Raw genomic sequence first — 112,545 nt, 5'->3', positions numbered from 1 at the left:
GGTTCGCGCCGAAACGGCGAAAGTGACCTGGCCTACAAGGCGTGAAACGATCATCTCCACGATTATGGTGGTGGTCATGGCGTTTCTGGCTGCTGCATTCTTTTTTCTTGCCGATCAGCTTATGGCCTATGGCGTAGAATTTATACTTGGCCTTGGCCGCTAAGCAGGATTGGGGAGTTACGAGATGACAGCGCGCTGGTACATCGTTCACGCCTATTCCAACTTCGAAAAGAAGGTGGCCGAGGATATTGAAACTAAAGCTGCTCAGAAAGGCCTTTCCAGCCTGATCGAGCAGATTGTTGTGCCTACCGAGAAGGTTGTTGAAGTTCGCCGCGGCCGTAAGGTCGATGCTGAGCGCAAGTTCTTCCCGGGTTATGTACTCGTGCATGCCACGCTGACTGATGCTGTGTTTTCTTTGATTAAGAATACGCCGCGCGTGACCGGGTTCCTTGGTGATTCAAAGCCTGTTCCGGTCTCTCAGAAGGAAGTCGATCAGATTCTGAACCAGGTTCAGGATGGTGTTGATCGGCCAAAATCATCGATCACCTTTGAGATCGGTGAAAACGTTCGCGTTTCCGATGGTCCGTTTGCTTCGTTCAACGGTATCGTTCAGGAAGTCGATGATGAGCGTGCCCGTCTCAAGGTTGAGGTTTCCATCTTCGGGCGTGCTACGCCTGTGGATCTTGAATACAGTCAGGTCGATAAGCTCTGATTGTTTGCCCGCAAGGGTGTCCACTGTGAAAAGTGGAAAAGGTGGAAGGATAGGCGGCTTAGCCGGTCGCTGATTTCGCACCACCAAACTGCCAGTCAGTTCGTCTGACGTCAGTCGAGAGCCGGATCTCCGGCATTAATCGAGAACACCGGTTTCCGGTATTTTTATGAAGGCAGAATGCAATGGCTAAGAAAATTGCAGGCCAGCTGAAGCTCCAGGTAGCAGCAGGTGCGGCCAATCCATCGCCTCCGATCGGCCCAGCACTGGGTCAGCGCGGCATCAACATCATGGAATTCTGTAAGGCATTTAACGCTGCCACACAGGAACTGGAAAAAGGTTCGCCGATTCCAGTCGTGATCACATACTATCAGGACAAGTCTTTCACTTTTGTGATGAAGACTCCTCCGGTAACCTACTTCCTTAAGAAGGCTGCCAACCTCAAGTCGGGTTCCAAGGCACCTGGCAAGGAAAAGGCAGGCACAATTGCGCGTGATAAAGTTCGCGAAATTGCTCTTGTTAAGATGAAGGATCTGAACGCATCTGACGTGGAAGCGGCAATGCGCATGATCGAAGGTTCTGCCCGTTCGATGGGCCTGGAAGTGGTGAGCTAAGACCATGGCAAAGATTTCCAAGCGTGTAGCTAAGATCCGCGAAGGCGTTGACGTCAACAAGCTCTACCACCTGTCCGATGCAATCGGTCTGGTTAAGGAACGTGCAGTTGCCAAGTTCGACGAAACCATCGAAATCGCAATGAACCTCGGCGTTGATCCGCGTCACGCCGACCAGATGGTTCGTGGCGTTGTCAACCTTCCTAACGGCACAGGCCGTACCGTTCGCGTTGCTGTTTTTGCACGCGGCGACAAGGCTGAAGAAGCTAAGAAGGCTGGCGCCGACATCGTTGGTGCAGAAGAGCTTTTCGAAATCGTCAATGGCGGCAAGATCGAATTCGATCGCTGCATTGCCACTCCTGACATGATGCCACTCGTTGGTCGTCTCGGTAAGGTACTCGGCCCACGCGGCCTGATGCCAAATCCTAAGGTTGGCACCGTGACTGTTGACGTTGCAGCTGCAGTTACCGCTTCCAAGGGCGGCGCAGTTGAGTTCCGCGTCGAAAAGGCTGGTATCATCCATGCTGGTATCGGCAAGGTTTCCTTCGACAGCCAGAAGCTCGAAGAAAACATCAAGGCCTTTGCTGATGCGGTCATCAAGGCTAAGCCTTCGGCTGCAAAGGGTGAATACGTCAAGCGCGTATCGATTTCCTCGACCATGGGCGTAGGCGTCAAGGTCGATCCGGCAACCGTTAAGGTCGTCGCTTAAGTTATTTGGGCTCCGGTTCGCCGGAGTCTGAGCCTTCCTTTGAAGGGGAGGCATTGGTGGCACACCGGTACTGCGAGAGTGGTCGAAAGTGTAAGAATTCCGGATCGCAAGATCCGGATAGCCGGACGAAAGTCCGGTTATCCTGTCCGAGATTGCAGGCGGATCATCATCTCCGGGTGATAGTCCTTAAACATATGGCCTGCATGAGACGTGGAATAACCCTGTTTCGCACGAAAGTGCATGCGAGGTTTGAACCGTAGTTGCCTTTGAGTGAAGTCCGTTTTGCGGGTGAAGCTGAAGGGGACAGGATCCTCGAACGTCAGATGAGCCGTCAGGTTTATCTGGCAAAGGCAACCCGGCAGGACCAATTGGTCCTGTCTACTGGAGAGACACAGTGGATAGAGCGGAAAAGCGCGAATTTGTCGCGTGGCTGAACGGCGCTTTCAAAGAGTCCGGTTCGGTCGTCGTGGCCCACTATACCGGTCTCACCGTTGCGCAGATGAGCGATCTTCGTTCCAAGATGCGTGATGCTGGTGGCACCGTTAAAGTCGCGAAAAACCGCCTTGCCAAAATCGCTCTTCAGGGCACGGAATCGGAAGGTATCGCAGACCTGTTCACAGGTCAGACGGTCGTTGCATATGCAGACGACCCGATTACTGCTCCGAAAGTAGCCGTCGAGTTCGCTAAGGCTAACGAAAAGCTCGTTATTCTTGGCGGTTCCATGGGTGCAACAACGCTTAACGCCGATGGCGTAAAGTCGCTTGCTTCGCTCCCATCGCTCGACGAACTGCGCGCAAAGCTGGTTGGAATGATCCAGACCCCGGCTCAGCGTCTTGCAGTACTTACCAGCGCTCCAGCGGGCCAGATCGCCCGCGTTATTGGTGCGCACGCCCGGAAGAACGAGGCGGCTTAAGGCCGTTTCTCATTACAAACAGTTCAAACCTTAAACTAAGGAAATACCAAAATGGCTGATCTCGCAAAGATCGTTGACGACCTTTCGGCTCTGACAGTTCTGGAAGCTGCTGAACTTTCGAAGCTTCTCGAAGAAAAGTGGGGCGTTTCGGCTGCTGCTCCTGTAGCAGTTGCTGCTGCTGGCGCTGCTCCTGCTGCTGCTGCTGAAGAAAAGACCGAATTTGATGTCGTTCTCGCTGACGGCGGCGCAAACAAGATCAACGTGATCAAGGAAGTTCGCGCAATCACCGGTCTCGGCCTCAAGGAAGCTAAGGACCTCGTTGAAGCAGCTCCTAAGGCTGTCAAGGAAGGCGCTTCCAAGGACGAAGCTGAGAAGATCAAGGCACAGCTCGAAGCAGCTGGCGCTAAGGTCGAACTCAAGTAAGTTCGAGTATTCCGGCGGACGGTTTCCGTCCGCCGGTTTCATTCTGGGTCTTGCATCCGGAGTAAATGCATGAAAAGAAACGAAAAGCGCGGAATTAGGTTCTCTTCATGCAGATTATAATCAGAACGATTGTTAAGAGAATGTTCTGATCACTTTAAACCCTTTTCCTGATGGCCCTGACCGGGCCTTCAGGAAACGGGTTTTAGCCCGTTAGAAGGACCGCCGAAAGGCGGCGCACGATAAAGGCCGCAAGGCGTGAGCAAGCCGTAAGGCTATAGAACGAGGAGCGACGATGGCTCAGACCCATTCTTTCAATGGTCGCAAGCGCGTACGCAAATTTTTCGGCAAGATCCCCGAGGTCGCGGAAATGCCAAACCTCATTGAGGTTCAAAAGGCATCATACGACCAGTTCCTCATGGTTGAGGAACCAGCTGGCGGGCGTTCTGAAGAGGGTTTGCAGGCGGTTTTCAAGTCTGTTTTCCCAATTCAGGATTTCTCCGGCGCTTCAATGCTGGAATTCGTTCGCTACGAATTCGATGCACCGAAGTTCGACGTTGACGAATGCCGTCAGCGCGATTTGACATATTCGGCACCTCTCAAGGTGACGCTGCGTCTGATCGTATTCGATATTGATGAAGATACCGGCGCGAAGTCCATCAAGGACATCAAGGAGCAGGACGTTTACATGGGCGATATGCCGCTCATGACGGACAACGGCACCTTCATCGTCAATGGTACCGAACGTGTTATCGTTTCGCAGATGCACCGCTCGCCGGGCGTATTCTTCGATCACGACAAGGGCAAGACGCATTCCTCGGGCAAGCTTCTGTTTGCTGCTCGCGTCATTCCTTACCGCGGTTCATGGCTTGACATCGAATTCGATGCCAAGGACGTGGTCTATGCGCGTATCGATCGTCGCCGCAAGCTTCCAGCAACGACGCTTCTCATGGCGCTCGGCATGGACGGCGAAGAAATTCTGTCGACGTTCTACAACACCGTTACGTATTCGCGTGATGGCGATAACTGGCGCATTCCGTACTCGGTAGAACGCTTCAAGGGCATGAAGATCATTTCTGATCTTATTGATGCCGACACAGGTGAGGTTGTTCTCGAAGCAGGCAAGAAGCTGACTGCTCGCTCCGCGAAGCAGCTTGCTGAAAAGGGCCTCAAGTTCATCAAGGCAACCGAAGACGATCTCTTTGGCTCCTACCTTGCTGAAGACACTGTCAATTACGCAACGGGTGAGATTTATCTCGAAGCCGGTGATGAAATTGATGAGAAGGTTCTCAAGACGCTTCTCGACACAGGTGTTGATGAGATCAACGTCCTTGATATTGATCATATCAATATCGGTGCGTATATCCGCAACACGCTGGCTGTCGACAAGAACGAAAGCCGTCAGGAAGCGCTGTTCGACATCTACCGCGTGATGCGTCCGGGTGAGCCGCCGACAATGGATTCGGCTGAAGCCATGTTCCATTCGCTGTTCTTCGATTCGGAACGCTATGACCTGTCCGCTGTTGGTCGCGTGAAGATGAATATGCGTCTCGACCTCGATGCAGAAGACACTGTCCGTGTTCTGCGCAAGGAAGACATCCTTGCTGTGGTCAAGATGCTGGTTGAGCTGCGCGATGGCCGTGGTGAAATCGACGATATCGACAATCTCGGTAACCGTCGTGTCCGTTCGGTCGGCGAGCTGATGGAAAATCAGTATCGCGTCGGTCTTCTGCGCATGGAACGTGCGATCAAGGAACGTATGTCCTCGATCGAAATCGACACGGTCATGCCGCAGGATCTGATCAACGCGAAGCCTGCTGCAGCGGCTGTTCGTGAGTTCTTCGGCTCCTCGCAGCTGTCGCAGTTCATGGATCAGACCAACCCGCTTTCGGAAATCACTCACAAGCGCCGTCTTTCGGCTCTTGGACCTGGTGGTTTGACCCGTGAGCGCGCTGGCTTCGAAGTCCGCGACGTGCATCCAACGCATTATGGCCGTATCTGCCCGATTGAAACGCCGGAAGGCCCGAATATCGGTCTGATCAACTCGCTTGCAACCTTTGCCCGCGTCAACAAGTACGGCTTCATTGAAAGCCCGTATCGTAAAGTTGTCGATGGCAAGGTCACGAACGACGTTGTTTATCTGTCGGCTATGGAAGAAGCGAAGCACTCGGTTGCTCAGGCAAACGTAGAGCTGGACGAGCAGGGTGGTTTTGTAGACGAATTCGTCATCTGCCGTCACGCTGGCGAAGTTATGATGGCTCCGCGTGAAAACGTGGACCTGATGGACGTTTCGCCGAAGCAGCTCGTTTCGGTTGCTGCAGCGCTTATTCCGTTCCTTGAAAACGACGATGCGAACCGCGCTCTCATGGGCTCGAACATGCAGCGTCAGGCTGTTCCGCTCGTTCGTGCAGAAGCACCGTTCGTCGGAACCGGTATGGAAGCAGTTGTTGCGCGTGACTCTGGTGCTGCTATCGCCGCTCGTCGCGGTGGTATCGTCGATCAGGTTGACGCAACGCGTATCGTTATCCGCGCTACCGAAGACCTCGATCCGTCGAAGTCTGGCGTTGATATCTATCGTCTGCAGAAGTTCCAGCGCTCGAACCAGTCGACCTGTATCAACCAGCGTCCGCTTGTACGCGTTGGCGATCCTATCGGTAAGGGCGACATCATTGCTGATGGTCCGTCGACCGATCTGGGCGATCTGGCTCTTGGCCGTAACGTGCTCGTCGCGTTCATGCCTTGGAACGGCTACAACTACGAAGATTCGATCCTTCTTTCCGAGAAGATCGTTTCGGAAGACGTCTTCACCTCGATCCATATCGAGGAATTCGAAGTTGCTGCTCGCGACACGAAGCTTGGACCTGAGGAAATCACCCGCGACATTCCGAACGTTTCGGAAGAAGCACTGAAGAACCTCGACGAAGCTGGTATCGTTTACATCGGTGCTGAAGTGCATCCTGGCGACATTCTTGTCGGCAAGATCACACCGAAGGGAGAAAGCCCGATGACGCCGGAAGAAAAGCTTCTGCGCGCCATCTTCGGTGAAAAGGCATCTGACGTTCGTGACACCTCCATGCGTATGCCTCCGGGAACATACGGTACCGTTGTTGAAGTTCGCGTTTTCAATCGCCACGGCGTTGAAAAAGACGAACGCGCAATGGCGATCGAACGCGAAGAGATCGAACGTCTTGCGAAGGATCGTGACGACGAACAGGCTATCCTGGATCGTAACGTTTACGGACGTCTCGCCGACATGATCGACGGTAAGGTTGCTGCTGCAGGGCCTAAGGGCTTCAAGAAGGGCACGACCATTACGCGCGAAATCATGACCGAGTATCCGCGTTCGCAATGGTGGCAGTTCGCTGTTGAAGACGAAAAGCACCAGGGTGAACTGGAAGCTCTGCGCGGCCAGTACGATGAATCCAAGAAGCTGCTCGAAGCTCGCTTCATGGATAAGGTCGAGAAGGTACAGCGCGGCGACGAGATGCCTCCAGGCGTCATGAAGATGGTCAAGGTCTTTGTCGCTGTGAAGCGCAAGATCCAGCCGGGCGATAAGATGGCTGGCCGTCACGGCAATAAGGGTGTGGTTTCCCGCATTCTGCCTGTCGAAGACATGCCGTTCCTCGAAGACGGTACGCATGCCGATATCGTTCTTAACCCGCTTGGCGTGCCGAGCCGTATGAATGTGGGCCAGATTCTGGAAACACATCTTGGCTGGGCTTGCGCAGGTATGGGCAAGAAGATCGGTGAGCTGATCGACGTTTATCGCAAGACGGCAGACATTCAGCCGCTGCGCGATACGCTTGAGCACATCTATCCAGACAACGACCGCAACGAGCCGGTTCGCTCTTATGACGATGATTCGGTCATGATGCTGGCGAACCAGGTTAAGCGCGGCGTGTCGATCGCAACGCCGGTATTCGACGGTGCGGTGGAAGCTGACATCAATGCGATGTTGACGGATGCAGGTCTTGCGACCTCGGGTCAGTCGACGCTGTATGATGGACGTACGGGTGAGCCGTTCGACCGTCAGGTGACCATGGGCTACATCTATATGTTGAAGCTCCACCACCTGGTCGACGACAAGATCCATGCTCGTTCGATCGGACCTTACTCGCTCGTCACCCAGCAGCCGCTCGGTGGTAAGGCGCAGTTCGGTGGTCAGCGCTTCGGCGAAATGGAGGTCTGGGCTCTGGAAGCATATGGTGCGGCTTACACGCTGCAGGAAATGCTTACAGTCAAGTCGGACGACGTTGCAGGCCGTACCAAGGTCTACGAAGCGATTGTTCGTGGCGACGATACGTTCGAAGCTGGCATTCCAGAAAGCTTCAACGTTCTCGTCAAGGAAATGCGTTCGCTCGGTCTCAATGTTGAGCTGGATGATACACGCGACGAGCAGCAGCCGGCACTTCCGGACGCGGCGGAATAAAAAACATCAAGGCGCGCCATGGTATTGCCGTGGCGCGCCCGTAAGGTATTTCCAGTAAAAGGCTAAAGATGCTTTGCGCACGGGAATGCTGAACGGAATGTGCAGTTCCAGACTGCTTAATACCGCGAATTCTTTTCAAGATGGCAGGGACTTTCAGCTTGTCATCGACGACACACAGGGCGGCGGATCGCCCTCAAGGAGAACGGCATGAACCAAGAGGTCATGAATCTTTTCAATCCTCAGGCTCCGGCACAGACGTTCGATTCCATCAGAATCTCGATTGCCAGCCCTGAGAAGATTCTGTCCTGGTCATACGGCGAGATCAAGAAGCCGGAGACGATCAACTATCGTACGTTCAAGCCTGAACGCGATGGTCTCTTCTGCGCGCGTATCTTTGGCCCGATCAAGGATTATGAATGCTTGTGCGGCAAGTACAAGCGTATGAAATACAAAGGCATCATCTGCGAAAAGTGCGGCGTTGAAGTCACGCTGTCGCGCGTTCGTCGTGAGCGCATGGGCCATATTGAGCTCGCAGCACCTGTTGCACATATCTGGTTCCTGAAGTCGCTTCCTTCGCGTATCGGCACATTGCTTGATATGACGCTGAAGGATATCGAACGCGTTCTGTATTTTGAAAACTACATCGTTACCGAACCGGGTCTGACTTCGCTGAAAGAACACCAGCTTCTTTCGGAAGAAGAATATATGATTGCCGTCGATGAATTCGGCGAAGATCAGTTCACAGCCCTTATCGGTGCAGAAGCTATCTTTGAACTTCTGGCTTCGATGGATCTTCCGAACATCGCCGCAGACCTGCGCGTCGATCTGGCAGAAACCACGTCGGAACTGAAGACCAAGAAGCTGATGAAGCGTCTCAAGATCGTTGAGAACTTCATGGAATCCGGCAACCGTCCTGAGTGGATGATTATGAAGATCGTTCCGGTTATTCCACCGGATCTGCGTCCTCTGGTTCCACTGGATGGCGGTCGTTTTGCTACATCCGATCTCAACGACCTTTACCGTCGTGTGATCAACCGTAACAACCGTCTGAAGCGTCTCATTGAACTGCGCGCTCCTGGCATCATTATCCGTAACGAAAAGCGTATGTTGCAGGAAGCTGTTGACGCGCTGTTCGATAACGGCCGTCGTGGCCGCGTCATCACCGGTGCTAACAAGCGTCCGCTGAAGTCGCTCTCCGACATGCTCAAGGGTAAGCAGGGTCGTTTCCGTCAGAACCTTCTCGGTAAGCGCGTCGACTATTCGGGTCGTTCGGTTATCGTGACTGGTCCTGAACTGAAGCTTCACCAGTGCGGTCTGCCAAAGAAGATGGCGCTCGAACTGTTCAAGCCATTCATCTACGCTCGTCTTGACGCCAAGGGTTATTCCTCGACCGTTAAGCAGGCGAAGAAGCTGGTTGAAAAAGAACGTCCGGAAGTCTGGGATATTCTTGACGAAGTGATCCGTGAGCATCCGGTTCTTCTGAACCGTGCGCCTACGCTGCACCGTCTTGGTATTCAGGCATTCGAACCCACGCTGATCGAAGGCAAGGCCATTCAGCTGCATCCGCTCGTTTGTACAGCGTTCAACGCTGACTTCGACGGTGACCAGATGGCTGTTCACGTCCCTCTGTCGCTTGAAGCTCAGCTTGAAGCACGCGTGCTGATGATGTCGACCAACAACATCCTGCACCCGGCAAACGGCGCACCGATCATCGTTCCTTCGCAGGACATGGTTCTCGGCCTCTATTATCTGTCGATCGTGGCAGACAAGGAGCCAGGCGAAGGCATGATGTTTGCCGATATGGGCGAACTTCAGCATGCGCTTGAGAACAAGGTTGTCACGCTGCACACCAAGATCAAAGGCCGTTTCAAGACGGTTGATGCGGAAGGCAATGTCGTTTCCAAGGTGTACGACACAACGCCTGGCCGTTTGATCACTGGCGAGCTTCTACCGAAGCATGTCAATGTGCCGTTCGACATCTGTAATCAGGAGATGACGAAGAAGAACATCTCCAAGATGATCGACCACGTCTACCGCCATTGCGGTCAGAAAGAGACGGTTATCTTCTGCGATCGCATCATGCAGCTCGGCTTTGCCCATGCATGTCGTGCCGGTATTTCGTTCGGTAAGGATGACATGGTCATTCCGGACTCGAAGGCGAAGATCGTTGCAGAAACCGAAGCTCTGACGACCGAATACGAACAGCAGTACAATGACGGCCTGATCACTCAGGGCGAAAAGTACAACAAGGTCGTTGATGCCTGGGGTAAGGCGACTGACAAGATCACCGAAGAAATGATGGCCCGCATTAAGGCTGTTGAATTCGATCCGGTGACCGGACGTCAGAAGCAGATGAACTCGGTTTACATGATGTCGCATTCGGGTGCCCGTGGTTCGGTCAACCAGATGCGTCAGCTTGGCGGTATGCGTGGTCTTATGGCCAAGCCGTCGGGTGAAATCATCGAAACCCCGATCATCTCGAACTTCAAGGAAGGCCTGACCGTTAACGAGTACTTCAACTCGACACACGGTGCCCGTAAGGGTCTTGCTGATACCGCCTTGAAGACCGCTAACTCGGGTTACCTGACGCGTCGTCTCGTTGACGTTGCACAGGATGCGATCATTTCGGAAGTCGATTGCGGCGCCGAAATCGGTCTCACCATGCAGCCGATCGTTGATGCCGGTCAGATCGTTGCTCCAATCGGACAGCGCGTTCTGGGCCGTACAGCACTTGATCCGATCATCAATCCGGCAACTGGCGATGTTATCGTTGAAGCTGGCCGCATGATCGAGGAAAAGGACGTCGAAGTCATCGAGAAGGCTGGTATCCAGTCGATCCGTATTCGCTCGGCCCTTACCTGTGAAACCCGTAACGGCGTTTGCGCCAAGTGCTATGGTCGTGACCTTGCACGTGGTACTCCTGTCAACCAGGGTGAAGCTGTCGGTGTTATCGCTGCACAGTCGATCGGTGAGCCAGGCACTCAGCTGACCATGCGTACCTTCCACTTGGGCGGTACTGCACAGGTTGTTGACTCGTCCTACCTCGAAGCTTCGTATGAAGGCACCGTCAAGCTGCGCAATCGCAACGTGGTTCGCAACTCCGATGGTAACCTCGTGGTCATGGGCCGTAACATGGCGGTTCTGATCGTCGATGCTACGGGCAAGGAACGTGCGGTTCACCGTGTAACCTACGGTTCGCGTCTGTTCGTTGACGAAGGTGATGCAGTCAAGCGCGGTCAGCGTATTGCCGAGTGGGATCCGTACACCCGTCCAATCCTTACGGAAGTGGAAGGCTACGTCGAGTTCGAAGATCTCGTCGACGGCCTCTCGGTTTCGGAAACTGCGGACGAGTCGACTGGTATCACGAAGCGCGTTATCATCGATTGGCGTTCGACCCCACGTGGTGCAGACCTCAAGCCTGCAATGGTCATCAAGGACAAGAGCGGCAAGATCGCAAAGCTGTCGAAGGGTGGCGAAGCTCGCTTCCTGCTTTCGGTGGAAACGATCCTTTCGTTCGAGCCGGGTGCTCACGTTAATGCTGGTGACGTTATTGCGCGTCTGCCGATGGAAAGCGCGAAGACCAAGGATATTACCGGTGGTCTGCCACGCGTTGCGGAACTGTTCGAAGCTCGTCGTCCGAAGGACCATGCCGTCATCGCAGAGATCGATGGTACTGTCCGCTTCGGTCGCGATTACAAGAACAAGCGCCGTATCATCATCGAGCCAAACGACGATACGATCGAGCCTGTTGAGTATCTGATTCCTAAGGGAAAGCCGTTCCATCTTCAGGACGGTGACGTTATCGAAAAGGGTGAATACATCCTCGACGGTAATCCAGCGCCGCATGACATTCTGGCCATTAAGGGCGTGGAAGCTCTCGCTTCCTACCTCGTCAATGAAATCCAGGAAGTCTACCGTCTTCAGGGCGTTCTGATCAACGACAAGCACATCGAAGTGATTGTTCGTCAGATGCTCCAGAAGATCGAGATCACGGAATCGGGCGATACCGGTTACATCACCGGTGATCATGTCGATCGCATCGAACTCGATGAGGTCAATGATCGTCTGATCGAGGAAGGCAAGAAGCCAGGTTCGGGTAATCCGGTTCTGCTTGGTATTACCAAGGCTTCGTTGCAGACTCCTTCGTTCATCTCGGCGGCGTCGTTCCAGGAAACCACTCGCGTGCTTACCGAAGCGGCTGTTGCCGGCAAGATGGACATGCTGCAGGGTCTCAAGGAAAACGTTATCGTCGGTCGTCTCATCCCGGCCGGTACTGGTGGCATGACCAACCAGATCCGTCGTATTGCGACGGCTCGCGACGAACTGATCATCGACGAGCGTCGCAAGTCGACCGGTTCCGCAGCAGCCAATGCGATGCTGACAGACATGACCAACAGCGCAGCCGAATAAGGCAGCGTTCAGGAAAAGGAAAAGGCCGCCTTTCGAGGCGGCCTTTTTGTTTGTGGCTTTTTGATTGTGAAAAAAAGGGCGGTCAGAAACCGCCCTTTATCTTAGCGCAAAACCTTGAACCCAATCCTGGGTCAGGCTGCGTGATTTCAGCCAAACTTATTCTTCTTCCTCGTCATCGCCTTCGAATTCGATCAGCGCTACTTCACCGGTGAGGGCGGTGTGCCATGCACTCTTGTGAGGTTCTTCTTCTGGTTCTTCGGTGATTGTGCCCATCTCGATCAACTCAGCTTCGTGATAACCTTCTTCCGCCAGGATCGCGAGGACGGTCTGAACGAGATCTTCGTCTTCATCGGATTTCAGCAGAATGTGTACTTCTACAGATTCCTCTTCGCCTTCGTTCCAGACGTCGGCAATGACCAGGTGAACGATTGGCGAATCGTTATCTGCAATCGGGGTAGTGGATGACATTGAGAATCCCTTAATATTCTGTTGTGTTTCGACTCGGATGTGCTTCAATAGCGGCTGTTCGGGTCCGGCGCTATGCTGGCACACAAAAATGACAGTTTTGTCTGCGAAATAATCGCGAATTGACGTCGAATACGGCGCAATAACCTGTCCGGCTGGCACCAAAACGCGGCTCTACGGCCTTTTGGTGAAGAAACTTAATGTCCTGCCCTTGACGAAACGCCTCCAAACACGTATCAGCAGCCCATCTGAGCCGATGTGAGGCTGGCTGTTTCGGGGCGACGCGCTCTGAAGTTCGCCTCAAACAGGGTTCGTTTTACGATCGAAATGCAACTTGCCGTTCGCATGAAGCTTTTGCTTCCTCTGCTTTTGTTCGGGGTGGCCACATACAGTGTGGCTGGTCCCGAATTTGTGCATGAGCACTCCGGTGAAACGGCCCTCATGGGGCGCTGATACGAGATTTTTTATAGAGGAAGGTTCAATGCCTACCGTAAACCAGTTGATCCGCAAGCCGCGCACTGCGCCGGTAAAGCGTAATAAGGTTCCTGCTCTGCAGGCAAACCCACAGAAGCGCGGCGTTTGCACCCGCGTTTATACGACAACCCCTAAGAAGCCGAACTCGGCTCTCCGTAAGGTTGCCAAGATTCGTCTGACCAATGGCTTTGAAGTCATCGGTTACATCCCAGGTGAAGGTCACAACCTTCAGGAGCACTCCGTGGTTATGATCCGCGGCGGCCGCGTCAAGGATTTGCCGGGTGTGCGTTACCACATCATCCGCGGCGTTCTCGATACCCAGGGTGTTAAGAACCGCAAGCAGCGTCGTTCGAAGTACGGTGCGAAGCGTCCTAAGTAAGAATTTTCCGGGGATACCGGCCGCCAGAATGGCGAGTTGAGCCCGATGTAATTGAAAGTTGAGACGAAATGTCCAGACGCCATAAAGCAGAGAAGCGCGAGATTAATCCGGATCCAAAGTTCGGCGATCTCGTGATCACAAAGTTCATGAATGCAGTTATGCTTCATGGCAAGAAGTCGGTTGCAGAAAGCATCGTTTACGGTGCGCTTTCGGCGATCGAAGCCAAGGCGAAGTCAGAGCCGGTCGCGCTGTTCCATCAGGCGCTCGACAATGTTGCTCCGCACGTTGAAGTCCGTTCGCGCCGCGTTGGTGGTGCAACCTACCAGGTTCCGGTCGATGTGCGTTCAGAACGCCGCCAGGCGCTTGCCATTCGTTGGCTGATCAATGCAGCTCGTGGTCGTAATGAAACCACGATGATTGATCGTCTTTCCGGTGAATTGCTTGATGCTGCAAACAACCGTGGTTCTGCTGTGAAGAAGCGTGAAGACACGCACCGCATGGCTGAAGCCAACCGCGCATTCTCGCATTACCGCTGGTAATCGTCGAACCCTATTCAAAGAGCAAAAACATGGCCCGCGAATATAAAATCGAAGACTACCGCAATTTCGGTATTATGGCTCACATCGACGCCGGTAAGACGACGATGACCGAGCGTATCCTGTTCTATACCGGTAAGAACCACAAGATCGGTGAAACCCATGATGGCGCGTCCACCATGGACTGGATGGAGCAGGAACAGGAACGCGGTATCACCATCACGTCCGCTGCTACGACCACGTTCTGGCAGGGTCAGGATGGCAAGAAGCGTCGCTTCAACATCATCGACACCCCGGGCCACGTTGACTTCACCATCGAAGTCGAGCGTTCGCTCCGCGTTCTCGACGGTGCAATCGCTCTTCTCGATGCGAATGCTGGCGTAGAGCCACAGACCGAAACTGTTTGGCGTCAGGCTGAGAAGTACCACGTTCCACGTATGGTCTTCGTCAACAAGATGGACAAGATCGGTGCAGACTTCTACCGTTGCGTAGAAATGGTCGGCTCGCGTCTTGGCGCAATCGCTCTTCCAGTTCAGCTGCCAATCGGCGCTGAAAATGAGTTCGAAGGCGTTATCGATCTGATCGAAATGAATGCCCTGACCTGGGATGGCACCATCGGCGCATCTGCGATCGTTGGCGAAATCCCTGCAGACCTTAAGGACAAGGCTGAAGAGTACCGCGAAAAGCTCATTGAGCTGGCCGTGGAAATCGATGAAGCTGCAATGGAAGCTTATCTCGAAGGCACCATGCCTACGAACGAACAGCTTCGTGCACTGATCCGTAAGGGCACCATCGACGTTAAGTTCCATCCGGTTCTTTGCGGTACGGCGTTCAAGAACCGCGGCATTCAGCCACTTCTCGACGCTGTTGTGGAATTCCTTCCGGCTCCAACCGATGTTCCTGCGATTAAGGGCATCGACGTTAAGACGGAAACCGAAACCACCCGTGAATCTTCGGATGAAGCACCGCTTTCGATGCTTGCATTCAAGATCATGAACGATCCGTTCGTTGGTTCGCTTACTTTTGCTCGTATTTACTCGGGCAAGATGACCAAGGGCATTTCGCTCGAAAACACCGTTAAGGGCAAGCGTGAGCGCATCGGTCGTATGCTGCAGATGCACTCCAACAGCCGTGAAGACATCGAAGAAGCTTATGCAGGCGACATCGTTGCTTTGGCTGGCCTCAAGGAAACCACAACTGGTGATACGCTCTGCGATCCGCTGAAGCCGGTTATCCTTGAACGCATGGAATTCCCTGATCCGGTTATCGAAATCGCGATTGAACCAAAGACCAAGGCTGACCAGGAAAAGATGGGCATCGCGCTCAACCGTCTGGCTGCTGAAGATCCTTCGTTCCGCGTTAAGTCCGATGAAGAATCCGGTCAGACGATCATTGCTGGCATGGGCGAACTTCATCTCGACATTCTCGTTGACCGCATGAAGCGTGAATTCAAGGTAGAAGCAAACGTCGGCGCGCCGCAGGTTGCTTACCGTGAATCGATCACCCGTCAGGCTGAAATCGATTACACCCACAAGAAGCAGTCGGGTGGTTCGGGTCAGTTCGCTCGCGTCAAGATCATTTTCGAACCGCATGACGGCGATGACTTCATCTTCGAATCCAAGATCGTTGGTGGTGCTGTTCCTAAGGAATACATCCCAGGCGTTCAGAAGGGTATCGAAAGCGTCATGGGTGCGGGTCCGCTTGCTGGCTTCCCGATGCTCGGCGTGAAGGCAACCCTGATCGACGGCGCATACCACGACGTTGACTCCTCGGTTCTCGCGTTCGAAATTGCTGCTCGCGCAGCGTTCCGTGAAGGCGCACAGAAGGCTGGTGCACAGCTTCTCGAACCGATCATGAAGGTTGAAGTCGTAACTCCTGAAGATTACGTCGGTGACGTAATTGGCGATCTGAACTCACGTCGTGGTCAGATTTCAGGTACGGAAGCTCGTGGCATTGCTACGGTCGTCAACGCAAACGTTCCACTGGCCAACATGTTTGGTTACGTGAACAACCTGCGTTCGATGTCTCAGGGTCGTGCACAGTACACCATGCAGTTCGACCATTATGAGCCGGTTCCGACCGCGGTCGCACAGGAAATTCAAAAGAAGTTCGCGTAATTTCTGATTACGCCAAACAGTAAAAAGCCTGAGCAGGCTAGATTTTAGGAGAGCTCAGATGGCAAAGAGCAAGTTTGAACGCAATAAGCCCCACGTAAACATCGGCACGATTGGTCACGTTGACCATGGCAAGACGTCGCTGACAGCAGCAATCACGAAGTTCTTCGGTGAGTTCAAGGCATACGACCAGATCGATGCTGCACCGGAAGAACGCGCTCGCGGTATCACCATTTCGACGGCACACGTTGAATATGAAACTGCAGCTCGTCACTATGCACACGTCGACTGCCCAGGCCACGCTGACTATGTTAAGAACATGATCACCGGTGCTGCACAGATGGACGGCGCGATCCTGGTTGTTTCGGCAGCTGACGGCCCGATGCCACAGACCCGTGAGCACATCCTGCTCGCTCGTCAGGTTGGCGTTCCTGCGATCGTCGTGTTCCTGAACAAGTGCGATCAGGTTGACGATGCTGAACTTCTCGAACTCGTAGAACTCGAAGTTCGCGAACTGCTTTCGAAGTACGACTTCCCAGGCGACGAAGTTCCAATCATCAAGGGTTCGGCTCTTGCTGCTCTGGAAGATTCTTCGAAGGAACTCGGCGAAGACGCAATCCGCAACCTGATGTCTGCTGTTGACGATTATATCCCAACGCCAGAACGTCCGATCGACCAGCCATTCCTGATGCCAATCGAAGACGTGTTCTCGATCTCGGGTCGTGGTACTGTTGTTACCGGTCGTGTTGAGCGCGGTATCGTCAAGGTTGGCGAAGAAGTCGAAATCGTTGGCATCAAGGCCACTGGCAAGACGACTGTTACCGGCGTTGAAATGTTCCGCAAGCTGCTCGATCAGGGCCAGGCTGGCGACAACATCGGCGCACTGGTTCGCGGTGTAGGCCGTGACGACGTTGAACGTGGTCAGGTTCTCTGCAAGCCAGGTTCGGTTAAGCCACACACCAAGTTCAAGGCAGAAGCATACATTCTGACCAAGGACGAAGGTGGCCGTCATACGCCATTCTTCACTAACTACCGTCCACAGTTCTACTTCCGTACGACTGACGTGACCGGTGTTGTTACCCTGCCAGAAGGCACGGAAATGGTTATGCCTGGCGACAACGTTACCGTTGACGTTACGCTGATCGTCCCGATCGCAATGGAAGAGAAGCTCCGCTTCGCTATCCGTGAAGGTGGCCGCACCGTCGGTGCAGGCATCGTCGCTTCGATCATCGAGTAATTAGATTTGTGCAGGGGCGTCTCCTCGGAGGCGTCCCGCGTAACAAGGAACAGATCAAATGAACGGTCAAAACATCCGCATTCGCCTTAAGGCGTTTGATCATCGGATCCTTGACGCTTCGACGCGGGAAATCGTGTCGACTGCCAAGCGTACCGGTGCCAACGTGCGCGGACCGATCCCACTTCCAACGCGGATCGAAAAGTTCACAGTAAACCGGTCGCCGCACATCGATAAGAAGAGCCGCGAACAGTTCGAGATGCGCACGCACAAGCGTCTTCTCGATATCGTTGACCCAACCCCGCAGACAGTTGATGCGCTGATGAAGCTTGATCTGTCCGCCGGTGTTGATGTCGAGATCAAGCTTTAATCGGCTTGAGGACGGAAGGAACGAACCCGATGCGTTCAGGTGTTATTGCACAAAAGCTGGGCATGACCCGCGTCTATAACGACGCCGGCGAACATGTACCAGTGACAGTTCTCCGCATGGAAGACTGCCACGTGGTAGCTCAGCGTACAGTTGAAAAGAATGGTTACACGGCTGTTCAGCTTGGCGTTGGACTTGCCAAGGTAAAGAACACAACCAAGGCTCTGCGCGGTCACTTCGCGAAGGCTGAGGTTGAGCCTAAGGCAAAAGTTGCGGAATTCCGCGTTTCGCCTGAAAATCTGCTCGAAGTCGGCGTGGAAATCACTGCCGAACATTTCGTCGCCGGCCAGAAGGTTGATGTGACGGGTACTTCGATCGGTAAAGGCTTTGCCGGTGTAATGAAGCGTCATAACTTTGCTGGTCATCGTGCTTCGCACGGTAACTCAGTTACCCACCGCGCTCACGGCTCGACCGGTCAGCGTCAGGATCCAGGTAAAGTATTCAAGGGCAAGAAGATGGCCGGTCACATGGGGCAGACCCGTGTAACCACGCAGAATATCGAAGTCGTTTCTACCGACCTCGATCGCGGCCTTATTCTTGTTCGCGGTGCGGTTCCTGGTTCGAAGGGTGCATGGATCTATGTTCGCGACGCCGTTAAGGTTTCGCTTCCAGAAAATGCTCCCAAGCCAGCTGGTCTGCGCCAAGCAGCACAGGCCAAGGTAGAAGCTGCTGTAGTTTCTGAAACTGCAGCGACTGAGGGAGCCGAATAATGGATCTCACAATTACAACTCTTGAAGGCAAGGATGCCGGCAAGGTCAAGCTGAACGAAGATATCTTCGGCCTTGACCCACGCGACGACATTCTTCAGCGCGTCGTGCGCTGGCAGCTGGCTCGCCGCCAGCAGGGCTCTCATGATGCCAAGGGCCGCAGCGACATCAGCCGCACCGGTTCGAAGATGTACAAGCAGAAGGGTACGGGTCGCGCTCGTCACCATTCGGCTCGTGCACCTCAGTTCCGCGGCGGTGGTCAGGCTCACGGACCAGTTGTCCGTACGCATGATCATGATCTGCCAAAGAAGGTTCGCGCTCTCGGCTTGCGTCACGCTCTGTCGGCTAAAGCAAAGGCATCTGACCTGATCATCATCGATGATCTGGCTGCCTCTGAAGCCAAGACAAAGCAGCTTGTTTCGCAGTTCGCAAAGCTCGGTCTCGAAAATGCACTCCTCATCGGTGGTGCAGAGCTCGACGTGAACTTCCAGCGCGCTGCTTCGAATATTCCAAACATCGACGTTCTGCCAGTGCAGGGCATCAATGTTTACGACATTCTGCGTCGTGGCAAGCTCGTGCTTTCCAAGGCAGCTGTCGAAGCACTCGAGGAGCGTTTTAAATGACCGATCTTCGCCACTACGACGTGATCGTCAGCCCAGTCATTACCGAGAAGTCGACCCTTGTTTCCGAACATAACCAGGTTGTCTTCAACGTAGCTCGCAAGGCGACGAAGCCGGAAATCAAGGCTGCAATCGAGGCGCTCTTCGGCGTCAAGGTAAAGGCCGTTAACACCACTGTGCGCAAAGGCAAGGTGAAGCGGTTCCGCGGCATTGTCGGGCGCCAGAGCGATGTCAAGAAAGCGATCGTTACTTTGGCTGAAGGTCAGAGCATCGACGTTTCGACAGGTCTCTGAGAGGCCATGGAGTAAAGACAATGGCACTCAAGCACTTTAATCCGACCACGCCAGGCCAGCGTCAGCTGGTCATCGTGGACCGTTCGGAACTCTACAAGGGCAAGCCGGTCAAGTCATTGACCGAAGGTCTGTCCAAGAAGGGTGGCCGTAACAACACCGGTCGTATCACTGTTCGCTTTCAGGGCGGCGGTCATAAGCGTTCTTACCGTTTCATCGACTTCAAGCGTCGCAAGCATGACGTTGTCGCAACGGTTGAACGTCTGGAATACGATCCAAACCGCACCGCGTTTATCGCGCTGATCCGCTACGAAGACGGCGAGCTGAGCTACATTCTGGCTCCGCAGCGTCTGGCAGCCGGCGACAAGGTCATTTCTGGCCAGTCCGTCGACGTTAAGCCAGGTAACGCAATGCCGCTTTCGTCCATGCCAGTTGGCACCATCATCCACAACGTGGAGATGAAGCCAGGCAAGGGCGGTCAGATTGCTCGTTCGGCTGGTGCATACGCACAGCTCGTTGGTCGTGACCAGGGTATGGCTATCCTGCGTCTGAACTCCGGCGAACAGCGTCTGGTTTCCGGTGCATGCATGGCTACGGTTGGCGCAGTGTCCAACCCAGAGCACAGCAACATCAATGACGGTAAGGCCGGTCGTTCGGTCTGGCGCGGCAAGCGTCCTCACGTTCGCGGTGTTGCTATGAACCCAGTTGACCACCCGCATGGTGGTGGTGAAGGCCGCACTTCTGGTGGTCGTCATCCGGTCACGCCTTGGGGCAAGCCTACGAAGGGTAAAAAGACCCGTTCGAACAAGGCGACCGATAAGTTCATCATGCGTTCGCGTCATCAGCGCAAGAAGTAAGAGAGGTAGTCTGAAGTGGCTCGTTCAGTTTGGAAAGGTCCGTTCGTCGATGGCTATCTTCTCAAGAAAGCTGAGAAGGTACGCGAGGGCGGTCGTAGTGAAGTCATCAAGATGTGGAGCCGTCGCTCCACTATCTTGCCGCAGTTCGTTGGCCTGACCTTCGGTGTGTATAACGGCAACAAGCATGTTCCGGTATCGATCTCCGAAGAAATGGTTGGACATAAGTTCGGTGAATTCGCGCCGACACGTACCTATTACGGTCACGGCGCGGACAAGAAGTCAAAGAGGAAGTAACAGATGGGCAAGGCCAAGGCTCCCCGCCAGCTTAAGGATAACGAGGCGAAAGCCGTCGCCCGTACGCTTCGCGTCAGCCCGCAGAAGCTTAATCTTGTCGCGGCACTTATCCGCGGCAAGAAAGTAAATGCGGCACTTGCTGATCTCACTTTCTCGCGCAAGCGGATCGCTGAAACAGTGAAAAAGACGCTCGAATCGGCTATCGCCAACGCAGAGAACAATCATGATCTCGATGTTGACGCGCTGATCGTTGCTGAAGCTTATGTCGGCAAGTCAATTGTCATGAAGCGTTTCCACGTTCGTGGACGTGGTAAGGCAAGCCGCATCGAAAAGCCGTTTTCGCATCTCACCATTGTTGTCCGCGAAGTTGCGGAAAAAGGGGAGGCCGCATAATGGGCCAGAAGATTAATCCGATCGGTTTTCGTCTCGGCATCAACCGCACATGGGATTCGCGTTGGTACGCGAATACCGGTGAGTACGGCAAGCTGCTGCATGAAGACGTTAAGATCCGCGAGTATCTTAAGAGCGAACTCAAGCAGGCTGCGATCTCCAAGATCGTAATCGAGCGTCCGCACAAGAAGTGCCGCGTGACGATCCACTCGGCTCGTCCGGGTATCATCATCGGCAAGAAGGGTGCAGACATCGAAAAGCTCCGCAAGAAGCTTTCCGAGATGACGAATTCCGATACGTCCCTCAACATCGTTGAAGTTCGTAAGCCGGAAGTCGATGCTACGCTGATCGCTCAGTCGATCGCTCAGCAGCTCGAACGCCGTGTGGCATTCCGTCGCGCCATGAAGCGTGCCGTTCAGTCGGCAATGCGTCTTGGTGCCGAAGGTATCCGTATCAACTGCTCCGGTCGTCTTGGCGGCGCTGAAATCGCACGTATGGAATGGTATCGCGAAGGTCGCGTTCCGCTTCACACGCTGCGTGCCGATATCGACTACGGTACGGCAGAAGCGCAGACAGCTTACGGCATCTGCGGCGTGAAGGTTTGGGTATTCAAGGGCGAGATCCTTGAGCACGACCCAATGGCTTCTGAACGTCGTGCTGTTGAGGGTGACAATCAGGGTTCCCAGCAGAACCGCCGCCGCGAAAACGCTTAAAAAGCGGGCCGCGGGCGAGAAAATTGGAGTAGAGAACAATGATGCAGCCAAAGCGCACCAAGTTCCGTAAGCAGTTCAAGGGCCGTATCCACGGCAACTCGAAGGGCGGTACGGATCTTAATTTCGGTGCATTCGGTTTGAAGGCAGTAGAGCCTGACCGCGTCACAGCACGACAGATCGAAGCGGCTCGCCGCGCGATCACCCGTCACATGAAACGTGCGGGTCGTGTATGGATCCGGATCTTCCCGGATCTGCCAGTAACATCGAAGCCTACCGAAGTCCGTATGGGTAAAGGTAAGGGTTCAGTTGACTACTGGGCAGCCCGAGTTGCACCAGGTCGTATAATGTTTGAGCTTGACGGCGTACCCGAAGATGTGGCACGCGAAGCCTTAAGACTCGGCGCTGCAAAGTTGTCGGTCAAGACGCGCTTCATTCAGCGCATCGCAGAGTAAGAGAGGCAGTCATGAAAGCCGCAGACGTTCGGGCGAAAAGCCTCGATCAGATCAACGATGAGTTGGGCGCACTGAAGAAAGAGCAGTTTAATCTGCGTTTCCAGAAGGCAACCGGCCAGCTCGAAAAAACCGCGCGCGTGAAGCAAGTTCGTCGCGACATTGCGCGTATCAAGACCATCGCCCGCCAGAAGGCGGCCGAAAGCAAGGCATAAGGAACAAGTATAATGCCTAAACGCGTTCTGCAGGGCGTTGTCGTCAGCGACAAGAATGATAAGACTGTTGTGGTTAAGGTTGAGCGTCGCTATTCGCACCCGCTCCTCCAGAAGACCATTCGTCAGTCTAAGAAATACAAGGCGCATGACGAAAACAACCAGTTCAAGATTGGCGATCAGGTTTCTATTGAAGAATCCAAGCCAATTTCGAAGGACAAACGCTGGGTCGTTCTCTCGAACGTAACAGCGGGCTAAATTACAAACACGCAGCTTAGGTAGGGCAGGAGCCCTTAACCAGCTGAAGGAAAAGAAGGCGGCCAGTCATGATTCAGATGCAAACAAACCTCGACGTGGCGGATAACTCCGGCGCACGTCGTGTCATGTGCATCAAGGTGCTGGGCGGTTCCAAGCGGCGTTACGCTTCCGTGGGCGACATCATTGTGGTGTCGATCAAGGAAGCTATTCCGCGCGGCCGCGTCAAAAAAGGTGACGTGATGAAGGCGGTAGTCGTACGGACTGCCAAGGACATCCGTCGCGCAGACGGCAGTGTTATTCGTTTTGATAACAACGCAGCTGTTCTCATCGATAACAAGAAAGAGCCTATCGGCACGCGTATCTTCGGACCGGTTCCGCGCGAACTCCGCGCTAAGAGCCACATGAAGATCATCTCGCTGGCTCCGGAAGTTCTGTAAGGAAGCAAGACGATGCAAAAGATTCGCAAAGGCGACAGCGTTGTCGTGCTGTCCGGTAAGGACAAGGGCCGTAAGGGCGAAGTTCTTCAGGTTATGCCAAAGGACGACAAAGCGCTCGTTCGTGGCATTAATGTTGTAAAGCGTCACCAGCGCCAGACACAGACTCAGGAAGCCGGCATCATCTCGAAAGAGGCGCCGATCCATTTGTCTAACCTGGCTGTTGCTGATCCTAAAGATGGCAAGCCAACTCGCGTTGGTTTCCGTATCGAGGACGGCAAGAAGGTTCGCGTTGCAAAGCGTTCGGGAGCGGTGATCTGATGGCTGAAGCTAAGGCACTTCCACGCTTCAAGAAGATTTATCAGGACACGATCCGTAAAGCTCTTCTTGAAGAATTCAAGTACGACAACGAGATGCAGATTCCACGCATCACCAAAGTTGTCCTGAATATGGGTGTAGGCGAAGCAACTGGCGACTCTAAGAAGCCAACCGTTGCTGCAGCAGATCTGGCCTTGATTGCCGGTCAGAAGCCTGTCATTACTCGCGCCCGTAATTCGATCGCAACTTTTAAGTTGCGCGAAGACATGCCAATCGGTACGAAGGTCACTCTTCGTTCAGATCGTATGTACGAATTTCTTGATCGTCTGATCACGATCGCGCTTCCGCGCGTTCGAGATTTCCGCGGTCTGAATCCGAAGAGCTTTGACGGTCGTGGCAACTTTGCCATGGGTGTTAAGGAACACATCGTGTTTCCAGAAATCAACTACGATAAAGTTGATCAGATCTGGGGCATGGACATCATCGTTTGCACGACCGCTAAGACGGATGATGAAGCCCGCGCTCTTCTGCGCGCCTTCAACTTCCCATTCCGGCAGTAACGGCAAGCGTAGCGAGGTATAATAATATGGCCAAGACTAGCGCAGTCGAAAACAATAAGCGCCGCGAAAAGTTGGTTAAGCGTCATGCTGACAAGCGTGCACGTCTGAAGGCGATCGTAATGGATCAGAGCCTTCCGCTGGATGAGCGTTTCCGCGCTACTATCCAGCTCGCCGAACTACCGCGCAATTCCGCTAAGGTCCGTATTCGCAATCGTTGCGAAGTTTCGGGTCGTCCGCGTGGTTATTACCGTAAACTGAAGATGTCGCGTATTGCGCTTCGCCAGTTGGGTTCGCTTGGACAGATTCCAGGCATAGTTAAGTCGAGCTGGTAAGGAGTAGCATATGTCTGTGTCAGATCCTATCGGCGATATGCTGACCCGTATTCGCAATGCAGTAGGCCGCAAGAAGACCAAGGTTTCGACCCCGGCTTCGAAGCTCCGCGCTCGCGTTCTGGATGTTCTTCAGTCTGAAGGTTACATTCGCGGATACACGCAGAGTGAATTCGTGAACGGCAAAGCCGAGATCGAAATCGAACTGAAGTATTATGAAGGCGTTCCAGTCATTCGTGAACTGACCCGCGTTTCGAAGCCTGGCCGTCGCGTTTACGTGTCGGTCAAGTCGATCCCGCAGGTTGCGAATGGTCTTGGCATCTCGATCCTGTCCACCCCTAAGGGTGTGATGGCTGATCATGAAGCTCGTGAACAAAACGTTGGTGGTGAGCTGCTCTGCCGCATCTTCTGATGCGGCTGACAGCGAACAGATAAAAGACAGGTATAAAAATGTCTCGTATCGGTAAAAAACCCGTGCCGGTCCCGGCGGGCGTGACCGCCAGTGTTGATGGGCAGATCGTCAAGGCTAAGGGCGCGAAGGGCGAATTGTCTTTCGTCGTGCACGATGAAGTACTGGTTAAGCTCGAAGACGGCGCTGTAAGCGTCGATCCTCGTGATCAGTCCAAAGAAGCTCGCTCCAAGTGGGGCATGTCGCGTTCGATGATCGTTAACATCTTCGAAGGCGTTGAAAAGGGCTTTGAAAAGAAGCTTGAGATTAGCGGCGTTGGTTATCGTGCTGCTATGCAGGGCAAGAATGTCCAGCTTTCTCTCGGCTTCTCTCACGAAGTAATCTATGACGTACCTGCTGGCATCACTGTTGCCGTGCCAAAGCCGACGGAAATCGTCGTCACTGGTATCGACAAGCAGCAGGTCGGTCAGGTCGCGGCTGAGATCCGTGAATATCGCGGCCCCGAGCCTTACAAGGGCAAGGGCGTCAAGTATGCTGGCGAGAAGATCGTCCGCAAAGAAGGCAAGAAGAAGTAAGGGAAGCGCGTCATGGCATCGCCAAAAGAAACTTTGCAGCGTCGCGCTGCTCGTGTACGCCGTCAGGTCAAGGCCGTCGCAAACGGCCGTCCACGTCTCAGCGTACACCGCTCTTCCAAGAACATCTACGTTCAGGTTATCGACGACGTTCGCGGTGTTACCATCGCAGCAGCATCGACCCTCGATGGCGATCTGAAGGGTAAGCTCAAGACCGGTGCGGACCAGGCAGCTGCGGCTGCTGTTGGTAAGCTGGTTGCAGAGCGTGCCGTTAAAGCAGGCGTCAACGAAGTAGTGTTCGATCGTGGTGCATTTATTTACCACGGCCGTGTGAAGGCTCTCGCCGAAGCTGCCCGCGAAGGCGGACTGAGCTTCTAATAGCATTTTGTGCTTCCGGAAAAAAATAAAGGAATAGGATATGGCACAGAGAGAACGTAACCGCGAGGATCGCGGTCGTGAGGAGCGCGACAGCGAATTCGTTGACAAGCTCGTTCACATCAACCGCGTTGCCAAGGTCGTTAAAGGTGGCCGTCGCTTCGGTTTCGCCGCGCTCGTCGTGGTTGGAGATCAGAAGGGTCGCGTAGGTTTCGGTCATGGCAAGGCACGTGAAGTGCCTGAAGCTATCCGTAAGGCTACAGAAGCTGCCAAGCGCGATATGATTTTCGTACCACTGCGTTCGGGTCGTACACTGCACCACGATGTGCAGGGTCGTCACGGCGCTGGCAAGGTTCTGCTTCGTGCAGCTCCTGCTGGTAAGGGTATCATTGCTGGTGGTCCTATGCGTGCGGTGTTCGAAACGCTTGGCGTTCAGGACGTTGTTGCTAAGTCGCTCGGCTCGTCGAACCCTTACAACATGGTTCGCGCAACCTTTGACGCTCTGAAGCATCAGATGCATCCAAAGGATATCGCTGCACAGCGCGGCATCAAGTACTCGACCCTTCAGGCTCGTCGCCATGATGTGGTCGGTTCGGAAGAATAGCCGATAGTTTGTGCCAGTCCGGTGCGCGAGCACCGGATACGCCATAGACAAGGGATTTGAGTGATGGCTGAGAAGAAGGGTAAGACGGTTACGGTCGAACAGATCGGAAGCCCTATCCGTCGTCCAGCCGAGCAGCGTGCAACGCTGATCGGTCTCGGACTTAACAAAATGCACCGCCGCCGCACACTGGAGGATACTCCTTCAATTCGCGGCATGATCGCCAAGGTTCAGCATCTCGTCCGCGTTGTGGACGAGGCTTGATAACGCAGGGGATAGAGACATGAAACTCAATGATCTGCGTGATAAGCCAGGTTCTGTAAAGGCGCGCAAGCGCGTAGGCCGTGGTATCGGCTCCGGCACCGGCAAGACCGCTGGCCGCGGCGTCAAGGGACAGAAGTCCCGTTCTGGCGTAGCGATCAACGGCTTTGAAGGCGGCCAGATGCCAATCTACCGCCGTCTTCCGAAGCGTGGCTTCACCAACATCTTTGCAAAGAGCTTTAACGTTGTATCGCTCGGCCGTGTTCAGGCTGCGATCGATGCAGGCAAGCTGGATGCAAAGGCGGTGGTGAACCTCGAGTCGCTGAAGGCTGCAGGCGTGATTCGTCGCGCTCTGGACGGCGTTCGTATCCTTTCGGATGGCGAACTGAAGGCTAAGGTAGCGTTCGACGTTGCTGGAGCTTCCAAGGCTGCGATCGAAAAGATCGAAAAGGTCGGTGGTAGCGTCAAGCTTCCCGAAGCAGCTGCTGAATAAGACTTCGATATACAAAATAAAAAGCGGCGGCCCTAGTGCCGCCGCTTGCACCTTTATGCCAATGCGCATATCTGGGTAGGGTCTTCTTTGTCTGAGGGTGCGGGTCTCAGGGATTCGTATCGGCAGAGGGGGAGGGCCGGAGACTTTTCACCGGAGAAATTTAATGGCATCGGCTGCTGAACAGCTAGTTTCCAATCTCAATTTTTCGGCTTTCTCGAAGGCGGAAGAACTTAAGAAGCGTATCTGGTTCACATTGGGCGCTCTGCTCGTGTACCGGTTTGGAACGTATATTCCGCTTCCCGGGATCAATCCTGAAGCGCTTGCGCAGGCATTCCAGCAGCATAGCCAGGGTGTTCTTGGGCTTTTCAACATGTTCGCCGGTGGTGCTGTTGGTCGTATGGCCATTTTCGCACTTGGCATCATGCCCTACATTTCCGCTTCCATCATCGTGCAGCTCATGACGTCGGTTGTTCCGTCTCTTGAAGCGCTGAAGAAGGAAGGCGAATCCGGCCGTAAGATCATCAATCAGTACACGCGCTACGGTACAGTGCTTCTCGCACTCGTGCAGGCTTACGCGATTTCTGTTGGTCTTCAGTCGGGTAACGGCATTGTTACAAATCCTGGACCAATGTTCCTGGTTTCATCGGTCATCACGCTCGTTGGCGGTACGATGTTCCTGATGTGGCTCGGCGAGCAGATCACTGCGCGCGGTATCGGTAACGGTATTTCGCTCATTATCTTCGCCGGTATTGTCGCAAACCTTCCTCATGCTATTTCCGGTACGCTGGAACTGGGCCGCACGGGCGCTTTGTCCACTGGTCTTATCCTTGGCGTTATCGTTTTGGCTGTCGCGCTTATTGCGATCATCGTCTTTGTTGAACGTGCACAGCGTCGCCTTCTGATCCAGTATCCGAAGCGCCAGGTTGGCAACCGCATGTTCCAGGGCGATACATCGCACTTGCCGCTCAAGCTGAATACTGCTGGTGTTATCCCTCCGATCTTTGCTTCGTCGCTTCTGCTTTTGCCTGCGACTGTTGCAGGTTTCGCAAATACGGCTGAAATGCCGGCCTGGGGTACGACCATTCTGAATGCTCTCGGCCATGGTCAGCCGCTTTACATGCTGTTCTATGCTGCACTGATGGCATTCTTCTGCTTCTTCTATACGGCCATCGTGTTCAATCCCAAGGACACGGCAGACCAGCTCAAGAAGCATTCCGGCTTTATTCCGGGTATCCGCCCGGGTGAACGTACAGCAGAGTACATAGACTATGTGTTGACACGCATTACGGTTGTCGGCGCCATCTATATCGTGCTTGTCTGTCTTCTGCCGGAATTCCTGATTTCTGCGACCGGCGTACCATTCTATCTTGGCGGTACTTCGCTGCTGATCGTGGTCAGCGTAACGCTCGATACGGTTGCGCAAATTCAGGGACATCTTGTTGCCCATCAGTATGAAGGGTTGATCAAGAAGTCCAAACTCAGAGGTGGGAAACGTAGTAAATGAGACTGATACTTCTTGGGCCGCCCGGAGCAGGTAAGGGGACGCAGGCTGGACTTCTTACCAAGAAGCATGGAATACCACAGCTTTCGACGGGCGACATGCTGCGTGCAGCAGTCGCTCAGCAAAGCGAGATCGGGAAGCGCGCCAAGGCTGTGATGGATGCGGGTCAGCTGGTTTCCGATGAGATCGTAAATCAGATCGTATCCGAGCGCATTGATGCGCCAGATTGCGCAGCCGGTTTCATTCTCGACGGTTACCCTCGTACTGTGCCTCAGGCGCAGGCACTTGGCGAAATGCTCATTGGTAAAGGTCTTAAGCTTGATGCAGTCATCGAGCTGAAGGTCGATGAGAATGCATTGGTCAACCGGATGGAGAACCGGGTGGCTGAAACGATTGCTAAGGGTGGTCAGGTTCGCTCCGACGACAATCCAGAAGCTTTCCGTAAGCGTCTTATTGAGTATCGCGAAAAGACTTCACCGCTTTCCAACTACTACGCTGGAACCGGTGAACTCCGGGTCATTAATGGTATGGCCCCGGTTGAGGAAGTTACCGCAGAGATCGAGAGAATTCTTGTTCCTGCATGAAATGGGCCGGTTTAAGGCTCATTTGAATCATTGAGAATTGCGGACAGAGGGACATTTGATGTTTTTCTGTCCGTTTATTGCTTCCAAAAGTTGCTTTTAATGTCTGCAAGGTCGCTATGGTGACTTTACGGACAGTTAAGAGTTGACTTTTTCGGGCGATTCCGTCAAAGACTGCGCCACTTCAATTGGTTTTGAATGGTCGGTTCTGGCGGAAATAGTAAGAGGCCGGGACCGGTCAAACAATGCTGTCTGGTTGATCGCATCTGCCAGGTGGATTTTTATGTAACTCAAGGAGAACAGACGTGGCACGTATCGCTGGCGTCAACATCCCGACGAACAAGCGCGTAATCATTGCGCTTCAGTACATTCACGGGATTGGACCAAAATTTGCTCGTCAGATCGTAACGAAGGTCGGCATTGCTGACGATCGTCGCGTGAACCAGCTTTCGGATGCTGAAGTACTTCAGATCCGTGAAGCAATCGATGCTGACTACCGGGTCGAAGGCGACCTGCGTCGTGAAGTTTCGATGAACATTAAGCGCCTGATGGACCTTGGCTGCTATCGCGGTCTGCGTCATCGTCGTTCGCTGCCGGTTCGCGGTCAGCGTACGCATACCAATGCACGCACCCGTAAGGGTCCTGCAAAGGCTATCGCAGGTAAGAAGAAGTAATTTTCGGCAGAACCAATCGTTCTGCCGGGCTTGCCCGATAAACGGGTGGGTTCGGTGCTGGTCCTTATCAAAGGGCCGGTGGAGCCGCTGGAACTACGGCGGTGTCGAGATCGAGTTTTGAGAGGACTATCATGGCTAAGGAAGCCCAGCGTATTCGCCGTCGCGAGCGCAAAAACATCTCGTCGGGCGTTGCCCACGTGAATTCGACGTTCAACAACACCATGATCACCATCACGGATGCACAGGGCAATGCGATTGCCTGGTCTTCCGCAGGTGCTCAGGGTTTCAAGGGTTCGCGTAAGTCGACCCCGTTTGCCGCACAGATCGCTGCTGAAGATTGCGCCAAGAAGGCTCAGGAACATGGCATGCGCTCCCTCGAAGTCGAGGTTTGCGGACCGGGCTCTGGCCGTGAATCTGCGCTGCGCGCCCTTCAGGCTGCCGGCTTTGTGATTACGTCGATCCGCGATGTTACGCCGATCCCGCACAACGGTTGCCGTCCGCGCAAGAAGCGCCGGGTCTGATTTTCACTTATATGCCGCATGAGCCCCGGATTCAGGTCCGGGGCTCCTCTGCGGTTCTTCACAAGATCGCTACGATAGGATGGTAGCGACGGTTGATAGAGGAAAACCACATGATCCAGAAGAACTGGCAGGAACTGATCAAGCCGAACAAGGTGGAATTCAACACCAACGGCTCTCGCACGCTTGCAACCGTCGTTGCTGAGCCGCTGGAACGCGGTTTTGGTCTGACGCTCGGTAACGCACTGCGTCGCGTGCTTCTGTCGTCGCTGCGCGGCGCTGCCGTGACCGCCATTCAGATCGATGGCGTTCTGCATGAATTCTCTTCCATTCCGGGCGTCCGCGAAGACACCACGGATATCGTTCTGAACGTCAAGGAAATCGCCATCCGTATGGAAGGCGAAGGCCCGAAGCGCATGGTTGTCCGCAAGGAAGGCCCGGGCGTTGTTACGGCTGGTGACATTCAGACTGTTGGCGATGTCGAGATCCTTAATCCGGATCACGTCATCTGCACGCTGGATGAAGGCGCTGAAATCCGTATGGAATTCACCGTCAACACCGGTAAGGGCTATGTGCCTGCCGACCGTAATCGTGCGGAAGATGCTCCAATCGGTCTCATTCCGGTTGACAGCCTTTACTCGCCGATCCGCAAGGTATCGTACAAGATTGAGAACACCCGTGAAGGTCAGGTTCTCGATTACGACAAGCTGACGCTCAACATCGAAACCAATGGTTCCGTGAGCGGTGAAGATGCAGTTGCTTATGCAGCGCGCATTCTTCAGGACCAGCTCGCGGTCTTCGTCAACTTCGAAGAGCCACAGAAGGAAGCTCCGCAGGAACAAGTTGCGGAACTGGCTTTCAACCCGGCTCTGCTCAAGAAGGTAGACGAGCTCGAATTGTCTGTACGTTCGGCAAACTGCCTGAAGAACGACAACATCGTCTACATCGGCGATCTGATCCAGAAGACGGAAGCCGAGATGCTGCGGACTCCGAATTTCGGCCGCAAGTCGCTCAACGAGATCAAGGAAGTTCTGGCGTCGATGGGTCTCCATCTTGGTATGGAAATCCCAGCCTGGCCGCCAGAAAACATCGAAGATCTCGCCAAGCGCTACGAAGACCAATATTAAGACCGGCATATCCCGGTACGTTACGAATTAAAGGAGAAGGCCATGCGCCACGGTAATGGACAGCGTAAGCTGAACCGCACTGCCTCGCATCGCAAGGCAATGTTCGCCAACATGGCGGCTTCGCTCATCGAGCATGAACAGATTGTGACCACGCTTCCTAAAGCTAAGGAAATCCGTCCAATCGTAGAAAAGCTTGTCACCCTCGGCAAGCGCGGTGACCTGCATGCACGTCGTCAGGCGATTTCCGCCATCCGCGACGTACAGCTCGTTGCTAAGCTGTTCGACACACTTGCTACTCGTTACGCAACCCGTAACGGCGGCTACATCCGCATCATGAAGGCAGGCTTCCGCACTGGTGACAATGCACCAATGGCAGTTGTCGAATTCGTTGAGCGCGATGTAGATGCCAAGGGCAAAGCTGATCGCGCGCGCGTTGAAGCTGAAGCCGCTGCAGAAGCAGACGCAGCGTAATCTTACGCTTCGCATTGAATAAAAAAGGGCCGCCTCGTGTGGCCCTTTTTTTGCGTTTAGAGCGCATTTTGATCTGACTATTATGGAGCGCTTATTGGCGTGCCATAATTCATTGCGAAGCTGTAATGCGCTTTGCCATATTCCAGCCCTTTATACTTGGCTTTGTTACCTCCATATTGCCGATAATGGCTCCGAGGAATCGGAGCTGGATTAAGGAAACTGGAGTTTGCGAATGAATTGGCGACGTTATGGGATTACGGGTCTGGTTCTTGCTTCGATCAGCATGGTCACGTTGCCTGTGATCGCTCAGGAAACTGCTGTTCCTGCTCAGGGCAAACAGATACCTCTTAGTCGCGCGGATATGCAGCTTTCCTTCGCACCTCTTGTTAAGGAAACGGCACCAGCGGTTGTCAATGTCTATGCAGCACGACAGGTGCAGCAGCAATCACCGTTTGCCGGCGATCCGTTTTTCGAACAATTCTTTGGCAAACAGTTTGGCGGTGGCGGCAAATCACGAACCGAACAATCGCTCGGCTCGGGCGTCATCGTCGATGCATCTGGTATTGTGGTCACGAATAATCACGTCATCAAGGATGCTGATGAGATCAAGGTGGCTCTCTCTGATGGCCGACAGTTTGAGAGCAAGGTTCTGCTTCGCGATGAAACCACTGATCTTGCTGTATTGAAAATTGATGCCAAGGAGAAATTCCCGGTATTGGCTCTGGGGAACTCTGATGAGGTTGAGGTTGGCGATCTGGTTCTGGCGATAGGCAATCCGTTCGGGGTGGGACAGACGGTGACGAGTGGTATCGTTTCGGCCCAGTCACGAACCCAGGTTGGCGTTTCAGATTTTGACTTCTTCATTCAGACCGATGCCGCGATCAATCCTGGTAATTCCGGTGGTGGTCTCCTCGATATGCGCGGTCGTCTGATTGGTATCAATACGGCAATCTTCTCGCGTTCGGGTGGTTCGGTAGGCATTGGCTTTGCCATTCCGTCGAACATGGTGCGCGCAGTTGTTGATGCTGCATTGAGCGGAAGCTCAAGCTTCGAACGCCCGTTTATTGGTGCGACTTTCCAGAACATTACGCCCGATGTTGCTGAGAGTCTCGGCATGGATAAGTCGTTCGGCGTTCTTGTGACAGCTGTTATCAAGGGTGGTCCTGCAGAAGAAGCCGGACTGAAAGTCGGCGACGTAGTTATGTCGGTTCAGGGAGTGCGGGCCGACAATGTCGATGTGCTTGGTTATCGCCTATCGACAGCAGGTATCGGAAATACCGTCACGCTGGATATCGTTAGGAACGGCGAGGAAAGCAAGCTGCCGGTGAAACTGGCGAAAGAGCCGGAAGCCAAGCCACAGCAGAAGCAGACCATCAAAGGGGACAACCCGTTTGAGGGTGCAGTGGTTGAGGAGCTTACCCCGTCAATGGCTTCCAAGATGCGGCTGCGTGATGGCGCACGCGGCGTCATCGTCACGGATGTTATTATCAATTCGCAAGCAGCCCGGCTTGGTTTGCGTCAACGTGACATTATTCGCGGCATCAACGGCAATCCGATCCGCACAATTGACGATCTGACGACTGCATTGAGCAATGGGCGCGGTCTGGCATGGCGACTTGAGGTGGAACGCAATGGTGCATTGATCCGCCAGTTTGTGCGCTAGAGCGCGTTTCGATCTGATTGGATCAGATCGGCGCTCTAAATATTTGTTTTAGCGCGCATCTTTTCCGAAAAACGTTTCACCCTTTTCGGGATGCGCTCTAATACACCGTCCCAAACAGTTGCATGTCGTTTCAGGCGGGACTATGCCTGAAACGACATTTGCTTTTCTGACATTGAGCGACGCAAAATGAGTGATCTATTCTCCACTGCATCTGATCCGAATGCGGACCGTAACAGGCCACTCGCTGATCGCTTGCGTCCGCGTCATCTGTCGGAAGTAACCGGTCAGGAACACCTGAGCGGGCCGGAAGGTATTCTCACGCGTATGATTGCATCCGGTTCGCTTGGGTCCATGATTTTCTGGGGGCCACCGGGAACTGGCAAGACAACCGTTGCACGGCTGCTTGCTGGCGAAACCGAACTTGCCTTTGAACAGATTTCCGCAATTTTTTCGGGTGTGGCTGATCTGAAAAAGGTGTTTGAATCTGCACGTGCGCGGCGCATGTCGGGCCGTCAGACCCTGCTGTTTGTGGACGAAATTCATCGCTTCAACCGCGCTCAGCAGGACAGCTTTCTGCCGGTAATGGAAGATGGCACGGTTATCCTGATTGGTGCCACGACAGAAAACCCTTCGTTTGAACTGAATGCCGCTTTGCTGTCGCGGGCGAGGGTGCTGACATTTCATCCGCATGATGGCACAAGCATTGCAACGCTTCTGACGCGTGCGGAAGAACAGGAAGAACGTCAGTTACCTCTGGATGAAGAGGCTCGAGCAAGCCTCATTCGCATGGCCGACGGAGACGGTCGCGCGGCCCTGACGCTCGCTGAGGAAGTGTGGCGTGCAGCCCGACCTGAAGAAGTGTTTGATGCTGCAAAACTGCAGGATGTGGTTCAGCGCCGCGCCCCGGTTTACGACAAGGGGCAGGACGGGCATTACAACCTGATTTCGGCTCTGCATAAGTCCGTGCGCGGTTCTGATCCTGATGCCGCTCTTTATTATCTCAGCCGCATGTTCGATGCAGGCGAGGACCCGCTTTATCTGGGGCGCCGGCTGGTTCGGATGGCTGTGGAAGATATTGGTCTTGCCGATCCACAAGCGCTTGCGATCTGCAATGCTGCGAAGGATGCCTATGACTATCTTGGTTCGCCCGAAGGTGAACTCGCTTTGGCACAGGCCTGCGTTTATCTCGCGACGGCACCCAAATCCAACGCGGTTTATATGGCTTACAAAGCCTCTATGCGTGCGGCGAAGGAAAATGGCTCACTGCTTCCGCCCAAGCATATTCTAAACGCGCCGACGAAGCTGATGAAGAATGAAGGCTATGGCGATGGTTATGCCTATGACCACGATCAGCCGGATGCGTTCTCAGGTCAGGATTATTTCCCAGAGGCGATGGGACGGCAGGTTTTCTATGATCCGCCGGAACGTGGTTTTGAACGGGAAATTCGCAAAAGGCTCGATTACTGGTCACGTCTTCGAGCGGAACGCCAAGGTCGGCGCTGAAACTACAACGACAACTGTGCTTCGATGGCTGATTTATCGATGATGGACCAAACTTTGTCGATTTTGTAATCGACGAATTCGTAGAAAACATTCTCCGAAAACTGGATTTTTTTGCCGTTGACCGGCAGACTGAGAAAACTTCCGGCTGGCGTGCAGTCAAAATCAAGACGGCTGGCCAGGGTTGGCGGTTCGACTACCAGCAATCCGATGTTGAAGTGGAGATCAGGTATCTGCTGATAATCGCGGATAAGCATTTCCAGATATCCGGCTACACCCAAATGTCGGCCGTTATGCTGGGCTGTTTCTGCAACGAAATGATGTAGCGACTGCCAATCCTGGGCATTGAGGCAGGAAATATATCTCGTGTAAGCGTCGCGAAGCATTTGAACGTTCATTTAGGTTCCTCCAGCCCGCTTAGAGCGCGTTTCGATCTGATTGGATCAGATCGGCGCTCTAATCATTTGTTTTTATGCGCATCTTTTCCGAAAACCGTTTCACACTTTTCGGGATGCGCTCTAATCGTGCCTTTTATAGCGAAATGCCGCCTGCATCGCACCTTATTCAACGGCTCAAGTCGTTACCGAGATAACTGAAGTCACAATTCGGCCTTCATCGCGTACGGTGAACTGCAGTAAGACACAATCGCCAGTCGTATTCCACAGGCTAGGCCAGGGGATGATTTATCAATGATTTCAACAACCCGACAACCTTGAGAAGTGGCGATAAATGTTACAGTAACCATAATAAAATCAACGCTTTAATTTAATTCCTCTTTAATATTTACGTTTTATCAATTTTTAAAAGCAACGAGGTTTCCCCATGACGCGCGTTTTGTTTCTCGTCGCGCTCGTTATTCTTGGTGGCTGCGCGACCGCCCCACGGCAGGTCAGCAATGTTTGCGCAGTCTTTGATCAACGCGACGGCTGGATAAATAATTGGCAGAAGGACGCGACCCGCACTTCGCGTGAGTTCGGCGTGCCTGTCCATGTTCTTATGGCGACGATATACACTGAATCTGGTTTCCGCCCTTATGCGCGTCCGCCGCGCACCAAACTGCTTGGTTTCATTCCATGGAAGCGCGCTTCCACTGCCTATGGCTATTCGCAGGCGCTCAATGGAACGTGGGATCGTTATAAACGGGAGACTGGACGCTGGACTGCATCACGAAGCAATTTCGGCGATGCTATTCATTTCATCGGCTGGTATCACTATCAGAGCTATCAGAAGAACGGCATTAACCGGGCCGATGCTTACAGCCTGTATCTCGCTTATTATTCCGGTCACGGCGGCTATTCGCGTGGTGTCTGGCGCGGCAACGCAACCGCGTTGAACGGTGCGAAACGCGCGCAGTCGATGGCCAATCGCTACGCCACACAGTTGCGTTCCTGTGGGCGTATTGGGTAAGGCGTGGCGATCAAATGGTCGGTGATCTGTTGCAATCAGAACAAAACGCGTTTTAAAAGTCGCGGATGGGGATTTAAAAACACCATCCGGCCTTAATCGAAGTTATCATTCGCGACGAATCGACAATTGAGGATAACCTATACATGCTGAAAAAAATCGGGATTGCCCTTATCGGTGCCACATTTCTGGCAGGCTGCACCACCGATCCATATACCGGCGATCAGAAGGTGTCTAACACCGCTGGCGGTGCTGCAATTGGTGCGGCTGTCGGCGCTCTCGGCGGACTGATGGTTGGCGGTTCCAGCCGTGCACAGCGTAACGCTGTTCTGATCGGCGCAGGTATTGGTGCGCTCGGTGGCGGCGCTATCGGAAATTACATGGATCGTCAGGAATCCGAGTTGCGAAATCAGCTGCAGGGAACCGGCGTTTCAGTTACCCGTAATGGCGATCAGATCATCCTGAACATGCCATCGGCCATCACTTTCGACACGGATCAGGATCAGGTTAAGAGCCAGTTCTACCCAACGCTTAATTCCGTTGCGATCGTGCTGCGCAAGTTCAATCAGACTCTTGTCGACGTTATCGGTCACACGGACTCGACTGGTAGCGCAAGCTACAATCAGGGTCTGTCGCAGCGCCGTGCTTCTTCTGTTGCAAGCTATCTTGGTTCGCAGGGTATCGATCCACGTCGCTTTGCGGTCATCGGTTTGGGCGCAAGCCAGCCGGTTGCAACCAACGCAACGTCGGACGGACGCGCGCAGAATCGTCGCGTAGAAATACAGATTTCACCGCTACGTGGTGCTAGCTCCTAAATTAGAGAATCGGATTTGATCCGTATTGTGACGCAGCTCTTCGTAAGAAGGGCTGCGTTTTCTATGCGTAGATTGCGAATCGAATGGTTCGGCTACACTTTTTTAGAACTAAAGCGTGGACAGTCTTACAAATTACAAGTTCCTAATGCATAGGAACAATAATAGAACAAAAATATTAAATCTATCGAAATCAATGTCTTGACCATATTGCAAAATGAGAACAAAACGGATACAAATAGATATCGGCAATGAGCCCACCGGGCTTCTAGCGAGACAAGAGGATGGTGTAAGATGTCTCAGAATTCATTGCGACTTGTTGAGGAAAATTCAGTGGACAAGACAAAGGCTCTCGATGCGGCTCTGTCGCAGATCGAACGGGCGTTCGGCAAAGGCTCGATCATGCGCCTTGGTCAGAATGATCAGGTAGTAGAGATTGAAACGGTGTCGACCGGTTCGCTTTCTCTCGATATTGCATTGGGCGTCGGCGGTCTGCCCAAGGGACGTATCGTAGAAATTTATGGTCCGGAAAGCTCGGGTAAGACGACGCTTGCACTCCACACGATTGCAGAAGCTCAGAAAAAGGGCGGTATCTGCGCATTTGTGGATGCGGAACATGCTCTTGATCCGGTCTATGCCCGCAAGCTTGGGGTCGATCTTGAGAACCTGCTGATCTCGCAGCCTGATACTGGTGAGCAGGCGCTTGAAATCACGGATACGCTTGTGCGGTCTGGCGCAATTGATGTTCTGGTTATCGACTCGGTCGCAGCTCTGACGCCACGCGCCGAAATCGAAGGTGAAATGGGCGATTCCTTGCCTGGTCTTCAGGCGCGATTGATGAGCCAGGCATTGCGCAAGCTCACGGCTTCGATCTCGCGTTCGAACTGCATGGTGATCTTCATCAATCAGATTCGTATGAAGATCGGTGTCATGTTCGGTTCGCCTGAAACGACGACTGGCGGTAATGCGCTCAAGTTCTACGCATCGGTGCGTCTCGATATTCGCCGTATTGGTTCGATCAAGGAGCGTGACGAGGTTGTGGGCAATCAGACCCGCGTGAAGGTGGTCAAGAACAAGCTTGCACCTCCATTCAAGCAGGTTGAATTCGATATCATGTATGGCGCGGGCGTTTCCAAGATGGGCGAATTGGTCGATCTTGGCGTTAAAGCCGGTGTTGTTGAGAAATCGGGCGCTTGGTTCTCCTATAATTCCCAGCGTCTGGGGCAGGGCCGTGAAAATGCCAAGCAATATCTCAAGGATAATCCGGAAGTCGCGAAAGAGATCGAGACGACGCTCCGTCAGAATGCAGGCTTGATTGCCGAGCAGTTCCTTGAAGATGGTGGACCGGAAGCGGATGATGGTCCGGAAGCCGCAGAAATGTAAAATTCGTCTGATGACGAAACAGAAGAAAGCCCTGCGCTATGCGCAGGGCTTTTGGTTTTTTAGCTTACAGCGGCTTCAGTTAAGACTGAATCGCTGAAACTGCTGTAACTATTTGTTTTTGAGCATTATCCTTCGAAAAACCGCTTCGCACTTTTGCTGGGAATGCTATGAACACTGTTGCATAGTCGTCATTTTCATATTTTCCGGGAGAAATTGCTTTTATAGCGCACACTGCTTATCTGGACAGAAAAGCGGTGCCCCGTTAAAAGCGGTCAACCGAAACTCCACCTCACGGACTTTCCATGATCGGGCAGTCGAAGCGTGGCGGCATGAAAATGCCGGACATCGTTGCAACCTTGCGGGTGGTGAAAAGATAATCGATGCGCCTTGTTGAAAGGTGTGTCTCATGTAGGGCAGAAAATGTCCAAGGGTGAATTATGGCTGGCGTCAACGAGATAAGGTCCACATTCCTCGACTATTTCCGTAAGAACGGACACGAGGTTGTTTCATCAAGCCCGTTGGTGCCGCGCAACGATCCAACGCTGATGTTCACCAATGCGGGCATGGTGCAGTTCAAGAACGTTTTTACTGGTCTTGAACAGCGTCCATACAGCCGTGCGACCACTTCGCAGAAATGCGTGCGCGCTGGCGGTAAGCACAACGATCTGGACAATGTCGGCTACACAGCTCGTCACCACACTTTCTTTGAGATGCTCGGCAATTTCTCCTTTGGCGATTACTTCAAGGAAGAAGCGATCAGTCATGCCTGGAACCTGATCACAAAGGAGTTTGGCCTGAACAAGGACAAGCTGCTGGTCACCGTTTATCACACCGATGATGCTGCCGCGAATTTCTGGAAGAAGATTGCCGGTCTTTCGGATGATCGCATTATCCGCATTGCGACGAGCGACAATTTCTGGGCGATGGGTGATACCGGACCTTGCGGTCCTTGCTCGGAAATCTTCTACGATCACGGCGATCATATCTGGGGCGGCCCTCCTGGATCAGCAGATGAAGACGGCGATCGGTTCATCGAGATATGGAACCTCGTTTTCATGCAGTTCGAGCAGCTCTCTCCGGAGCAGCGCATCGATCTGCCACGCCCGTCGATTGATACGGGAATGGGCCTGGAGCGCGTTGCAGCTGTTCTGCAGGGCGTACATGACAATTACGATATCGATCTTTTCAAGGCATTGATCCGCGCATCGGAGGACGCAACTGGCGTTAAGGCTGAAGGCGATTTCCGTGCGAGCCATCGCGTTATCGCTGATCACCTGCGTGCATCGAGCTTCCTGATTGCCGATGGCGTTCTGCCATCGAATGAAGGCCGTGGCTACGTGCTGCGCCGCATCATGCGCCGCGCTATGCGTCATGCGCAGCTGCTCGGCGCAAAAGAGCCATTGATGTGGCGTCTGCTGCCAGCGCTCATCCGCGAAATGGGACAGGCCTATCCGGAACTGATCCGCGCTGAAGCATTGATCTCTGAAACCCTCAAGCTTGAAGAAACTCGTTTCCGCAAGACGCTGGAACGCGGTCTTGGTTTGCTTTCCGATGCTTCGGAAAGCCTGGTTGAAGGTGATCGCCTTGATGGCGAGACGGCTTTCAAGCTTTACGACACCTACGGCTTTCCGCTTGATCTTACACAGGATGCACTGCGCCAGCGCGGTGTGACAGTCGATACCGACGGTTTCAATGTCGCCATGGAACGCCAGAAGGCAGAAGCACGCGCCAACTGGACTGGTTCGGGCGAAGCTGCCACTGAAACCATCTGGTTCGGTATCAAGGATAAGGTCGGCGCGACCGAATTCCTTGGTTATGAAACCGAAAGCGCTGAAGGTGTGATCACTGCGCTTGTCCGTGACGGTGCAGAGGTTGCATCGGCTGCGGAAGGCGAAACCGTTTCTGTCATCGTTAATCAGACACCCTTCTACGGCGAGTCCGGTGGTCAGCAGGGCGATACCGGAACGATTTCCGGCGAAGGCTTTGCAATCACGATCAAAGACACGCAGAAGAAGGGCGAGGGCGTTTTCGTTCATACCGGCCAAGTCACCAAAGGTTCGGCCAAGGTCGGCGATGCAGTCGAATTGAAGGTAGACGCCGTGCGTCGTACACGCATTCGCTCCAATCACTCGGCAACCCATCTTCTGCATGAAGCGCTGCGCGAAACGCTCGGCTCACATGTCGCTCAGAAGGGTTCGCTCGTTGCTCCCGATCGTCTGCGTTTCGACTTCTCGCATCCAAAGCCAATTTCGGCTGAAGAACTGACTGCTGTTGAAAATCTCGCCAATGAGATCATCCTGCAAAACGCACCGGTTTCGACGCGTTTGATGGCGGTTGATGATGCGATTGCTGAAGGTGCAATGGCGCTGTTCGGCGAAAAGTATGGCGACGAAGTTCGTGTTGTTTCAATGGGGACGGCTACGCACGGCGAAAAGGCTGGCAAGGCTTACTCTGTTGAGCTTTGCGGCGGCACGCATGTTCGTCAGACGGGTGATATTGGCCTCGTGCGTATTCTGTCCGACAGCGGTGTCGCTGCCGGTGTTCGCCGTATGGAAGCGCTGACGGGTGAGGCAGCTCGCCTGTACCTCGAAGAGCAGGACGAGCGCGTCAAGGCAATCGCCGGTGTTCTTAAGACGACGCCATCAGAAGCACTTGAGCGTGTCAACGCTCTGGTTGATGAGCGTAAGAAGCTGGAACGCGAGCTTACCGAAGCCCGCAGACAACTGGCGCTGAGCGGTGGTGCGTCTGATGGCGGCAGTGCTGTGGAAACCGTCAATGGCGTCAATTTCCTCGGCAAGGTTGTGACTGGCGTTTCGCCGCGCGATCTCAAGCCACTTGCTGACGAAGGCAAAAAGCAGGTTGGCTCAGGCGTTGTTCTCTTCATCGGTGTCGGTGAAGATGGCAAGGCAAGCGCGGTTGCTGCTGTGACTGACGATCTGGTTGGCCGTTTCAGTGCGGTTGATCTGGTGCGTGCTGCATCTGGTGCTCTTGGCGGTGCCGGCGGTGGCGGTCGTCCGGACATGGCGCAGGCCGGTGGGCCTGATGGCACGAAGGCAAGCGAAGCAATCGCTGCTGTTAAAGCGCTGATCGTCTGATTGTACTTAGATTAGAACTGCAGAAGGCCGGGTTTTCCCGGCCTTTTTCTTTATGCAGCATGCGCATTCCGACTATCGTCGGGAGCTTCTTCACGTTCATCGAGACCATAATCGCGTGAGACCTCTGCAATGCGCAAGCGGTAGTTTTCAAAGACACCACCTCGTCCCTTTGCCTGTGCGATCCGATGAGTGGGCAAGTTGCGCCACTGTTTGACAGCTTCTTCGTCACGCCAGAAGGAGAGCGACAGCAATTTTTCTGGTTCAACCAGACTTTGAAAGCGCTCGATGGATATGAAACCATCGATTTTGACCAGATCAGCGCGCAGGCTTGCCGCGATATCAAGATATTGCTCGCGCCGCTCATCATCCGCAGGCCAGACTTCAAAAATAACAGCGATCATGGCTTGATAAACTCCGCATGTGGGGCCGATTGCAGCTTGAGAAAGATACGCTCTTCCGAGCGGATAAACTGTTCGCGTTTTGCAAAATCATAATTTGCCTGACCGATTGGATCAGATGCAAGTCGCGCACGAAATGCTTCATAGGCGGCAAGATCTTCGACGGAATAGACGCCATAGGCCGTAGTAGTTGAACCCTCATGCGGACCGAAATAACCAATCAGGTTCGCGCCGCAACGTGGGCTTGCTTGTCCCCAATTGCGCGCATATTCCGCGAAAGCTTCTGCTTTGTACGGGTCGATCTGATAGCGGATAAAGCAGGTAATCATCGTCGTCTCCTGAGTTGGTGGATTTGGTGGAGACTGTTTAGCCTATTGAAATGCATCCATGCTTCGGTTAGCATCGAAGTATGAAAGACGGACCGATCATAGCTTCAGTTGCATCCCTGCTGGGTGATCCGGCGCGCGCAAACATGCTGACCGCGCTGATGGACGGGCGTGCTTTGACGGTAAGCGAACTTGCAGCAGCAGCAGGCGTGACGATTCAGACAGCCAGCGGGCATCTCTCAAAGCTCGATGCAGCCAATTTGCTCGTAGCCGAAAAGCAGGGCAGGCACCGTTATTTCAGGCTTTCAGGCACGGATGTGGCGCAGGTTCTGGAAGGACTTATGGGCCTTGCACAACGCACTGGCGCAGTGCGTGTTCGTACTGGTCCTAAAGACAATGCACTGCGTAAGGCGCGAATTTGTTACGATCATCTGGCAGGCGAGCGCGGCGTTGAAATGCTCGACGCATCCCACAGACTTGGTCTGATCGATGATGCCGGTGAACCTCTGCTCACCGATGAAGGGAAGTCATTCTTCTCTTGCCTCGGCATTGATGTGGATATGCTGCAAAAGGGCAAACGACCGCTTTGCCGTCACTGCCTCGACTGGAGCGAAAGGCGCAACCATCTTGGCGGGGCACTTGGCGCGGCACTCCTGAAAAACTTCATCGATAAAGGCTGGGCGCGTCGGGAAGAAGGCCGCGTTATTGCTTTCTCACCCATCGGGGCTCAGGCTTTTGCCAAGGCTTTTCAGCTTTAGATATTGTTTCGAGCCGCTGCTGCGGCGTCATCCAACTCATTGGCGCGTTTCAGGGCGGGGCGATCTTTCAAACGATCCCAATAGGCCGTAAAGGCAGGTTTTGCTGGTAATGTGCCAAAGCGCAAACCCCAGCCAACATGTGAGCCGACATAGACGTCGGCTGCGGTGAAGCGTGAGCCGGTAATATAAGGGTGACGGGAAATGGCTTTGTCGAGCGTATTCACGACGGTATCGTAATTGCCATAACCCACCATGCCCTGTTTGTCGGCTGGCACTTCATAACCCAGCGCGTGATTGGATAGAGCGGCTTCGACCGGGCCCGATGTGAAGAAAAGCCAACGATAGAAATCGGCACGCTCGTCAGGATGCGGGGCGAGACCAGCTTCTGGGAATGTGGTTGCAAGATAGGCACAGATGGCTGCAACTTCTGTCACGATATCCTTGCCGTGGCGAATTGCAGGCACTTTGCCCATTGGGTTGATGGAGCAGTAATCTGGCCCTTTCATGGGGGGGCCAAAGTCGAGGATTTCTACATCGTAGGGTTTACCTATTTCCTCTAACATCCAGCGCGCAATGCGTCCGCGTGACATGGGGTTGGTGTAAAGCTTCAAATCGCTCATTTTTCATCCTCCCTGCAAGCTGAGCAACAGGATGCTCTTTCTCGTGCTAAAAAGAAACGAAAAACCAGTCGGGTATATCAGGCGGCTTATAAGGCCTTTCGATATTGGATGAAGCCGGACTGTTGGGCGATGGCGTCATAAAGACGGCGTGCGGTGGCATTGCTTTCGTGTGTGAGCCAATAGAGCCTGCCTGCGCCTTCTTCACGCGCGAGATCAGCCACTGCATCAATCAGTGCTGCGCCGGTGCCTTTTCCACGCTGGCTGTTTTCGACATAGAGATCCTGAAGATAGCAGGTCCATTTTGGCAGCCAGCAAGAGCGGTGAAATATTGCATGGACAAAGCCGACGAGGCATCCGTCGTCATCAAACGCGCCTAATGCGTGCATTGGTTCCGACGCGTCGTGAAAACGTTCCCATGTGAGGCTCGTGGTTTCAGCTGGAATATCGACTTCGTAAAAGACCTGATAGGCTTTCCATAATGGCTCCCATGCTGCCCGGTCTTGCGGCGCTAATGCCCGAATTGTCGACATATCAGTCCTCCCTATCTCGTTAGGGACAGACTAGCCAGCGGGCCTGTTGCTTGCGAGAGGAAATAGTTAAACGCAAACAAAAAACGGCGGGAAAAACCCGCCGTCTTGATCTGAATTGGCATTGGCTTCAGTTTAAGCAGCCATTGCCTTCTGAAGGTTTTCATCGATCTTGTCGAGGAAGCCGGTGGTCGAGAGCCAAGGCTGATCCGGACCGATGAGCAGCGCCAGATCCTTGGTCATGTAGCCGCTTTCAACGGTATCTACACAGACCTTTTCAAGCGTGTCGGCAAAGCGCTTCAGCTCTGCATTGTTATCAAGCTTTGCCCGGTGAGCGAGGCCGCGGGTCCATGCGAAGATCGAAGCGATCGAGTTGGTCGAGGTTTCCTCGCCCTTCTGATGCTGGCGGTAGTGACGGGTTACGGTGCCGTGTGCAGCTTCAGCTTCAACGGTCTTGCCATCTGGCGTCATCAGAACCGAGGTCATCAGGCCAAGCGAGCCGAAGCCCTGTGCCACGATGTCGGACTGCACGTCGCCGTCATAGTTCTTACAAGCCCAAACGTAGCCGCCGGACCACTTGAGGGCCGAAGCAACCATGTCGTCGATCAGACGATGTTCGTACCAGATCTTTGCTTCCTTGAACTTTTCAGCGAATTCAGCCTGATAGACTTCTTCGAAAATGTCCTTGAAGCGACCGTCATAGGCCTTGAGGATGGTGTTCTTGGTCGACAGATAAACCGGGTAATTGCGCTGCAGGCCGTAGTTCAGCGAGGCGCGCGCAAATTCACGGATCGATTCGTCGAGATTGTACATGGCCATAGCCACGCCAGCCGCTGGAGCCTGATAGACTTCGTGCTCGATGGTTTCGCCATCTTCACCGACGAACTTGATCGACAGCGTGCCCTTGCCTGGGAATTTGAAATCGGTCGCGCGGTACTGATCACCGAAAGCATGACGGCCAACGATGATTGGCTGGGTCCAGCCCGGAACCAGACGAGGGACATTCTTGCAGATGATTGGTTCGCGGAAGATAACGCCGCCGAGGATGTTACGGATGGTGCCGTTAGGCGACTTCCACATCTTCTTGAGCTTGAATTCTTCAACGCGGGCTTCGTCCGGCGTAATGGTTGCGCATTTTACGCCAACGCCATGTTCCTTGATGGCATTAGCCGCATCAATGGTAACCTGGTCATTGGTTTCATCACGATGTTCTACTGACAGATCGTAATATTTCAGATCGATGTCGAGGTAGGGATGGATCAGCTTGTCCTTGATGAACTGCCAGATGATGCGGGTCATTTCATCGCCGTCGAGTTCAACGACCGGGTTCGCAACCTTGATTTTTGCCATTGATAAAGCCTCTCATTTAATGCGTCGCGACCGTATAGCATCGGTGAACGCGAAGGCAAAGTGTCAGAGGCTTATTCTTTGGCCTATAGGCACATTTTCAGGCGGCGTGATGTGCTGGTTTTTGCCATTTTGAGCGTTGATCACGATAAGTTTCCTGCTCGCGTAGCAATATGGCATCTGCGTCGAGCGTCGAAATTGCCGTTGTCTTATCCATCGGGACAAGACCGCTAACCTGCAGGGCGAGATAGCGACCACAGCAGACACGCAGGAACGATGCGAAATTATCGAGATCGTGGCCTTCGGCACGCGATTCATCATAAAGGCGACCCAGCAGGCGATTGACGGTCAGGTCGTCGCGCGAAGCGATATCTTCCAGCGCGAACCAGAAGAAGTTCTCGAGCCGTACGCTGGTCACGACGCCATCAATACGCAACGAGCGTGTGACGCTTTGCCAAAGTTCCGGATCAGCCCCGATGAACAATCTGCACATGCATTCCTCCCGAAATGTCTCCCATGTTAGTGTTGCGCAGTTTGATGCTGCCTGCAACCGGATTAGAGTTGCAGGCAAAGCGTCACTTAAGCGTGGGTAATTTTGGTGCCAAGAACAGCGAGGAACTGCGACAACCATGCAGGATGAGCAGGCCATGCGGGCGCTGAAACCAGATTGCCGTCTGTGACGGCCTGATCGACGGGGATATCGGCATATGTGCCACCTGCAAGCTCCACTTCTGGGCGGCATGCTGGGTATGCGGAGCAGGTGCGGCCTTCGAGAACGCGCGCCGCGGCAAGAAGCTGCGCGCCGTGACAAACGGCTGCCACAGGTTTGTTGGCGTCAAAGAAATGTTTGACGATGGCGATGACTTTATCATCAAGGCGCAGATATTCCGGTCCGCGACCGCCGGGAATGACAAGCGCGTCATAGTTTTCGGCCTTCACATCGGCAAAGGTGGCGTTGAGTGTGAAATTATGGCCTGGCTTTTCGGTATAGGTCTGATGCCCCTCGAAGTCATGAATGGCCGTTGCGATTGAATCGCCCGCCTTCTTGCCGGGGCAAGCGGCATGGACCTTGTGTCCGACGGCGAGGAGCGTCTGGAACGGAACCATTGTTTCGTAATCTTCGCAGAAGTCGCCGCAGATCATGAGAATTTTTTTGCCGGACATGATTTTCCTCCCTGTAAACTTCGATGTCGGTGCCGACAGTGTGACATGGATGGGAGGCAGACTGGTGTTATTCCGCTACTACACGCGATTTTCGATATCGAATGTAAGGGGAATCTTTGCGATTTTTTGCCAATTATGTCAGGGAAGCGCCACGATCCTAAAGCATCAGAGCGTATCGCACTTAATTTTACCGGATTTGCTCGCTCTGATTTCTTACAATTGTCGCATGGTCGCGGACGCTGAATGAAACATTTGGCTGCACTATGCTTTAGCGGAAAATATCATGGCAGGAACAGACAAACAGCGCCCAATGATCACCGAAGGGCCGGCGATCATTCTGGTTAACCCGCAATTGCCGGAGAATATCGGCATGGTGGCGCGCGCCATGGCAAATTTTGGTCTTGCCGAGTTACGACTTGTCCAGCCACGTGAAGAGTTTCCGAGCGAAAAGGCGCGGGCCGCAGCCAGTAAGGCGGATCATATCATCGACAATGCGGTCGTTTATGATGATCTGCCTTCAGCGCTTGCTGATCTCAACTTCGTTTATGCCACCACAGCGCGCGAGCGCGACGGCTTTAAACAGGTGCGCAGCCCTGTGGAAGCCAACGGTGAATTGCGCCGCCGTTTCGGAGCTGGTGAGAAAACCGGCATTATGTTCGGCCGGGAACGTTTCGGCTTGAGCAACGAAGAGGTTGGTCTCGCAGATGAGCTGGTGACTTTCCCGGTCAATCCAGCCTTTGCCTCACTAAATATCGCACAAGCCGTACTGCTTATGTCATATGAGTGGATGAAATCGGGTCTCGAAAGCCAGACAGATACGGTTTTCCGTGGACCGGAAATGGAAGCGGCGCCCAAGCTGGAATTGCAGAGTCTTTTCAATCATCTGGAAGAGGCGCTTGATGTTCGCGGTTATTTCCGCCCTGAGGCGAAAAAAGAAATCATGGTCAATAATCTGCGCTCGGTGCTGACGCGTGCAGGTTTTGCATCGGCAGAACTCAAACTTCTGCGTGGCGTCATTACATCGCTTGATGTGTTTACGCCGAAAAAGCCGCGTGGCTCGGGGGCACCTGAGGGGCGCGCTCGCAAACCTGCAATTGAGGACAAGGCTGAATGAAACACGCATCCGCAGTTCGCCTTTCCGACACGTCGTCTGCCACCTATGAAAAGCCCATATTGGTCTTTGATAGCGGTATTGGCGGTTTGACGGTTCTGCGTGAGGCGCGAGTGCTGATGCCTGACCGGCGATTTGTCTATATCGCGGATGATGCCGGTTTTCCCTATGGTGGATGGGAAGAAGAAGCGTTGCGCGCCCGCATTGTCGAGCTTTTTGGCAGGTTCATTGCGGAGCACGATCCCGAAATCGCAGTTATTGCCTGTAACACGGCTTCGACACTGGTGCTGGATGATCTGCGGCGCGCTTATCCGGCCGTACCTTTTGTCGGCACTGTGCCTGCGATCAAGCCTGCTGCTGAACGTACATCATCGGGACTGGTTTCTGTTCTTGCGACACCGGGGACTGTCAAGCGCGCCTATACCCGGGATCTTATCCAATCATTTGCCACGCAATGTCACGTGCGATTGGTCGGAGCAGACAGGCTTGCCGCAGTCGCCGAGGCCCATATTCGTGGCGAAGAAATCGATGAGGCGCTGGTTATTGAGCAGATCACGCCTTGCTTTGTCGAAAAAGACGGAGAACGCACGGATATCGTTGTGCTCGCCTGCACCCACTATCCGTTTCTCGCGAATGTGTTCCGCCGATTGGCTCCCTGGCCAGTTGATTGGCTTGACCCAGCGGAAGCTATCGCACGGCGCACCGTATCGCTGTTGCAACCGCGGCAGATTGATGAGGAATTGCATCATCACGATGATCTGGCGGTGTTTACATCACAGAAGCCGGATTATGCCATTCGTCGCCTGATGCAAGGCTTTGGCTTGCAGTTTGCCTGATGTAGCCTATGTTTTTTCGATGTCGCGATTTTATGCGCATCCTGAAAGCATCAAGAGGCGAGCCATGACCGGAACAATCCCGCAAGTGAAACTGGCATCGGGTACCCATGTGCCTGCACTTGGGCAGGGCACTTGGTATATGGGCGAAGATACGCGCCAACGGCGACTGGAAGTCGAGGCGCTGCAATGCGGCATCGAACTTGGCATGACACTGATCGACACTGCTGAAATGTATGCGGATGGCGGTGCAGAAGAAGTCGTGGGCGAGGCGATCAAAGGTCGCCGTGATAGTGTCTTTCTCGTCAGTAAGGTGCTGCCATACAATGCCTCCTTAGAGGGCACGATTGAAGCGTGTGAGCGTAGTCTCAAGCGGCTTGGCACTGAAAAGATCGATCTTTATCTTCTGCACTGGCGTGGGCGATATCCGCTGGAGGAGACCCTGGCTGCTTTTGAGAAACTGCAGCAGGCAGGCAAGATTGGCGCATGGGGTGTCAGCAATTTCGATACCGGCGATATGAAAGAACTGACGATCGTTACAGGCGGCACAGCCGTGGCGGCCAATCAGATACTCTATAATTTGATCCGGCGTGGGCCAGAATTTGATTTGATGCCATGGTGTGCAGGGCAGAAAACTCCCCTGATGGCCTATTCGCCGATCGAACAGGGCAGGCTTTTGGGCAATAGTGTATTACATGAAGTTGCCGATGAAATCGGGGTTTCGCCGGCGGCTGTTGCGCTTGCCTGGACCATGCGCAATGGCGATGTGATTGCAATTCCGAAGACATCAAAGCTCGGTCATGTGCGTGAAAATCGCAATGCTGCGGACATAAGGCTGACAGAGGAACAGCTGACTTTGCTGGACAGAACCTTTGCTCCGCCAACGCGCAAAACAGCATTGGAAATGCTGTAAGTTGTTCTATAAGAAATTTCTTTAGAAGATTGTTTTCATTGTCTCTTCTGGAAGAATTAAAATCTTCCAGAAGATGTTTTATGCTGGTTTAGCTCGCAGCGTCCTGTCGAGAGTCGCGCTTGGCCTGGGCGACACTGGCGGCTTTTTTCAGACGACCGCGCTCCATAGGACGGATGAGACTATCGGCCTTCTCGCTGGGTATGTTGCGCATGCCATGCCGTGCATGACGTGTATTGAAAGTATTATCCTTCTTTTCATTGGCTTTCTTCGTGGCTAACGCCTTCTGCGCATTCGCAATCAGATCATTGCTTGCAGACATGCTGCGACGACGATCCACTTCAGCATTGATGCGACGCATCGCCATTGCCAGGACTGAAACCTTTAGATGCGAACCTTCATCAGCCTTGGATGCCGAAGCACCTCTGGCGGCAGCTTTCCCGCGCATCTCGCGGCGGCGCTGGTGGGCCTGATCGCGCGCTTTGCTGCGACGATCACGTAAGAGCTTGGCCAGTTGCGAAAGCTCTGAGTCAGGAACATCCTGAAGAATCGGATGGTGCGATTTTTCTACCAGCTCTTTTTCCTCAGCGTTCAACGCACGAGCTTCTTCTTTTCGAGTTATGGCCATAAAAATCTCCTTCCGGTTGTCACTCCTCATTGGCATATAGGCCTGACGTTCGAGCGGGAAAGGGTGATGGCATAAAGCTCATTCATTTTGATTCTGAGAGCTGCTTGAAACGCTGGGATGTCGACCTTCTGCTTCAAGATGCTTGATCATGGCTTTCAACTTATCCAACGGCAGATGCTCGGCGCCGATTGTCTCACTTTTAAGAATACAGAGGTGGTTCAATATTTCATCGAGTTTGGCTTGGGTGGCACTCGCTTCGCGGTCCTGCGAGTTCTGGATCAGAAACACCATCAGGAACGTGATAATGGTAGTCGAGGTGTTCACAACCAGCTGCCAGGTATCAGAAAAATCAAAAAAGGGACCACTCACACCCCAGAACAGGATGAAGAGCGTCGCGAGAATAAACGCAGCATAGTGCCCCGCAAGTTCGGAGGCCTTTTCACTTAGTTGCGTAAAAAACTGAGACATGGCGTCCTCCCATAATATGCCGGAAACGTTTCAGCATCGGACAGGTTCCTTTTCGGGAACTATCGGTGCGGATGACCGTTGTGTCTGAAGGTGAAATGCGGAGGTGAAGCTATGGACATTGTTGAAACACGCGTCAGTTCGCTTGGTGGTTTTGCAACCTATATCGTTGAATTCGTCACCGAGAGCGAAGAGCGGATTACGGTCAAGGTTGAGAATGATACTGAGGCCGAGCTTTCACGGGATGCTGTGATACGCAAAGCGGTACTCAAGCTTGGAGAGGCCTTAAGCGTTGCCTGTATCGAGTGCGGTATTGAACCTGCTAGCTTGTTGACTGTTCCAAGTGCGCGTCGCGCAGGCGACAAATCGGAACTTGAACGTCAGCTGGATGAAGGGCTGGAAGATACATTTCCGGCAAGCGATCCGGTGTCGGTCACAAGCTCAACCATTGCCGGGTTTGCTGGCCCCAAGAATTGATAGAATTCATTGATGGGACTTTAGGACAATGAAGCCGGGCTTTTCGCCCGGCTTCTCAAGAGGTTCAGAAAATGAGTCTCTTTTCTTGTTTATCTATCTGTTTATGCTCAAAGATTGCGGCGCTTTCCTTCCATGAGATCAAGCACTGCACGTGCACAATCGAGCACATTGGAGCCGGGGCCGAACACAGCCGATACGCCGTGGTCGAACAGATATTGATAATCCTGACGCGGGACGACACCGCCACAGACAACGATGATATTTTCGGCACCCTTCTTGCGAAGTGTATCTACGAGTTGGGGCAGCAGCGTTTTGTGACCGGCCGCCAATGATGAAACGCCCAACACATGAACCTTGGCCTTGATGGCCATATCAGCTGCTTCCTCAGGTGTTTGAAACAGTGGACCGGCGAGCACTTCAAAGCCAATGTCACCGAAAGCTGAGGCGATAACTTTCGCGCCGCGATCGTGGCCATCCTGACCGAGCTTGGCCACCATGATGCGGGGCTTGTCGTCTGTATGTTTGGAGAACTCTTCCAGACGTTCCACGAGGGTCAGATATTCCGGCTCATTTTCGTAGGCTGCGCCATAGACTTTTCTGACGACCTTCGGCACGGCCGCATGATCACCAAAAGCGCTACGCATGGCATCTGAAATTTCGCCGACAGTTGCACGAGCACGCGATGCTTCGACTGCGGCTGCGAGAATGTTGCCTTCGCCGGTTTTTGCAACTTTTTCCAGTTCAGCCAGCGCTGCTTCAACTTTCGCTTTGTTGCGTGTTTCCTTAATCCGGTTAAGGTTGGCAATCTGCGAACTGCGGACGGCGGTGTTATCGATCTCAAGAATGTCGATTTCGTCTTCCTGTTCGAGGCGGAACTTGTTGACGCCAACGATGACTTCTTCACCCTTATCAACCGCTGCCTGCCGTTTAGTGGCTGCTTCTTCAATCAGTCGCTTGGGCAAACCACTTTCGACGGCTTTGGTCATGCCGCCGAGGCTTTCGACTTCTTCAATCAGCGCCCATGCTTTTTCCGCCAGTTCATTGGTCAGGCTTTCAATGTAATAGGAGCCTGCAAGCGGATCCACGACCTTGGTGACCCCGGTTTCATTTTGCAAAATAAGCTGCGTGTTGCGGGCTATGCGCGCAGAGAATTCCGTTGGCAGAGCAATGGCTTCGTCGAAAGAATTGGTATGCAGCGATTGTGTGCCACCAAGCGCTGCCGACATAGCCTCAAACGCTGTGCGAACGATATTGTTGTAAGGATCCTGCTCTTGCAACGATACACCGGATGTCTGGCAATGAGTGCGCAGCATCAGCGATCCTGGCTTCTTCGGATCGAACTCCTTCATGATACGCGACCAGAGCAGGCGGGCTGCGCGCAACTTGGCGATTTCCATGAAGAAGTTCATGCCGATGGCGAAGAAGAACGACAGACGCCCTGCAAACTCATCGACATTGAGGCCTTTATTGAGCGCGGCACGCACATATTCACGACCATCGGCCAGTGTGAAGGCCAGTTCCTGCACCAGCGTGGCACCTGCTTCCTGCATGTGATAGCCGGAAATGGAAATCGAATTGAATTTCGGCATTTCGGCTGCTGTATAGGCGATGATGTCCGCAATGATCCGCATGGATGGTTCCGGCGGATAGATATAAGTGTTTCGGACCATGAATTCTTTCAGAATATCATTCTGAATGGTGCCTGAAAGCAGATCACGCGACACGCCTTGTTCTTCACCAGCGACGATGAAATTGGCGAGGATCGGGATCACTGCGCCGTTCATGGTCATGGAGACGGAGATTTTTTCAAGCGGGATACCGTCAAAAAGAATTTTCATGTCCTCGACGGAATCAATGGCAACGCCAGCTTTGCCGACATCACCTTCAACGCGGGGATGATCGCTGTCATAGCCGCGATGAGTGGCAAGGTCGAAGGCCACCGACACGCCCTGCTGACCCGCGGCAAGTGCCTTGCGGTAAAAAGCGTTGGAGGCTTCCGCCGTGGAGAAGCCCGCATATTGACGAATAGTCCACGGGCGGCCCGCATACATGGTCGCACGTGGGCCACGTAGAAACGGCTCGAAGCCGGGCAGGGTGCCAAGATGCCCGACATGATTGAGATCATCCTCAGTATAGAGCGGCTTAACGTCAATGCCTTCCGGTGTGTGCCAGACAAGGCTGTCTGCGGGGCGTTTCAGTTCCTTTTCGGCCAACGCCTCCCAGTCCGCACGGGTCTTCTGCGTCATTGGCTTATTCTCCATCCCACGAAGCCCCTCACTCGAATTCCATAATGAGTTCATCAACCGCCAGGCTTACGCCTTCCTCCGCAGCGATGCGTTTTACGGTAGCACGGCGTTCCGCACGCAGCACGTTTTCCATCTTCATGGCTTCTACCGTAGCAAGTGGTTGGCCAGCCTCGACCGTGTCACCGTCTTTCACAAGTACGGAGGTGATGACGCCCGGCATTGGGCAAAGCAGCATTTTCGATGTATCGGGCGGCAGCTTAATGGGCATGAGTGTTGCCAGTTCGGCCACGCGCGGCGAACGCACATGCGCAACGACATCGATGCCACGCCAGCGCAAGCGCCAACCGGTTCCTGAACGCAAAACCTTTACGGCGACTGGTTTGCCACCAATCGTGAATGATCCAAGCTGATTGCCTGGATGCCAATCGCTGGCGACTGGCAGACTGAGGCCATCGACAAAGTTGATTGTCGTTCCGCCTTCACCTTCTGCAATCCGGATCGGCAGGCTGAAGCCACTGAATGTAACAACCCAGTCGGTTGGAAGAGACTGTTTTTGTGTGGAAAGTTTGCCGGAAATTTGGCTGTTGCGCTGTTCAACGACCATGTTGATCTGAGCTGCTACCGCAGCCAGAACATGGGCGTCTTGCTCTGACACTGTTACGCCTGCAAACCCATCGGGATACTCTTCTGCGATGAAGGCTGTGGTCAATGCGCCAGCCCGAAAACGCGGATGATCCATAACGGCCGAAAGGAATGGCAGGTTGTGGCCAATGCCTTCCACTTCAAACGCATCAAGCGCTTCGCCCATGGCGTCGATTGCGCTCAATCGATCTGGTGCCCATGTGCAGAGCTTTGCGATCATGGGGTCATAATACATCGAGATTTCACCACCCTCGAAGACACCCGTATCGTTGCGGATGATTGAGCCATTTTTGTCTTGGCCTTCGACCGGAGGGCGATAGCGCGTCAGCCTGCCAATGGAGGGCAGGAAGTTGCGATATGGATCTTCTGCATAGAGGCGGCTTTCAATGGCCCAACCGTTGAGCTTCACATCAGCCTGCGTAATGCGCAGCTTCTCGCCCGAAGCCACACGGATCATTTCTTCAACCAGATCAATGCCGGTGATGAGTTCTGTCACCGGATGTTCGACCTGCAATCGCGTGTTCATTTCGAGGAAATAGAAATTGCGCTCGCCATCAACGATGAACTCGACAGTGCCTGCCGAATAGTAGCCGACGGCTTTGGAAAGCGCGACGGCCTGTTCGCCCATGGCTTTGCGGGTTGCTTCATCAAGGAAGGGCGAGGGTGCTTCTTCGATGACCTTCTGATTGCGGCGCTGGATGGAGCATTCACGCTCGCCAAGATAGACGACGTTGCCGTGCTGATCGCCGAGGACCTGAATTTCGATATGGCGCGGTTGCGTGACGAATTTTTCAATGAAGATGCGGTCATCACCGAAAGAGGATTTCGCCTCATTACGGGATAGCTGGAACCCTTCACGGGCTTCGTCGTCGTTCCATGCAATGCGCATACCCTTGCCGCCGCCGCCGGCAGACGCTTTGATCATTACCGGATAGCCGACAGAAGTTGCGATTTTCACCGCCTCGTCGGCGTCTTCGATCAGCCCCATATGACCGGGAACGGTAGACACGCCTGCCTCAGCGGCCAGTTTTTTCGAGGTGATCTTGTCACCCATGGCCTCAATGGCATTCACCGGCGGGCCAATGAAGGTGACGTTGGCGGCTTTCAATGCTTCGGCAAAGCGCGGGTTCTCGGACAGAAAACCATAGCCTGGGTGCACTGCATCGGCCCCGGTTTCCTTGATTGCCGCCAGAATTTTATCGACAACGATATAAGACTGGTTCGAGGGCGCTGGTCCGATATGTATGGCCTCGTCAGCCATTTTGACATGCAGCGCGTTACGGTCGGCATCGGAATAGACTGCAACTGTCGCGATGCCCATTTTCTTTGCCGTTTTGATAACCCGGCATGCGATTTCGCCACGATTGGCAATGAGGATTTTCTTGATCATTTTGTTCCCACCCATCGCTATCACAGCGGAATTGTGTCGTGTTTCTTCCATGGCGCGTTCTGGCTCTTGTTACGCAGAGCAGAGAACGCGCGGGCGATGCGGCGGCGGGATGAATGCGGCATGATCACCTCATCAATGAAGCCGCGTTCGGCAGCAACGAACGGATTGGCGAAGCGTTCTTCATATTCTTTTGTACGAGCAGCGATTTTTTCGGTGTCGCCAAGTTCTGAGCGGTACAGAATTTCGGTGGCGCCCTTGGCACCCATGACGGCGATTTCTGCGGTGGGCCATGCATAATTCATATCGGCACCGATATGTTTGGATGCCATCACATCATAAGCGCCGCCATAGGCTTTGCGGGTGATAAGCGTAACCATCGGAACGGTAGCCTGGCTATAGGCAAAGAGCAGTTTTGCACCATGCTTGATGACGCCGCCATATTCCTGTGCCGTGCCGGGTAAGAAGCCCGGAACGTCGACAAGAGTGAGGATCGGGATATTGAAGGCATCGCAGAAGCGCACGAAACGTGCAGCTTTGCGCGACGAATCGATATCAAGGCAGCCAGCCAGCACCATCGGTTGATTGGCGACGACACCAATTGTTTGCCCCTCCATGCGGATGAAGCCGGTGATGATATTCTTGGCAAAAGCTTCCTGAATTTCGAAGAAATCGCCTTCATCCGCCAGCGCGAGGATCAGCTCCTTCATATCGTAGGGCTTATTGGCGCTATCGGGGATCAGCGTATCGAGCCGCATTTCAAGACGTGCGGGGTCGTCGTGGAAGGGACGGGTCGGTGATTTTTCGCGATTATTAAGCGGCAGGAAGTCGAACAGAAGACGCACTTGTTCCAGCGTCTCGATATCGTTTTCATATGCGCCATCGGCAACAGATGATTTCTTCGTGTGGGTTGAAGCGCCGCCCAGTTCTTCTGCAGTGACAATCTCATTGGTGACGGTTTTGACCACATCCGGGCCTGTCACGAACATGTAGGATGAGTCGCGCACCATGAAAATGAAATCAGTCATGGCTGGAGAATAAACCGCGCCACCGGCACATGGGCCCATGATGACTGAAATCTGCGGAATAACGCCGGAGGCATCGGCATTACGCTTGAAGACATCGGCATAGCCCGCGAGTGAGGCCACACCTTCCTGAATGCGTGCGCCACCCGAATCATTGAGCCCGATCACTGGCGCACCGTTCTGCATGGCCATGTCCATGATCTTGCAGATTTTCTGGGCATGGGTTTCTGACAGTGAGCCGCCAAGAACTGTGAAATCCTGACTGAACACATAGACTTGCCGGCCATTGATCGTGCCCCAGCCGGTGACGACGCCATCACCCGCAATCTTCTGCTTTTCCATGCCGAAATCGGTGCAGCGGTGTGTGACATACATGTCAAACTCCTCGAACGATCCCTCGTCGAGCAGCACTTCCAGTCTTTCGCGGGCCGTGAGCTTGCCCTTGCCGTGCTGGGCATCAATACGTTTTTGCCCGCCGCCGATGCGCGCCTCAGCGCGACGCGCTTCAAGTTGTTCGAGAAGTTCCTGCATTCGCTATGCCTTTGGAAAGCTATGAAATTGCGGATTGTTGTTCCAATGATTAGAGCCAGTATGCCGCATTCTGAAAGCTTGAAAAGGTGTGGCTGTGTAATTTATAAATTTGCAAATAGCGAAATGCGAATTTGCAAATATGGCACCGAGAAAACTTTACGTTGGCAGAAAAATCCGTGAAATACGCGAGCAGCATCGGACAACCCAGTCTGGTTTTGCTGAACGCTTAGGTATTTCAACGAGTTACCTCAACCAAATCGAGAACAATCAGCGGCCGGTTTCAGCTGCTGTTCTTTTGGCACTTGCCGAGAATTACCAGATCGACATTGGTGCGATTTCGCTGGGCGATGATGATCGTTTGTTATCCGCTGTTTCAGAAGCCCTGGCTGATCCAGTCTTTGATAACTACAAGCCGAATTTGCAGGAACTGAAGCTGATCACGCAGAATGCGCCGGGATTGGCGCATGCGCTGATCGCCTGTCATCAGGCCTATCGGCGCAATAGCGAGCAGCTTGCGAGCCTCGATAATCAACTTGGGCGCGCGCCATCGGTTGCCGAGCCTGCACCCTATGAAGAAGTACGCGACTTTTTCCATTTTATCGATAACTACGTACATGAGATTGATATTGCAGCAGAAAATCTTGCTGCAAAACTTGATATTCCAGGGCGCGACATTGGTGTGGCACTGCCGCAATATATGGAGAATCATCATCGGGTGCGTGTTGCGCGTGCTGACCCGGATGAGGCGATTCTGCGCCGTTTCAATCCTGAAACCCGTATTCTCCATCTCAATCCTTATTCGCCTGCTTCGACACGAAACTTTCAGATTGCATTTCAGATTGCAGAACTGGAAATGGAAGAAATCGTCACGGCAATTGCGAAACGTGCAGACTTTCGCTCAACCGAAGCTGTTGAAATTTGCAAAATCGGACTGCGTAATTATTTTGCCGGCGCGTTGATGCTGCCCTATCAGACATTTTTGTCGGCTGCGAAAGAACTCCGGCATGATCTGGAATTGCTCGCCTCGCGTTTTGGCGCAAGTCTTGAACAGGTCGCGCATCGGTTAAGCACCTTGCAGCGCTCGGGCCAGCGCGGTGTGCCGGTGTTTTTTGCGCGTATCGACAGAGCCGGAAACATCACCAAGCGTCACAGTGCGGCCAAACTGCAATTTGCGCGTTATGGTGCAGCCTGTCCGCTCTGGAATGTGCATCAGGCGTTTGAAATGCCGGGGCGCATTATTCGTCAGCTTGCGGAGACGCCGGACGGTGCTCGTTATCTCTGTGTCGCGACGGAGCTTACGAAGAGTGAAGGCGGTTTCAATGCCCCGCAGCGCCGCTATGCCATAGCACTCGGCTGCGAGGTCACACATGCGCAGGATTTTGTCTATGCGGATGGGCTTGATATCGCCACCCGCTCTGCTTTTGATCCGATCGGTGTTTCTTGCCGAATCTGTGAGCGCGCTGAATGTGTTCAGCGCGCCGTACCACCACCCAAAAGCCGCATATCGGTCGATCACGACCGCCGTGGAATTCTGCCTTACAAGCTTTTATGAAATCAGAAGCCTGCATGTTCCTTGAGGAATTCTGCTTCTTCGCTGGTCGTTTCGCGATCCAGCACCTTATTGCGGTGCGGGAAGCGGCCAAAGCGCTCGATAATGTCGTGATGCTGTTGTGCAAAGCCCAATGAGAACTGATCACCCAGTTTTTCGTAAAGATCGACACAGCGCTTCTGATCGCTAAGATGTTCGCTATGCATGAAAGGCAAATAGAAGAACTGACGTTGTTCAGCCGACAGTTTGCGGTCGAAATCATGGTCGAGCGCCTGAGCCGCCACATCGCGAGCAAGACCGTCGCTTTCAAATGAGCGTGGAGAGCCGCGGAACATGTTGCGTGGAAACTGATCGAACAGAATAGTCAGCGCGAGAGCGCTTTCCGGCTGTTGTTTCCAGTCTTCGAGCTTGTCGGCGCGAGCGTCTTCGTAGGCAGCCAGAAACTTCTCGCGGATTTCAGCATCGATTTCGTCGCTCTTGGTAAACCAGTTCTCCCGCATTTTGGCGGAGAACCAGAAATCGAGGATGTCGTTGGGTTGAATGGCCATGGCTGCCTCTTTCCGGGTTATGGCGTCTGGTTTGGCTGGTTTGGACTATCAGGCTGGGGGCAGGGCGGTTCGCCTTTGAAATTGCGCGACGCGCAAGCGAATCGGTCGAACCCTTTACCCGCATCCATTGCCGCTTTTCCGGCACCGCAGCCGGAAAGAACAGCAAGCGAAATCAGTAGAACAACTTTAGTCATCTGAAGTGTTTCCGGTTTTAATGTTGATGCCAATCATAGGCATCGCGGTGCATAGCGGCAATAGATACCCATATTTGTGATCAGCCGCGACCACGATAATTGGGTACAGACTGTTCAGGAATCCAAACATTCTGAGGTGCTGCACCTGTTTGATAAAACACATCAATCGGGATGCCACCGCGCGGATACCAGTAGCCACCAATACGTAACCACTCAGGCTGAAGCAGTTCGACCAGACGCTTGCCGATTGTCACGGTGCAGTCTTCATGAAACGCGCCATGATTGCGGAATGAGAACAGGAAAAGCTTGAGCGATTTGCTCTCAACCAGCCATTCTCCCGGAACATAATCGATCATCAGATGTGCGAAGTCTGGCTGTCCCGTCATGGGGCAGAGAGAGGTGAACTCAGGCGCTGTGAAACGGACGCAGTATGGTGTTCCGGCCTGCGGGTTTGCGACCCGCTCAAGTACGACCTCTTCAGGTGATTGCGGTACCGTGCTGTTCGATCCGAGTTGTTTCAGATCGGAATATATTGTCTTTTCAGACATTTGCGTGCCTTTTTAAAAGCCACGGTGCAGTCTTTGCGCTTGCATATCAAGCGCTTGTCCTTGTTTTAACCGGGTAGGCTGCGACCGGTGGCAGATTGCCAATGGCTCCGAGTAGCAGTCATGGTCGCGCAGGTAAAGCCCATAAGAAAACCCGCGCTGTGGAGGCGCGGGTTAGTCAGGAGGAGTCTTTATGTCAGTTAGCGGCGATCAGAGAGCGCGCAGCCAATCGCCACGCCGATCAGGATGCCCAGGATACCAGCAGTACCGAAGAGTGTCGTGGCTGTGCCAGGATTTTCCTTAACAGTCTCTGCCACCGCCTGACCGCGTTCGCGAACAGCCTGAGCTGCATGGCGGAAACGACCGGAAGCATCGTCCAATGCGTCTTCGGCGGTATCTCTGAAGTCGCTTGTGCGGGATGCCAAAGACTTAGACAGGCGTTTCAGCTCACCGCGCAAATCAGAAATCTGTTGTTCCAGAGCCTGCTGAACGTCGTTAGCTGTTTTATTATCGGCCATTTCAAACCTCCGTTGGAATTGATGCTGATAGAACGCTCATGCATCAGTTTGGTTCCAACGAGGAAAACAGAAGTCTAAGTGCTAACTTCCGGTCTTCTTTGAAAAGAACGGCAGAAGGCTAAGGCCACGCCCGATAAAAACGCCACCGATTGCACCCACTGCTTTGAAGACAAAGTCTGCGAATTCGCCGTGACGGCCCGGAGCTAAGCGTTGAAGCAACTCAAACATGCCTGCGCATCCAACGGTCAATAACAGCACAGCGATCCAGTGGCGTGGATAGGCGAGCGCAAACAGGAAGCCGACAAGAAAAAAGGCTGCGAAGCGTTCCACATCGGCAGGTTCACCGGTGATGGGACGGAACTGGATCGGGCTTATCGTCACGATAAGAATTATTGCCAGAACCAGCCACGCGGCAAAGCGCAAAAAACGCGTCATTAATTAAAAGGCCTTCTATTCTGCCGTGTAATTTCCGATAGGTTCGTCCTGATTAGGATCGCCGCAACGCTGATACATTCGATCAGTTATCGACTTTTTCAGTCCATTGCCAAACGGCAATTCATAATGCGCGATGACATCGACGCCCATACACCATTTAACGTTCTCGGGAGAGAGGCCATAATTGGTTTCGAGGAAGCCAATGGCATAGTTTATGCCTTCTTCGCAATCATCCGTTGTACAGAAATTGCCGTCTCTCGCCAGTTGCCGGATCGAACCTTCGCCGATCTTTTGGACAACAGGTTCAACTGCAAAAGGTGCTGCGCCGACAAGCGCAACAATAACCAGTCCAATCAAGGTATATTTTATAGAACGCCGCATGAATCGCTGTCTGTTACCAATCCTGTCGTCACTTCATAACGCATGAGCGGCACTATGATGGCAAGGCTGTGCGATAAATGTGGTGGCTACTTATAGGTAATATTAGCAATTGTGACGGTTTAATATTGACTTTTACGTAAATGCGGTTGCACAACAATTGCCTGCATATTGCAAGGCTGGGATGTTGTAGTGCGCGAATATTATACGATCACGGAGCTGACGCGGGAATTCGGGATATCGACCCGTACGTTGCGTTTTTATGAGGACGAGGGGTTGATCGCACCTGTGCGGCGTGGTCGCACACGCTTGTTCAGGCCGTCTGATCGGCACCTTCTCAAGCAAATCATGCGGGGAAAGCGCCTCGGATTCTCGATCGCCGAGATCCACGAGATTGTGCAGATGTATCGCGAACCGCCGGGTGAAACCGGCCAGCTCAAGCTTTTGATGAAGCGCGTTGAAGAAAAACGCGGCGACCTTAGGCAAAAGCGTCGCGATATTGACGAGACGCTTGCTGAACTCGATCAGGTTGAAGAAGCCTGCATTGAGCGTTTGGCAGAGCTTGGTGTTTCAACATAACAATCAGGGCTGATTATCTGGCACTGGTGAGCAGATTTCCGCGATTTGCTGGACTGTACTGTTGTTGTTCTGGTCAGCTTTTCCGCTGAAGACGTCGTCAAAGAGCTTTGCCTTGTCGAGCTCACTGACCACGCAACCACAGAATTGGGCACAGAGCGCTTCACCGCCATTCTGCATACAGGATGATACGCAGGATTGCGTGAACGCTTCACGCGGCGCTGGTTGTGCTGGTGGCATGATCTGTGAAAAGATATAGACCAGCCCGATCAACACCGGCTGATGGATCAGATAGAATGCGAGGCTATGGCGACCGATGAAGGTCAACGGCTTTTGCAGAAATTGCGGTTGAATGCCGCCTGAAAGCATAGGCAGCCAGTTGAAGCGCTCGAAGATGCGGGCAGCCGCAATGCCGAGCAAAACAGCGCCAAACCATGGAAACAGTGGTACATAATCGTTGGAACGGGGCGGAACCGTCGAAAGTCCGATCCAGGCAAGCCACATCCGGTTGAAAATATCAGATTGTGCGTAAAGCGGCGCTGTAATGACAAAAGCTGCCACTATGAGCGTTACCACGGCGGGCAGGCGTAGGAACAACAGGCCGAGCACGCTTGCCAACGCGATTTGGTGCAAAATGCCAAAGAAGATGAAATTATCCGGCGACATATAATAGGTCACCGCTGAGATCGCCGCGGCGGCTGCCACGATCTGCAGGAGACGCTTTCCTACGGCATTCCAGCGAATGGCGCGGCCATGTGCGAGAACGAGGCTGAATCCGACCAGAAACAGAAAGCTTGATGCGATGCAGCGGGCAAACAGTTTCCATCCACCATGCGCAGTGGTGGCTGGCGCCATATAGCCGAAGAATTCGAGATCCCAGCCGAAATGGTAGATCGCCATTGCAATGAGCGCTACGCCGCGCGCAATATCGATGCGCTCCAGGCGCGGGCGGGTTGACGGCGTTACGGTCGCTTCAGCATTGCTCTGCATATTTCTTCCCGAGCTATGACATTGGAGCGCGTTTCGATCTGATTGAATCAGATCGGCGCTCTATACCTTTGATTTAACACGCATCTTGTCCGAAAACCGTTTCACCCTTTTCGGGATGCGCTCTAAGAGTCGAGCAGATTCCTATCACATGCAACTGCATGGCTATAGTATGTCAGAGAACCGGATTCGTTCGGATCGGATTGAATGTGCACTTTATCGGCGGAGCTCGCGTTGTTTTTCAGTATTTCCAAGCTTTTCTGGCTGTTTTTTCAGCCACTGACAATCATCTTCGTGTTTCTGCTGCTTGCACTTGTGCTGATCTGGACCGGGTTTAAAAAACTTGGGCTGACAACACTTGTTGTCGGTGCAATCGTTTTGTTTGTCAGTGGATATACAACGCTTGGTTCCGTGCTCCTCGTTCCGCTGGAGGATCGTTTTCCGAAACAGACTGAGCTGTCGAAGCGTGTGGATGGTATTGTGGTTCTGGGCGGCTATATGAACGGCGATATCAATGCTGGCCGACCGGGATTTGAGCTGAATAGCGCAGCTGATCGTATCTTTGAAACGATGCGACTTGCGCGGCTTTATCCTGATGCAAAGATCGTCGTATCGGGCGGAGATGGTGCCTTTTTTGAAGAATCCGCGCCTGACGCCGATAGCACACGCACGATGCTGGCTGATCTCGGCTTTTCCGGCGAACGCTTCATTTTCGAGAACAAATCACGGAATACGGTGGAGAATGCCGAGTTTTCGAAGGCATTGGCACAGCCAAAGCCCGGTGAAACATGGCTTCTTGTCACGTCGGCATATCATATGCCGCGTTCGATCGGATGCTTTCGGAAAGCAGGTTTCGAGGTGGTTGCATGGCCGGTTGACTACAAAACACCTGCAAAAGAGAGTTTTTCTCTTTATCTCGAATCACCCAATGAGGCCCTGTCGCGCTTCAGTGTGGCAATGCGTGAGTGGGTAGGGCTGACCGCGTATTGGCTAACCGGTAAGACAGATATGCTGCTGCCTCAACCCTGATGCCGCATTTCTGCCGTGACTTTAAAGCTTTTGTTAAGCATACCTGTTGTTAAGGTTCTGATACTAAACTAGTTTTTGAAAGGCCATGTGATGAGGTGGTTAAGTGTGCCGCATTTCCGCCATTTTTCACGGTTGCGTTTCATTGGCTTCAGGATTATATCTCCGGTAACAGCGTTGTGAAGGACGCTGATTATAAGAGTTGCACAACAAGGTTTTAAAAATCTCCATGGACGAAACCGTTCAAAAATCCTGCTGGGGCGTCACGCTCTGGGCAGTCGTTGGCCTCGCCACTATCATCCTCATGGCCTACCTTTTCTCCGCTTGATGCGGGTGCGATAGTTTCCGAAAAGCTGAAGAACTTTTCGGATAGAGCTTTCCATTTGATATGAATAGAACGGACGTTTGCATTCGGACTGGAATGCGAAGGTTGCTGCTTTGCGTAAACCGGAAATTTAATGCCGCATTTCGGCATTCTGTTGGCGTTGCTCCTCTCCTACACTATCTGATAATGGTGTAATATTATTGCGCGTGTCTGATAGACCGATGCTGTAGATTGCACTCCCCATTTGTGGGTCGGAATAGGTGTAGAATGTTTCTGTCGGTATTCGATCTTTATAAGATTGGCATTGGGCCTTCGAGTTCACACACGATGGGTCCGATGACGGCTGCCCACATGTTTCTCGATGAGCTGATCAGTGGCAATTGGCCGAAACCAGCCAATGCCAAGGTTTATCGACTGAAGGCCAGCCTTCATGGCTCGCTCGCCTATACCGGCGTTGGACATGCCACAGATCGCGCGGTGGTTCTGGGTCTCTGCGGCTACACACCTGATTCGATTGATCCCGATATTATGGACAGTGAAGTCGAAAAGGTTTCGCGCGCAAAGACTGTGCAACCTGCCGGCCATCCAGCCTATCAGTTTGATCCAAAAGCCGATCTGGTTCTTGATCGCAAAACACCTTTGCCCGGCCATGCCAATGGCATGGCTTTCGAGGCCTACGACAAGAGTGATCGACTGTTGCTTCGTCGCGTCTATTTCTCGATTGGTGGCGGTTTCGTTGTCACCGCGGAAGAACTGAGCCGTGTACAGACCAGCGGAGGCAAGCGCGAGGAAAAGGCTGATGTGCCTTATCCATTCAACAATGCTGCTGAAATGCTGGAGATGGCGCGTAAAAGCGGCCTTTCTATCGCTGATATGAAGCGCGCCAATGAAGAATGCCATATGTCCTGCCTTGATCTCGACGAAGGTCTGGATCGCATCTGGGGTGCAATGCGTGGCTGCATTGAGCGTGGGCTGAGCCGTGATGGTATCATGCCTGGCGGCTTGAAAGTGCGTCGCCGTGCACGTCAGCTTTTTGAACGGCTGGAAGACGATTGGCGCAATAACAAAGTCAATCCGTTGCTCGCCAATGACTGGTTGTCCGTCTATGCGATGGCAGTCAATGAAGAGAATGCTTCGGGCGGTCGAGTTGTGACCGCTCCGACCAATGGCGCGGCGGGCGTTGTGCCTGCGGTTCTGCGTTATTACTTGCATTTCCACGACGATGCAGATGAGAAGGGCATTCGCGATTTTCTGCTGACCTCTGCCGCTATCGGTGGCGTGATCAAACATAATGCTTCCATTTCAGGCGCAGAAGTGGGTTGTCAGGGTGAAGTCGGTTCGGCCTCCGCCATGGCTGCGGCTGGTCTTGCTGCCGTTCTTGGTGGTACACCGGAGCAAATCGAGAATGCTGCTGAAATCGCTCTGGAGCATCATCTTGGCATGACCTGTGATCCTGTGGGCGGGCTTGTTCAGGTGCCTTGCATCGAACGCAATGCGCTTGGTGCCGTGAAGGCTGTGACTGCTGCATCACTGGCAGTTAAAGGCGACGGTCAGCATTTCGTGCCGCTTGATGCCTGTATCGAAACCATGCGTCAGACAGGCCACGATATGAGCGAACGTTATAAGGAAACCAGCCAGGGTGGTTTGGCTGTCAATGTGGTTGCCTGCTGAGATAATGTTCTTATCACTTGAAGCCTTCATCGAGCTTGGCTAAATCAGCTCCATGGCACTTAATCTCGTCAAACTTTGCGTCGGTTGCGACAGCATCGAAGATCTCGCAGCCTGGATCGATTTCAGGCTTGCTGAGCAGCGTGCTGCCGGGCTCGTTCCTGAACAGTTTCACACCACGCGAATGGTTCCCAAGCGTGTTGACGAATTGCTGGAAGGCGGTTCGCTCTACTGGGTGATCAAGGGCAATGTGCAGTGCAGGCAGCGCCTGCTGGATATCCGTCCATTTACAGATGAACAGGGCATCAATCGCTGTCATCTGATACTCGAACCAAAGATCCACCCGACCCAATGGCAACCGCGGCGCGCCTTTCAGGGGTGGCGTTATCTCAATGAGAATGAGGTTCCGCTGGATGAAGCTGCCGGAAAGTCTGGTAGGGCTGCTTTGCCATCCGAGTTACGGCAGGAGCTTGCTGCGCTGGGACTGCTCTGACGGTTTGCTTTTGCGTATTTTTCCAACAACAGTTCAGAAATGAAAAAGGCCTGCCAAAACCGGCAGGCCTTTTGTTTTAGCTTGTGACGGCCTCAGCTTTCGATAGTGAGACGTACTGCAACTTTGTCTGATGTTACCGGCAAGGTCATACGCATCATTGTGCGTGGCTGCACCATACGACGGTTGCGAGCGGCGTGGCTTACCAGCAATCCAACCAGATCGCGTGTATGGAAACCTTTTCCATGACGCACGTCAGCAATGCGAATCGCAGCCTGCTTCAAAGCCTGAACAGAAAACAGGGAACCCAGTCCTGAGGGGCGGTGTGCCTGTTCGGTCCATGTGTGGGCCTTCAAAGCATATTGTCCGATCGGTTCATTCATATTCGACATCTCGAAACCCTCTACACAATACAAATTTCGGGTTTAAAGCGGTGCAAGAGGGGTATCCCTCCTGCGTTCGGATCGTTCTCTAGTCGCATTGTCCCAGCAGAACTGCTTCGCCCTTTTGGGAGACATGCTTAGTTCGCGACTGCGTAGCAGCCAAAATTCTTCTTTTTCAGCGATGCGCATGCATCCCATGCAGCCTGCTTCGAGGAGAAGCCGACGAAGCGTGCACGGTAGAAAGTGGAACTGCCCTTGGTGAAGGTTTCTGTGTAAGGCGAAGCGGAGCGCAGCGAGCCACCGACCGAAGCCGAAGCTTTTGCGAGCATGTCGCGTGCCTGACCTTCACTTGGAAGCGAGCCGACCTGGATTGCCCAGCCACCGCTTGCAGGTGCTGATGCGGTCGTAACTGGATCAATGTCGTGAGCAGGCGCGGCGGGAACCGCTGCCTTTGGTGTCGGGCGAACGGCTGCCTGTGCAGCCATCGCTGCCGGACGCTGCGTTGGAGCTGCCAGAGCCAGAACCTGTGGCTGGTCGACGTCGCCTTCGCCGCTTTCGTTGTTGATGACGTCTGCGACTTCATTGATCTGGCGAGCAACGGGAACCGGAGCATTACGTGCCTTTGGAAGATCGACAGATGCAACGACCTGTGGAACTTCGCCGCGCATTGCGACCAGCGGTTCGGAAACGCGGCCACGCGTGGCTGCAGGCAGATATTTGCGGATCAGCTGGGTCATGTGAGCGTCACGGCTTGCGCCGGTGTTGCCACCCATGACAACCGCAACCAGACGACGGCCATCAAGATTGACCGAAGAGGCGAGGTTGTAGCCGGATGCATTGGTGTAGCCGGTTTTGATGCCGTCAACGCCTTCAACGCGACCGAGCAGACGGTTGTGACCATTGATCGTCTGGCCACGGAATACGAAATTGCGGCGCGAGAAATAGGAGAATTCTTGCGGAAAGTGCTGACGAAGCGCGATACTGAGGATCGCCATGTCGCGTGCAGTCGTAACCTGCGACATGTTTGGAAGGCCCGAAGCATTGCGGAATGTGGTGTTGCTCATGCCAAGGCGACGGGCTTTGGATGTCATCATCTGCGCAAAACGTTCTTCAGACCCACCGAGGAATTCACCCGATGCTGTTGCAACGTCATTGGCAGATTTTGTCACCATGGCAAGGATAGCGTCTTCAACACGAATGCTCTGACCCGGCTTGAAACCGATCTTTGTCGGAGGACGTGCGGCAGCATAGGCAGAGATTGGAATGCGGGTATCTTTATTGATGCGACCGGATTTCATTGCTTCGAAAAGCATATACATGGTCATCATTTTGGTCAGCGACGCAGGATAACGTCTGGCGTCTGCATTGGATGCAAACAGCGTTTTACCTGTGTTCGCATCGATTACGATCGCGGCATACCGATCGCTAGCTGCAACGGCTGGCACTGTTGTGGAGGCTGTGGAGCAACCTGTTACGACAGCGAGAAGAAGAGTGGCTTGCGCTGCTCTTTTCAAGGCGTATGCGACTTTACTGAATGCGGTACGCACGATGATGACCTGCCTGTATCCCGGTTTTTTTGAACTGCGGCGCAAAGGGCACACAGCAATCTAATTCCGTGACCTTACTGTCATCAGCGTTACCAATCCGTTTATGGTAACCGACTTATTCATAAAACTTGAAAAAAATTGCCTGTCAGTTTTTTCAGTCGAACCGTGAATTCCGCTGAAGCGACAAGGTTTGCCTTTCGGGGAACTGGAATTTCCCGATAAACTTATTGAGATAATTGTGCCAATGCTGCGGCTTGTCATAAGTCTCGGTTGCAAGTGTCGCCGAAGGGCTTAAAATCATCGCATGACGCCCTACATATATGGGCAAGCAGGCAGATAGTTGGGGCCAGACATCTGGGCCCCAGCATTGGGCATTGGGTGATAGTTTTCATGCGGCATTCTAATCCAGTCATGCAGAGCAAGACCAACGGCGGGAACGGACCGGACAACGGTACCGTGGTGGTCACGCGTACGCAGCCGAAAACAAAGAAGCCAAGCCTCTATCGCGTCCTGCTTCTCAATGATGACTATACTCCCATGGAGTTTGTCATTCATGTCCTGCAACGTTTTTTCCAAAAGAACATGGACGATGCGACGCGTATAATGTTGCATGTTCATAACCACGGTGTCGGAGAGTGTGGCGTATTTACATACGAAGTTGCCGAGACCAAGGTTAGTCAGGTCATGGATTTTGCCCGCCAAAACCAGCATCCATTACAATGTGTAATGGAGAAAAAGTGAGGTCATATGCCATCGTTTTCTCCCAGCCTTGAAAGGGCGCTGCATCAAGCGCTTACCATCGCGAACGAGCGGCATCACGAGTATGCGACGCTCGAACACCTTTTGCTTGCCCTGATCGACGATCAGGATGCAGGTGCAGTGATGCGCGCCTGTAACGTCGATCTGGAGCATCTCAAACGGATCGTTACAGATTACATCGACCGTGAACTGGATAATCTCGTCACAGGCTATGATGAGGATTCCAAACCCACGGCCGCTTTCCAGCGCGTGATTCAACGCGCAGTCATCCACGTTCAGTCTTCAAACCGCGAGGAAGTGACGGGCGCCAATGTGCTCGTTGCCATTTTCGCGGAGCGTGAAAGCCATGCTGCTTACTTCCTGCAGGAACAGCAGATGACGCGTTATGATGCCGTCAATTATATCTCGCACGGCATTTCGAAGCGTACACAGAGCAGCGAACCACGCACGCCGCGTGGTGCGGAAAGTGCCAGCGAAGAACGCACAAGCGTAGAACCGGAAGAAGGCGCAAAGAAAAAGCAGGATGCTCTTTCTGCCTATTGCGTCAATCTGAACGAAAAAGCCAAATCCGGTCGCATCGATCCGCTCATCGGACGTGACAGCGAAATCAGCCGCACCATTCAGGTTCTTTGCCGTCGGTCCAAGAATAATCCGCTCTATGTGGGTGATCCTGGCGTCGGTAAGACTGCGATTGCCGAAGGTCTGGCCAAGCGTATCGTTGAAGGCGAAGTGCCGGAAGCGCTCGCCGATGCCACGATCTTTTCGCTCGATATGGGTACGCTGCTTGCCGGCACCCGCTATCGCGGTGATTTCGAAGAGCGCTTGAAACAGGTTGTGAAAGAGCTCGAAGATTATCCGGGCGCGGTTCTCTTCATTGACGAAATTCATACGGTGATCGGCGCGGGTGCTACGTCGGGCGGTGCAATGGATGCATCGAACCTGCTCAAGCCTGCTCTGTCTTCCGGTGCAATCCGTTGTATCGGTTCGACCACCTATAAGGAATATCGTCAGTTCTTCGAGAAAGACCGTGCACTGGTTCGTCGCTTCCAGAAGATTGACGTCAATGAGCCTTCCATCCCGGATGCCATTGAAATCATGAAGGGTCTGAAGCCGTATTTTGAAGACTTCCATAAGGTCAAATATACGGGGGATGCCATCAAGTCGGCTGTGGAGCTTTCCGCGCGCTACATCTCGGACCGCAAGTTGCCGGACAAAGCCATCGACGTGATCGATGAAACTGGTGCAAGCCAGATGCTTCTGCCGGAAAACAAGCGGAAGAAGACGATTGGCGTGAAGGAAATCGAAGCAACGATTGCTACCATGGCCCGGATCCCGCCCAAGTCGGTTTCCAAGGACGATGAGGTTGTGCTTTCGCATCTCGATGCGGAACTCAAGCGAGTCGTCTATGGTCAGGATCTGGCAATTGAAGCACTTTCGGCTGCAATCAAGCTCGCTCGTGCGGGCTTGCGTGAGCCGGATAAGCCAATCGGTTCTTATCTGTTCTCCGGTCCGACCGGTGTTGGTAAGACAGAAGTGGCCAAACAGCTGGCAAGCTCGCTTGGCGTGGAACTCCTGCGTTTCGATATGTCGGAATATATGGAGCGCCACACCGTATCGCGTTTGATCGGTGCACCTCCCGGCTATGTCGGCTTCGATCAGGGCGGCCTTCTGACTGATGGCGTTGATCAGCATCCGCATTGCGTGCTGCTGCTCGATGAAATCGAGAAGGCACATCCAGACCTTTACAACATCTTGTTGCAGGTCATGGATCACGGTTCGCTGACCGATCACAACGGCAAGAAGATCGACTTCCGCAACGTGATTCTGATCATGACCACCAATGCCGGTGCTGCCGATATGGCAAAGGCTGCGATTGGTTTTGGTTCGACACGCCGCGAAGGCGACGATATGGAAGCGATCAACCGGCTGTTTACGCCGGAATTCCGCAACCGTCTCGATGCAATCGTGCCGTTCGGTCCGCTTCCGGTGCCTGTCATTCATCAGGTTGTGCAGAAGTTTGTGCTTCAGCTTGAAGCCCAGCTTGCAGAACGTGGTGTGACTTTTGAACTGACAGAAGCCGCTATCGCGTGGCTTGCGGACAAGGGGTATGACGAGCGCATGGGCGCGCGTCCGCTGGCTCGTGTTATTCAGGAGCACATCAAGAAGCCGTTGGCCAATGAAGTGCTGTTTGGCAAGCTCAAGCATGGTGGTACAGTCCGGGTCGATGTAACGACGAAGGACGATGGTAAGACCGATCTCGTACTTGAAAGTGTCGCTGACAAGCCTGTGAAGCCTAAGAAGGATATTCCTCCGGAAAAGAAGCTTCCGCAGCGCAAGAAAGCGGCACCTAAAAAGGCCGAGAAGGAGAAGGTATTGGCTGGTAAGGACGATGAAGTCTCGGCCAAGCCTGCAACCAAATCCACCACGGCAAAGTCGTCGGTGCCCAAAGTGCCACGCAAGAAATAAGCTCTACGAAACGGCCCTTCTTCGGAAGGGCCTTTTCATTTTAAGTGCTTCTAAGCGGACAGGTCGCGTTAGAGCGCGTCCCGAAAAGTGTGAAACGGTTTTCGGACAAAGATGCGCTCTAAATGCAGGTGCTCTTTTCTGTTTCATGATCTATTTTTAAGATATGTTTTCGAGTCGCTCCCCCAGTTCTGAATCTCATCCGGCAGAACAAGCCAACGCCTTGCGTTGGTTTTTTCGCGGTACGCGACGCATTATCAGCGTGCCCGCAATCTTGCTGATGAGTTCCTTCATTGGTTTTTCAGGATTGGCGATTGAAAGCGGGATAACGGTCGGGCAGGCGGTTTTCATGACGCTGACCATCTGGGCACTGCCCGCCAAGGTGGTTCTTATCGGCGCAATCAGCGCTGGCGCCTCAATCCCTGCGGCAGCATTGGCCGTTGGATTATCGTCTGTCCGTTTGATGCCGATGGTCGTCGCACTTCTGCCGGAGCTGAAAGGACCAAAGACCCGAAAACTGACGCTCGCAGCTCTCTGCCATTTCGTGGCAGTTACCGCCTGGGTCATGGCAATGGAAGAGCTGCGCAATATACCGCGCGACATGCGTACAAGTTACTTCGCTGGAATTGGTACGGTTCTCGTCGGCACAAATGCGCTGGTCGTCGCGGTGGTCTATTTGCTCTCCGCATCATTTCCACCGGTGGTGTTCGCAGCGCTTTTCATGCTTACGCCGATGTATTTTCTCACATCGCTCTGGCGTTCGGCACGCGAACGGGCAGGGCAGATTGCCATGGTATCGGGGATCGTGTTGTTCCCGATTTTTCATCAGTTCGCACCAGGCTATGATTTGTTGATGACGGGTATCATGGGCGGATTGATTGCGTTTGCTTTTCACCGGTCGCGTAATCCCGGCAAGGATGTGGCCAAATGAACTGGGATAGTTTTTCCGACTGGTGGTGGCCGTTTGTCTTCATCCTGCTTGCAGGTGCACTTCCGACTTATCTCTTCCGTGTCATGGGGGTGATCGTTGGCGGTCGTGTACGTGAAGATTCGGAAGTGCTGGTGTTTGTTCGCTGTGTCGCGACGGCACTTGTTGCAGGTGTGATTGCGCAACTTATTCTGTACCCGAACGGGGAGCTTGCCAACTCCCCGATGTGGCTGCGCGTTGGATCAGCTGCAGCTGGCTTTGCCGCCTATCTCATTGCTGGAAAGCGCTTGCTTGTCGGTATTCTGGTAGCAGAAGCGCTGCTGATAGCCGGTTTGCTAAGCTTATAAAGTCATTTCTTATCAAAGTGCTGCGCGGATTTTCTCAGCATTTGATTCAAGCACGGCAGCGTCTTCCATCTTCCCCGTATGTGGTTTGAGTTCTACGCCTTCAAAACGCGGGATAACGTGGAAGTGCAGATGGTAAACTGTCTGGCCTGCGGCAGGTTCATTGAATTGAATGACAGTGACGCCATCGGCGTTGAACGCCTTCTTGACCGCATTGGCGATCTTCTGCACGACCTGAATGGTTTCAGCCAGAGTTTCGGGCTTGGCGTCCAGCAGATTGCGGGATGGCGCTTTGGGAACCACGAGCGTGTGACCCGTTCCCTGCGGCATGACATCCATGAAAGCGACAACATTATCCGTTTCGTAAACACGCGTTGACGGAATTTCGCCGCGCAGGATTTTTGCGAAGATGTTGTTGTCATCATAGGTGGCGGACATGCTGTTTTCTCCAGTTCAGTCTTTTATTCGTGTGGTGGCGGTCATTCGTGCCTGAAAGGCGTATGCTCTTCCAGTGCCGCATGTATCTGTTCGACTTCGCGGCGCTCATGTTCCAGATAATCACTAACCGCTCTACGGAAACCCTCATGCGCAATATAATGCGCGGAATGCGTTGTAACCGGAATATAGCCGCGGGCGAGTTTATGTTCACCCTGCGCTCCTGCTTCGACAATCCGTAATTTGCGGTCGATCGCGAAGTCGATTGCCTGATGGTAGCAGACCTCGAAATGAAGATAAGGATGATCCTCGATACAGCCCCAGTGTCGCCCATAGAGCGTGTCGCTGCCAATGAAGTTGATCGCGCCTGCGATATAGCGTCCGCCGCGACGCGCCATGACGAGCAATATGTCGTCGGCCATCGTCTCACCAATCAGCGAGAAAAACTCGCGGTTGAGGTAAGGACGCCCCCATTTGCGGCTGCCGGTATCGATATAGAACTCAAAAAAGTCATCCCAGACGGCTTCAGTCAGATCGCTGCCGGTCAGCCAGTCGATTTCAATGCCTTCTGAAAGAGCGTCGCGCCGTTCTTTTTTGAGTGCTTTGCGCTTTCTTGAGACGAGCTCATTTAGAAAGTCATCATACCTAGAAAAGCTATTGTTTATAAAATGAAACTGCTGATCCGTTCGGCGCAGAAAATTAGCCGATTCAAGCGCAAAAATCTCGTTTTTCGGTGCAAAGGTCACATGGGCAGAAGATGCACCAGTCTGATCGGTTAGCTGTCTTAACCCGTTTGCGAGGGCGAGTTGAACAGCGTCGGGTTCAAACTCTGCATGGCGGAGTAAGCGTGGGCCTGTTGCAGGCGTGAACGGAATTGAAGCCTGAAACTTGGGGTAGTAGCGCCCGCCAGCGCGCTCGAAGGCATCGGCCCAACCATGGTCGAAGACATATTCGCCCTGACTATGCCCCTTGAGGTAGTTCGGCACAGCGCCGATAAGATAACCCTTGTCGTCTTCAAGGCGCAGATGTCGCGGCAGCCAGCCCGCATGCTGCGACACGGATCCGGATTGTTCGAGTGCATTCAGAAAGGCGCGAGAAATAAAGGGATTGTAGTTTCCGCCTTGCCGGGACGTGCCGGCAAGGCGGTTCCATTCGTCTTCCGAGAAATCGCCGATGCCTTCGACGACGCGGAGAACGAAGCTTTGCTCTGTCTGCCTTTCGTCGTCGCTCATCGCCGAATTTTCCTGTTAAGCCAACATCGACCGAGGGTCGAAACCTTCAAAGGTAATCTGATCCACGTTGAGATCGCTATGCTTCTTGGTCTCGGCATCGCGGACTGTCCAGCTGATGACCGGAAGGTTGAGCTTTTCGCGCGCAAAGCTGACAAACGGATTTGGCAGATGATGCACATTGTAAGACACGAAGGAAATCTGATGCGCGAGCATCGCGAAGTGGGCTTCAAAATCCTTGGTGCGCGTGCCTTCCGCAGTCAGTCCGCCGGGAATTCCTGGCGCGTCGCTTGCAAACAGTCGGATCAGATGGTGGTCGAATGACATGATTGCTGCTTCGCCTTTATAAGAGGCCAGCTCTTTGGCTACAGCGGCAACCAGACCATCGTCACGGCCTTCAATGCCCTTAAGCTCAATGACGACCGGCACACGACCGGCAACGAGCTCAAGCATCTGGCGCAGTGTCGGCGCATGATCTTCAGTGCCGCCAATGCGCAGCTCAGAGGCTTCTGTTAGTGTCAGGTCACTGATTCGGCCTTCGCGTCCGGTGAGGCGCTTGAGATCGTCATCATGAAAAACGATGACACCGCCATCCTTGGTAAGATGTACGTCGCATTCGATTGCAAAGCCTGCTTTTGCAGCAGCATCAAAGGCTGCGAGCGTGTTTTCCCAGCGCTTATTGTTCAGATCGTGCAGGCCACGATGCGCAATTGGCTGTTTTTTGAGCCATTCAGGAGATGACATTATGCAACCTCGATGATTGCTTCGATTTCAACGGGTGCATTGAGTGGCAGGCTTGCAACGCCGACCGCTGAGCGTGCATGCTTGCCCGCGTCGCCAAGGACTGCGACGAGAAGATCAGATGCGCCATTGGCAACCAGGTGCTGTTCGACAAAATCTGTGGTTGAGGAAACGAATACGGTGATTTTTACGATCCGCTTTATGCGGTTCAGATCACCAAGGGCGGCCTTTGCCTGCGCCAGTATGTTGACAGCACATGCGCGGGCTGCAGCCTGACCGTGTGCGACTGTAAGTGCATCGCCAACCTGGCCTGTGTGTACGAGCTTGCCATTTTCCAGCGGAAGCTGACCCGATGTGAGCAGCAGAGAGCCCGTTTGTGCGAAAGGTACATAGTTTGCAGCTGGTGCTGCGGCTTCGGGCAAAGATATACCCAGATTTTTAAGACGGCTGTCGATTGTGTCGGTCATTCCATTAATCCTTACTAACTTAATGCCTTTCGCACCCGATATATGAGATAGAATCGGTGAAGCTTTTGGGGAGGGTGCGTTTTTTGCCTCGCTTCCGCCATGAGTTTTTTTATCATGCTCCTCAACAGATCGGGAGATTCATGTATGCGTTTTTTGAGTATGGCATTTGCGGCAAGCGGAGCAGCGGTTTGCGTTTGGGGTAGTTCGGTTGGCGTTGCCGCCGCTGCTTCGACGGTAACGTTGGTCCCGCATCGCGCAGTGTATGATCTCACATTGGATCGAGCGGATGAGAAATCCGGGATCAGTGGGCTTACCGGCCGTATGGTCTATGAGTTCAACGGTTCAGCCTGCGAAGGTTATACGACGAATTTTCGTTTCGTAACGCGCATTGACATGGATGAACAGCCGCAGCGCGTGACCGATCAGCAGACGACAACTTTTGAAAGCGGCAACGGTAAGGATTTCCGTTTCGTCAACAAGACCTTTGTTGATAAGGAACTGGTGAAAGAAGTGCGTGGTGATGCCAAGGTCGAAGGTGGCAAGACGATTGTTGCCCTGTCCAAGCCCAAAGAAGACAATATCGATCTGAAGGCGACACAATTCCCGACGACTCATATGGAAGAGCTGATCGGAAAGGCACAAGCGGGCGAGAAGTTCTACCAGACGTCTCTTTATGATGCCTCGGAAGATGCGGATCGCGTTGTTGCAACGACGGTTGTTGTCGGCAAGGAGCAGGAAGCCAAAAGCGACGAAACCAAAGCCATGGGCAAGTTCACGAAGGACAATGTCTGGCCGGTGACGATCTCCTATTTTGATGACAAGGAAAAGCAGGATGGTCTGCCGATCTATCGTATCAACTTTAAGCTATACCGAAACGGCATCACCCGCGACCTGACCATGGATTATGGTGATTTTTCCATGCGTGGGAAACTGGTGAAGCTTGATGTGTATGATGACAAAGCGCCCAAAGCGGATTGCAAATAGGTCGTTTGCCACAGCCTTTGGCGTTATAATGGTCACAAGGCTTGCATTTATTGGCGCGATAAGTTAACAGCGCGCCTATTCCACACACGGGATTGGGCTTTTGCAGGGAGAAATCCTGCTTCAGCCTCCGGTGGCGAGCAATCGCCTCAGCCCGTGGAGGTTCAACCGGAAAAGGAAAATACAGATGGCATTGCCTGAATTCAGCATGCGCCAGCTTCTGGAAGCTGGTGTTCACTTCGGTCACCAGACCCACCGCTGGAACCCAAAGATGGCTCCTTACATCTATGGCGACCGCAACAACATCCACATTCTCGATCTGTCCCAGACCGTTCCTCTGCTGCACAATGCGCTGAAGGTCGTTTCGGACACTGTTGCTCGTGGTGGCCGCGTTCTCTTCGTTGGTACCAAGCGTCAGGCTTCGGACATCATTGCTGATGCCGCTGGCCGTTCGGCTCAGTACTACGTCAATGCACGCTGGCTCGGCGGCATGATGACCAACTGGAAGACGATCTCGAACTCGATCCAGCGTCTGCGCAAGCTCGACGAAATTCTCTCGGGCGATGCTCAGGGTTACTCGAAGAAGGAACGCCTGAACCTCGAACGCGAGCGTGAAAAACTCGACCGCGCACTCGGCGGCATCAAGGACATGGGTTCGGTTCCTGACCTGATGTTCATCGTCGACACCAACAAGGAAGCAATCGCTATCCAGGAAGCCAAGCGTCTTGGTATTCCAGTTGTGGCTGTTATCGATTCGAACTGCGATCCAGATCAGATCGACTACCCAATCCCAGGTAACGACGACGCCGCACGCGCTATTTCGCTTTATTGCGATCTGGTTGCACGCGCTGCTCTTGACGGCATCGCACGTCAGCAGGGCGCTATGGGCATCGACGTTGGCGCACAGGCTGAAGCTCCTGTTGAGCCAGCTCTCGAAGCTCCGGCTGCAGGCGCATAATCAGCGCTTATGAATTTCATCCATCCGTCACATGACGGGTGGATAACTTCATTCGTTCCGATGCAATCAGCGTCGGTTAAAAGTTGGCACACCCATTCGGTGTGCCTTCGCTTTCGTGAAAGGCGACACAATGAGCATTTCCGCATCACAGGTTAAAGAACTCCGCGAACTGACCGGCGCAGGCATGATGGACTGCAAGGCAGCGCTTGCTGAAACCAACGGTGACATCGAAGCCGCTGTTGACTGGCTGCGCGCCAAGGGTATGGCAAAGGCTGACAAGAAGGCTGGCCGTACGGCTGCTGAAGGTCTGGTTGGTGTTGCAGCTTCCGGCAACAAGGCTGTTGTTGTTGAAGTCAACTCCGAGACCGATTTCGTTGCTCGTAACGATGCATTCCAGGATCTCGTTCGCAAGATCGCTCAGGCTGCTCTGTCGACCGATGGTTCGTCGGAAGCTGTTGCTGAAGCAAACATCGACGGCAAGTCGGTAACGCAGGCTGCAAAGGACGCAGTTGCAACCATTGGTGAAAACATCAGCTTCCGTCGTTCGGCAGCTCTTGAAGTTTCCCAGGGTGCAGTTGCTACCTACATCCATAACGGCGTTGCAGACGGCCTCGGCAAGCTCGGCGTTCTCGTTGCAATCGAAACTGCTGGCGACGCAGAAGCTGCAAACGCATTTGGCCGTCAGGTTGCAATGCATGTTGCTGCTATCAATCCGCTTGCACTGACTGCTGCTGACGTTGATCCGGCTGCTGCTGAGCGTGAAAAGGCTATTTTCATCGAGCAGGCTCGTGAATCCGGCAAGCCAGACAACATCATCGAAAAGATGATCGAAGGTCGTATGCGCAAGTTCTACGAAGAAGTTGTTCTTCTTTCGCAGGCTTTCGTCATCAATCCCGACCTGACTGTTGAAGCAGCGCTCAAGGAAGCTGAAAAGTCGATCGGCGCTCCTGCGAAGATCATTGGCTTTGCACGCATCGCTCTCGGTGAAGGCATCGAGAAGGAAGAAAGCGACTTCGCTGCTGAAGTTGCTGCTGCTGCCAAGGGCTAAACAATCTTTCGAAGTGCATTCTGTTTCGGCATGCGCTCGCTCTAAAGATTTGTCTTGCCGCATTATCCTGCGCAAAAGGCTCAGGCACTTTGCTGGAAATGCTTAAAAGGCTTTTGATTATGAAGGGCATCGCGTGACAACGCGGTGCCCTTCGTGTATCGGAACCCCAATAGTAACAGTTGATCATGATCTGCGGAGAACACTCCATGCCCGTTAAGTCCGCCTATAAGCGTATTGTCCTCAAAGCATCCGGTGAAGCATTGATGGGCAGTCAGGGCTTCGGCATTGATGTGTCGGTTGCTGATCGCATTGCCAGTGACATCGCTCAGGCGCGGGATCTCGGCGTTGAAGTGGGTGTCGTGATTGGCGGCGGAAATATTTTCCGCGGCGTAGCGGTTGCCTCCAAGGGTGGCGACCGTGTCACTGGCGACCACATGGGTATGCTGGCAACGGTGATCAATTCTCTGGCTCTGCGTACATCGCTTCACAAGATTGGTGTGGATGCCGTCGTTCTTTCCGCCATAGCAATGCCTGAAATCTGCGAGAGCTTCTCGCAGAGAAAGGCAACTGCCTATATGGATGAGGGAAAGGTTGTGATTTTCGCAGGTGGTACAGGTAATCCATTCTTCACAACAGACTCGGCCGCAGCATTGCGCGCAGCCGAAATCGGTGCGGACGCGCTTCTGAAGGGCACGCAGGTCGATGGGATTTATTCGGCTGACCCGAAGAAGGAGCCGAATGCAACACGTTTTGACAAACTCACACACAAGGAAGTTCTTGATCGCGGGCTTGCGGTGATGGATACGGCTGCTGTCGCCCTTGCGCGTGAGAACAACATTCCGATAATAGTCTATTCCATCCATGAAAACGGCGGCTTGGCCGAAATTCTGCAAGGCAAGGGACGCAGCACGATCGTTTCCGATAATTGATCGGCAATATTGATCGTTTGTCTTGTCGCGCACTGAAGGAGAACATGTATGAGCGATGTTTTTGACATCAACGACCTGAAGCGACGCATGGAAGGCGCAGTTAATGCCCTGAAGCATGACCTCGGTGGTCTGCGCACGGGCCGCGCTTCTGCAAGCTTGCTCGAGCCAATTACGATTACAGCTTATGGCGCTGAAATGCCGATCAACCAGGTCGCCAATATTACTGTGCCGGAATCGCGCATGCTTTCGGTTTCCGTATGGGACAAGACCATGGTTGGCGCAGTTGAGCGCGCGATTCGTGATTCCGGTCTTGGCCTCAATCCAATCACCGATGGCATGACGCTTCGCATTCCTTTGCCGGAACTCAACGAACAGCGCCGTAAAGAGCTGGTCAAGATCGCGCATCAATATGCCGAACAGGGCCGTATCGCTGCGCGTCACGTTCGCCGCGATGGTATGGACACGCTGAAGAAGCTCGAGAAAGACGGCGATATCAGCCAGGATGACAGCCGTGGCCTTTCCGAAAAAGTTCAGAAGCTCACCGATGATACGATCGCCGAAATGGACAAGATCGTTTCGGTCAAGGAAGGCGAGATCATGCAGGTCTAGTTTCCTGATTTCAAAGTCTGCACGATTTCATACGGTGATCGAATACGGGCTTTGAAACCGAGGGGTACTAGAAACAATTTGTTGCCAGTGTCTGGTAAGTTGTGAAATTCTGATTGCGTTTTTCAAAGCGCTACAGATTTATGACGTTAGGCACTGGCTGTGCATGATTTATCAATGAGGAGAGCTTCGCCATGTCCGATCCGCGCCACATAGCCATTATTATGGATGGCAATGGCCGTTGGGCGAAGGCACGCGGTTTACCGCGCAGCGCCGGACACAGAGCCGGAGTGGAAGCTTTGCGCGAGACAGTGAGGGGCGCGGGTGATCGCGGCCTTGGCTATCTTACCCTTTTTGCATTTTCTTCTGAGAACTGGTCACGCCCGAGCGGTGAAGTTGGCGATCTTATGGGATTGCTGAAGCTTTTCATCCGTCGTGATCTTGCCGAGCTGCATCGCAATAATGTCCGGGTGCGGATTATCGGCGAGCGGGAAGGGTTGGCATCCGATATTTGCGGATTGCTCGGTGAAGCCGAGACACTGACACGGCACAATACTGGCCTTAATCTGATTATTGCCTTCAATTACGGTTCGCGTGATGAAATCGCGCGCGCAGTTAAAAGTCTGGCGCGCGATGTCGCTGCAGGACGCCTTGACCCGTCATCGATTTCCGCTGAGTTGATCTCCGCAAATCTGGACACTGCAGGTATTCCCGATCCGGATTTGATCATTCGCACGAGCGGTGAAATGCGGCTTTCCAATTTTCTGCTTTGGCAGGCTGCTTATGCAGAGTTTCTGTTTGTTCCTGGCCACTGGCCAGACTTCAGACCTGCCGATCTCGATACTGCCTATGAAGTCTTCCGCCAGCGCGAGCGCCGTTTCGGTGGCGTAGAAGTGCGCGACAAGCTCGAAGAGTGTTCACCCGCAATCGAATGCACGTCAGCAAAAGGTGCAGCGGTTTGATGCGGCTTGTCCGCTCCATCGAAGGGTATAAATGTCAAATCTGCAAACTCGTATTCTGACCGCCATAGTTCTCGGCGCCGCGGCCCTCTGGCTGACCTGGATAGGCGGGTTGGGGTTCACTCTGTTTTCTATCGCCATTGGGTTGGCGATGTTTTACGAGTGGACTGAACTCAGTGCGACAAAGCAGACGTCATTCTCACGTATTTTCGGCTGGGTCTGGTTGCTCGCGACCTTCATTCTTCTGATTCTTGACCGAAGTGCGTTGCTGACAATTGGCGTTTTGCTTACCGGTTGTATCATTCTTCTGGCAACGCAGTGGAAGATCGGGCGCGGATGGCCTGCCGCCGGCCTTTTCTATGCTGGTTTTTCAGCTATCTCCCTTTCGCTGCTGCGTGGCGATGAGCCGTTCGGCTTTACAGCTATTTGTTTCCTTTTTGCGGTCGTATGGTCGACTGATATAGCAGCCTACTTCAATGGACGTGCTTTGGGTGGCCCCAAGCTTGCACCACGCTTTTCGCCAAACAAGACCTGGTCAGGCGCTTTGGGTGGTGCGGCGGCAGCTGTTGCCGGTGGCATTCTGGTTGCCTCGCTTGTGGCTGCTCCTGGTAGCTGGATCGTACCATTGCTTGCCCTTTTGCTGTCCATCGTTTCGCAGATTGGCGATCTCGCAGAATCATGGGTGAAACGTCAGTTCGGCGCAAAAGATTCCGGACGTCTTTTGCCGGGACATGGCGGTGTTCTAGATCGGGTGGACGGACTTGTGGCGGCGGCAGCACTTCTATACCTCTTTGGTGCTATTATCGCCGAACCAGATGTACCATCTGCAATCTTTTTTAGTTTCTGAGCGCGTATGAATTCGTAGGAGTGGTGATTTGCAGGAGGCTCTGGCCTTTTTTATCGGCAGTGAAAGTCTGCTCGTCGGAACCATAATTCCATTTCTGTTTGTGCTGACGGTCGTCGTTTTCGTGCACGAAATGGGGCACTATCTCGTTGGCCGCTGGTGCGGCATTGGAGCAAGCGCCTTTTCTGTCGGGTTCGGACCTGAACTGATTGGCTTTACCGATAAGCACGGTACGCGCTGGAAGCTTTCTGCGATTCCCCTTGGTGGCTACGTAAAGTTTCTGGGCGATGAAAGTGCTACGAGCTCACCTGTAGGTGTGGATAACTCCAGTCTCAGCGCAGAAGAACAGAGCAGGGCTTTCCATACGCAGCCAGTGTGGAAACGCGCTGCGACGGTTTTTGCTGGCCCTGCTTTCAACATCATTCTTACGGTTGTCATCTTCAGCGTGTTCTTTGCGCTCTATGGTCGGCAGATTGCCGATCCGCTTGTCGCGGGTGTTCAGCCGGGTAGTCCGGCTGCTGAAGCCGGGTTCGAGCCGGGTGATCGTTTTGTTAGTGTCGAAGGTGAAAAAATCACGACGTTCTCTGATGTTCAGCGGATTGTTTCTGGTCGTTCGGGCGATGTGCTGGACTTCACTGTCGAGCGCAATGGCAAGATGGTGGATCTGAAGGCTACACCGGCGCTCGTTGAACGTACTGACCCTCTGGGCAACAAGGTCAAGATGGGAGCCATCGGCGTGGAAACCACGCAGGCGGTCGGAAATTTCCGCCGCATTGAATATGGTCCGCTCGAATCAGTCGGGCAGGCGATTGTTGAAACCGGGCATATCATCAGCCGGACTGGTGAGTTTTTTCAACGCTTTGCTGTTGGTCGTGAAGATAAATGTCAGCTCGGTGGACCGGTGAAAATCGCCAATATGGCGGGCAAGGCTGCAAGTCAGGGATTTGACTGGCTTATCCAGCTGACTGCGATGCTCTCCATCGGCATAGGGCTTTTGAACCTGTTTCCATTGCCGCCGCTGGATGGTGGGCATCTGGTTTTCTACGCCGTGGAGGCGATCAAGGGCAGCCCTGTGTCTGTTTGGGCGCAGGAAATTTTTTATCGTGTTGGATTCCTTGTTGTGATGGGATTCATGGGGTTCGTACTTTTCAACGACCTGTTTGCCTGCTAGATCACTGTCCGGCTGGTTGACGGGGAACTGGGTCGCGCTGCTCATCTGGCGAGACTCTCTACCGCAAGAAGCGCCGCGCACGGTGGAAGCTGTGTAGAGGTGTTAATCAGAAATGAACGTTGGGAGTGAGGACTGGAAAAGCGTAGTGATTTGTTTACCATAACCGTTAAATCGCGTGGCACGGATGTCACGCTGGTTGCTTAAGTAAACAGATTTTAACCGCGACGCTTGCTTGTATAGAAAAACCGGCTATTACGGTTGTATCTATACGTGCATTTCTGGGAAATTCGCCCCGGGGACAGAAAGAAACGAAGGTTCGGAAAGCCTATGACGGCAAGTTCTAAATTCTTTGGCGCCGCTTCAGCGCTCGCCATGTCGGTGGCTCTTGTAGCTTCGGGTACAGCTGCGCTCTCTCTGGCATCGGTAAATGCTGCTGAGGCCGCGGTCGTCAATCGTATTGAAGTGCGCGGTAATACGCGTGTCGATGCGCAGACAATCCGTGACAATATTGACATTCGCCCGGGCAAGGCTTTCAACAGCAATGATATTGATGCTGCTGTTAAGCGCCTTTTCGCAATGGGTTTGTTCTCTGACGTTCGCATCAACCAGTCTGGTGGATCGCTGATCGTTCAGGTGAGTGAACGTCAGGTTGTGAACAACGTTCTCTTCCAGGGCAACAAGAAGGTCAAAGATCCTGATCTGGCCCGCGCTGTTCAGCTTAAAGCCCGTTCGCCGTTTGATGCGGCAACGATGGAAGCTGACAAGGAAGCCATCAAGGGTGCTTACGCGCATGTCGGCCGCAGCGATGCGACGGTTAATGCTCGTACCGTTGATCTCGGCCAGGGCCGCGTGAACGTGGTTTATGAAATCAACGAAGGTTCGCGCACCAAGATCGCCAACATCAACTTCGTTGGTAATAGTGCATACAGCGCGCGTCGTCTGCGCGACGTGATCTCCACCAAGCGCTCGAACCCGCTTTCGTGGCTGACACGTAATGACGTTTATGATGAAGGTCGCCTGCAGGCTGATGAAGAAACGCTGCGTCGTTTCTACTACAACCGCGGCTATGCGGATTTCCGCGTACTTTCGTCGAATGCTACGCTGGATCCATCGACCAACGAATACACGATCACGGTTACCGTTGATGAAGGTCAGCGCTACACCTTCGGTAATGTAGGCGTTGAAAGCACCGTTGAAGGTGTGGATACGCAGGCTCTTGGTGGTCTTCTCAAGACACGTGAAGGTAAGCCTTACAGCGCCAAGCAGATCGAAGATTCCGTTACAGCTATTACTGAAAATGTTGCTGGCAGCGGTTATGCATTTGCCAAGGTCGAGCCACGTGGCGACCGCGACTTTGACAATCACACGATTTCACTCGTCTACAGTGTTGATCAGGGTCCGCGCGCTTACGTTGAGCGCATCGAAATCCGTGGCAACGACAAGACCCGCGATTTCGTTATTCGTCGTGAGTTCGACATGAATGAAGGCGATGCCTTCAATCAGGTCATGGTTCAGCGCGCGAAGCGTCGTCTTGAAGCCCTCGACTTCTTCCAGACTGTCAACATCTCGACTGCTCCGGGTGCTGAGCCTGATCAGGTTATCCTGATTGTTGACGTTGTCGAAAAGTCGACCGGTGAATTCTCGATTGGTGGTGGTTACACGACCGGCGGTGAATCGCCAGGTGCGCAGGTTGAAGCTGCTATTACCGAGCGCAACTTCCTCGGTCGTGGTCAGTTCATCCGAATCAGTGCCGGTGCCGGTCAGGACGAAATGCGTAACTACGCGCTGTCGTTCACCGAACCGTACTTCCTCGGCTATCGTATGTCGGCCGGCTTCGATGTATTCCGTCGCTCGTACCGCGTAGATAGCGGTGGCCGTTATGATGTTCAGCAGACGGGCGGCACGATCCGTTTCGGCTTGCCGATTACCGATAACTTCTCTGCTGGTCTGGCCTACAACCTCGTTCAGGAAAAGTACGACCTGTACGTTTCTGGTCCTGATGGTCGGCCTGATCCAGATTACTACGCACCTGCTCTTATCGATGCAGCAGAATTCAGCCCATGGTTGCGTTCGTCGGTTAGCTACTCGCTCACCTACAACTCCATCGACGATATGAAGAACCCGCATGAAGGTATTTATGCGAAGTTCACGCAGGAATTTGCGGGTCTCGGTGGCGACGCCAAGTATGTGAAGACGACTTTCAAGGGTAATTACTATACCACGCTTATGCAGGAAGCCGACATTGTCGGTATGCTGGGTGTAGGTGGTGGTTACATCCACGAATTTGGTAATGACGGCGTTCGTATCTTCGATCTGTTCAAGAACAATTCGGATATGATCCGTGGCTTCAAGTTCAACGGTATCGGTCCTTATCAGGATGCGAACAACGGGAACCGTTACTGGATGGGTGGAACGACCTATTTCAACGGTACGGCTGAAGTTCAGTTCCCGATGCCGATTGTTCCAGAAAGCCTTGGTATCCGTGGTGCTCTCTTTGCAGACGCTGCAACCCTGTATGGAAATGATACCACGGGCGTTAACGGCGACGACAAGAAGCTTCGCGCTTCGGCTGGTGTGAGCTTGATGTGGGCTTCGCCATTCGGTCCGTTGCGTTTTGACTACGCGTTCCCGATTGCAAAGGCTGATACCGATAAGGTTCAGAATTTCAACTTTGGTGTTTCGACCAAGTTCTAATAGATTTGCCTTTTCCCGGGGCAGACATGCCCCGGGCAAGAAAGTGCTTTGATGGCAGATCCCATTTTCTTCAAGCCTTCTCGTGAACTCACGATCGGCGATATAGTAGATTTTACCGGTGCAAAACTTCGCAACCCGAAGTTTGCACCGCGTTCTGTTGCGCGTTTAGCTTCATTGAACGATGCGAGTGAAGATGCACTCGTTTTTGTCGATGGAAAAAAGAATGCTGCCGCACTTGCTGGTATGAAAGCCGCAGGCGTTCTTTGCTCGGAAGATGTGGCCGATAGTGTTCCTTCCGATATTGCCGTGCTTATTACCAGAAGTCCCCAGCGTGATTTTTCGTCGGTCGGACGGATGTTGTTCCCTGTATCAGTGCGGCCATCCAGTTGGCTGGGCGAAACAGGGATTTCCCCGGCTGCATTCATTCATCCTTCTGCAAAGATCGAAGATGGTGCGACGATTGAAGCGGGTGCGATGATTGGCAGGAATGTCAGCATTGGTACAGGCACGCTCATTGCTGCAACGGCTGTTATTGGCGAGGGCTGCCAGATTGGTCGCGATAGCTATATTGCGCCGGGTGTAGCTGTTCAGTTTGCCATGATCGGTAATCGCGTGTCTCTGCATCCGGGTGTTCGTATCGGGCAGGATGGCTTTGGCTATGTGCCTGGCCCTAGAGGTCTTGAAAAAGTGCCTCAGCTTGGACGCGTTATTCTTCAGGATGATGTTGAAATCGGTGCCAATACCACGATTGATCGTGGCGCTTTGAACGACACGGTGATCGGTGAGGGCACTAAGATCGATAATCTGGTGCAGATCGGGCATAATGTGCGATTTGGCCGATTTTGCGTTGTAGCCGCACTTTGCGGTGTTTCGGGAAGTTGCGTTATCGGCGATCAGACCATGATCGGCGGTAGCGTAGGCCTTGCCGATCATGTGGTTATCGGTTCGCGCGTACAGATTGCTGCGGGAAGCGGCGTAATGAATGACATACCCGATGGCGAGCGTTGGGGGGGCGTCCCTGCTCGACCAATAAAACAATGGTTCAGAGATATCGCAAATATCCGGAGCATCGGGAAACCAAGAAAGGAGCAGTCCTCTGATGAGTGATGCTAATCAGAAGAAGCTGGAAACCGCAGATATTCAGGCAGTTTTGCGTGCGCTCCCGCATCGCTATCCATTTTTGCTGATCGACCGTATCATCAATATCGATGGCGATCAGTCAGCGACAGGCATCAAGAATGTCACGATCAATGAGCCGCATTTTACCGGCCATTTTCCTGACAAACCGATCATGCCGGGCGTTCTTATCATTGAAGCCATGGCACAGACAGCCGGTGCAATTACTGTGCTCAAGCAGGGAACAGATGCGCCCAGCCTTGTTTATTTCATGACGATCGACAAAGCCAAGTTCCGCCGTCCGGTGGTTCCGGGCGACCAGCTTCACCTTCACGTGAAGAAGGTGAAACAGCGCGGAAACATCTCTAAATTTGAGTGCGTGGCGGAAGTTGATGGCGTAAAGGTTGCCGAAGCTGAAGTCGCCGCGATGGTTGGCGTAGCCGAAGAAAAGGCGTGAGTACCTCGATGAAGGAAACTTTTATCCACCCTACGGCTCTTGTCGAGCAGGGTGTGGAGCTGGGACAGGGCGTATCCGTCGGTCCATTTTGCCATATTCAGTCTGGCGCCGTCATTGGTGACGGTTCCGAATTGATGAGCCATGTTGTCGTCACGGAGGCGGTAACGCTTGGTGCTGGCGCAAAGGTTTATCCACATGCCGTTCTTGGCTGCGATCCGCAGAACGGAAAGCATAAAGGCGGCCCGACGAAGCTTATCGTTGGCACAAACTGCCTTATCCGCGAAGGTGCCACCATGCATCGTGGTTCAGACAGCAGTCGCGGATATACGAGTGTTGGCGACAACTGTCAGTTTCTGGCTTACGCTCACGTCGCTCATGATTGCGATGTCGGCGACCACGTCACATTTGCCAACAATGTGATGATTGGCGGTCACGTGGAAATTGGTCATCACGCCATTCTCGGCGGTGGCTCTGCTGTTCACCAGTTCACGCGCGTCGGTCATCATGCTTTTGTTGGTGGCATGGCAGCACTTGCGCATGATCTCATTCCTTATGGCAGTGCGATTGGCAACCACGCCTATCTCGGCGGCTTGAACATTATCGGCATGAAGCGTTCGGGCATGCAGCGCAAAGATATTCATAATCTGCGCCATGCGGTGCATATGCTGTTTGATCGCTCCAAGCCGGTGCGTGAACGTGCTCAGGACGTTTTGAAGGCAATTCCCGATTCGGACGGTGTGACCGATCTTATCTCCTTTATTCTGGTGGATAATAAGCGCGCCTACTGCACCCCGCCGCTCGGTTCATCCGTAGGCGGAGCGATGGATGACGGTGACGACGCTTGATAGCGGGCAGAGCGTGACTAAGCGCCCCCGCACGGCTATCATTGCTGGCAATGGTCTTTTGCCTATTAAGGTGGCCGAGGCTTTAAAGGCGGATGGAAATCCGCCTTTCGTGCTTCCGCTGCGTGGTGAAGCCGATGCTTCGCTTTACGATTATGATCATCAGGAAATTTCGGCGGTCGATTTTGGCATGTTGATGCGTGCCATGCGTTCCGCTGGCGTTTCGCAAGTGGTTCTGGCCGGTGGGCTCCGTAATCGTCCGCATTTAAGCGATTTGAAGCTTAATTTGCCCACAATCAGGGCGATGCGTTATGTTCTCGTTGCTCTCAGTCAGGGCGATGATGCACTGCTGCGCGCATTTATGCGCCTGCTGGAACGTTATGGTTTCAAAATGGTCGGAGCACACGAAGTTGTGCCAGATCTGTTGTCGCCAGAACCAGCCCGCTGTCTCACACGATTGACCCCAGATTCGCGTGAGCGCGGTAATATCGCGCTGGCGATGGAAGCAGCTCTGCGTTTGGGTGAACTCGATGTCGGGCAGGGTGCCATTGCAACTGGCGGCCGGGTTGTGGCTCTAGAAGGTGCAGAAGGCACCGACTTGATGATTGAGCGGGTTTTTGCCTTACGTCAGGAAGGCAGAATTTCGCGTCGTGGCGGCGTACTTGTAAAAATGGCGAAGCCAAGACAGGATGAACGTGCCGATCTGCCTGCGATTGGTGTGTCGACGGTCGAAAATGCCGCGCGTGCAGGCCTTTCCGGCATTGCTATTGAAGCAGGACGCACCTTCATTCTTGGCCTGGGTGAAACTTTGGCCGCAGCAAATGAAAAAGGCCTTTTTATCGAGACGATTAGTCGAAGCACAAAGGACACGACAGGGTGAGCAAAACCAGCCGGCCATTGAAAATCGCAATCGTGGCCGGAGAGGAATCCGGCGATCTGCTTGGAGCCGACCTGATTGATGCTCTTCGTGGCCAGACTGACAGGCTTGTCGATATCGTCGGAGTTGGCGGCGAGCATTTGACTGAGCGCGGATTGAAGAGTTTTTTCGATCCGCATGAAATTGCTCTGATGGGTCTAGGTGCCATCCTCAAGAACCTTCCGGGTCTTATTCTGCGTATCAGTCAGACGGCGAAGCGGATTGTATCTGAAAAGCCAGATTGTGTGTTGTTGATCGACAGTCCGGAGTTCACGCATCGTGTTGCAAAGAAAATACGTGCAGCGGATCCGTCGATACCAATCGTAAAATACATTGCACCGAGCGTTTGGGCCTGGCGTCCGCAACGCGCAAAAGCCATGCGCGCCTATGTCGATCATGTGCTTACGGTATTGCCGTTCGAGGTTGAGGTGATGAGGCGCCTCAATGGTCCGCAGTCGACTTATGTTGGTCATCGTCTCAGCAGTTATGCACCTATCCTGAAGGTACAGGTAGCGCAGCAGGCCGCCGAGCAGAAACGCTGGCCTGACGACACGCGATGCCTGTTGCTGCTTCCCGGCTCTCGTCGTGGGGAGATTCAGATGCTTATGGAGCCGTTCGGCAAGGCGGTTGCGGAACTGGCAACACGTGTCGAAAAGCTTGAAGTCATTCTGCCTACATTGCCTCGTGTTGAGGAAATGGTGCGCACACTATCCAAAGACTGGGCAGTGAAGCCGCTTATCGTGACTGGCGACGAGGCAAAATGGCAGGCTTTTGCACGCGCAGATGCCGCATTGGCTGCGTCGGGCACCGTCTCATTGGAATTGGCCCTGTCACATATTCCGACTGTTCTTTCCTATAAGGCAGATTGGTTTGCACGTCAGTTTCTGATTTCCAGAATTACGATCTGGAGTGCAGCACTGCCCAATATTATCGCGGACGCGCCTGTTGTACCGGAATTCTTCAATGAATCCGTGAGGCCCGGCAACCTCGCGCGCTATATTGAGCAATTGATGCAGAAAGGCGCTTTTCGGCAGGCTCAGCTCGATGGCTTCGACAAGGTGACGTCCATCATGGCCACCGAGCGGCCATCAGGAGAGATCGGTGCCCGCGTTTTGCTTGATCTTGCTGAAAACGGCAGAAAGCACTAGAGCATTTCCTGTTCGTCTTGAATCATTGGAAATGCTCTATCTCTTTGTTTTTTTGCATTATCCGACGCAAAACCTCTTCGCACTTTTGCTGGAAATGCTCCAATTTTGAAGTGTTAGAGCGATCTTTGCGCGCCCAATAAGGCGCCCGACGCTCTAATTTTTCAAAATCTGTACAAACAAAAACCCCGGCAAATTGCCGGGGTTTTTTATTCTGATTTAGATTACTTGCGCTTTGCGACCGGTACGTAATCGCGTTCTGCAGCGCCAGTGTAGAGCTGACGCGGACGACCGATTTTCTGCTGTGGATCTTCGATCATTTCTTTCCACTGTGCAACCCAGCCGACGGTACGGGCAAGGGCGAACAGAACCGTGAACATTTCGGTCGGGAAGCCAAGTGCCTTCAGCGTGATACCGGAATAGAAGTCGATGTTTGGATAGAGCTTCTTCTCGATGAAATATTCATCAGTCAGAGCAATCTTTTCCAGTTCCAGAGCGACGTCGAGGAGCGGATCGTCCTTGATGCCCAGTTCGCCGAGAACCTCATGGCAGGTCTTCTGCATGATCTTGGCGCGCGGATCGTAGTTCTTGTAAACGCGGTGACCAAAGCCCATCAGACGGAATGGATCGTTCTTATCCTTGGCGCGTGCGATGAATTCTGGAATGCGGTCAACCGAGCCGATTTCTGCAAGCATGTTGAGCGCGGCTTCGTTTGCGCCGCCGTGGGCAGGGCCCCAGAGGCAGGCAACGCCAGCTGCAATACAAGCAAACGGATTGGCACCCGACGAACCGGCCAGACGCACGGTCGAAGTAGAGGCGTTCTGTTCGTGGTCTGCGTGCAGGATGAAGATACGATCCATGGCACGTGCCAGAACCGGATTGACCTTGTACTCTTCACACGGAACAGCGAAGCACATGTGCAGGAAGTTCGACGCGAAATCGAGATCGTTCTTCGGATACATGAACGGCTGGCCGATATGATACTTATAGGCCATTGCTGCGAGTGTCGGCACCTTGGCGATCAGGCGGATCGAGGCGACCATGCGCTGATGCGGATCGGTGATATCGGTCGAGTCGTGGTAGAAGGCGGACATTGCGCCTACGCAGCCTACGATCACGGCCATCGGATGCGCATCGCGACGGAATCCGGTGAAGAACTTCGTCATCTGCTCATGGATCATCGTGTGACGGGTCACGCGATAATCGAAATCAGCCTTCTGAGTTGCGGTTGGCAGTTCGCCGTAAAGCAGCAGGTAGCAAGTTTCAAGGAAGTCGCCGTGTTCAGCAAGCTGATCAATTGGATAGCCACGATAGAGCAGAACGCCTTCGTCGCCATCAATGTAGGTGATCTTGGATTCGCACGAAGCAGTCGACGTGAAGCCAGGGTCGTAAGTGAAGGCGTTCGCATTCTTGTAAAGTGGACCGATGTCGACAACGTCCGGCCCGACAGTGCCTTGTCGTACAGGCAGGTCGAACGTTTTGCCGTCGAGGGTAAAGCTTGCTGTCTTATCTGACATCGTGTTTCCTTTCGTGTCCACTTTGCCGCCCGTGTGGCGGCTGAATTTTAATCGTCGTTATAACTTGTCTCTTGTAACATCTATGTGTTCCCCGCCTACGCGGGAAACCGCATTATTTTTATGTGTTGCCCGTCCCCGTAGAAGAACGGATTTTCAACGCATTATCCAAACGATTTCGCCCGCCAAACTATCCCAATGATTTTGCGATGCAATGCGTAATTTGGTCTAATTAAGTCCGTTTTGTCACGTCAGCGTGAATGCTAACAGTTCAAACGATTTGATCTTTTATGCGTGCAAGTGACTCTTCACGGCCGAGCACAAACAGTACGTCGAATACACCCGGAGATGTAGCTCGACCTGTAAGGGCAGCGCGCAGTGGTTGTGCTACCTTGCCAAGCTTCAGGCCTACTGTTTCTGCATGGGCGCGAACTGCCGCATCAAGCGCGTCTACGGTCCATTCGCTGACTGATTCCAAATGCGGAAGGACAGCTTTCAGAACTTCGCGACCTTCGTCGTTAAGCAGAGATGCGGCCTTCTCATCAAATACAAGCGGGCGCTTTGCGAAGATAAACTTCGCACCATCAGCAAGCTCCACCAGTGTCTTCGCACGATCTTTAAGGCCCGGCATTGCTGTAAGCAGCTGCGCGCGACCCTTGTCGTCGAGAGAGGCTTCCAGTTCTTTGCCGCCTTCGATTTCCGGCAATACGGCGATCAGAGCATCGAACAGTGCCTTGTCGTCGCTGGCGCGCATATAGAGGCCGTTGATGGCTTCCAGCTTCTGGAAGTCAAAACGTGCCGCACCTTTGTTGATATCCTTGACGTCAAACCACTCGATCATCTGTTCGGTCGACATGATTTCGTCGTCGCCATGGCTCCAGCCAAGACGAACCAGATAGTTGCGCAGAGCTTCCGGCAGATAACCCATCGCGCGATAGGCATCAACGCCAAGTGCGCCGTGGCGCTTGGAGAGCTTTGCACCATCCGCGCCGTGAATGAGCGGAATATGCGACATCTGGGGGACGTCCCAGCCCATTGCATCGTAAATCACGGTCTGACGCGCGGCGTTGGTCAGGTGATCATCGCCGCGGATAATGTGGGTGACGCCCATATCATGATCATCGACGACGACGGCGTGCATATAGGTTGGCGTACCATCGGAGCGAAGGATGATGAAATCATCCAGATCCTTGTTCGGGAAGCGAACATCACCCTGAACGGCATCGCGAACAAGGGTTTCGCCTTCCTGCGGTGCTTTGATTCGGATGACCGGCTTCACACCTTCCGGTGCTTCGGAGGGGTCACGGTCGCGCCAGCGACCATCGTAACGCGGTGGGCGGCCTTCGGCACGTGCCTTTTCGCGCATATCTTCGAGTTCGGCTGGTGTTGCATAGCAATAATAAGCCTTGCCCTTGGCGACCAGTTCTTCTGCTACTTCGCGATGGCGTGGCGCGCGTTCGAACTGGGAGATGGCATCGCCGTCCCAATCAAGACCAAGCCATGTCAGGCCATCAAGGATAGCCGCCGTTGCAGCATCCGTGGAGCGCTCGCGGTCTGTATCTTCGATGCGCAGCAGCATCTTGCCGCCACTATGCTTGGCATAAAGCCAATTGAACAGGGCGGTCCGGGCTCCGCCAATATGTAGGAAACCCGTGGGCGAAGGGGCAAAACGGGTTACGACCGGTTTCGACATGACAGCTCCACTATAACAGGCCTCGTTGGGCTGCAGCGGACGCGCAGTGCGAGGCGGAATTTTGAATATGTAGCGCCCGATTGTACTCAGTCTACGGGCGGCAAGGATTCTCGATGCGGGAACCCTCTCGATTTTGGCTGGCGTTCATGTACCATAGGCAGCACAGCGCGCAAGGGCTTGAAGGTTCTTTCGCGCTAATCCGGTATTCTTCTTTAGATTAGCGGGGGACACTTTTGCAGTCAGGCGGGGGCATGACGGGCACAAGCGAAACGCGGGAGATCAATGAACGGGCGTTCGTCAAAGACATGCCCGGCGGTCTTGCACGTTCCTTACTACCCGAACCATGGCTGCCTTATAAACCAACAGAAGATCCGCCGCCAGTACTGCCACTAAAACAACGAACAGCATCCGAGCGGCTGAAGGAACTGGCGTCTGTTGTCCGGCAGAGTTTTGCTGCAGCCATGACGCGGGAAATTGGCAGAGGAATGTTTTTCCTGCTGTTTCCTATCTTTATGGGTATCGGGGCAATTATCTATTTCACAGTGTCGTTCGAACCTGCATGGCTGCAACTTACTTCGGTTCTTGGGGTATCCGTCTTTATTCGTCTTCTGTCTCGTGGGCATTTCCTGCCGTCACAGCTATTGACGCTTGTGATAGCACTCCAGCTGGGAATGATTGCGGGAAAGATCGAAACGGAGCGACGTGGAACCCAGATGCTTGGCTCTGAAGTGGCAACCCGCGTTACGGGTCGGGTTGTCGCTCTCGAATATCGGGATAATGGTAGCTGGCGCGTCACGCTCGATCTTATTGAAACGCAGAGGCCAAAGCTTCGTTTTGCCCCACAGCGTATCCGGATTACTGCGCGTGATATTCCGGCGCAAACGACGATCGGGAGTGGCCTGAACGGTTTTGCACGTCTGCGTGTGGCATCAGGCCCGGTCCGACCGGGAAACTACGATTTTGGCTTTCACGCTTATTTTGGCGGTATCGGTGCAAATGGCTTTTTTCTGGGGACGCCGAAGAGTGTGGATGTGCCCGGGCCGAGCGACATAGTTGCCAAAATTTCCGGCTCTATCGCCCAGTTACGCGTACATGTTTCCGAGCGGATTGCAGAGGTGTTGTCCGGTGAAGACGGCAGCGTTGCGGCAGCACTGATCGCAGGTGAGCGGGCAGGGATCAGTGAAGAGACCAATGAACATCTGCGCAAGGCTGGGCTCGCGCATATCTTGTCGATTTCAGGCCTGCATATGGTGTTGGCAGCCGGGGTGGTCATGATGTCGTTGCGGTCGTTGTTTGCCCTGTTTCCGGCATTCAGCGCACGATATTCGGTTAAGAAATATGCAGCTTTTCTTTCGTTGCTCAGTTGTACGTTCTATCTTGCTATGTCTGGGGCCGATGTGGCGGCACAGCGCAGCTACGTGATGATTGCCGTAATGCTTTGCGCGCTTCTGGCTGACAGAGCGGCGATCAGCATGCGTAATCTGGCGATTTCAGCAATTGCGATGATCGCAATCTCCCCGCACGAGATATTGGGCCCAAGCTTCCAAATGTCGTTCTCGGCGACAGCAGGGCTGATCGCGGCTTTCGCCTGGTGGAGTGAAAGAAAAGCCATAAGACAGTCAGGCGCGGAGTATCGCCAAGCCTCATCGCGTGGGCCTTTGTCAAAAATATTTATACCAGCAATAGCCACGGCTGCGACGTCCATTGTAGCAGGGGTGGCCAGCGGGATTTTTGCGGCCTATCATTTTAACAACACCGCCCCTTTGGGCCTTGTCGGCAATGTGCTGGCCTTGCCGGTCATTTCGATACTGGTAATGCCTTTCGCAGTTTTGAGCTTGTTGTTGATGCCGCTGCAACTTGATTGGTTGCCATTGCAAGTCATGGGATTTGGCGTTTTGCTCGTGCGACACATTGCTGAGTTTGTTGCCAGCCTTTCGCCCGACGGTAATCCCGGTGTCATGCCGGTCGCAACGCTCATCCTCTGGACGGCAGCACTTGTCATTGCGGTTACGTTCACAACGCGACTGCGGTTAATGGCGCTTCCATTTATTGTGATGGGTCTGATCGCTTTCATACGGATGCCGATGCCGGATATCCTTATCAGCGAAGATGCCAAGTTTGTGGCCGTGCGACTATCTGATGGCAATTTCGCGGTTAACCGCAACAGGCCACCGCAGTTCACAGCGCAGAACTGGCAGACGGCCTATCTGGTTGAAGCCTTTGTTCCTCCGCACATACTGAAGAAACAATCGGTTGCCGCTGATGAGCGTGCTTTTCTCTGCGAAGATGGGCTCTGTACCATTCCTCTCAGGGATGGTCGAATGCTGGCCTATACTGCGCAGGAAGATATGCGCGAGATTGCCTGTAATGTAGGCGATATTGTTGTTCTTGCTATTGCCGGAAAAAAACTACGCTGTGAGCGGTCAGGCTCGCTCGTCGTTGACAGGCAGGAACTGGCCCTAAAAGGAACTCTAGAAATAAGGTTAGGGCAAAAACTAAGCACAGACAAAATGGTTCAGGCAAAGTCTCCGGAGCGAGAGCCGGTCAGCGAGCGCGAGACTTATCGTTTCGCGCCTGCAATGCCTCGCAATATCGGAGACTATGCGGACAAACTGGACTTTTCCGTCGATGCGCCCACACGCCCCTGGCATCTCTATCGCCTCTACTCACGAGCAGCGCGCGGTCTGCCTGACCGTGAGTATCGGAAGAAAGCCGGAGCAGAAAATGCAACTGGCTCTGATCTTCCTCAATGATTTAGAGCGCGTTTCGATCTGATTGGATCAGATCGGCGCTCTAAATATTTTTTTAACGCGCATCTTTGTCCGAAAACCGTTTCACACTTTTCGGGATGCGCTCTAATAGCGCCGGATCAAACCGATCAGCTTGCCCTGAACACGAACTCGGTCAGGACCGAATATCCGCGTCTCATAGGCTGGATTTGCAGCTTCGAGCGCAATGGAAGCGCCTTTGCGGCGGAAACGTTTCAGTGTCGCTTCTTCGTCATCCACCAGAGCAACGATGATTTCACCTGGATTGGCTGTGTCGCCGCGCTTGATGATGACAGTATCACCATCGAAAATTCCGGCTTCAATCATCGAGTCGCCCTTGACCTCAAGCGCGTAGTGTTCGCCTGCGCCAATCATTTCTGGCGGAAGGCTGAGCGAATGGGTCTGATTCTGGATCGCCGAGATTGGTACACCAGCAGCGATACGTCCCATCACAGGGATGGACACCATGGTCGATACATCGTCATTCGCAGTCGCCGGAGCTGGGCGAATAGGCGTAGGGGCAGGTGGCGCCTTGCCGAGACTGCCTTCGATAACGCTTGGCGCAAATTTCTTTTGCGAATTCAGTCCGGGAGCAATGGAATCCGGCAAACGAAGCACTTCCAGTGCGCGGGCGCGATTTGGAAGCCTGCGGATGAAACCGCGTTCTTCCAGCGCTGTGATGAGCCGATGAATGCCCGATTTCGAGGCTAAATCAAGAGCCTCTTTCATCTCGTCGAAAGACGGAGGAATGCCCGTCTCTTTCAGACGTTCATGAATGAACAGCAGAAGCTCGTGCTGTTTACGGGTCAACATGCGCTACACCCTCCAGACCAGAATCAAATAAAAACAAAACCAGAACGAACACTATATGTTCCAGTCTTGTTCTGCAATGGTTTTAAAATGATTAACGGACTGGCGGAATTGGATGCGTTCGTTACAGCATCAATATTATGCAGGCGTCACCGGTCAATGAAGCGGGTGCGTTTTCATCTCTGACCAGCAGCGCATCGGATCGAACCAAGGCGGAAAGCATTGATGAATCCTGGATAGGAAAAGGCGTTGCGATCAATGTTCCGTCAGCATCCTGTTCGACTGTTGCCCGAACAAAATCGCGCCGGTGATCATTCGCATTCATTGCCTGACCAAGCTTTGCGGGACGAATATCTGCAGTCAGATCCGTGCCGGATAGTTTGGCTACCAATGGGCGTAGAAATACGAGGCTGCAAACAAGGCTGGAAACGGGGTTGCCTGGCAGGCCGATGACGTGGACCGTTTTGCCTGAAATGCTCTTGCGACCATACATCAACGGTTTACCGGGACGCATGGCGATTTTCCAGAAATCGAGATCGACACCGCAGTTCTTCAACGCGCCGGGCACGTAATCACGATCACCAACGGACGCGCCGCCGATAGTGACGAGAATATCGATGCCATCGTCGAGCACCTGGCTGATCGCTGATTCGATCTTTGTCGGATCGTCAACGATAATGCCCATGTCTTCGGGCTTGCCACCTGCGCGGCGCACAATTTCAGCTATTCCCAAACTATTGGAGGCTATAATCTGATCAGGACCGGGGAGCGCTCCGGGCGGGACGAGTTCATCGCCAGTGGCGAGAATGGCAATTCGGGGCTGCCTGAAAACGGAAATCGTTGCATTGCCGCTGGCAGCGGCAAGAGACAGTGCCGGGGCGTCAAGTTCCCGCCCAACTGGAAGAACGGTGTCACCGGGTGCAAAGTCGAGACCCGCGCGGCGGATGTGACGGCCTTTATCAAGCCCATGTTGGACTGTCAGCTTGTCACCGGAACGTTCGGTGTCTTCCTGAATGACGATGCAGTCAGCGCCGACCGGTATGGGTGCGCCCGTGAAGATGCGCACGGCTTCGCCTTCGTTGAGCTGGCCATCAAATCGCTTACCCGCTGCCGATTCACCGATCACTGTAAGCTCAATCGGATATTCGAGGTTCTGAGGCGCGATGAGCGCATAGCCGTCCATGGCGGAACAATCGAATGGTGGCTGGCGCAGTTTTGCCATGACCTGCTCGGCAACAACGCGGCCGCCTGCTGAAGCAAGTGCAACCTGCTCAAAATCATGCGGCTCGGCGGTGCTCAGGATGCGGGCAAGTGCTTCATCGACCGGGAGAAGGGACATATGGTTTCCTCTCGTCTGGATATCAGGCTTTCCAGTCACCTGACTTGCCGCCGCTTTTTGCCGAAACGCGGATGTCGGTGATCTCCATATGGCGATCGACAGCCTTCGCCATGTCATAAATGGTCAGGCAGGTGACGGAAACGGCAGTCAGTGCTTCCATTTCTACGCCGGTACGGCCTTTAAGCTTTGCCGTGGCACGAACACGCAAACCGGGAAGCGTCTGATCAGGCTCAATATCAACCGATACTTTGGTCAGCATCAGCGGGTGGCAAAGCGGGATAAGATCAGCAGTTTTCTTCGCAGCCATGATGCCAGCGAGACGCGCGGCACCGATAACGTCACCCTTGGCTGCATTGCCTTCCAGAATGAGCGCCAGCGTTTCGGGCTGCATCCTGACAGCACCTTCAGCTGTGGCCTGACGTTCGGTTTCAGCCTTGTCGCCGACATCGACCATGTGGGCAGCGCCGGTCTGGTCGATATGGGTGAGCTTGGCCGCCATATCTCAGGCCTTGCCGGTCAGAAGTTCGCGGGTTGCGGACGCAACGTCTTCTTTGCGCATCAGGCTTTCGCCGATGAGGAATGTGCCGATATTCGACTTTTCGAGACGTAGGCAATCATCATGAGTGAAGATGCCGCTTTCGCCGACCAGCAGACGATCCGAAGGCACCATCTTTGCGAGCCGCTCGGAAACCGCAAGGTCGACTTCAAATGTACGCAGGTTGCGATTGTTGACGCCGACGAGACGCGACGAAAGCTTGAGTGCGCGTTCCGTTTCCTCTTCATCATGGACTTCAATCAATGCATCCATGCCGAGCTCGAAAGCGGTTTCTTCAAGCGCCTTGGCGAGATCGTCATCAACACTTGCCAGAATGATAAGAATGCAGTCTGCACCCCAACTGCGCGCTTCATAGACCTGATAGGTATCGAACAGGAAATCCTTACGTAGCGCGGGCAATGAACATGCATCGCGTGCAGCCGTCAGAAATTCCGGTGCACCCTGAAAGGATGGCGTATCGGTCAGCACGGAAAGGCAGGCAGCACCGCCATCTTCATAGGCCTTGGCCAATGCGGGTGGATCGAAATCCGGGCGAATGAGGCCCTTCGATGGACTTGCCTTTTTAATCTCGGCGATAAGCGCAAACTTGTTTGCAGCGCGCTTGGCTTCCAGTGCTTTGAGGAAACCGCGCGTCGCAGGCTGATCCTTGGCCCGTGCCTTTACTTCTTCCAGTGGAAGGCGAGCCTTGGCAGCAGCGATCTCTTCAAGCTTATAGGCTTCGATTTTCCGCAGAATGTCGGTGGACATGGTTCGATCCTCTCCGTCAGAGCGGTTTATCGTTGGACACGGCAATAACTTTTTGCAGAACTGCAAGTGCTGAACCGCTGTCGATGGATTGCGCAGCGAGAGCGATACCGTCCTTCAGGTCTTTTGCCTTACCTGAAATGACAAGTGCTGCGGCAGAATTCAACAAAACGATATCACGATAGGCGTTTTGATCGCCTTCGAGAACGCCACGCAGAGCTCTGGCGTTTACTTCGGCTTCGCCACCTTTAAGTTCCGACATATCGACACGGCGCAAGCCCACATCTTCAGGCTCAATCTCGAATGTGCGAATCGTACCGTTTTCAAGCGCTGCGATTTTCGTGGTGCCTGCTGTGGTCATCTCATCGAGACCATCGCCATAGACAACCCATGCGGTTTCAGAACCAAGTTCTTTGAGAACCTGCGCCAAAGGCTCGACCCATTCAGCCGAGAACACGCCGACCAGCTGACGTTTGACACTCGCTGGGTTCGACAATGGCCCAAGCAGATTGAAAATAGTGCGGGTTCCAAGTTCGACGCGCGATGGGCCGACATGACGCATCGCCGAATGGTGAGTCGGTGCGAACATGAAGCCAAGACCGGCTTCGCTGATGCTGCGGCCAATTGTGTCTGCGTCGGCTTCGATGTTGACACCAAGGGCTGCTAGCGCATCGGCAGCACCCGAACGCGAGGAAAGGGCGCGATTGCCGTGCTTGGCAACAGGCACGCCTGCACCTGCGACGACAAAAGCCGAACAGCTCGATACATTGTAGGAACCGGACTGGTCGCCACCAGTACCAACGATATCAACAGCGTTGGTCGGCGCGGAAACCGGCAGCATACGCGACCGCATGGAGGCAACTGCGCCGGCAATTTCCGGCACTGTTTCACCGCGTACCCGCAGAGCCATCAGGAAGCCGCCCACCTGTGAAGGCGTTGCCTGTCCAGACATCATGATGTCGAAGGCTGCTTTGGAATCCTCGAACGACAATGGATTGCCGGAGGCAGCCTTGGCGATATAGGGTTTTAAGTCAGCCATTATCTTACACCTGTCTGGGACCTGCCGCGGGTCAGAATGCCAACGCGTTGTTGATGACCGTCTGATTGATCCGCACGGGATACTGCTTCTGCAACTCGCCAACCAGCTGTTCGAGAACGTCATCGGTAAGCGTCGTCGACAGATAGGTCTGCTGCTGTTCAGGAATTGCTTCCGGACCTGCGGCAGTTGGTTCGGTGACTTCGATAACCTTGAACAGGATCTGAGCGTCATCAGATGCAGCAGCAGCCGTACCTGTGTGTTCGTTCGGCCCGCGGAAAACCTGTGCGGTCGCAGCAGAGTTGAAATCAGCATCGTTTGTATTGCGGGTGATGCCGCGTTTGGTCTGCTTTTCAACACCCGCAGCTGTAGCAATCGCGTCAAGCGTTTCGCCACCGTCGAGGCGCTTCTTCAGATCTTCCATACGCTGATTCAGACGCTTCACAGCTTCTTCACCCTTCCACGCAGCAACGACCTTATCCTTGACTTCATCAAGCGTGCGGTCGCGGGCAGGGGTGGTGCCATCGATCTGGTACCAGAGGTAACCAGTATTGCCCAAGGTCAGAGCGTCGTTGTCAAAGCCTTGTTCAGCCTGAAATGCAGCTGAGAGAAGTGCTTCTGAATTTGGAAGCTCGACTGCATTGCCGGCCGGATCGTTGCCTTCAGCGTCAATGGCGTCGACCGTAACGGCCTTGAGGCTCAGGCCTTTGGCGACGTCAGCCATGCTGCCACCGTCCGAACGCTGCTGTTCATATGCGTCGTGCAGGCCATTGATGCTGGTGATTGCAATATTGGTTGCAACTGTGTCGCGAATTTCGGCTTCAACTTCCGACTGCGCTTTGACGTTCGCTGCGTTCACCTTGGTGACACGGAGAATGACTGGGCCGAATGCACCCTTGACCACATCACTTACGCCGCCTTCGTTGAGCGCAAATGCTGCGTCGGCAATAGTCGCATCAGGAAGAGCAGACTTTTCAAAGGTTCCAAGAACCAGATCAGCTTCGCTCTTGCCCTGTTCCGTGCCGATATCAACAAAGCTCGTACCGGCCGCGATTTTCTGATGTGCGGCCTGAGCGGCAGCTTCGTCAGCAAAGCTCAGCTGTTCGATGGTGCGCGTTTCAGTGGTGCTGAAGCGGCTTTTGTTCTTTTCATAATATTCGTTGATTTCATCCTGCGTGACGGCGGCTGGATCGGCAATATCCGATGGCTCAAGCTTCACATAGGTGATCTTGCGGTATTCCGGTGCCTTATACTCGTCCTTGTGCTCATCAAAATAAGCCTTGAGAGCATCATCAGAAGGGGTAGGAACCGCATCGGCTTTTTCAGCCGGAATAGTGATGTAATCCGCGCTGCGGCTTTCACCCTGATAAAGAGCGAGTGCTTTCAGCATCGTATTTGGCATTTTCATGCCGTCGGTTGCTGCTTCGACGATCTGCTGACGACGGGCGACTTTCGCGCGGTTGTCGAGATAGTCTTGTGCACGAATGTTTGATTGGCGCAGAACAGCATCAAATTGAGCGCGGCTGAAATTGCCGCTTGCATCCTGAAAAGAAGGATCTTCAGCAGTGAGACGCGCGATACCATCCTTGGAGAGGCCAAGCTGCATGTTGCGAGCCTGTTCATCCAGGACGACGCCTGCTGCAAGCTGTGCGAGAACCTGATTTTCAACGCCGAGCTGTTGAGCCTGTTCACGGGTTAGCCGCTGACGGAATTGCTGGGACAGACGCATCAGCTGTTGCTCGTAGGCAAAGCGATAATCTGTTGCGCTCACTTCCGACTTGCCAGCGCTGAGCGCTGCATTGCCAGACATGTCACCCCGGAATGCATCTGCGATACCCCAGACTGCAAAACTCAGAACAAGGAGGCCGAGAAGAAGCTTAGCAACCCAGGATCTGGCGGCATCACGCATACTGTCGAGCATTGGAAACCCTTTAAGAACAAAACAAAGCCCGGCTATCGATAAAGATAAGCCGTGTGAGGGGATAACCTTAAGCTAGGCCCCGATGCAAGTTCTCATTGAGTATAGACCACCAAGAACGTTGCATTGCGTGACGAATACGCTTAGTCAGTGGCAAAATTTGGCGCTCCATACACGTTATCAGGCGGTTGGCGTCGTTCAAGGCGAGGAGAATGATATGACTCCGGGAATCCGTCCGCTGGTTGCTGGCAACTGGAAAATGAATGGTACGGGAGAATCCCTAACGGAACTGCGCGCAATTACTGCGGGCCTGAGTTCCGATTTGGGTCGCAAGCTTGATGCTGTCATCTGCGTTCCGGCAACTTTGCTATCGCGTGCGGCTGAAACGCTCGAAGGTGGAACCGTTGCATTGGGTGGTCAGGATTGCCATCCGAAAGTTTCAGGTGCGCATACAGGCGATGTTTCGGCCGAGATGCTTAAAGAAGCAGGTGCAAGCCACGTCATTCTTGGTCACTCCGAGCGCCGCACGGATCACCGTGAAGGCAATGATCTGGTTCGCAGCAAAACCGAATCTGCATGGACCGCTGGCCTTATCGCGATTGTCTGCGTTGGTGAAACGGCTGACGAGCGCAAGGCAGATCGCACACTTGATGTGATCGGCGATCAGCTCGCCGCTTCACTTCCTGAAGGTGTGAAAGCAGAAAATACCATTGTTGCCTATGAACCCGTTTGGGCTATTGGCACAGGCTTGACGCCAACTGTGCAAGACGTTCGTGCGGCTCATGCTTTCATGCGTGAGAAGCTGACCGAGCGCTTCGGTGCCAGTGGCGCGCACTTGCGTCTTCTCTATGGTGGTTCGGTCAAACCGGCAAATGCCATTGAATTGCTGAGCGTGCCTGATGTTGATGGCGCATTGGTGGGTGGAGCCAGCTTGAAAGCAACGGACTTCCTCGCCATATGCGAAACCTATCGCAATCTGTGATGAGTGTCTGCGTCCTTTAAATCTAGAGCGTTTCCTGCTTTTCTTGAATCATTGGAAATGCTCTATCTCTTGGTTTTTTCGCATTATCCGACGCAAAACCGCTTCGCACTTTTGCTGGAAATGCTCTATATCGGACGCAGGGCTTGGATTATCGCACAATAGCGTGTAAAGAGCCGCTCTATCTATTTGTATCATCGCTGTCCGGGGCGGAAATCTTGTTGTTTCTCCCGGTTACGCATTAGTCCAGAGATATAAAGACCGTAACCTATGCAGACCATAGTCATTGTCATTCATTTGTTGATCGTTCTGGCGCTTGTTGGCGTTGTGCTCATCCAGCGTTCCGAAGGCGGCGGCCTTGGTATCGGCGGTGGTTCGGGCTTTATGACGGCACGCGGCGCAGCTAACGCGCTGACCCGTACAACAGCTATTCTCGCGATTGGCTTTTTCGCCACGTCGCTCGTTCTGGGTATCATGGCCCGCTATGGCGAAAAGCCAACGGACATTCTGAACCGTATCCCGGCAGCAGGTAGCACGCAGAATCCTCCTGCTGGTGGAACCGGAACCGGTGGCGGCATTCTTAATCAGCTGGGCGGTGAGTCTTCGCGCACCAATGAAGCAGAAACGCCTGCTTCTGGTTCGGCTCCGGCGACTGCACCAACGCAGCCACAGGCTCCGCAGGTTCCAAGCTCACAGTAAGAGCTTTGTAATTGCAGGAAATTTCAAAGCCGGCTCGAAAGGGCCGGTTTTCTTTTTGTTAAACATGAGTTCGCAAAGTGTTGCATGCTGGCAATAGGCTCTCCCGAATCGTGAGGGATAGCCATTGTGGATAATTGAGTAGTGCGACTGTTTACAGTATGGAGGGCGAAAGCCTGAACGCGATGTTGCGACAGGTGTTTTCCGCACTGCTTGGGTTTTCGGGAATAGATCATGTCTTCACGTTTTATTTTGATGGCTGGCATTGCAAGCCTTTGCATTGGACTTACGGGCCCAAGTTTTGCTGCTGGTGCTGAAGCCGAGCTTACTGCTGCGGCAACGGGTGTTCAGCAGGTCGCTATGGCAAATGATGCCAAGGAAAAGCCTGCCAAGAAGAAAAAGAAGAGTGCTTCAAACGCGGGCGCTGCGAAGAAGGTCGGTCTTAACCGCTATAACATCGACCCGCGCTATCAGGCGCAGTCTGTTACCTTCACTGGCTACGAAGCAGGGACGATCGTCATCGATCCTTCGAAGTATTTCCTTTATCTCGTTGAAAGCTCGACGACAGCCCGCCGTTACGGCATTGCGGTTGGTAAAGTTGGTCTTGAGTTCAAGGGAACTGCAACTGTCAGCGCAAAGCGCGAATGGCCACGCTGGATTCCGACCAAGGAAATGATCGAACGCAATCCTGCTCAGTATGGCCGCTACAAAAACGGCATGGATGGCGGTCCGGGCAATCCGCTTGGTTCGCGCGCCATGTATCTGTTCCAGGGCAACAAGGATACGTATATCCGTATTCACGGCACCACTCAGCCATGGACAATCGGTAGCCCGGCTTCCAATGGTTGTTTTCGTATGACCAATGACGACATTCTGGATCTGTATGATCGCGTTGGCATGGGCGCAAAAGTCGTCGTTCTCTGATTTTTTGTAGAAATACCCGAAAGGCCGGGATTTCCCCGGCCTTTTTTCGTGCGCATGTAACAAATGACGCTACATGGTGCGAGCAGGGCTGAACTTGGTGGAAGCATCCGGTTTTCCCATATGGGAAGCTGATCGGGTGTGATTTTGATGGAAAAAACGCTGGTCACACTTTTTTTAGTGGCGGAATCAGCAAGAAGGGTCTAACGACGTAAGCCCATGGCGCGATATGTATTCATCACAGGCGGCGTGGTTTCTTCCCTTGGAAAAGGCATTGCCGCAGCAGCTCTGGCTGCACTCCTTCAGGCACGTGGTTACCGCGTGCGTATCCGTAAACTCGACCCTTATCTGAACGTCGACCCCGGCACGATGTCGCCTTACCAGCACGGTGAGGTGTTCGTCACTGACGATGGTGCTGAAACAGACCTTGATCTGGGCCATTACGAGCGGTTCACCGGTCGTCCTGCAAATCAGCGGGACAACATTACCACCGGTCGCATTTACCGCAACATCATCGAAAAGGAACGCCGCGGCGATTATCTCGGTGCGACGGTTCAGGTTATTCCCCACGTCACGGATGAAATCAAAAACTTCGTCCTTGAAGGCAATGACGATTATGATTTCGTTCTGTGCGAAATCGGCGGTACGGTCGGCGATATCGAAGCCATGCCGTTCCTTGAAGCCATTCGTCAGCTCGGCAATGAGCTGCCACGCAACAGCGCGGTTTATATCCATCTGACATTGATGCCGTATATTCCTGCGGCAGGTGAACTCAAGACCAAGCCTACGCAGCATTCGGTCAAGGAACTGCGTTCGATCGGTATTGCACCGGATATTCTTCTGGTGCGTGCGGATCGCGAGATTCCGGCTTCTGAACGTCGCAAGCTGTCGCTTTTCTGTAATGTGCGTGAAAGCGCAGTCATTCAGGCGCTCGACGTTTCGACAATTTATGATGTGCCGATTGCTTATCATAAGGAAGGTCTCGACAACGAAGTGCTTGCAGCATTCGGTATCGAACCTGCACCTAAGCCACGTATGGAACGCTGGGAAGGCATTTCCCATCTTCTGCACAATCCGGAAGGCGAAGTTACCATTGCCGTCGTCGGCAAATATACTGAGCTGAAGGATGCTTATAAGTCGCTGATCGAAGCGCTGCAGCACGGTGGCATTGCCAACAAGGTCAAGGTCAATCTCGACTGGATCGAAGCCGAAGTCTTCGAAAGTGAAGACCCATCACCGTATCTCGAAAAAGTTCACGGCATTCTGGTGCCGGGCGGCTTTGGTGAACGTGGTGCAGAAGGCAAGATCCTTGCTGCCAAGTTCGCTCGCGAGCACAAGGTGCCTTATTTCGGTATCTGTTTCGGTATGCAGATGGCATGTCTCGAAGCCGCGCGTAACCTTGCCGGTATCGAAAATGCTTCATCGACCGAGTTCGGTCCGACCAAGGAACCTGTTGTCGGTCTGATGACTGAGTGGCTCAAGGGCAATATGCTCGAAAAGCGTACGAAATCGGGTGATCTTGGCGGCACGATGCGCCTTGGCGCATATGATTCCACGCTTAAGGCTGGAACGCGTATTGCCGAGATTTACGGTACGACCGAGATTTCCGAACGTCATCGTCACCGCTATGAAGTGAACGTTGACTATAAGGACCGCCTTGAAGCGAGCGGCCTCGTATTCTCTGGTATGTCGCCTGACGGCGTTCTGCCGGAAACAGTTGAATATGCTGATCATCCCTGGTTCATCGGCGTGCAGTACCATCCGGAACTGAAGTCGCGTCCGTTTGAGCCACACCCACTATTCTCTTCCTTCATCGCGGCTGCGATGGAGCAGGGCAGACTGGTTTGATGCATGACAAATGATCTTGCGCGCAAAGCTCGTTCAGTTGACCATCTGGTGCTTCCAGTTTCTCAACTGAGTGAGGCGCGCAAGAGACTTTCCCACTTGGGATTTACAGTGGCGCTGGACGCACAACATCCGTTCGGCACCGCTAACGTCTGCAGTTTCTTTGCAGACGATACTTATCTCGAAATGTTGGCTGTGGACCGCTCGCCGCTTTATGAAGCCGCCGCGCAGCGCAACAACAGCTTTATCCAGCGTGATTTATCCTACCGTTTTCGCAACGGCGACGACGGTTTTTCCGGAATAGCTTTCAAGACAGATGATTCGCGTGGTGATCATGCGGAATTCAAGCGTCGCGGTATTTCCGGCGGTCGCATGGTCGAGTTTTCGCGGACTTTCACCTCGTCTGAAGGTAAACGCGAAACAGGCAGCTTCCGTCTGGCTTTTGCTGCCGATCTGCGCGCGCCGGATGCATTTTTCTTCACCTGTCAGCGTCTGGCTTATCCCAAGACAGACCGCTCGCATCTGATCACCCATGAAAATGGCGTGACGGGTTTGCGTCAGATATTATTGTGCGAGGAGAAACCAGAAGATTTCTCAGACCTGCTTCAGGGTGTCTTTCATGCACCTGCTCGCAAAGAGGAAGATGGTTCACTGGCAATTTCCGCCAACAATTCCGATATAGCGGTCATGACGCCGACACAGTTTGATTGCTGTTTTGGATGGTCGCCGGTCCTTCATGGTCGTGGTTTGCGGCTTGCCGGTCTGGTCTTCTCGGTTGCTTCGCTTTATGCGGTTGAGCAGCTTCTCGTTCGCAACGGAATCGTTTTCACAAAGAGCGAAAGCCGTATTTGCGTCACTCCGGCTCCGGGCCAGGGGACGTTGTTTGTATTTGAAGGTTCCAAGTCATGACGACCGCAAATTCTGCCGTTAAAATCGGCAATGTTACGTTCTCCAACAGTGCGCCTTTGGCTTTGATCGCCGGGCCTTGCCAGATGGAAAGCCGTGAACACGCGTTCGACATGGCTGGCCGTCTGGTGGAGATCACCAATAAGCTTGGCATGGGGCTTGTTTATAAGTCGAGCTTTGACAAGGCGAACCGCACCTCGCTTAGCGCGCAGCGCGGCATTGGTCTGGAAAAGGCGCTCGAAGTTTTTGCCGATCTCAAGAAAGAATTCGGTTTTCCTGTTCTGACTGATATTCACACCGAAGCGCAGTGTGCGGAAGTCGCTGATGTCGTTGATGTCTTGCAGATTCCTGCATTTCTTTGCCGCCAGACCGACCTTCTGGTCGCTGCTGCAAAGACAGGTCGTGCGGTCAATGTCAAAAAAGGCCAGTTTTTGGCGCCGTGGGACATGAAGAACGTGCTTGCCAAGATTACTGAGAATGGCAATCCAAATGTCATGGCGACCGAGCGCGGCGCATCCTTTGGTTACAATACGCTTGTTTCGGACATGCGCTCGCTGCCAATCATGGCTGGCTTTGGTTCGCCTGTGATTTTCGACGCAACCCATTCCGTTCAACAGCCCGGCGGGCAGGGTGGTTCTTCCGGCGGTCAGCGTGAGTTCGTTGAAACGCTTGCAAGTGCCGCTGTTGCTGTTGGTGTTGCTGGTGTTTTCATTGAAACGCACGAAGACCCGGACAATGCACCGTCTGACGGACCAAACATGGTGCAGATCGATAAAATGCCTGCACTTCTCGAAAAATTGATGGCATTCGACAGGATTGCTAAATCGATTTAAAATTTCATCAGGAATTCACAGGCGGGGGATTTTCCTCCGCCTTTTATTTCTATAATGAAGTCTCACATCGGATTTCTTCAATGTGCCTCGTAACAAAGCGGGGCTATCTACAGGGAAGGACTTGCCCCTATGACTGCAATCATCGACATCGTTGGTCGCGAAATTCTCGACAGCCGCGGTAACCCGACCGTCGAAGTAGACGTCGTACTGGAAGACGGCTCTTTTGGCCGCGCTGCGGTGCCATCAGGCGCTTCGACTGGTGCGCATGAAGCCGTTGAGCTTCGTGACGGCGGCAGCCGCTATCTCGGCAAGGGCGTTGAAAAGGCCGTTGAAGCAGTTAATGGCAAGATTTTTGACGCAATCGCCGGTATCGATGCTGAAAGCCAGTTGCTGATCGACCAGACACTGATCGATCTCGATGGTTCGCCAAACAAGGGTAATCTCGGCGCGAATGCAATTCTCGGCGTTTCGCTTGCTGTTGCCAAGGCTGCCGCACAGGCAACCGGCCTTCCACTCTACCGCTATGTTGGCGGCGTCAACGCCCACGTTCTGCCAGTTCCAATGATGAACATCATCAATGGCGGCGCGCATGCTGACAATCCAATCGATTTTCAGGAATTCATGATTCTGCCAGTGGGCGCTTCGTCGATCCGCGAAGCTGTCCGTTATGGTTCAGAAGTATTCCACACGCTCAAGAAGCGTTTGAAAGATGCTGGCCACAACACCAATGTCGGTGATGAAGGCGGCTTCGCTCCAAACCTCAAGAGCGCACAGGCCGCTCTCGATTTCGTACTGGAATCGATTGAACAGGCCGGGTTCAAGCCGGGCGAAGACATCGCAATCGGTCTTGATTGCGCCGCCACCGAATTCTTCAAGGACGGTAACTACGTCTATGAAGGTGAGCGCAAGACCCGCGATCCAAAAGCTCAGGCCAAGTATCTTGCAAAGCTTGCTGCTGATTACCCTATCGTTTCGATTGAAGACGGTATGGCTGAAGACGATTGGGAAGGCTGGAAGTATCTGACCGATCTGATCGGCGACAAGTGCCAGCTGGTTGGTGACGATCTGTTCGTAACGAACTCGGCTCGCCTGCGCGACGGTATCAAGATGGGCGTTGCCAACTCGATCCTCGTCAAGGTCAACCAGATTGGCTCGCTTAGCGAGACGCTGGATGCCGTCGAAACTGCCCATAAGGCCGGCTACACCGCTGTCATGTCGCATCGTTCGGGCGAAACGGAAGATTCGACCATTGCCGATCTCGCAGTTGCAACCAACTGCGGTCAGATCAAGACCGGTTCGCTGGCTCGTTCCGACCGTACGGCGAAGTACAACCAGCTCATCCGTATTGAAGAAGAACTTGGCAAGCAGGCTCGTTATGCAGGCCGCAGCGCGCTGAAGTTCATCTAAGCTTTAGTAACTTTATCAGTTGAAAAGGCGGGCTTTGGCCCGCCTTTTTCGTTGCGTCTTCGTGCGGACATATTTGCTTGTTCTCTAAGATTGCAAACGGGGAGCAAGGTCATGTCGAACGATACGCTGGGTTTTTATGCGAATAACGCCACTACTTATGCAGCCCGCTCCAGCGTGAATCCAAAACTGGAGAGTTTTCTTGCGCATGTTCGTCCAGCTGGGCTTATTCTAGAGCTTGGCACAGGGAGTGGCCAGGACGCCAAGGCGATGCTAGCGCGTGGCTTTGACGTCGATCCGACCGATGGTTCAGGAGAACTGGCTGCGGAAGCCTCGGCGCTATTGCAGCGTCCTGTCAGGCAGATGTTATTCCATGAGCTTGAAGCAGTTGAGCGTTATGATGGTATTTATGCATCCGCGTCGCTCCTTCATGCAAGTCGTGCGGACCTGCCCGATATTGTGCGGCGTATGCACCGGGCACTCAAACCGGGTGGCTGGCTCTGGGCGAGTTTTAAGGATGGTCCGGGTGAAGGTCACGACGCGCTTGGACGATACTATAATTATATGAGCGCCGATGAGATCGCCCGCATCTGGAACGATAATACAGCATGGAATGCTGTGTCACTGGAGAGCTGGCAGGGCAGCGGCTACGATCAGAAGCCGACCTTGTGGCATTCGGTAATGTCGCAGCGGTGACTGTCTGGCGGTTTTTAGAGCGCATCCCGAAAAGTGTGAAACGGTTTTCGGACAAAGATGCGCGTTAAAACATATATTTAGAGCGCCGATCTGATCCAATCAGATCGAAACGCGCTCTAAACCGATTCCTTTTTGCTTGAGCCAATCATCCAACCTAAACGCTGAGGCTCGAAGCCCTTCTTTCTATCTTGCGCAGTCAGTCACGCCTTATTTGACAAATCAAATTACATTGATATCAATATAAATGTAATTGCCCGTTTCATTTGGTGTCCTATTTCAGGGGAATGCCAAGCGAGGGTAGACGCATCTAATCAGAAATGGGCGGGCCAAAATGGGAGAGAGAAATGGCTTATATTGAAGGGTTTGTTGTCGCGGTGCCTAAGGCGAACAAGGACACCTACCAGAAACATGCTGCCAAGGCCTCGGCCTTGTTCAAGGAATTTGGCGTGACGCGTATGGTTGAGGCCTGGGGCGATGATGTGCCTGACGGCAAAGTCACTGATTTTCGCCGCGCAGTGCAGGCAAAAGACGATGAAGAGGTTGTCTTCTCGTGGTTTGAATACCCGGACAAAGCCACGCGAGACGCTGCTAATGAAAAAATGATGAGCGATCCGCGCATGAAAGAAATGGGCGACACCATGCCATTTGACGGCAAGCGCATGATCATGGGTGGCTTCTCAACCATTGTTGATGTGTAATTTGCACAGGAATTGTTGTTCAGATGGCGGCTTCGGCCGCCATTTTTTATTCAGGCAACGGGAGCATGATTGCAAAAAAATCTGCTTCTGAATGCTCTGTCATCACTCTGCGGTAAAGCTCTGTTAAGCAAAATAATGCTTCATGGTGGAAATCGGATTGACGCTGTCAGAGCGCGTTCGGTCTGATTCGAACAGATCGGCATTCTGACTGTCTTTATTATCGCACACCCTGTTCCGAAAACCGGTTCCCACTTTTCGGGGTGCGCTTTAATTCAGAATCAAAGCCGCTCTGACTATCCGGGAAGGAAGCCGAAATGTGGACCAAGCAGAAACGTAAATCGATCCGCGGCCGTTTTGTGCTGCCTATTCTGACGGCTGCGTTTCTTAGCTATTTCGGTTTTCACGCCTATCATGGCGAGTTTGGTCTTTATTCCCGTATTCAGCTTGAAGAACAGAAAAGCCTGCTTACCCAGCAGCTTGAGAAAGTGACTGCCGACAGGGCTGCACTTGAGAAGCGCGTCACGCTTTTGCGCGACGGGTCGATCGAAAAGGATATGCTTGACGAGCAGGCGCGCAGGGCGCTTAATCTCTCTCATCCCGATGAAATGACGATAATCATTTCAAGGGAAGACCGGTCAAATTAACTCAAATCCAGTTAATTGTCTTTTTGTGATATGTTTTTAAGGGCTTGGCGGCATAGCAGCTATGCTCTGGGTGCATATTGTATCTTGTAAATTGCCCGTATAACGTCACAATAGAACAACAATCCTAGAGCGCTGTTTACCCTTCGGGTGTTTAATGTCGCTCTGGTAATTTGAATCGATGCATCATGTCTTCCAAAAATCGATCCCGATTTTTGGGGTGGATGCTTAAGGGAGCGAGATATGGCACC

The 112,545-nt window shown here is 53.4% G+C and carries 120 protein-coding genes (2 of these 120 running past the window's edge); 85 read left to right on the top strand and 35 right to left on the bottom strand.

The window, feature by feature from the left end; all coding sequences use genetic code 11:
- The 8 genes from secE to rpoC all read left to right on the top strand — a co-directional run.
- A protein-coding gene (gene secE / locus C9380_RS07380) for a preprotein translocase subunit SecE (RefSeq protein WP_024898620.1) crosses the window boundary here: on the top strand, window positions 1–163 show its 3' portion. The gene continues 38 nt to the left of window position 1, outside the view; 163 of the gene's 201 nt are visible here — the last part of the coding sequence; the start codon falls outside the window, past its left edge; it ends in the stop codon at window positions 161–163.
- Between the two features lie 21 nt (window positions 164–184).
- Window positions 185–712 carry a transcription termination/antitermination protein NusG gene (gene nusG / locus C9380_RS07375; RefSeq protein ID WP_024898619.1) on the top strand — a complete coding sequence of 176 codons (528 nt, stop codon included), beginning with the start codon at window positions 185–187 and terminating at the stop codon, window positions 710–712.
- A 182-nt stretch (window positions 713–894) separates the two neighbouring features.
- Complete coding sequence (gene rplK, locus C9380_RS07370; protein WP_007875441.1) at window positions 895–1,323, top strand: 50S ribosomal protein L11; 429 nt, start codon at window positions 895–897, stop codon at window positions 1,321–1,323.
- A 4-nt stretch (window positions 1,324–1,327) separates the two neighbouring features.
- Window positions 1,328–2,029 (top strand): 50S ribosomal protein L1, encoded by a 702-nt coding sequence (gene rplA / locus C9380_RS07365; protein WP_128093293.1) that lies wholly within the window; start codon window positions 1,328–1,330, stop codon window positions 2,027–2,029.
- Window positions 2,030–2,423: 394 nt separating this feature from the next.
- On the top strand, window positions 2,424–2,942 hold the full coding sequence (rplJ, locus tag C9380_RS07360) for a 50S ribosomal protein L10 (RefSeq protein WP_024898617.1): 519 nt from the start codon (window positions 2,424–2,426) through the stop codon (window positions 2,940–2,942).
- 51 nt (window positions 2,943–2,993) lie between these two features.
- Window positions 2,994–3,365: a 50S ribosomal protein L7/L12 gene (gene rplL, locus C9380_RS07355; protein ID WP_024898616.1), complete on the top strand. Its 372-nt coding sequence runs from the start codon at window positions 2,994–2,996 to the stop codon at window positions 3,363–3,365.
- Window positions 3,366–3,657: 292 nt separating this feature from the next.
- Window positions 3,658–7,791: a DNA-directed RNA polymerase subunit beta gene (rpoB, locus tag C9380_RS07350; protein WP_128093292.1), complete on the top strand. Its 4,134-nt coding sequence runs from the start codon at window positions 3,658–3,660 to the stop codon at window positions 7,789–7,791.
- Between the two features lie 207 nt (window positions 7,792–7,998).
- On the top strand, window positions 7,999–12,201 hold the full coding sequence (rpoC, locus tag C9380_RS07345; protein WP_024898614.1) for a DNA-directed RNA polymerase subunit beta': 4,203 nt from the start codon (window positions 7,999–8,001) through the stop codon (window positions 12,199–12,201).
- A gap of 156 nt (window positions 12,202–12,357) precedes the next feature.
- Here the strand turns inward: rpoC and C9380_RS07340 are convergent, their stop codons facing one another.
- Window positions 12,358–12,717, bottom strand: a complete 360-nt coding sequence (locus tag C9380_RS07340; protein ID WP_024898613.1) for a hypothetical protein — start codon at window positions 12,715–12,717, stop codon at window positions 12,358–12,360.
- A gap of 430 nt (window positions 12,718–13,147) precedes the next feature.
- Between C9380_RS07340 and rpsL the strand changes: the two genes are divergently transcribed.
- From rpsL to C9380_RS07170, 33 genes are all read left to right on the top strand, one after another.
- Window positions 13,148–13,519, top strand: coding sequence for a 30S ribosomal protein S12 (rpsL, locus tag C9380_RS07330; RefSeq protein WP_006168377.1), 372 nt, complete (start codon window positions 13,148–13,150; stop codon window positions 13,517–13,519).
- Window positions 13,520–13,587: 68 nt separating this feature from the next.
- On the top strand, window positions 13,588–14,058 hold the full coding sequence (rpsG, locus tag C9380_RS07325) for a 30S ribosomal protein S7 (protein WP_007875422.1): 471 nt from the start codon (window positions 13,588–13,590) through the stop codon (window positions 14,056–14,058).
- Between the two features lie 29 nt (window positions 14,059–14,087).
- Complete coding sequence (gene fusA / locus C9380_RS07320) at window positions 14,088–16,172, top strand: elongation factor G (RefSeq protein WP_024898612.1); 2,085 nt, start codon at window positions 14,088–14,090, stop codon at window positions 16,170–16,172.
- Between the two features lie 58 nt (window positions 16,173–16,230).
- A complete protein-coding gene (gene tuf, locus C9380_RS07315) occupies window positions 16,231–17,406 on the top strand; it encodes an elongation factor Tu (protein WP_100558855.1) in 1,176 nt (391 codons plus the stop codon).
- Window positions 17,407–17,464: 58 nt separating this feature from the next.
- Complete coding sequence (gene rpsJ / locus C9380_RS07310; RefSeq protein ID WP_002964363.1) at window positions 17,465–17,773, top strand: 30S ribosomal protein S10; 309 nt, start codon at window positions 17,465–17,467, stop codon at window positions 17,771–17,773.
- A gap of 29 nt (window positions 17,774–17,802) precedes the next feature.
- On the top strand, window positions 17,803–18,540 hold the full coding sequence (gene rplC, locus C9380_RS07305) for a 50S ribosomal protein L3 (RefSeq protein ID WP_024897010.1): 738 nt from the start codon (window positions 17,803–17,805) through the stop codon (window positions 18,538–18,540).
- Window positions 18,540–19,160 (top strand): 50S ribosomal protein L4, encoded by a 621-nt coding sequence (rplD, locus tag C9380_RS07300; RefSeq protein ID WP_024897011.1) that lies wholly within the window; start codon window positions 18,540–18,542, stop codon window positions 19,158–19,160. Before rplC ends, rplD begins: the two co-directional genes overlap by 1 nt.
- Window positions 19,157–19,450 (top strand): 50S ribosomal protein L23, encoded by a 294-nt coding sequence (locus tag C9380_RS07295; protein WP_007875343.1) that lies wholly within the window; start codon window positions 19,157–19,159, stop codon window positions 19,448–19,450. Before rplD ends, C9380_RS07295 begins: the two co-directional genes overlap by 4 nt.
- 20 nt (window positions 19,451–19,470) lie before the next feature.
- The gene (gene rplB / locus C9380_RS07290; RefSeq protein ID WP_024897012.1) at window positions 19,471–20,304 is read left to right on the top strand and encodes a 50S ribosomal protein L2; all 834 of its coding nucleotides are present in this window, start codon (window positions 19,471–19,473) and stop codon (window positions 20,302–20,304) included.
- 15 nt (window positions 20,305–20,319) lie between these two features.
- Window positions 20,320–20,598 (top strand): 30S ribosomal protein S19, encoded by a 279-nt coding sequence (gene rpsS / locus C9380_RS07285; protein ID WP_024897013.1) that lies wholly within the window; start codon window positions 20,320–20,322, stop codon window positions 20,596–20,598.
- A gap of 3 nt (window positions 20,599–20,601) precedes the next feature.
- The gene (gene rplV / locus C9380_RS07280; protein ID WP_007875336.1) at window positions 20,602–20,991 is read left to right on the top strand and encodes a 50S ribosomal protein L22; all 390 of its coding nucleotides are present in this window, start codon (window positions 20,602–20,604) and stop codon (window positions 20,989–20,991) included.
- Entirely contained in the window at window positions 20,991–21,701 is a 711-nt protein-coding gene (rpsC, locus tag C9380_RS07275) for a 30S ribosomal protein S3 (RefSeq protein WP_024897014.1), read from the top strand. The genes rplV and rpsC overlap by 1 nt, the downstream gene beginning before the upstream one ends.
- A gap of 38 nt (window positions 21,702–21,739) precedes the next feature.
- Window positions 21,740–22,153: a 50S ribosomal protein L16 gene (rplP, locus tag C9380_RS07270; RefSeq protein ID WP_024897015.1), complete on the top strand. Its 414-nt coding sequence runs from the start codon at window positions 21,740–21,742 to the stop codon at window positions 22,151–22,153.
- 11 nt (window positions 22,154–22,164) lie between these two features.
- On the top strand, window positions 22,165–22,365 hold the full coding sequence (gene rpmC / locus C9380_RS07265; protein WP_024897016.1) for a 50S ribosomal protein L29: 201 nt from the start codon (window positions 22,165–22,167) through the stop codon (window positions 22,363–22,365).
- Between the two features lie 12 nt (window positions 22,366–22,377).
- Entirely contained in the window at window positions 22,378–22,620 is a 243-nt protein-coding gene (gene rpsQ, locus C9380_RS07260) for a 30S ribosomal protein S17 (protein ID WP_024897017.1), read from the top strand.
- A 68-nt stretch (window positions 22,621–22,688) separates the two neighbouring features.
- Window positions 22,689–23,057: a 50S ribosomal protein L14 gene (gene rplN, locus C9380_RS07255; RefSeq protein WP_007875329.1), complete on the top strand. Its 369-nt coding sequence runs from the start codon at window positions 22,689–22,691 to the stop codon at window positions 23,055–23,057.
- 12 nt (window positions 23,058–23,069) lie between these two features.
- Window positions 23,070–23,375 carry a 50S ribosomal protein L24 gene (gene rplX, locus C9380_RS07250; protein WP_024897018.1) on the top strand — a complete coding sequence of 102 codons (306 nt, stop codon included), beginning with the start codon at window positions 23,070–23,072 and terminating at the stop codon, window positions 23,373–23,375.
- Window positions 23,375–23,932: a 50S ribosomal protein L5 gene (rplE, locus tag C9380_RS07245; RefSeq protein ID WP_024897019.1), complete on the top strand. Its 558-nt coding sequence runs from the start codon at window positions 23,375–23,377 to the stop codon at window positions 23,930–23,932. The genes rplX and rplE overlap by 1 nt, the downstream gene beginning before the upstream one ends.
- 26 nt (window positions 23,933–23,958) lie before the next feature.
- On the top strand, window positions 23,959–24,264 hold the full coding sequence (gene rpsN / locus C9380_RS07240) for a 30S ribosomal protein S14 (RefSeq protein ID WP_024897020.1): 306 nt from the start codon (window positions 23,959–23,961) through the stop codon (window positions 24,262–24,264).
- Between the two features lie 10 nt (window positions 24,265–24,274).
- The gene (rpsH, locus tag C9380_RS07235) at window positions 24,275–24,673 is read left to right on the top strand and encodes a 30S ribosomal protein S8 (protein ID WP_007875325.1); all 399 of its coding nucleotides are present in this window, start codon (window positions 24,275–24,277) and stop codon (window positions 24,671–24,673) included.
- A 38-nt stretch (window positions 24,674–24,711) separates the two neighbouring features.
- A complete protein-coding gene (rplF, locus tag C9380_RS07230; protein ID WP_024897021.1) occupies window positions 24,712–25,245 on the top strand; it encodes a 50S ribosomal protein L6 in 534 nt (177 codons plus the stop codon).
- Window positions 25,246–25,257: 12 nt separating this feature from the next.
- Complete coding sequence (gene rplR, locus C9380_RS07225) at window positions 25,258–25,620, top strand: 50S ribosomal protein L18 (RefSeq protein ID WP_024897022.1); 363 nt, start codon at window positions 25,258–25,260, stop codon at window positions 25,618–25,620.
- 40 nt (window positions 25,621–25,660) lie between these two features.
- Complete coding sequence (gene rpsE / locus C9380_RS07220; RefSeq protein WP_024897023.1) at window positions 25,661–26,221, top strand: 30S ribosomal protein S5; 561 nt, start codon at window positions 25,661–25,663, stop codon at window positions 26,219–26,221.
- Between the two features lie 63 nt (window positions 26,222–26,284).
- The gene (gene rpmD, locus C9380_RS07215; RefSeq protein WP_128093291.1) at window positions 26,285–26,482 is read left to right on the top strand and encodes a 50S ribosomal protein L30; all 198 of its coding nucleotides are present in this window, start codon (window positions 26,285–26,287) and stop codon (window positions 26,480–26,482) included.
- 19 nt (window positions 26,483–26,501) lie between these two features.
- On the top strand, window positions 26,502–26,972 hold the full coding sequence (gene rplO, locus C9380_RS07210) for a 50S ribosomal protein L15 (protein WP_128093290.1): 471 nt from the start codon (window positions 26,502–26,504) through the stop codon (window positions 26,970–26,972).
- A gap of 163 nt (window positions 26,973–27,135) precedes the next feature.
- The gene (gene secY, locus C9380_RS07205; RefSeq protein WP_024897025.1) at window positions 27,136–28,476 is read left to right on the top strand and encodes a preprotein translocase subunit SecY; all 1,341 of its coding nucleotides are present in this window, start codon (window positions 27,136–27,138) and stop codon (window positions 28,474–28,476) included.
- Window positions 28,473–29,057, top strand: a complete 585-nt coding sequence (locus tag C9380_RS07200; RefSeq protein ID WP_024897026.1) for an adenylate kinase — start codon at window positions 28,473–28,475, stop codon at window positions 29,055–29,057. Before secY ends, C9380_RS07200 begins: the two co-directional genes overlap by 4 nt.
- A gap of 302 nt (window positions 29,058–29,359) precedes the next feature.
- Window positions 29,360–29,728 carry a 30S ribosomal protein S13 gene (gene rpsM / locus C9380_RS07195; protein ID WP_024897027.1) on the top strand — a complete coding sequence of 123 codons (369 nt, stop codon included), beginning with the start codon at window positions 29,360–29,362 and terminating at the stop codon, window positions 29,726–29,728.
- Window positions 29,729–29,859: 131 nt separating this feature from the next.
- Window positions 29,860–30,249 (top strand): 30S ribosomal protein S11, encoded by a 390-nt coding sequence (gene rpsK / locus C9380_RS07190; protein WP_024897028.1) that lies wholly within the window; start codon window positions 29,860–29,862, stop codon window positions 30,247–30,249.
- Between the two features lie 110 nt (window positions 30,250–30,359).
- The gene (locus tag C9380_RS07185; protein WP_024897029.1) at window positions 30,360–31,373 is read left to right on the top strand and encodes a DNA-directed RNA polymerase subunit alpha; all 1,014 of its coding nucleotides are present in this window, start codon (window positions 30,360–30,362) and stop codon (window positions 31,371–31,373) included.
- A 42-nt stretch (window positions 31,374–31,415) separates the two neighbouring features.
- Window positions 31,416–31,844, top strand: a complete 429-nt coding sequence (rplQ, locus tag C9380_RS07180; protein WP_024897030.1) for a 50S ribosomal protein L17 — start codon at window positions 31,416–31,418, stop codon at window positions 31,842–31,844.
- A gap of 232 nt (window positions 31,845–32,076) precedes the next feature.
- On the top strand, window positions 32,077–33,507 hold the full coding sequence (locus C9380_RS07175) for a DegQ family serine endoprotease (protein ID WP_100558857.1): 1,431 nt from the start codon (window positions 32,077–32,079) through the stop codon (window positions 33,505–33,507).
- A 186-nt stretch (window positions 33,508–33,693) separates the two neighbouring features.
- Complete coding sequence (locus C9380_RS07170) at window positions 33,694–35,010, top strand: replication-associated recombination protein A (protein WP_024897032.1); 1,317 nt, start codon at window positions 33,694–33,696, stop codon at window positions 35,008–35,010.
- Window positions 35,011–35,012: 2 nt separating this feature from the next.
- Here C9380_RS07170 and C9380_RS07165 read toward each other — a convergent pair whose 3' ends face one another.
- Window positions 35,013–35,405, bottom strand: a complete 393-nt coding sequence (locus C9380_RS07165) for an ester cyclase (RefSeq protein ID WP_024897033.1) — start codon at window positions 35,403–35,405, stop codon at window positions 35,013–35,015.
- Between the two features lie 424 nt (window positions 35,406–35,829).
- Here C9380_RS07165 and C9380_RS07160 point away from each other — a divergent pair, with 424 nt between their 5' ends.
- From C9380_RS07160 to alaS, 4 genes are all read left to right on the top strand, one after another.
- Window positions 35,830–36,414 carry a transglycosylase SLT domain-containing protein gene (locus C9380_RS07160; RefSeq protein ID WP_024897034.1) on the top strand — a complete coding sequence of 195 codons (585 nt, stop codon included), beginning with the start codon at window positions 35,830–35,832 and terminating at the stop codon, window positions 36,412–36,414.
- 143 nt (window positions 36,415–36,557) lie between these two features.
- Window positions 36,558–37,226 (top strand): YiaD family glycine zipper/OmpA-like lipoprotein, encoded by a 669-nt coding sequence (locus C9380_RS07155; protein ID WP_024897035.1) that lies wholly within the window; start codon window positions 36,558–36,560, stop codon window positions 37,224–37,226.
- Between the two features lie 291 nt (window positions 37,227–37,517).
- Window positions 37,518–38,606, top strand: a complete 1,089-nt coding sequence (gene recA / locus C9380_RS07150) for a recombinase RecA (protein WP_024897036.1) — start codon at window positions 37,518–37,520, stop codon at window positions 38,604–38,606.
- Window positions 38,607–39,043: 437 nt separating this feature from the next.
- Entirely contained in the window at window positions 39,044–41,701 is a 2,658-nt protein-coding gene (gene alaS, locus C9380_RS07145) for an alanine--tRNA ligase (RefSeq protein WP_105705833.1), read from the top strand.
- Between the two features lie 50 nt (window positions 41,702–41,751).
- Here alaS and C9380_RS07140 read toward each other — a convergent pair whose 3' ends face one another.
- Both C9380_RS07140 and C9380_RS07135 read right to left on the bottom strand, forming a co-directional pair.
- Window positions 41,752–42,102, bottom strand: a complete 351-nt coding sequence (locus tag C9380_RS07140) for an antibiotic biosynthesis monooxygenase family protein (protein WP_100558860.1) — start codon at window positions 42,100–42,102, stop codon at window positions 41,752–41,754.
- Window positions 42,099–42,428, bottom strand: coding sequence for an NIPSNAP family protein (locus C9380_RS07135; RefSeq protein WP_100558861.1), 330 nt, complete (start codon window positions 42,426–42,428; stop codon window positions 42,099–42,101). The genes C9380_RS07140 and C9380_RS07135 overlap by 4 nt, the downstream gene beginning before the upstream one ends.
- 80 nt (window positions 42,429–42,508) lie before the next feature.
- Between C9380_RS07135 and C9380_RS07130 the strand changes: the two genes are divergently transcribed.
- Window positions 42,509–43,183, top strand: a complete 675-nt coding sequence (locus C9380_RS07130; protein WP_128093289.1) for an ArsR/SmtB family transcription factor — start codon at window positions 42,509–42,511, stop codon at window positions 43,181–43,183.
- Here C9380_RS07130 and C9380_RS07125 read toward each other — a convergent pair.
- The 5 genes from C9380_RS07125 to C9380_RS07105 all read right to left on the bottom strand — a co-directional run bounded on the left by C9380_RS07125 (window position 43,180) and on the right by C9380_RS07105 (window position 46,841).
- Entirely contained in the window at window positions 43,180–43,803 is a 624-nt protein-coding gene (locus tag C9380_RS07125) for a glutathione S-transferase family protein (protein ID WP_128093288.1), read from the bottom strand. The genes C9380_RS07130 and C9380_RS07125 overlap by 4 nt on opposite strands.
- A gap of 86 nt (window positions 43,804–43,889) precedes the next feature.
- Window positions 43,890–44,333 (bottom strand): GNAT family N-acetyltransferase, encoded by a 444-nt coding sequence (locus C9380_RS07120; protein WP_024897042.1) that lies wholly within the window; start codon window positions 44,331–44,333, stop codon window positions 43,890–43,892.
- 132 nt (window positions 44,334–44,465) lie between these two features.
- Entirely contained in the window at window positions 44,466–45,680 is a 1,215-nt protein-coding gene (locus C9380_RS07115) for an NADP-dependent isocitrate dehydrogenase (RefSeq protein ID WP_024897043.1), read from the bottom strand.
- 97 nt (window positions 45,681–45,777) lie between these two features.
- Window positions 45,778–46,170, bottom strand: coding sequence for a ribbon-helix-helix domain-containing protein (locus tag C9380_RS07110; RefSeq protein WP_024897044.1), 393 nt, complete (start codon window positions 46,168–46,170; stop codon window positions 45,778–45,780).
- Window positions 46,171–46,256: 86 nt separating this feature from the next.
- On the bottom strand, window positions 46,257–46,841 hold the full coding sequence (locus C9380_RS07105) for a DJ-1/PfpI family protein (protein ID WP_128093287.1): 585 nt from the start codon (window positions 46,839–46,841) through the stop codon (window positions 46,257–46,259).
- Between the two features lie 283 nt (window positions 46,842–47,124).
- Here C9380_RS07105 and C9380_RS07100 point away from each other — a divergent pair, with 283 nt between their 5' ends.
- The 3 genes from C9380_RS07100 to C9380_RS07090 all read left to right on the top strand — a co-directional run bounded on the left by C9380_RS07100 (window position 47,125) and on the right by C9380_RS07090 (window position 49,698).
- A complete protein-coding gene (locus C9380_RS07100) occupies window positions 47,125–47,955 on the top strand; it encodes an RNA methyltransferase (RefSeq protein ID WP_100558865.1) in 831 nt (276 codons plus the stop codon).
- Window positions 47,952–48,788 (top strand): glutamate racemase, encoded by an 837-nt coding sequence (gene murI, locus C9380_RS07095; RefSeq protein ID WP_128093286.1) that lies wholly within the window; start codon window positions 47,952–47,954, stop codon window positions 48,786–48,788. The genes C9380_RS07100 and murI overlap by 4 nt, the downstream gene beginning before the upstream one ends.
- A 64-nt stretch (window positions 48,789–48,852) precedes the next feature.
- A complete protein-coding gene (locus tag C9380_RS07090) occupies window positions 48,853–49,698 on the top strand; it encodes an aldo/keto reductase (RefSeq protein ID WP_024897049.1) in 846 nt (281 codons plus the stop codon).
- An 88-nt stretch (window positions 49,699–49,786) separates the two neighbouring features.
- Here C9380_RS07090 and C9380_RS07085 read toward each other — a convergent pair whose 3' ends face one another.
- A complete protein-coding gene (locus tag C9380_RS07085; RefSeq protein WP_024897050.1) occupies window positions 49,787–50,323 on the bottom strand; it encodes a hypothetical protein in 537 nt (178 codons plus the stop codon).
- A 78-nt stretch (window positions 50,324–50,401) separates the two neighbouring features.
- On the bottom strand, window positions 50,402–50,791 hold the full coding sequence (locus tag C9380_RS07080; protein ID WP_024897051.1) for a low affinity iron permease family protein: 390 nt from the start codon (window positions 50,789–50,791) through the stop codon (window positions 50,402–50,404).
- Window positions 50,792–50,902: 111 nt separating this feature from the next.
- Here C9380_RS07080 and C9380_RS07075 point away from each other — a divergent pair, with 111 nt between their 5' ends.
- Window positions 50,903–51,265 carry a hypothetical protein gene (locus C9380_RS07075; RefSeq protein WP_100558867.1) on the top strand — a complete coding sequence of 121 codons (363 nt, stop codon included), beginning with the start codon at window positions 50,903–50,905 and terminating at the stop codon, window positions 51,263–51,265.
- 107 nt (window positions 51,266–51,372) lie between these two features.
- Here the strand turns inward: C9380_RS07075 and scpA are convergent, their stop codons facing one another.
- Genes scpA through C9380_RS07060 form a run of 3 tightly spaced genes read right to left on the bottom strand, consistent with a single transcriptional unit; the run spans window position 51,373 to window position 57,096 of the window.
- A complete protein-coding gene (scpA, locus tag C9380_RS07070; protein WP_128093285.1) occupies window positions 51,373–53,511 on the bottom strand; it encodes a methylmalonyl-CoA mutase in 2,139 nt (712 codons plus the stop codon).
- A gap of 28 nt (window positions 53,512–53,539) precedes the next feature.
- Window positions 53,540–55,543 carry an acetyl-CoA carboxylase biotin carboxylase subunit gene (locus tag C9380_RS07065; RefSeq protein WP_128093284.1) on the bottom strand — a complete coding sequence of 668 codons (2,004 nt, stop codon included), beginning with the start codon at window positions 55,541–55,543 and terminating at the stop codon, window positions 53,540–53,542.
- A 20-nt stretch (window positions 55,544–55,563) separates the two neighbouring features.
- Complete coding sequence (locus C9380_RS07060) at window positions 55,564–57,096, bottom strand: acyl-CoA carboxylase subunit beta (RefSeq protein WP_105705843.1); 1,533 nt, start codon at window positions 57,094–57,096, stop codon at window positions 55,564–55,566.
- Window positions 57,097–57,235: 139 nt separating this feature from the next.
- Between C9380_RS07060 and C9380_RS07055 the strand changes: the two genes are divergently transcribed.
- Complete coding sequence (locus C9380_RS07055; protein ID WP_128093283.1) at window positions 57,236–58,648, top strand: helix-turn-helix domain-containing protein; 1,413 nt, start codon at window positions 57,236–57,238, stop codon at window positions 58,646–58,648.
- Window positions 58,649–58,650: 2 nt separating this feature from the next.
- Here C9380_RS07055 and C9380_RS07050 read toward each other — a convergent pair whose 3' ends face one another.
- The 6 genes from C9380_RS07050 to C9380_RS07030 all read right to left on the bottom strand — a co-directional run bounded on the left by C9380_RS07050 (window position 58,651) and on the right by C9380_RS07030 (window position 61,266).
- On the bottom strand, window positions 58,651–59,193 hold the full coding sequence (locus C9380_RS07050) for a DUF924 family protein (protein ID WP_128093282.1): 543 nt from the start codon (window positions 59,191–59,193) through the stop codon (window positions 58,651–58,653).
- A 17-nt stretch (window positions 59,194–59,210) separates the two neighbouring features.
- The gene (locus C9380_RS26770; RefSeq protein ID WP_164844638.1) at window positions 59,211–59,387 is read right to left on the bottom strand and encodes a hypothetical protein; all 177 of its coding nucleotides are present in this window, start codon (window positions 59,385–59,387) and stop codon (window positions 59,211–59,213) included.
- A gap of 80 nt (window positions 59,388–59,467) precedes the next feature.
- Window positions 59,468–59,935 carry a preQ(1) synthase gene (queF, locus tag C9380_RS07045; protein ID WP_128093281.1) on the bottom strand — a complete coding sequence of 156 codons (468 nt, stop codon included), beginning with the start codon at window positions 59,933–59,935 and terminating at the stop codon, window positions 59,468–59,470.
- Window positions 59,936–60,132: 197 nt separating this feature from the next.
- On the bottom strand, window positions 60,133–60,450 hold the full coding sequence (locus C9380_RS07040) for an ElaB/YgaM/YqjD family protein (RefSeq protein WP_024897059.1): 318 nt from the start codon (window positions 60,448–60,450) through the stop codon (window positions 60,133–60,135).
- Between the two features lie 81 nt (window positions 60,451–60,531).
- Window positions 60,532–60,885, bottom strand: a complete 354-nt coding sequence (locus C9380_RS07035) for a VanZ family protein (protein ID WP_024897060.1) — start codon at window positions 60,883–60,885, stop codon at window positions 60,532–60,534.
- 15 nt (window positions 60,886–60,900) lie between these two features.
- Complete coding sequence (locus C9380_RS07030) at window positions 60,901–61,266, bottom strand: hypothetical protein (RefSeq protein WP_024897061.1); 366 nt, start codon at window positions 61,264–61,266, stop codon at window positions 60,901–60,903.
- Window positions 61,267–61,455: 189 nt separating this feature from the next.
- Here C9380_RS07030 and C9380_RS07025 point away from each other — a divergent pair, with 189 nt between their 5' ends.
- Entirely contained in the window at window positions 61,456–61,842 is a 387-nt protein-coding gene (locus C9380_RS07025) for a MerR family transcriptional regulator (RefSeq protein WP_024897062.1), read from the top strand.
- A gap of 3 nt (window positions 61,843–61,845) precedes the next feature.
- Here the strand turns inward: C9380_RS07025 and C9380_RS07020 are convergent, their stop codons facing one another.
- On the bottom strand, window positions 61,846–62,829 hold the full coding sequence (locus tag C9380_RS07020) for a heparan-alpha-glucosaminide N-acetyltransferase (protein ID WP_100558872.1): 984 nt from the start codon (window positions 62,827–62,829) through the stop codon (window positions 61,846–61,848).
- A 231-nt stretch (window positions 62,830–63,060) separates the two neighbouring features.
- Between C9380_RS07020 and C9380_RS07015 the strand changes: the two genes are divergently transcribed.
- The 3 genes from C9380_RS07015 to C9380_RS07005 all read left to right on the top strand — a co-directional run bounded on the left by C9380_RS07015 (window position 63,061) and on the right by C9380_RS07005 (window position 66,338).
- A complete protein-coding gene (locus C9380_RS07015) occupies window positions 63,061–63,855 on the top strand; it encodes a YdcF family protein (RefSeq protein ID WP_128093280.1) in 795 nt (264 codons plus the stop codon).
- A 589-nt stretch (window positions 63,856–64,444) separates the two neighbouring features.
- The gene (locus C9380_RS07010; RefSeq protein WP_100558873.1) at window positions 64,445–65,848 is read left to right on the top strand and encodes an L-serine ammonia-lyase; all 1,404 of its coding nucleotides are present in this window, start codon (window positions 64,445–64,447) and stop codon (window positions 65,846–65,848) included.
- 52 nt (window positions 65,849–65,900) lie between these two features.
- Window positions 65,901–66,338 (top strand): DUF1489 family protein, encoded by a 438-nt coding sequence (locus C9380_RS07005; protein ID WP_024897067.1) that lies wholly within the window; start codon window positions 65,901–65,903, stop codon window positions 66,336–66,338.
- 92 nt (window positions 66,339–66,430) lie between these two features.
- On the opposite strand, the gene C9380_RS07000 is transcribed toward C9380_RS07005, so the two are convergent.
- Entirely contained in the window at window positions 66,431–66,727 is a 297-nt protein-coding gene (locus tag C9380_RS07000; RefSeq protein ID WP_024897068.1) for a hypothetical protein, read from the bottom strand.
- Window positions 66,728–66,855: 128 nt separating this feature from the next.
- The gene (locus C9380_RS06995; RefSeq protein ID WP_024897069.1) at window positions 66,856–68,265 is read right to left on the bottom strand and encodes a D-alanyl-D-alanine carboxypeptidase; all 1,410 of its coding nucleotides are present in this window, start codon (window positions 68,263–68,265) and stop codon (window positions 66,856–66,858) included.
- A gap of 390 nt (window positions 68,266–68,655) precedes the next feature.
- Here C9380_RS06995 and clpS point away from each other — a divergent pair, with 390 nt between their 5' ends.
- The 4 genes from clpS to C9380_RS06975 all read left to right on the top strand — a co-directional run bounded on the left by clpS (window position 68,656) and on the right by C9380_RS06975 (window position 72,762).
- A complete protein-coding gene (gene clpS, locus C9380_RS06990; RefSeq protein WP_024897070.1) occupies window positions 68,656–69,006 on the top strand; it encodes an ATP-dependent Clp protease adapter ClpS in 351 nt (116 codons plus the stop codon).
- A 6-nt stretch (window positions 69,007–69,012) separates the two neighbouring features.
- Complete coding sequence (gene clpA / locus C9380_RS06985) at window positions 69,013–71,490, top strand: ATP-dependent Clp protease ATP-binding subunit ClpA (protein ID WP_094539719.1); 2,478 nt, start codon at window positions 69,013–69,015, stop codon at window positions 71,488–71,490.
- A 277-nt stretch (window positions 71,491–71,767) separates the two neighbouring features.
- A complete protein-coding gene (locus tag C9380_RS06980) occupies window positions 71,768–72,418 on the top strand; it encodes an AzlC family ABC transporter permease (protein ID WP_247877548.1) in 651 nt (216 codons plus the stop codon).
- Window positions 72,415–72,762, top strand: a complete 348-nt coding sequence (locus C9380_RS06975; RefSeq protein ID WP_128093278.1) for an AzlD domain-containing protein — start codon at window positions 72,415–72,417, stop codon at window positions 72,760–72,762. The genes C9380_RS06980 and C9380_RS06975 overlap by 4 nt, the downstream gene beginning before the upstream one ends.
- Window positions 72,763–72,774: 12 nt before the next feature.
- Here the strand turns inward: C9380_RS06975 and C9380_RS06970 are convergent, their stop codons facing one another.
- From C9380_RS06970 to C9380_RS06955, 4 genes are read right to left on the bottom strand one after another with little or no spacing between them, the layout of a single operon-like run.
- Window positions 72,775–73,197: an HIT family protein gene (locus C9380_RS06970; RefSeq protein ID WP_128093277.1), complete on the bottom strand. Its 423-nt coding sequence runs from the start codon at window positions 73,195–73,197 to the stop codon at window positions 72,775–72,777.
- A gap of 41 nt (window positions 73,198–73,238) precedes the next feature.
- The gene (locus C9380_RS06965) at window positions 73,239–74,426 is read right to left on the bottom strand and encodes a GNAT family N-acetyltransferase (RefSeq protein WP_128093276.1); all 1,188 of its coding nucleotides are present in this window, start codon (window positions 74,424–74,426) and stop codon (window positions 73,239–73,241) included.
- Window positions 74,427–74,441: 15 nt separating this feature from the next.
- On the bottom strand, window positions 74,442–75,167 hold the full coding sequence (locus tag C9380_RS06960; RefSeq protein WP_128093275.1) for a glycerophosphodiester phosphodiesterase: 726 nt from the start codon (window positions 75,165–75,167) through the stop codon (window positions 74,442–74,444).
- Window positions 75,167–75,631, bottom strand: a complete 465-nt coding sequence (locus C9380_RS06955; protein WP_128093274.1) for a RidA family protein — start codon at window positions 75,629–75,631, stop codon at window positions 75,167–75,169. Before C9380_RS06955 ends, C9380_RS06960 begins: the two co-directional genes overlap by 1 nt.
- A 144-nt stretch (window positions 75,632–75,775) precedes the next feature.
- On the opposite strand from C9380_RS06955, the gene eipB reads away from it, so the two are divergent.
- The 14 genes from eipB (at window position 75,776) to lpxB (ending at window position 90,300) form a co-directional block, all read left to right on the top strand.
- Complete coding sequence (eipB, locus tag C9380_RS06950) at window positions 75,776–76,615, top strand: cell envelope integrity protein EipB (RefSeq protein WP_024897078.1); 840 nt, start codon at window positions 75,776–75,778, stop codon at window positions 76,613–76,615.
- 184 nt (window positions 76,616–76,799) lie between these two features.
- Window positions 76,800–77,570 (top strand): 30S ribosomal protein S2, encoded by a 771-nt coding sequence (rpsB, locus tag C9380_RS06945; protein WP_036567086.1) that lies wholly within the window; start codon window positions 76,800–76,802, stop codon window positions 77,568–77,570.
- A 130-nt stretch (window positions 77,571–77,700) separates the two neighbouring features.
- On the top strand, window positions 77,701–78,618 hold the full coding sequence (gene tsf, locus C9380_RS06940; RefSeq protein WP_024897080.1) for a translation elongation factor Ts: 918 nt from the start codon (window positions 77,701–77,703) through the stop codon (window positions 78,616–78,618).
- Between the two features lie 206 nt (window positions 78,619–78,824).
- Complete coding sequence (gene pyrH / locus C9380_RS06935) at window positions 78,825–79,547, top strand: UMP kinase (protein WP_024897081.1); 723 nt, start codon at window positions 78,825–78,827, stop codon at window positions 79,545–79,547.
- A gap of 48 nt (window positions 79,548–79,595) precedes the next feature.
- Complete coding sequence (frr, locus tag C9380_RS06930; protein ID WP_024897082.1) at window positions 79,596–80,156, top strand: ribosome recycling factor; 561 nt, start codon at window positions 79,596–79,598, stop codon at window positions 80,154–80,156.
- Window positions 80,157–80,326: 170 nt separating this feature from the next.
- Window positions 80,327–81,115 carry an isoprenyl transferase gene (locus tag C9380_RS06925; RefSeq protein ID WP_268877376.1) on the top strand — a complete coding sequence of 263 codons (789 nt, stop codon included), beginning with the start codon at window positions 80,327–80,329 and terminating at the stop codon, window positions 81,113–81,115.
- A 31-nt stretch (window positions 81,116–81,146) separates the two neighbouring features.
- The gene (locus C9380_RS06920) at window positions 81,147–81,959 is read left to right on the top strand and encodes a phosphatidate cytidylyltransferase (RefSeq protein WP_111787420.1); all 813 of its coding nucleotides are present in this window, start codon (window positions 81,147–81,149) and stop codon (window positions 81,957–81,959) included.
- Window positions 81,960–81,987: 28 nt separating this feature from the next.
- Window positions 81,988–83,127, top strand: coding sequence for an RIP metalloprotease RseP (gene rseP, locus C9380_RS06915; RefSeq protein WP_024897085.1), 1,140 nt, complete (start codon window positions 81,988–81,990; stop codon window positions 83,125–83,127).
- Between the two features lie 327 nt (window positions 83,128–83,454).
- Complete coding sequence (bamA, locus tag C9380_RS06910; protein WP_100558881.1) at window positions 83,455–85,821, top strand: outer membrane protein assembly factor BamA; 2,367 nt, start codon at window positions 83,455–83,457, stop codon at window positions 85,819–85,821.
- Window positions 85,822–85,872: 51 nt separating this feature from the next.
- The gene (gene lpxD / locus C9380_RS06905; RefSeq protein WP_100558882.1) at window positions 85,873–86,928 is read left to right on the top strand and encodes a UDP-3-O-(3-hydroxymyristoyl)glucosamine N-acyltransferase; all 1,056 of its coding nucleotides are present in this window, start codon (window positions 85,873–85,875) and stop codon (window positions 86,926–86,928) included.
- Window positions 86,921–87,394: a 3-hydroxyacyl-ACP dehydratase FabZ gene (gene fabZ, locus C9380_RS06900; protein WP_024897088.1), complete on the top strand. Its 474-nt coding sequence runs from the start codon at window positions 86,921–86,923 to the stop codon at window positions 87,392–87,394. Before lpxD ends, fabZ begins: the two co-directional genes overlap by 8 nt.
- 8 nt (window positions 87,395–87,402) lie before the next feature.
- On the top strand, window positions 87,403–88,239 hold the full coding sequence (gene lpxA / locus C9380_RS06895) for an acyl-ACP--UDP-N-acetylglucosamine O-acyltransferase (RefSeq protein WP_128093273.1): 837 nt from the start codon (window positions 87,403–87,405) through the stop codon (window positions 88,237–88,239).
- Window positions 88,220–89,116 (top strand): LpxI family protein, encoded by an 897-nt coding sequence (locus C9380_RS06890; protein WP_105705856.1) that lies wholly within the window; start codon window positions 88,220–88,222, stop codon window positions 89,114–89,116. Before lpxA ends, C9380_RS06890 begins: the two co-directional genes overlap by 20 nt.
- Window positions 89,113–90,300 carry a lipid-A-disaccharide synthase gene (gene lpxB / locus C9380_RS06885; RefSeq protein ID WP_128093272.1) on the top strand — a complete coding sequence of 396 codons (1,188 nt, stop codon included), beginning with the start codon at window positions 89,113–89,115 and terminating at the stop codon, window positions 90,298–90,300. The genes C9380_RS06890 and lpxB overlap by 4 nt, the downstream gene beginning before the upstream one ends.
- Before the next feature lie 221 nt (window positions 90,301–90,521).
- Here lpxB and gltA read toward each other — a convergent pair whose 3' ends face one another.
- Together gltA and gltX are read right to left on the bottom strand one after the other, a co-directional pair.
- On the bottom strand, window positions 90,522–91,814 hold the full coding sequence (gene gltA, locus C9380_RS06880) for a citrate synthase (RefSeq protein ID WP_024897092.1): 1,293 nt from the start codon (window positions 91,812–91,814) through the stop codon (window positions 90,522–90,524).
- A gap of 268 nt (window positions 91,815–92,082) precedes the next feature.
- On the bottom strand, window positions 92,083–93,504 hold the full coding sequence (gltX, locus tag C9380_RS06875; RefSeq protein WP_100558885.1) for a glutamate--tRNA ligase: 1,422 nt from the start codon (window positions 93,502–93,504) through the stop codon (window positions 92,083–92,085).
- A 251-nt stretch (window positions 93,505–93,755) separates the two neighbouring features.
- Here gltX and C9380_RS06870 point away from each other — a divergent pair, with 251 nt between their 5' ends.
- A complete protein-coding gene (locus C9380_RS06870; protein WP_128093271.1) occupies window positions 93,756–96,257 on the top strand; it encodes a ComEC/Rec2 family competence protein in 2,502 nt (833 codons plus the stop codon).
- Window positions 96,258–96,359: 102 nt separating this feature from the next.
- Here the strand turns inward: C9380_RS06870 and lexA are convergent, their stop codons facing one another.
- The 6 genes from lexA to C9380_RS06840 form a co-directional block, all read right to left on the bottom strand.
- Complete coding sequence (lexA, locus tag C9380_RS06865) at window positions 96,360–97,085, bottom strand: transcriptional repressor LexA (RefSeq protein ID WP_024897095.1); 726 nt, start codon at window positions 97,083–97,085, stop codon at window positions 96,360–96,362.
- Window positions 97,086–97,206: 121 nt separating this feature from the next.
- Window positions 97,207–98,421 carry a molybdopterin molybdotransferase MoeA gene (locus C9380_RS06860; protein WP_111787423.1) on the bottom strand — a complete coding sequence of 405 codons (1,215 nt, stop codon included), beginning with the start codon at window positions 98,419–98,421 and terminating at the stop codon, window positions 97,207–97,209.
- A 22-nt stretch (window positions 98,422–98,443) separates the two neighbouring features.
- The gene (gene moaC / locus C9380_RS06855) at window positions 98,444–98,920 is read right to left on the bottom strand and encodes a cyclic pyranopterin monophosphate synthase MoaC (protein WP_111787424.1); all 477 of its coding nucleotides are present in this window, start codon (window positions 98,918–98,920) and stop codon (window positions 98,444–98,446) included.
- A gap of 3 nt (window positions 98,921–98,923) precedes the next feature.
- Window positions 98,924–99,724 carry an indole-3-glycerol phosphate synthase TrpC gene (gene trpC, locus C9380_RS06850; protein ID WP_128093270.1) on the bottom strand — a complete coding sequence of 267 codons (801 nt, stop codon included), beginning with the start codon at window positions 99,722–99,724 and terminating at the stop codon, window positions 98,924–98,926.
- A 16-nt stretch (window positions 99,725–99,740) separates the two neighbouring features.
- Window positions 99,741–100,760: an anthranilate phosphoribosyltransferase gene (gene trpD / locus C9380_RS06845; protein WP_128093269.1), complete on the bottom strand. Its 1,020-nt coding sequence runs from the start codon at window positions 100,758–100,760 to the stop codon at window positions 99,741–99,743.
- A 31-nt stretch (window positions 100,761–100,791) separates the two neighbouring features.
- Window positions 100,792–102,678 carry a peptidyl-prolyl cis-trans isomerase gene (locus C9380_RS06840; protein ID WP_128093268.1) on the bottom strand — a complete coding sequence of 629 codons (1,887 nt, stop codon included), beginning with the start codon at window positions 102,676–102,678 and terminating at the stop codon, window positions 100,792–100,794.
- A gap of 214 nt (window positions 102,679–102,892) precedes the next feature.
- Here C9380_RS06840 and tpiA point away from each other — a divergent pair, with 214 nt between their 5' ends.
- From tpiA to pdhA, 11 genes are all read left to right on the top strand, one after another.
- Window positions 102,893–103,657 (top strand): triose-phosphate isomerase, encoded by a 765-nt coding sequence (tpiA, locus tag C9380_RS06835; RefSeq protein WP_128093267.1) that lies wholly within the window; start codon window positions 102,893–102,895, stop codon window positions 103,655–103,657.
- A gap of 267 nt (window positions 103,658–103,924) precedes the next feature.
- Window positions 103,925–104,353, top strand: a complete 429-nt coding sequence (secG, locus tag C9380_RS06830) for a preprotein translocase subunit SecG (RefSeq protein ID WP_024897102.1) — start codon at window positions 103,925–103,927, stop codon at window positions 104,351–104,353.
- Window positions 104,354–104,584: 231 nt separating this feature from the next.
- On the top strand, window positions 104,585–105,274 hold the full coding sequence (locus C9380_RS06825) for a L,D-transpeptidase (protein WP_024897103.1): 690 nt from the start codon (window positions 104,585–104,587) through the stop codon (window positions 105,272–105,274).
- Window positions 105,275–105,490: 216 nt separating this feature from the next.
- Window positions 105,491–107,119, top strand: coding sequence for a CTP synthase (gene pyrG, locus C9380_RS06820; RefSeq protein ID WP_024897104.1), 1,629 nt, complete (start codon window positions 105,491–105,493; stop codon window positions 107,117–107,119).
- 3 nt (window positions 107,120–107,122) lie between these two features.
- Window positions 107,123–108,025 (top strand): VOC family protein, encoded by a 903-nt coding sequence (locus C9380_RS06815; RefSeq protein ID WP_128093266.1) that lies wholly within the window; start codon window positions 107,123–107,125, stop codon window positions 108,023–108,025.
- A complete protein-coding gene (kdsA, locus tag C9380_RS06810; protein ID WP_128093265.1) occupies window positions 108,022–108,855 on the top strand; it encodes a 3-deoxy-8-phosphooctulonate synthase in 834 nt (277 codons plus the stop codon). The genes C9380_RS06815 and kdsA overlap by 4 nt, the downstream gene beginning before the upstream one ends.
- Before the next feature lie 129 nt (window positions 108,856–108,984).
- Window positions 108,985–110,262, top strand: coding sequence for a phosphopyruvate hydratase (gene eno / locus C9380_RS06805; protein WP_024897107.1), 1,278 nt, complete (start codon window positions 108,985–108,987; stop codon window positions 110,260–110,262).
- Window positions 110,263–110,373: 111 nt separating this feature from the next.
- The gene (locus C9380_RS06800; protein WP_128093264.1) at window positions 110,374–110,955 is read left to right on the top strand and encodes a class I SAM-dependent methyltransferase; all 582 of its coding nucleotides are present in this window, start codon (window positions 110,374–110,376) and stop codon (window positions 110,953–110,955) included.
- Between the two features lie 344 nt (window positions 110,956–111,299).
- Window positions 111,300–111,653, top strand: a complete 354-nt coding sequence (locus tag C9380_RS06795; protein WP_024897109.1) for a DUF1428 domain-containing protein — start codon at window positions 111,300–111,302, stop codon at window positions 111,651–111,653.
- 314 nt (window positions 111,654–111,967) lie between these two features.
- Entirely contained in the window at window positions 111,968–112,297 is a 330-nt protein-coding gene (locus tag C9380_RS06790) for an FtsB family cell division protein (protein ID WP_024897110.1), read from the top strand.
- A 240-nt stretch (window positions 112,298–112,537) separates the two neighbouring features.
- Window positions 112,538–112,545 carry the 5' end (the start) of a pyruvate dehydrogenase (acetyl-transferring) E1 component subunit alpha gene (gene pdhA / locus C9380_RS06785; RefSeq protein WP_024897111.1) on the top strand. Its footprint extends 1,033 nt past the window's final position, so only the first 8 of its 1,041 coding nucleotides appear in the window; it begins with the start codon at window positions 112,538–112,540; its stop codon lies beyond the right edge, outside the window.

The sequence above is a fragment of the Brucella pituitosa genome (assembly GCF_003049685.1).
GTDB lineage: Bacteria > Pseudomonadota > Alphaproteobacteria > Rhizobiales > Rhizobiaceae > Brucella > Brucella pituitosa.
This window is presented reverse-complemented; position numbering and strand designations above follow the sequence as displayed.

Excerpts from the sequence above, each read along its gene's own strand:
- rplO (WP_128093290.1), top strand. The coding sequence starts at position 26,502 with ATGAAACTCAATGATCTGCGTGATAAGCCAGGTTCTGTAAAGGCGCGC.
- C9380_RS07035 (WP_024897060.1), bottom strand. The coding sequence starts at position 60,885 with ATGACGCGTTTTTTGCGCTTTGCCGCGTGGCTGGTTCTGGCAATAATT.
- rpsB (WP_036567086.1), top strand. The coding sequence starts at position 76,800 with ATGGCATTGCCTGAATTCAGCATGCGCCAGCTTCTGGAAGCTGGTGTT.
- C9380_RS07030 (WP_024897061.1), bottom strand. The coding sequence starts at position 61,266 with ATGCGGCGTTCTATAAAATATACCTTGATTGGACTGGTTATTGTTGCG.
- C9380_RS07120 (WP_024897042.1), bottom strand. The coding sequence starts at position 44,333 with ATGTCGACAATTCGGGCATTAGCGCCGCAAGACCGGGCAGCATGGGAG.
- alaS (WP_105705833.1), top strand. The coding sequence starts at position 39,044 with ATGGCTGGCGTCAACGAGATAAGGTCCACATTCCTCGACTATTTCCGT.
- C9380_RS07050 (WP_128093282.1), bottom strand. The coding sequence starts at position 59,193 with ATGGCCATTCAACCCAACGACATCCTCGATTTCTGGTTCTCCGCCAAA.
- rpoB (WP_128093292.1), top strand. The coding sequence starts at position 3,658 with ATGGCTCAGACCCATTCTTTCAATGGTCGCAAGCGCGTACGCAAATTT.
- C9380_RS06870 (WP_128093271.1), top strand. The coding sequence starts at position 93,756 with ATGACGGGCACAAGCGAAACGCGGGAGATCAATGAACGGGCGTTCGTC.
- gltA (WP_024897092.1), bottom strand. The coding sequence starts at position 91,814 with ATGTCAGATAAGACAGCAAGCTTTACCCTCGACGGCAAAACGTTCGAC.
- trpC (WP_128093270.1), bottom strand. The coding sequence starts at position 99,724 with ATGTCCACCGACATTCTGCGGAAAATCGAAGCCTATAAGCTTGAAGAG.
- C9380_RS06980 (WP_247877548.1), top strand. The coding sequence starts at position 71,768 with ATGAGTTCCTTCATTGGTTTTTCAGGATTGGCGATTGAAAGCGGGATA.
- rplE (WP_024897019.1), top strand. The coding sequence starts at position 23,375 with ATGGCTGAAGCTAAGGCACTTCCACGCTTCAAGAAGATTTATCAGGAC.
- rpsN (WP_024897020.1), top strand. The coding sequence starts at position 23,959 with ATGGCCAAGACTAGCGCAGTCGAAAACAATAAGCGCCGCGAAAAGTTG.
- clpA (WP_094539719.1), top strand. The coding sequence starts at position 69,013 with ATGCCATCGTTTTCTCCCAGCCTTGAAAGGGCGCTGCATCAAGCGCTT.
- rpsJ (WP_002964363.1), top strand. The coding sequence starts at position 17,465 with ATGAACGGTCAAAACATCCGCATTCGCCTTAAGGCGTTTGATCATCGG.
- fusA (WP_024898612.1), top strand. The coding sequence starts at position 14,088 with ATGGCCCGCGAATATAAAATCGAAGACTACCGCAATTTCGGTATTATG.
- eno (WP_024897107.1), top strand. The coding sequence starts at position 108,985 with ATGACTGCAATCATCGACATCGTTGGTCGCGAAATTCTCGACAGCCGC.
- rpmC (WP_024897016.1), top strand. The coding sequence starts at position 22,165 with ATGAAAGCCGCAGACGTTCGGGCGAAAAGCCTCGATCAGATCAACGAT.
- rpsL (WP_006168377.1), top strand. The coding sequence starts at position 13,148 with ATGCCTACCGTAAACCAGTTGATCCGCAAGCCGCGCACTGCGCCGGTA.
- C9380_RS06970 (WP_128093277.1), bottom strand. The coding sequence starts at position 73,197 with ATGTCCGCCACCTATGATGACAACAACATCTTCGCAAAAATCCTGCGC.
- tsf (WP_024897080.1), top strand. The coding sequence starts at position 77,701 with ATGAGCATTTCCGCATCACAGGTTAAAGAACTCCGCGAACTGACCGGC.
- C9380_RS06800 (WP_128093264.1), top strand. The coding sequence starts at position 110,374 with ATGTCGAACGATACGCTGGGTTTTTATGCGAATAACGCCACTACTTAT.
- C9380_RS06960 (WP_128093275.1), bottom strand. The coding sequence starts at position 75,167 with ATGTCATCTCCTGAATGGCTCAAAAAACAGCCAATTGCGCATCGTGGC.
- C9380_RS07125 (WP_128093288.1), bottom strand. The coding sequence starts at position 43,803 with ATGAGCGATTTGAAGCTTTACACCAACCCCATGTCACGCGGACGCATT.
- rplP (WP_024897015.1), top strand. The coding sequence starts at position 21,740 with ATGATGCAGCCAAAGCGCACCAAGTTCCGTAAGCAGTTCAAGGGCCGT.
- C9380_RS07040 (WP_024897059.1), bottom strand. The coding sequence starts at position 60,450 with ATGGCCGATAATAAAACAGCTAACGACGTTCAGCAGGCTCTGGAACAA.
- rplN (WP_007875329.1), top strand. The coding sequence starts at position 22,689 with ATGATTCAGATGCAAACAAACCTCGACGTGGCGGATAACTCCGGCGCA.
- C9380_RS07075 (WP_100558867.1), top strand. The coding sequence starts at position 50,903 with ATGGACATTGTTGAAACACGCGTCAGTTCGCTTGGTGGTTTTGCAACC.
- rplR (WP_024897022.1), top strand. The coding sequence starts at position 25,258 with ATGGCATCGCCAAAAGAAACTTTGCAGCGTCGCGCTGCTCGTGTACGC.
- C9380_RS07160 (WP_024897034.1), top strand. The coding sequence starts at position 35,830 with ATGACGCGCGTTTTGTTTCTCGTCGCGCTCGTTATTCTTGGTGGCTGC.
- C9380_RS07000 (WP_024897068.1), bottom strand. The coding sequence starts at position 66,727 with ATGTCGAATATGAATGAACCGATCGGACAATATGCTTTGAAGGCCCAC.
- scpA (WP_128093285.1), bottom strand. The coding sequence starts at position 53,511 with ATGACGCAGAAGACCCGTGCGGACTGGGAGGCGTTGGCCGAAAAGGAA.
- C9380_RS06955 (WP_128093274.1), bottom strand. The coding sequence starts at position 75,631 with ATGACCGACACAATCGACAGCCGTCTTAAAAATCTGGGTATATCTTTG.
- queF (WP_128093281.1), bottom strand. The coding sequence starts at position 59,935 with ATGTCTGAAAAGACAATATATTCCGATCTGAAACAACTCGGATCGAAC.
- C9380_RS26770 (WP_164844638.1), bottom strand. The coding sequence starts at position 59,387 with ATGACTAAAGTTGTTCTACTGATTTCGCTTGCTGTTCTTTCCGGCTGC.
- fabZ (WP_024897088.1), top strand. The coding sequence starts at position 86,921 with ATGAGTGATGCTAATCAGAAGAAGCTGGAAACCGCAGATATTCAGGCA.
- C9380_RS07020 (WP_100558872.1), bottom strand. The coding sequence starts at position 62,829 with ATGCAGAGCAATGCTGAAGCGACCGTAACGCCGTCAACCCGCCCGCGC.
- C9380_RS07065 (WP_128093284.1), bottom strand. The coding sequence starts at position 55,543 with ATGATCAAGAAAATCCTCATTGCCAATCGTGGCGAAATCGCATGCCGG.
- C9380_RS07140 (WP_100558860.1), bottom strand. The coding sequence starts at position 42,102 with ATGATCGCTGTTATTTTTGAAGTCTGGCCTGCGGATGATGAGCGGCGC.
- rplV (WP_007875336.1), top strand. The coding sequence starts at position 20,602 with ATGGGCAAGGCCAAGGCTCCCCGCCAGCTTAAGGATAACGAGGCGAAA.
- trpD (WP_128093269.1), bottom strand. The coding sequence starts at position 100,760 with ATGGCTGACTTAAAACCCTATATCGCCAAGGCTGCCTCCGGCAATCCA.
- C9380_RS07200 (WP_024897026.1), top strand. The coding sequence starts at position 28,473 with ATGAGACTGATACTTCTTGGGCCGCCCGGAGCAGGTAAGGGGACGCAG.
- rpsC (WP_024897014.1), top strand. The coding sequence starts at position 20,991 with ATGGGCCAGAAGATTAATCCGATCGGTTTTCGTCTCGGCATCAACCGC.
- C9380_RS06795 (WP_024897109.1), top strand. The coding sequence starts at position 111,300 with ATGGCTTATATTGAAGGGTTTGTTGTCGCGGTGCCTAAGGCGAACAAG.
- rpsQ (WP_024897017.1), top strand. The coding sequence starts at position 22,378 with ATGCCTAAACGCGTTCTGCAGGGCGTTGTCGTCAGCGACAAGAATGAT.
- bamA (WP_100558881.1), top strand. The coding sequence starts at position 83,455 with ATGACGGCAAGTTCTAAATTCTTTGGCGCCGCTTCAGCGCTCGCCATG.
- rplA (WP_128093293.1), top strand. The coding sequence starts at position 1,328 with ATGGCAAAGATTTCCAAGCGTGTAGCTAAGATCCGCGAAGGCGTTGAC.
- C9380_RS07135 (WP_100558861.1), bottom strand. The coding sequence starts at position 42,428 with ATGATTACCTGCTTTATCCGCTATCAGATCGACCCGTACAAAGCAGAA.
- gltX (WP_100558885.1), bottom strand. The coding sequence starts at position 93,504 with ATGTCGAAACCGGTCGTAACCCGTTTTGCCCCTTCGCCCACGGGTTTC.
- rpsE (WP_024897023.1), top strand. The coding sequence starts at position 25,661 with ATGGCACAGAGAGAACGTAACCGCGAGGATCGCGGTCGTGAGGAGCGC.
- C9380_RS07005 (WP_024897067.1), top strand. The coding sequence starts at position 65,901 with ATGGCACTTAATCTCGTCAAACTTTGCGTCGGTTGCGACAGCATCGAA.
- C9380_RS07080 (WP_024897051.1), bottom strand. The coding sequence starts at position 50,791 with ATGTCTCAGTTTTTTACGCAACTAAGTGAAAAGGCCTCCGAACTTGCG.
- rplX (WP_024897018.1), top strand. The coding sequence starts at position 23,070 with ATGCAAAAGATTCGCAAAGGCGACAGCGTTGTCGTGCTGTCCGGTAAG.
- pyrH (WP_024897081.1), top strand. The coding sequence starts at position 78,825 with ATGCCCGTTAAGTCCGCCTATAAGCGTATTGTCCTCAAAGCATCCGGT.
- C9380_RS06920 (WP_111787420.1), top strand. The coding sequence starts at position 81,147 with ATGTCAAATCTGCAAACTCGTATTCTGACCGCCATAGTTCTCGGCGCC.
- C9380_RS06890 (WP_105705856.1), top strand. The coding sequence starts at position 88,220 with ATGACGGTGACGACGCTTGATAGCGGGCAGAGCGTGACTAAGCGCCCC.
- frr (WP_024897082.1), top strand. The coding sequence starts at position 79,596 with ATGAGCGATGTTTTTGACATCAACGACCTGAAGCGACGCATGGAAGGC.
- C9380_RS06815 (WP_128093266.1), top strand. The coding sequence starts at position 107,123 with ATGACAAATGATCTTGCGCGCAAAGCTCGTTCAGTTGACCATCTGGTG.
- lpxD (WP_100558882.1), top strand. The coding sequence starts at position 85,873 with ATGGCAGATCCCATTTTCTTCAAGCCTTCTCGTGAACTCACGATCGGC.
- rpoC (WP_024898614.1), top strand. The coding sequence starts at position 7,999 with ATGAACCAAGAGGTCATGAATCTTTTCAATCCTCAGGCTCCGGCACAG.
- C9380_RS07010 (WP_100558873.1), top strand. The coding sequence starts at position 64,445 with ATGTTTCTGTCGGTATTCGATCTTTATAAGATTGGCATTGGGCCTTCG.
- C9380_RS07110 (WP_024897044.1), bottom strand. The coding sequence starts at position 46,170 with ATGTGCAGATTGTTCATCGGGGCTGATCCGGAACTTTGGCAAAGCGTC.
- lexA (WP_024897095.1), bottom strand. The coding sequence starts at position 97,085 with ATGTTGACCCGTAAACAGCACGAGCTTCTGCTGTTCATTCATGAACGT.
- C9380_RS07060 (WP_105705843.1), bottom strand. The coding sequence starts at position 57,096 with ATGCAGGAACTTCTCGAACAACTTGAAGCGCGTCGCGCTGAGGCGCGC.
- secY (WP_024897025.1), top strand. The coding sequence starts at position 27,136 with ATGGCATCGGCTGCTGAACAGCTAGTTTCCAATCTCAATTTTTCGGCT.
- rplK (WP_007875441.1), top strand. The coding sequence starts at position 895 with ATGGCTAAGAAAATTGCAGGCCAGCTGAAGCTCCAGGTAGCAGCAGGT.
- C9380_RS06975 (WP_128093278.1), top strand. The coding sequence starts at position 72,415 with ATGAACTGGGATAGTTTTTCCGACTGGTGGTGGCCGTTTGTCTTCATC.
- moaC (WP_111787424.1), bottom strand. The coding sequence starts at position 98,920 with ATGGCGGCCAAGCTCACCCATATCGACCAGACCGGCGCTGCCCACATG.
- rpmD (WP_128093291.1), top strand. The coding sequence starts at position 26,285 with ATGGCTGAGAAGAAGGGTAAGACGGTTACGGTCGAACAGATCGGAAGC.
- rplL (WP_024898616.1), top strand. The coding sequence starts at position 2,994 with ATGGCTGATCTCGCAAAGATCGTTGACGACCTTTCGGCTCTGACAGTT.
- clpS (WP_024897070.1), top strand. The coding sequence starts at position 68,656 with ATGCGGCATTCTAATCCAGTCATGCAGAGCAAGACCAACGGCGGGAAC.
- C9380_RS07130 (WP_128093289.1), top strand. The coding sequence starts at position 42,509 with ATGAAAGACGGACCGATCATAGCTTCAGTTGCATCCCTGCTGGGTGAT.
- lpxA (WP_128093273.1), top strand. The coding sequence starts at position 87,403 with ATGAAGGAAACTTTTATCCACCCTACGGCTCTTGTCGAGCAGGGTGTG.
- pyrG (WP_024897104.1), top strand. The coding sequence starts at position 105,491 with ATGGCGCGATATGTATTCATCACAGGCGGCGTGGTTTCTTCCCTTGGA.
- tpiA (WP_128093267.1), top strand. The coding sequence starts at position 102,893 with ATGACTCCGGGAATCCGTCCGCTGGTTGCTGGCAACTGGAAAATGAAT.
- C9380_RS07055 (WP_128093283.1), top strand. The coding sequence starts at position 57,236 with ATGGCACCGAGAAAACTTTACGTTGGCAGAAAAATCCGTGAAATACGC.
- C9380_RS06790 (WP_024897110.1), top strand. The coding sequence starts at position 111,968 with ATGTGGACCAAGCAGAAACGTAAATCGATCCGCGGCCGTTTTGTGCTG.
- C9380_RS07100 (WP_100558865.1), top strand. The coding sequence starts at position 47,125 with ATGGCAGGAACAGACAAACAGCGCCCAATGATCACCGAAGGGCCGGCG.
- rplB (WP_024897012.1), top strand. The coding sequence starts at position 19,471 with ATGGCACTCAAGCACTTTAATCCGACCACGCCAGGCCAGCGTCAGCTG.
- C9380_RS07090 (WP_024897049.1), top strand. The coding sequence starts at position 48,853 with ATGACCGGAACAATCCCGCAAGTGAAACTGGCATCGGGTACCCATGTG.
- rplC (WP_024897010.1), top strand. The coding sequence starts at position 17,803 with ATGCGTTCAGGTGTTATTGCACAAAAGCTGGGCATGACCCGCGTCTAT.
- C9380_RS07115 (WP_024897043.1), bottom strand. The coding sequence starts at position 45,680 with ATGGCAAAAATCAAGGTTGCGAACCCGGTCGTTGAACTCGACGGCGAT.
- C9380_RS06965 (WP_128093276.1), bottom strand. The coding sequence starts at position 74,426 with ATGAGCGACGACGAAAGGCAGACAGAGCAAAGCTTCGTTCTCCGCGTC.
- rplF (WP_024897021.1), top strand. The coding sequence starts at position 24,712 with ATGTCTCGTATCGGTAAAAAACCCGTGCCGGTCCCGGCGGGCGTGACC.
- C9380_RS07105 (WP_128093287.1), bottom strand. The coding sequence starts at position 46,841 with ATGTCCGGCAAAAAAATTCTCATGATCTGCGGCGACTTCTGCGAAGAT.
- kdsA (WP_128093265.1), top strand. The coding sequence starts at position 108,022 with ATGACGACCGCAAATTCTGCCGTTAAAATCGGCAATGTTACGTTCTCC.
- C9380_RS07170 (WP_024897032.1), top strand. The coding sequence starts at position 33,694 with ATGAGTGATCTATTCTCCACTGCATCTGATCCGAATGCGGACCGTAAC.
- rpsH (WP_007875325.1), top strand. The coding sequence starts at position 24,275 with ATGTCTGTGTCAGATCCTATCGGCGATATGCTGACCCGTATTCGCAAT.
- eipB (WP_024897078.1), top strand. The coding sequence starts at position 75,776 with ATGCGTTTTTTGAGTATGGCATTTGCGGCAAGCGGAGCAGCGGTTTGC.
- C9380_RS07085 (WP_024897050.1), bottom strand. The coding sequence starts at position 50,323 with ATGGCCATAACTCGAAAAGAAGAAGCTCGTGCGTTGAACGCTGAGGAA.
- murI (WP_128093286.1), top strand. The coding sequence starts at position 47,952 with ATGAAACACGCATCCGCAGTTCGCCTTTCCGACACGTCGTCTGCCACC.
- nusG (WP_024898619.1), top strand. The coding sequence starts at position 185 with ATGACAGCGCGCTGGTACATCGTTCACGCCTATTCCAACTTCGAAAAG.
- C9380_RS07155 (WP_024897035.1), top strand. The coding sequence starts at position 36,558 with ATGCTGAAAAAAATCGGGATTGCCCTTATCGGTGCCACATTTCTGGCA.
- recA (WP_024897036.1), top strand. The coding sequence starts at position 37,518 with ATGTCTCAGAATTCATTGCGACTTGTTGAGGAAAATTCAGTGGACAAG.
- C9380_RS07175 (WP_100558857.1), top strand. The coding sequence starts at position 32,077 with ATGAATTGGCGACGTTATGGGATTACGGGTCTGGTTCTTGCTTCGATC.
- C9380_RS06840 (WP_128093268.1), bottom strand. The coding sequence starts at position 102,678 with ATGCTCGACAGTATGCGTGATGCCGCCAGATCCTGGGTTGCTAAGCTT.
- rplQ (WP_024897030.1), top strand. The coding sequence starts at position 31,416 with ATGCGCCACGGTAATGGACAGCGTAAGCTGAACCGCACTGCCTCGCAT.
- secG (WP_024897102.1), top strand. The coding sequence starts at position 103,925 with ATGCAGACCATAGTCATTGTCATTCATTTGTTGATCGTTCTGGCGCTT.
- rpsG (WP_007875422.1), top strand. The coding sequence starts at position 13,588 with ATGTCCAGACGCCATAAAGCAGAGAAGCGCGAGATTAATCCGGATCCA.
- C9380_RS07185 (WP_024897029.1), top strand. The coding sequence starts at position 30,360 with ATGATCCAGAAGAACTGGCAGGAACTGATCAAGCCGAACAAGGTGGAA.
- C9380_RS06860 (WP_111787423.1), bottom strand. The coding sequence starts at position 98,421 with ATGTCCCTTCTCCCGGTCGATGAAGCACTTGCCCGCATCCTGAGCACC.
- tuf (WP_100558855.1), top strand. The coding sequence starts at position 16,231 with ATGGCAAAGAGCAAGTTTGAACGCAATAAGCCCCACGTAAACATCGGC.
- rpsK (WP_024897028.1), top strand. The coding sequence starts at position 29,860 with ATGGCTAAGGAAGCCCAGCGTATTCGCCGTCGCGAGCGCAAAAACATC.
- rplD (WP_024897011.1), top strand. The coding sequence starts at position 18,540 with ATGGATCTCACAATTACAACTCTTGAAGGCAAGGATGCCGGCAAGGTC.
- C9380_RS07295 (WP_007875343.1), top strand. The coding sequence starts at position 19,157 with ATGACCGATCTTCGCCACTACGACGTGATCGTCAGCCCAGTCATTACC.
- C9380_RS07165 (WP_024897033.1), bottom strand. The coding sequence starts at position 35,405 with ATGAACGTTCAAATGCTTCGCGACGCTTACACGAGATATATTTCCTGC.
- C9380_RS06825 (WP_024897103.1), top strand. The coding sequence starts at position 104,585 with ATGTCTTCACGTTTTATTTTGATGGCTGGCATTGCAAGCCTTTGCATT.